Below are 115,343 nucleotides of genomic sequence, written 5' to 3' on the forward strand. Positions count from 1 at the left end.
GTTGACGGCAGATTTCAGATGTCTATAATTCGCCCCACTTCCGGCGCAGTCGAAACGGAAAACTCCTTGAGATTCAATGAGTTATGTAGGTTTCGGCAGTGGGTTGCTTCAGTTCATCGAAGCCGAAAAGAAGTTGAAAAAGAGGTGTTGACAGCAGCGTGTAACGCTGTAAAATTCGCCTCCCGCTGACGAGAGATCGGAAGCGCAAGTGGTTGAAGTTGTTGAAGAATTCTTCGAAAACTTCTGAAAATAATCACTTGACAGCAAATGAGGCTGCTGTAGAATGCGCGCCTCGGTTGAGGCGAAAGATCTTAACCAACCGCTCTTTAACAACTGAATCAAGCAATTCGTGTGGGTGCTTGTGGGGTCAGACTGATAGTCAACAAGATTATCAGCATCACAAGTTACTCCGCGAGAAATCAAAGATGTAACCAACGATTGCTGAGCCAAGTTTAGGGTTTCTTAAAAACCCAAAGATGTTTGAACTGAAGAGTTTGATCATGGCTCAGATTGAACGCTGGCGGCAGGCCTAACACATGCAAGTCGAGCGGATGACAGGAGCTTGCTCCTGAATTCAGCGGCGGACGGGTGAGTAATGCCTAGGAATCTGCCTGGTAGTGGGGGACAACGTTTCGAAAGGAACGCTAATACCGCATACGTCCTACGGGAGAAAGCAGGGGACCTTCGGGCCTTGCGCTATCAGATGAGCCTAGGTCGGATTAGCTAGTTGGTGAGGTAATGGCTCACCAAGGCGACGATCCGTAACTGGTCTGAGAGGATGATCAGTCACACTGGAACTGAGACACGGTCCAGACTCCTACGGGAGGCAGCAGTGGGGAATATTGGACAATGGGCGAAAGCCTGATCCAGCCATGCCGCGTGTGTGAAGAAGGTCTTCGGATTGTAAAGCACTTTAAGTTGGGAGGAAGGGTTGTAGATTAATACTCTGCAATTTTGACGTTACCGACAGAATAAGCACCGGCTAACTCTGTGCCAGCAGCCGCGGTAATACAGAGGGTGCAAGCGTTAATCGGAATTACTGGGCGTAAAGCGCGCGTAGGTGGTTCGTTAAGTTGGATGTGAAATCCCCGGGCTCAACCTGGGAACTGCATTCAAAACTGTCGAGCTAGAGTATGGTAGAGGGTGGTGGAATTTCCTGTGTAGCGGTGAAATGCGTAGATATAGGAAGGAACACCAGTGGCGAAGGCGACCACCTGGACTGATACTGACACTGAGGTGCGAAAGCGTGGGGAGCAAACAGGATTAGATACCCTGGTAGTCCACGCCGTAAACGATGTCAACTAGCCGTTGGGAGCCTTGAGCTCTTAGTGGCGCAGCTAACGCATTAAGTTGACCGCCTGGGGAGTACGGCCGCAAGGTTAAAACTCAAATGAATTGACGGGGGCCCGCACAAGCGGTGGAGCATGTGGTTTAATTCGAAGCAACGCGAAGAACCTTACCAGGCCTTGACATCCAATGAACTTTCCAGAGATGGATTGGTGCCTTCGGGAACATTGAGACAGGTGCTGCATGGCTGTCGTCAGCTCGTGTCGTGAGATGTTGGGTTAAGTCCCGTAACGAGCGCAACCCTTGTCCTTAGTTACCAGCACGTCATGGTGGGCACTCTAAGGAGACTGCCGGTGACAAACCGGAGGAAGGTGGGGATGACGTCAAGTCATCATGGCCCTTACGGCCTGGGCTACACACGTGCTACAATGGTCGGTACAAAGGGTTGCCAAGCCGCGAGGTGGAGCTAATCCCATAAAACCGATCGTAGTCCGGATCGCAGTCTGCAACTCGACTGCGTGAAGTCGGAATCGCTAGTAATCGTGAATCAGAATGTCACGGTGAATACGTTCCCGGGCCTTGTACACACCGCCCGTCACACCATGGGAGTGGGTTGCACCAGAAGTAGCTAGTCTAACCTTCGGGAGGACGGTTACCACGGTGTGATTCATGACTGGGGTGAAGTCGTAACAAGGTAGCCGTAGGGGAACCTGCGGCTGGATCACCTCCTTAATCGACGACATCAGCTGCTCCATAAGTTCCCACACGAATTGCTTGATTCATTGAAGAAGACGAAAGAAGCAGCCTGTATCGGTTTGTAGCTGAGTTGGTTAGAGCGTACCCCATGCTTTGTGGTTAAGAGCAGGGTGAGGTCGGCCTTAGTAGCTCGAAATTGGGTCTGTAGCTCAGTTGGTTAGAGCGCACCCCTGATAAGGGTGAGGTCGGCAGTTCGAATCTGCCCAGACCCACCAATTTTGTGTGGGAAACGCCTGTAGAAATACGGGGCCATAGCTCAGCTGGGAGAGCGCCTGCCTTGCACGCAGGAGGTCAGCGGTTCGATCCCGCTTGGCTCCACCACTACTGCTTCTCTTGTATAAAGCTTAGAAATGAGCATTCCATCGTTGTGATGGTGAATGTTGATTTCTAGTCTTTGACTAGTTCGTTCTTTAAAAATTTGGGTATGTGATAGAAAGATAGACTGAACGTTACTTTCACTGGTAACGGATCAGGCTAAGGTAAAATTTGTGAGTTCTCTTAATTGAGAAATTCGAATTTTCGGCGAATGTCGTCTTCACAGTATAACCAGATTGCTTGGGGTTATATGGTCAAGTGAAGAAGCGCATACGGTGGATGCCTTGGCAGTCAGAGGCGATGAAAGACGTGGTAGCCTGCGAAAAGCTTCGGGGAGTCGGCAAACAGACTTTGATCCGGAGATGTCTGAATGGGGGAACCCAGCCATCATAAGATGGTTATCTTGTACTGAATACATAGGTGCAAGAGGCGAACCAGGGGAACTGAAACATCTAAGTACCCTGAGGAAAAGAAATCAACCGAGATTCCCTTAGTAGTGGCGAGCGAACGGGGACTAGCCCTTAAGTGGCTTTGAGATTAGCGGAACGCTCTGGAAAGTGCGGCCATAGTGGGTGATAGCCCTGTACGCGAAAATCTCTTGGTCATGAAATCGAGTAGGACGGAGCACGAGAAACTTTGTCTGAATATGGGGGGACCATCCTCCAAGGCTAAATACTACTGACTGACCGATAGTGAACTAGTACCGTGAGGGAAAGGCGAAAAGAACCCCGGAGAGGGGAGTGAAATAGATCCTGAAACCGTATGCGTACAAGCAGTGGGAGCAGACTTTGTTCTGTGACTGCGTACCTTTTGTATAATGGGTCAGCGACTTATTTTCAGTGGCGAGCTTAACCGAATAGGGGAGGCGTAGCGAAAGCGAGTCTTAATAGGGCGTCTAGTCGCTGGGAATAGACCCGAAACCGGGCGATCTATCCATGGGCAGGTTGAAGGTTGGGTAACACTAACTGGAGGACCGAACCGACTACCGTTGAAAAGTTAGCGGATGACCTGTGGATCGGAGTGAAAGGCTAATCAAGCTCGGAGATAGCTGGTTCTCCTCGAAAGCTATTTAGGTAGCGCCTCATGTATCACTGTAGGGGGTAGAGCACTGTTTCGGCTAGGGGGTCATCCCGACTTACCAAACCGATGCAAACTCCGAATACCTACAAGTGCCGAGCATGGGAGACACACGGCGGGTGCTAACGTCCGTCGTGAAAAGGGAAACAACCCAGACCGTCAGCTAAGGTCCCAAAGTTATGGTTAAGTGGGAAACGATGTGGGAAGGCTTAGACAGCTAGGAGGTTGGCTTAGAAGCAGCCACCCTTTAAAGAAAGCGTAATAGCTCACTAGTCGAGTCGGCCTGCGCGGAAGATGTAACGGGGCTCAAACCATACACCGAAGCTACGGGTATCATCTTCGGATGATGCGGTAGAGGAGCGTTCTGTAAGCCTGTGAAGGTGAGTTGAGAAGCTTGCTGGAGGTATCAGAAGTGCGAATGCTGACATGAGTAACGACAATGGGTGTGAAAAACACCCACGCCGAAAGACCAAGGTTTCCTGCGCAACGTTAATCGACGCAGGGTTAGTCGGTCCCTAAGGCGAGGCTGAAAAGCGTAGTCGATGGAAAACAGGTTAATATTCCTGTACTTCTGGTTATTGCGATGGAGGGACGGAGAAGGCTAGGCCAGCTTGGCGTTGGTTGTCCAAGTTTAAGGTGGTAGGCTGAGATCTTAGGTAAATCCGGGATCTTAAGGCCGAGAGCTGATGACGAGTGTTCTTTTAGAACACGAAGTGGTTGATGCCATGCTTCCAAGAAAAGCTTCTAAGCTTCAGGTAACCAGGAACCGTACCCCAAACCGACACAGGTGGTTGGGTAGAGAATACCAAGGCGCTTGAGAGAACTCGGGTGAAGGAACTAGGCAAAATGGCACCGTAACTTCGGGAGAAGGTGCGCCGGTGAGGGTGAAGGACTTGCTCCGTAAGCTCATGCCGGTCGAAGATACCAGGCCGCTGCGACTGTTTATTAAAAACACAGCACTCTGCAAACACGAAAGTGGACGTATAGGGTGTGACGCCTGCCCGGTGCCGGAAGGTTAATTGATGGGGTTAGCTAACGCGAAGCTCTTGATCGAAGCCCCGGTAAACGGCGGCCGTAACTATAACGGTCCTAAGGTAGCGAAATTCCTTGTCGGGTAAGTTCCGACCTGCACGAATGGCGTAACGATGGCGGCGCTGTCTCCACCCGAGACTCAGTGAAATTGAAATCGCTGTGAAGATGCAGTGTATCCGCGGCTAGACGGAAAGACCCCGTGAACCTTTACTATAGCTTTGCACTGGACTTTGAATTTGCTTGTGTAGGATAGGTGGGAGGCTTTGAAGCGTGGACGCCAGTTCGCGTGGAGCCATCCTTGAAATACCACCCTGGCAACTTTGAGGTTCTAACTCAGGTCCGTTATCCGGATCGAGGACAGTGTATGGTGGGTAGTTTGACTGGGGCGGTCTCCTCCTAAAGAGTAACGGAGGAGTACGAAGGTGCGCTCAGACCGGTCGGAAATCGGTCGTAGAGTATAAAGGCAAAAGCGCGCTTGACTGCGAGACAGACACGTCGAGCAGGTACGAAAGTAGGTCTTAGTGATCCGGTGGTTCTGTATGGAAGGGCCATCGCTCAACGGATAAAAGGTACTCCGGGGATAACAGGCTGATACCGCCCAAGAGTTCATATCGACGGCGGTGTTTGGCACCTCGATGTCGGCTCATCACATCCTGGGGCTGAAGCCGGTCCCAAGGGTATGGCTGTTCGCCATTTAAAGTGGTACGCGAGCTGGGTTTAGAACGTCGTGAGACAGTTCGGTCCCTATCTGCCGTGGACGTTTGAGATTTGAGAGGGGCTGCTCCTAGTACGAGAGGACCGGAGTGGACGAACCTCTGGTGTTCCGGTTGTCACGCCAGTGGCATTGCCGGGTAGCTATGTTCGGGAAAGATAACCGCTGAAAGCATCTAAGCGGGAAACTTGCCTCAAGATGAGATCTCACTGGAACCTTGAGTTCCCTGAAGGGCCGTCGAAGACTACGACGTTGATAGGTTGGGTGTGTAAGCGCTGTGAGGCGTTGAGCTAACCAATACTAATTGCCCGTGAGGCTTGACCATATAACACCCAAGCAATTTGCATGCTCCGAGCTGAAAAGCGAGAGAGACCAGATTGCGGTGTGTGAAGACGAAACGAACCGAAAGTTCGATGTTCACAAACACCGAAAGCTGTCACATACCCAATTTGCTGAAGCGAGGCCAACTGGCAACGACTCAGTACCCGAATTTCTTGACGACCATAGAGCGTTGGAACCACCTGATCCCATCCCGAACTCAGCAGTGAAACGATGCATCGCCGATGGTAGTGTGGGGTTTCCCCATGTGAGAGTAGGTCATCGTCAAGATTAAATTCCGAAACCCCAATTGCGAAAGCAGTTGGGGTTTTGTTTTGCCCGCAGGAAAGTTCTTACAGCATTCACAGGCGCCGTCCGGCTGTCACAACCTGTCGACAATGCTAAGGTTCTGCCCTGGCTTTTGTACTTTTCCAAGGAAACCCTTATGCCGGACGCCCAGTCCCTCAACGCTGCATTCATGGTGGTCCAGAGCAATAGCCTGGACGAACTGCGCAGCCTTGTGATCAGCATAATGCGACGTTATCCACTGGCTCCCCTGGAAAACGAAATAGCGCTGGTACAGAGCAATGGTATCGCCCAATGGCTCAAACTGGCCTTGGCTGAAGACCCTGAGGAAGATGATCTCGGCGGTTGCGGTATCGCGGCGGCGATTGATGTGCAACTGCCGGGTAGTTTCATGTGGCAGCTGTACCGCATGGTACTGGGCCGAGATGAAATTCCTCCCAAATCCCTGCTCGATAAAGCCCCGCTGACCTGGCGCCTCATGCGCCTGCTCCCGCAGGTTATTGATCGCCCGCATTTCGAGCCGTTGCAACGTTTCCTTACCCATGACACCGACCTGCGCAAGCGCTATCAATTGTCCGAACGTTTGGCGGATCTGTTCGACCAGTATCAGGTTTATCGGGCCGACTGGCTGGAGGACTGGGCCGAAGGTCGGCATCAGTTGCGTAGCGTCAGGGGAGAAGCAAAACCACTGCCCCCGACCAGTTGCTGGCAGGCAGAGTTGTGGCGTGCGCTGCTGGATGACGTGGGGGAACAGGGTATGGCACAGAGTCGTGCCGGCGTTCACCAACGGTTCATCGAACGCATCAACAATCTTGCCGAAGCTCCCGCGGGACTGCCTTCGCGGGTAATCGTTTTCGGGATTTCTTCGCTGCCAGCCCAGGTGCTTGAAGCACTGGCTGGCCTTGCGCGTTTCAGTCAGGTCCTGCTGTGTGTTCACAACCCGTGCCGACACCACTGGGCCGATATTGTCGCCGACAAGGATCTGCTGCGGCATCAATACAAGCGGCAATCGCGCAAGACTGGAATGCCCACAGTGCTAGACCCTGATGCACTGCATCAACACGCCCATCCGCTATTGGCGGCATGGGGTAAACAAGGCCGGGACTACATCAACCTGCTCGACAGCTATGACGATCCCAATAGCTATCGGGCGGCTTTTCGCGATGGTCGCATAGACCTGTTCAGCGACACTCAGCCACATAACCTGCTCAATCAATTACAGGACGACATCCTGGAGTTGCGCCCACTCAATGAAACCCGCGAACATTGGCCCGCTGTTGATCTGGTACATGACGAGTCGATCCGTTTTCACATTGCCCACAGCGCTCAGCGTGAAGTCGAAATACTGCACGACCAACTCCTGTCGCGCTTCAGCGCCAACCCGGATCTGCGTCCTCGCGATGTGATCGTGATGGTGCCTGACATTGATAGCTACGCACCGCATATCCGCGCGGTGTTTGGTCAGCTCGATCGCCACGATGCGCGGTTCATCCCTTTCACATTGGCCGATCAGGGGCAGCGTGGTCGGGATCCATTGCTGATCGCGGTCGAACACCTGCTCAAGCTGCCCGACAGTCGTTTTCCGGTCAGTGAAATCCTCGACCTGCTCGACGTGCCTGCACTTCGCGCGCGCTTTGGTGTTGAGGAGCGCGACTTGCCAACACTGCACCAATGGATAGAAGGCGCGGGCGTGCGTTGGGGCATGAGTGCCGAGCAACGCGCTGGCCTGGGTTTACCCGACGAGCTCGAACAAAACAGCTGGCATTTCGGTCTGCGCCGCATGCTTCTGGGCTACGCCGTAGGCAGCGCCAATGCGTGTGAAGGGATTGAACCTTATGATGAAATTGGTGGACTCGACGCTGCACTGATCGGGCCGTTGGTGGCCCTGCTCGATGCCTTGGAACTTGCCCATCAGCAGTTGACCCAACCCGCTCAGCCCAAGGAATGGGGATATCGATTGCAAGCGCTGATGCAACTGTTCTTCAAAGCCAGCAACGAGCATGACGACTACTTGTTGACCCAGTTGGAGGAGCTTCGCGAAACCTGGCTGGAAACGTGTGAGGCCGTCGGTCTGACGGATGAGCTACCACTGACCGTGGTTCGTGAAGCCTGGCTCGCGGGGCTGGACCAAGGGCGTTTGTCTCAGCGCTTTCTGGCCGGTGCCGTGAACTTTTGTACGCTGATGCCCATGCGCGCCATTCCATTCAAACTGGTCTGCCTGCTGGGGATGAACGACGGCGATTACCCCCGCGCACAGCCGCCGCTGGACTTTGATCTCATGGGCAGCGATTACCGTCCTGGAGATCGCTCGCGGCGAGAAGACGACCGTTACCTTTTGCTTGAGGCGCTGTTGTCTGCACGTAACCAGCTCTATATCAGTTGGGTCGGCCGCAGCATCCGCGATAACAGTGAGCGACCGGCCTCCGTGTTGATCGGCCAGTTGCGCGATCACCTCGCCAGCGGTTGGCGATTGCTCGATGAAAACCGCGATCTGCTTAGTGCCATGACGCAAGAGCACCCGCTGCAGCCGTTCAGTGCGCGCTATTTTCATGAAGGCGATCAACTCTTCAGCTATGCCAGCGAATGGCAGGTTCTGCATCAACAGCACGAATCTCAAAACGAAGCACAGTTACTCAGTCCTTATGTGCAAGAGGAACCGTTGAGCCTCGCGTTGTTGCAGGACTTTTTGCGCAACCCGGTTCGGCATTTTTTCACCCAACGCCTCAAAGTGTATTTCGAGGCCGCCGAAGCACCGCTGGCCGATGAGGAACCCTTCGTACTGGACGCATTGCAGCGCTACACACTCAGCGACAGCCTGCTCGAAGCCGCACTCAGGCAGCCGGACAATGTCGATCAGGCGCTCACTGCCCAGGCCCGACGTCTGCAGAACAGCGGTCTGCTACCAATGGCCGGGTTCGGCGAGTGCCTGCAACGTGAACTGATCGAACCTTTGCCGGATTTGCTACAGCGTTATCAACAACTGCTGACGCTCTGGCCGACCCCTTTGAGCAGCGCGATGCCGGTCAACCTTGAACTGCAGGGTTTGCGTCTGGAAGGATGGCTTGCGGGTTTGCATCAGCGTGCCGATGGGGGGCTGTTGTCGGTCACCACTATTCCCAACAGCATTGGCTCGATCAAAAGCCGCAAATGGCATCGCCTGACCAAACCGTGGGTCAATCATCTGGTGGCCTGCGCCAGCGGGCTTTCCTTGAGCACTGCATTGGTAGCCAGCGACGATACGTTGTTGCTTGAACCCATGGCGCCAGAACGAGCGATACGTTTCCTTGGCGATCTGCTTCTCGCCTGGCAGGCAGGCATGCGACAGCCACTGCCGATCGCAGTAAAAACCGCTTTTGCGTGGCTTTCCCAGACTGACCCGCTGAAGGCCGAAGCGGCAGCGCGTAAAGCCTATGAAGGTGACGGGCAGACCAGCGAAGGTGAGCGTCGCGAGAGCCCCGCGTTGTCCCGGCAATACGCCGACTTCGATGCATTGCTTGAGGACGAAACATTCTCCGGCTGGTGCGACGCATTGTATCGCCCCCTGCTTGAAGCACCGTGGCGTTCACTGTCCACTGAAGGGGCTCGCGCATGAGTACCAAGACACCCCTTGCCCTGGCCTTCCCGTTACAGGGCAGCCAGTTGATCGAAGCCAGTGCCGGTACCGGTAAAACCTTCACGATTTCTGCGCTCTACCTGCGGCTTATCCTGGGGCACGGTGACGAGTCGAGCGGGTTCGGCCGCGAATTGTTGCCGCCGCAGATTCTCGTGGTGACCTTCACCGATGCCGCGACCAAGGAACTGCGTGAGCGCATACGCACGCGCCTGGCTGAGGCCGCTCGATTCTTTCGCGACGAAACGCCCGCGCCCGACGCGCTGATCGCCGAATTACGTGATCAGTTCGACGCTCAACAGTGGCCCGGTTGTGCCAACCGCCTCGATGTCGCTGCGCAATGGATGGACGAGGCCGCCGTTTCGACCATCCACAGTTGGTGTCAGCGCATGCTGCGTGAGCACGCGTTCGACAGCGGCAGCTTGTTCACTCAATCCCTGGAAACCGATCACAGCGACTTGCTCGGCGAAGTGTTGCGCGATTACTGGCGGCTGTTCTGTTACCCGATGCAGGGCGATGCCTTGAATTGGGTGCGTAGCAACTGGGGCGGGCCGGCGGCCTTGTTGCCTCGCGTGCGTGGCCTGTTCGCCAGTGAGCGTGACAGCGACGAAGGAAAGGCTCCCGCAGAGCTGATCGATGAATGCCTGCAAGAACGCCGTGCAGCGCTGATCGAGCTGAAAATGCCATGGCGTCAGTGGGCAGACGAATTGCTCGCCATCTGCCATCAAGGTGTTGCGAGCAAGTCCGTCGACGGGCGCAAAATGCAGGCGCGTTACTTCGAGCCCTGGTTTGAAAAGCTCAAGGCATGGGCCGAAGACGAGTCCCTGGAGCAACTGGATATCGGCACCGGTTTCACCCGACTGACCCCCGACGGCATGGCCGAGGCGTGGAAAGTTCAGGCCCCGAGCCACCCAGGCCTGGACGCCATGCCAAAACTCAAGTCGAGCCTCGATGCATTGCCGACCCCCGACGCCGCTGTGCTGCAACATGCCGCCAAATGGGTAGGTGCACGCTTTGAAGAAGAGAAGCGGCGTCGCGCCGAGATGGGCTTCGATGACATGCTGTTACGCCTGGATGCGGCTTTGCAGTCCGACGGGGGCGAGCGTCTTGCGACGTTGATTCGCGAACAGTTCCCGGTCGCGCTGATCGACGAGTTCCAGGACACCGACCCGGTGCAGTACCGAATCTTTGAAAGCATCTATCGCATTGAGGAGAACAGTCCTGACACCGGGCTGTTTCTGATCGGTGATCCGAAGCAGGCGATCTACGCTTTTCGCGGTGCGGACATCTACACCTACCTGCGCGCACGTCAGGCCACTACTGGCCGGCTGCATACCCTGGGCACCAACTTTCGCTCCAGCCACGGCATGGTCAACGCGGTCAATCATGTATTCGCACGCGCCGAGTCCCGAGAGCAGGGACGCGGTGCGTTTTTGTTCCGCGAGAAAAGCGGCGACAACCCGGTGCCGTTCCTTCCCGTGCAATCTCAAGGCCGCAAGGAGCGCCTGCAGGTTGCCGGGCAAGATGTCGCGGCGTTGAATGTCTGGCACTTGTCCAGCGACCAGCCACTGTCCGGCGTGGTCTATCGCCAGCAATTGGCAGCCGCGTGCGCCAGCGAAATTACCGCGCTGCTCAATGGCGGGCAAAGCGCTGACGCGGGGTTCGTGCAGGATGGCAAAGACTTCAGAGGTCTGAAGCCGTCCGACATTGCGATTCTCGTGCGCGACGGCAAAGAAGCCCAGGCCGTACGCAGTGAACTCGCCGCCCGCGGCGTGCGCAGTGTTTATCTGTCGGACAAGGATTCGGTGTTCGCGGCGCAAGAGGCTCACGACCTGTTGTCCTGGCTCAAGGCCTGTGCCGAACCGGATGTCGAACGTTCCCTGAAAGCCGCACTGGCCTGTATCACCCTGAACCTGCCATTGGCAGAGCTGGAACGTCTGAACCAGGACGAGCTGGTATGGGAAACCCGGGTCATGCAGTTCCGTGGCTATCGCGAGTTATGGCGCAAGCAAGGCGTGCTGCCGATGTTGCGCCGCCTGCTGCATGACTTCCACTTGCCACAAACCCTGATGCAACGCAGTGATGGCGAGCGCGTACTGACCAACCTTTTGCATCTGTCGGAATTGATGCAGCAAGCGGCTGCGGAGCTGGACGGTGAACAAGCGCTGATTCGTCATCTGGCTGAGCTGCTGGCTGTGTCCGGTCAGGCTGGCGAAGAGCAGATTCTGCGTCTGGAAAGTGACGAGCAACTGGTCAAAGTCGTGACCATCCACAAGTCCAAAGGCCTGGAATATCCCTTGGTGTTCCTGCCGTTCATCTGTTCGGCGAAACCCGTGGATGGCAGTCGCTTGCCGTTGCATTACCACGACGGCGCGGGGAAGGCTCAGATAAGTCTCAAGCCAACCGCCGAACTGATTGCGCAAGCGGACGACGAACGCCTGGCTGAAGACCTGCGCCTGCTCTACGTTGCCCTGACGCGGGCGCAGCACGCCTGCTGGTTGGGTGTGACGGATCTCAAACGCGGCAATAACAACAGCTCGGTGCTGCACCTTTCGGCGCTGGGTTATCTGCTCGGTGGCGGCGCATCGCTGGGCGAGTCCAGTGAACTGAAACGCTGGCTGCAAGACCTGCAACAAGACTGCCCGGCCATTCACATCGATGAAATGCCACAACCCACCGATGAGCATTACCAGCCGCCACGCAATGACGCCGTGCTGAGTGCGACGCTAGTGCCCAAGCGCAAGGCCAGCGAAAACTGGTGGATCGCCTCCTACAGTGCATTGCGCATCAGCGACGTGTTGAGTGTCGGCAGCGATGAAGCACCGGACAGTCCACAAGCGCAAAAACTATTCGATGATGAGCGCCTCGATCCCGATGCTCCGCGGGAAATAATTGCCGGTGGCGCCGATATCCATCGCTTTCCTCGTGGCCCCAATCCAGGAACGTTTCTTCACGGTTTGCTGGAATGGGCCGGTGATGACGGCTTTGCCGTTACCCGCGAGGCGCTGGAAGATGCGATTGCCCGTCGCTGTAACTTGCGTGGCTGGGAAGGCTGGATCACCACTCTGAGTGATTGGCTGCAGCATCTGCTCAAGTCGCCTCTGCCAGTTGCAGGCGGGCAGCCGCCTGTTGTTCTGGAACAGCTGAAACAGTACCGGGTCGAGATGGAGTTCTGGTTCGCCAGCCATAAAGTCGATGTCCTCAAACTCGACGAACTGGTGCGTCAGCACACTCACAGGGGCGTGGCCCGTGTGGCGGCAGAACCGGTGCAACTCAACGGCATGTTCAAAGGCTTTATCGACCTGACCTTTGAACACGATGGCCGATATTACGTGGCCGACTACAAGTCCAACTGGCTTGGCGTGGATGATCTGGCCTATACCGAGCAGGCCATGGAACAGTCGATCCTCGACAACCGTTATGACCTGCAATACGTGTTGTACCTGCTGGCGTTGCACCGCCAGCTCAAGGCCCGGCTGCCTGATTATGAATACGACCGGCATGTCGGCGGGGCGTTGTATCTGTTTCTGCGCGGCACCCGTGCTGACAGTCGCGGTGTCTATTTTGTACGTCCGCCGCGTGAGCTTATCGAGCGCCTCGACCGGATGTTCCAAGGCAAACCCGAACCCAAGACCGAACCCGCCTGGGAACAGGGAGTCCTGCTATGAGCCGCACCTTTGCCGATCTGCTCCCTACGCCGCTGGCTGCTGACAGTCTGTCGAAGTTATCGCCCCTTACCAGCGCCGATGACCTGTTGATCTTGTTGACCCGGTGGGTCGAGCGCGGCTGGCTGCGTGCGCTGGACAAAGCATTCGTCGCGTTCCTTCACGAACTTGATCGCGATACGGATCCGCTGGTGTTACTCGCTGCTGCCCTGACCAGTCATCAACTTGGCCACGGTCATGTCTGTCTCGATCTTTATGAAACCCTGAAAGCGCCCGACTTCGCGCTGTCGCTACCCCCCGAAGGAGACGTGCAAGGTGGTGTCTTGTTGCTGCCTTCGCAATTGCTCGAGGCGCTCGATGGTGCTCACTGGTGCAAGGTGCTGGCGGGCAGCTCTCTGGTCGCATTGTCGGCGGATACCAGCGATTCAGCACAACAACGTCCGTTGGTAATCTCGGGAAAACGCCTGTATCTACGACGCTACTGGACGTACGAACGGCGCATCGATACGGCGTTGCGCCAGCGTCTGCAGCAAGTCGAGCCGACGCCGGACGATCTGCCGCAGCGCCTGAACGAGCTGTTCGGATCAGCGAAAACGGGTGAGGTGATCGACTGGCAGAAACTCGCCTGCGCCCTCGCCACTCGTGGCGCTTTCAGCATTGTCACCGGCGGACCGGGCACCGGCAAAACCACCACCGTGGTGCGTTTGCTGGCCCTGCTGCAAGCGCCTGCGGTCACCACCGGTCATCCGCTGCGGATTCGTCTGGCGGCCCCGACAGGCAAGGCGGCAGCGCGGCTGACCGAGTCCATCAGCCAGCAAGTGCAGTCGCTGGAAGTCAGCGAAGCGGTGCGGGCGAAAATCCCTTGCGACGTCACCACCGTGCATCGCTTGCTGGGCAGCCGTCCCGGCACCCGCCACTTCCGTCACCATGCCGGCAACCGCCTGCCACTGGATGTGCTGGTGGTCGACGAGGCCTCGATGATCGACCTGGAAATGATGGCCAACCTGCTGGATGCCTTGCCCACGCATGCTCGACTGGTTTTACTCGGCGACAAGGATCAATTGGCCTCTGTGGAGGCCGGCGCGGTGCTGGGAGATTTGTGCCGAGACGCCGAGAGTGGCTGGTACAACCCGCAGACCCGACAGTGGCTGGAGTCGGTCAGCGGTGAGTCGCTGCAGGACAGTGGCTTGCATGAAGACGTCGATGGCACCCACCCACTGGCCCAGCAAGTGGTGATGCTGCGCCACTCCCGGCGCTTCGGCGAGGGCAGTGGGATTGGTCAGCTCGCGCGTCGGGTCAACCAACAGTTGCCGGATGAAGCGCGGCAGTTGCTCACTGCCGGGCACTATGACGATGTTTATTCGCTGCCGCTCAAGGGCGAACACGATCACAAGCTCGAGCGCCTGTTGCTGGAGGGGCATGGCGACGGCCCACAAGGCTATCGCCATTATCTGAGCGTGCTGCGTGATCAGCGTCCACCCTCGGGCCGGCCACTCGAACATCCGGACTGGGTCATTTGGGCCCGCGAAGTCTTGCAGGCGTTCGACACCTTCCAGTTGCTGTGCGCCGTGCGCAAAGGGCCGTGGGGCGTCGAAGGTCTGAATCAACGGATCACCGCCGCGCTGCTCAAAGCACGTCTGATTGAAAATGATCAGCAATGGTACGAAGGCCGCCCGGTATTGATGACTCGCAACGACTACGGTCTGGGTTTGATGAACGGCGATATCGGCATCGCCCTCAAGCTGCCCGAGCGTGAAGGCCCAGACGCAGGTAAACCGGTGTTACGCGTGGCTTTCCCGCGCAACGACGGCCAGGGCGGCGTTCGCTTCGTATTGCCGAGCCGCCTCAACGATGTTGAAACCGTCTACGCCATGACGGTGCACAAGTCCCAAGGCTCGGAATTTGCCCACACGGCGCTGATTCTGCCCGACGCCTTGAATCCGGTGCTGACCAAAGAATTGATCTACACCGGCATCACCCGCGCCAAGCATTGGTTCACCCTGATCGAATCCCGCCCCGGGGTGTTCGAGGAGGCGGTGCAGCGCAGGGTCAAACGCCTGAGCGGGCTGATGCTGGAACTGGAGGAGGGAGCCGCGCCTCAGGGGTGAAAAATCCCGACGATTGGCGGCGATTACTGACCAACCGGTCAGAGGTCGCTGTCTCGCTGGCGTTTTACTGCTGTGCTATCGTTGCGGCATCATTCCGCTACGATCCAAGAGAATCCCTGCATGAAGGTGTCTGTCTGGGCGACAGGGCGCGTAGTTGTCTGCAAGCACGCGTTGCTTGTTGCTCTGCTCTGGTTGTTGACGGGTGCAGCTGTCGCGCAGCCGCAAGCGCCGACGGGCATGGCCGAACAACGGGCCAAATCTGTCACGCAGGTAGTTCTTGGCATTCTCAGCTACGCGCGCTGGCCGGTGGAACCGGCGCAATTGCGCCTGTGCATCGTCGGTCCCACCGAATACACCGACGATCTGGTCAAAGGCACCACGCAAGCCACCGGCCGCCCGGTCACCGTACGTCGCCTGCTGGCCGATAACCCGGCCATCGTCAGCGAATGCGATGCGGTGTACATCGGCAAACTCACCGCGGATGAACGCACTCGCTTGTTCGCTTCGCTGATCGGTCATCCGGTGCTGAGCATCAGCGAAGGTGGTGATCAATGCACGGTCGGCAGCCTGTTCTGTCTGCGCGTTGGCGATGAGCAAGTGTCCTTCGAGGTCAATCTCGACTCCGTTGCCCGCAGCGGCGTGCGCATTCACCCAAGCGTGCTGCAATTGTCGCGTCGCAAACCGGCGGCGCCATGAACCTGTTCAGATCGAATAGCCGCCCAACGTTGGGCTCGGTCATTGGCCGAGGGCATTTGACGGTCGCGCTGGTGGGCGTGGCGATGGCCAGTGTTTCGCTGACGTTGCTCGGCGTACTGGCATTACGGGTTTACGCCGATCACAACCTGCACTTGATCGCCCGATCGATCAGCTACACCGTGGAAGCCGCAGTGGTGTTCAACGACAAGACCGCCGCCAACGAATCGCTGGCGCTGATTGCTTCCTCCGAAGAGGTCGCTGACGCCCAGGTGCTGGACAGTCAGGGACAGCTGCTCGCGCATTGGCAGCGCCCGGAAAACGGTTTGTTCTCTGAGCTGGAAATGCAGATCACCCGCGCCATCCTGGAAAAGCCTGTCAGCCTGCCGATCGAGCATCAGGACCGTGAAATCGGTCGTGTACTGCTCACCGGCCATGGTGGCAGCCTGATGCGCTTTCTGCTCAGCGGTCTGGCGGGGATCATCCTCTGTACCGCGATCAGCGCCTGGGTTGCGCTTCATCTGGCGCGCCGCCAGTTACGCGCGATCACCGGTCCTCTGCGCAGTCTGGCCAATGTGGCCCACGCCGCGCGCAGCGAACGAGCGCTGGATCGCCGCGTGCCGCCGGCGCAGATCGCCGAACTCGACAACCTCGGCAATGACTTCAATGCCTTGCTCGACGAACTGGAGTCGTGGCAAACCCATCTGCAAAACGAAAACGAAACCCTCGCTCACCAGGCCAGTCACGACAGCCTTACCGGTCTGCCGAATCGTGCTTTTTTCGAAGGGCGCTTGATCCGCGCGTTGCGCAATGCCAGCAAGCACGATGAGCGTGTTGCCGTGTTGTTTCTCGACAGTGACCGCTTCAAAGGTATCAACGACAACTTCGGCCACGCGGCGGGTGATGCGGTGCTGGTGGCGGTGGCCAATCGCGTTCGTGCGCAGTTGCGCGAAGAGGATCTGGTGGCGCGGCTGGGCGGTGACGAGTTCGCGGTTCTGCTCACGCCGCTGCACAAGGTCGAAGATGCCGAGCGCATTGCCGACAAGATCCTCGCCAGCATGGACATGCCCATCGCGCTGCCGGGCGACACCAGTGTGGTGACCTCGCTCAGTATCGGCATTGCGGTTTTCCCCGATCATGGCGCCACGCCGGGAGCCTTGCTCGATGCCGCCGATGCGGCGATGTATCAAGCCAAGCGCCTGTCGCGCGGCGCCCAATTCACGGCCGGGGCGGAGCACCCGGTCGATTCCGTTCAAACCAGGAGCTGATTCTCGTGTTCACACTGTCCATTCGATCTTTTTACGCTGTGTTGTTGATGGCCGTACTGGCCCTGAGCGGTTGTCAGACCGCGCCGCAAAAAGGCCTGACCCCGGCGCAAGTCGCGGTCCTCAAACAACAGGGTTTTGAGTTGACCGACGAGGGCTGGGAGTTTGGCTTGTCCGGCAAAGTGCTGTTTGGCAGCGACGTCGAAAGCCTGAACCCGCAAAGCACCGAGATCGTCGAACGCATCGGCAAGGCATTGCTGGGTGTCGGTATCGAACGCGTGCGGGTCGATGGCCACACCGACGCATCGGGCAAGGAAACCTACAATCAGCAACTATCGCTGCGCCGTGCGAAAAGTGTCGCCAACGTGCTGGGCACGGTCGGCATGAAGCAAGAGAACATCCAGTTGCAGGGGCTGGGCAGCAAAGAGCCGGTGGCGTCCAACGATACGGCGGCCGGTCGCACGGAAAACCGCCGGGTGTCGATTGTGGTCAGCGCCGACTAATCGGCGAACTGCATCTCGCGGGTCTGTCCCATCAGCAACGCCTGATTACGCTCGGTCACCTCACGGATGTAATCCAAAAACCGGGTGATCCGCTGAGCTGATCCTCCCGGCAGTACATCCAGAACTTCAAGGAACTCAGGTTGACCCGGTGATTACGGGGGGCTAACCGCCGTTGGTATCCTTGAAGTTCGACCTGTTGCTCAAACACGGTCGACAATCCTTTGGTCTGGGCCGGCCCTCGCTACAGCAAAGCATCTCTATCATTCAACGCGATTTCGATCACCTGTTCTGGCGATAGTCTCTGCGAATAATTCACATCGTTGAAATATTCGTCTGGCCAGAAAATCAAATCGGATACGCGCTCATTGGGAATGTTGATTGCCAGCATGCTCAACCAAAAATCAATCTCATGTTCGGCTCCATCGCACTCCATCACCCTTCGGGCCAGTTCTATAAGCTCACGCTTCGTTACGTCTGCCACGCGCCGTTCAAAGGGGGTTGCTAAGACCTTGCGAACCCAAGTGTCATGGTCCTGGCCTCCATAAATACCCTGAAAGTCGATGAACTCAAGCTCGGTCATGGCTTCCCGATTGAAAGCGGCCAGTTGCGCCCGAGTTTGTTCGCGATGTCCTCCATCAATTTGTTCAGACAGATCCGTCAGCCGAGTGACCAAAGACTCATCCAGGAACGGGGGGATTAAATCAGGGCGAAGTTCCATATGTTCTCTCACAGTCCATTGATTATTCTTTGAATCCCGGCAAACCTTGAGCTGCACGCCATTCTTTGAGCATTCGGGTGATGCCTACATGTCCCGTATCGCCTCGTTGTCATCAAGCACAAACTCTAGCCCAATACCCACCTCTTTCAGCACCTCAGCAGCGCGGTCAATAAAGATTTCACCTTGCTCTGGCAGCTCATACAATCCGTTGATTCGGATGATGGGGTGCTTCCCGAGTGCATTAGGTATTTCGGTGTAAATCTCGCCGCTCTCGATGAATGCAACGTAGGTGTTGAGCTTGTCTTGAAGCAATTGCAGGTGCTCGCCTTGCTCAGCTTTTCCACCCCATTCAAGGTGGTCAGAGACATACAACACTACGTTGTCAGGCTCCCAAGTAGGGATTGCCCAGATATCGATTACCTGCGAATTCGTGATGGACATGTCTGCTCCCTCAGGGCTTGGGTCGAACGATTTCGACTCTGGTTGGTGGGATTACTGTTCCACTGGGAAAGCCCGGTTTCCCTTTGCCGACGACGACAGCGCCGCTTTCTTCAATCTCTGGATACGCTAGTTTTTGGTTGCGAGTCAGCGGTGCTGTTTCTGACGATTTGCATTCGATACAGGAGATATTGCCGTCAGCATCACGTCCTAGCATATCGAACCTGGTGCGCACTCCGCTTTTGGTCTTGGCTGTCACTTCTCTGCCCACTTCCGGTGTGTTTGCCCGAAGCTCGCGTTCCTTTTGGTCTTCGAAGGCCTTGCCTTTCTCCTTGTTCTTCTCCAGCTGTGTACTGAGCACAATGTAGATTGGTTCAATCCCCGAGTCAGGGAACCAGATAATTGCATCTTGGAACTCAGGAGGATGTGCAGGGTTTGCCAACACCGTGTCAGATCGTGCTGTCGGCGGATACACCCAGACAGATGGCAACTGTGGGGCACCTTCAAGTGCAGGAATTCCCAGTACACCATCACCACTTTCCGTTGGCGTCCACGTCATACCAATCCCGTTGCCAATGTCAGCAACGTATTTCTCACCGACCTTCTCGCTCCTGATAACTGGAACGTTTTCCCATTCCGGCTTACCGCCCGTGTAGAAGCCATAAACGTCAACGGAGCCGTCCGGCAACGTCTTCACGTTGAAACGGACACGAGAGCGGCCTGTTTCAAGCGTTGCGTACTGGTCGTTCGTGTAAAAGGCGCTGTCTGGGGAAATGCGGGTGTTCGGTATCAGCATACCGACGATGCCCGTTACGAAGCCTGCCGCAACAACACTTGTTCCTTTCAGTAAACCCAGTGACAGCGATCCGCCAAGACGTTGAGCAATTGCACTGCCGTTAGCAGACCCTGACACCAGTTGCAGTGGGGTGCCTTGTGCCGTGATAGCTGCACCGGTGCCAAGCACAGCCCACAGTCCGTATTCGGCCAGTTTTTCAACGGGCACAAACCCGGATGGGTTGTTGTGATTGATCACGCCGTCAGGAAGGTTACAACTCTTGGCGAAAGCGCATCCGCGAGGCGCCACTTCATCCCGCTTCTTAATCGCATTCCTGCGTGCGTCAGCATCCCGCTCGTTCCTTTCGTTCGCCGCCACTGTTCTGCCCCAAGCCGCCTGCGCTGCTTCTGTCGCCTCGGCATGTCGCCTGTTGCTGTCTATCCCGTTACACCCCAGATAATTCGGGAACAGGTTTTCAACCGCCATAACATCCCCTGTGCAAATTGGCGATCCTTCGCCATTGAAGTGCGAGAGGACGCTACTCCAAGGGTGTTTGGCGTGTATGTAGGGCGCTTCCCAAAGTTCTGAAAAATCTTCAGCTGCTTGGGTGGAGGGACTTCATTGAGGGGGCAGAATGCAAGGGCGGGAGTGTTACGGGTTTCGTATCAAACAGGGATACAAACGACTGAAGGCTTTAGAGCACGTTCCGAATCCGCAGCCTTATTCATTGAAAGTTTTTAGTTGGCGAACTGCATGTCGCGGGTCTGTCCCATCAGCAACGCCTGATTACGCTCAGTCACCTCCCGAATGTAATCCCACAACAAAGTGATCCGCTTCAACTTCCTCAGATCCTCCCGGCAGTACATCCAGAACTGCCGGGTGATGTCGATGTCCTCCGGCAACACCGGCAGCAGGCGCGGATCCTGCGCGGCGAGGAAGCACGGCAGTATCGCCAGTGAGCGCCCTTGCTGCGCGGCGACGAACTGCGCGATCACGCTGGTGCTGCGCAAGTTGGCGCTGGCGCCGGGCAGCACGTTCGCCAGGTACAGCAGCTCCGAGCTGAACGCCAGGTCATCCACATAACTGATGAATTGATGCTTGCCCAAGTCTGCCGGGCGGCGGATCGGTGGGTGTTTGTCCAGATAGTCCTGGGTCGCGTAGAGCTGCAGGCGGTAGTCGCAGAGTTTGCAGCACACGTACGGTCCATGCTCCGGGCGTTCCAGGGCAATGACGATGTCGGCCTCGCGCTTGGACAGGCTGATGAAGTGCGGCAGCGGCAGGATGTCCACCGAGATTGCCGGGTAGGCGTCGACGAAATGGCTTAGCTGCGGGGTGATGAAAAAGCTGCCGAAACCTTCGGTGCAGCCCATGCGCACATGTCCGGACAGTGCCACACCGGAACCTGAAACCTGCTCGCAGGCCATGTGCAATGTGCTTTCGATCGACTCGGCATAACCGAGCAAACGCTGGCCTTCGCTGGTCAGGACGAAGCCGCTGGTCCGCGACTTCTCGAACAGCAAAGTGCCCAATGCCGCTTCCAGCGAACTGATCCGTCGCGACACGGTTGTGTAGTCGACAGCCAGCCGTTTGGCCGCGGTGCTGGCCTTGCGGGTGCGGGCGACTTCGAGGAAAAACTTGAGGTCGTCCCAGTTCAGCGAACCTAGTGAGGTGATGTTTTTTTGCATGATGGACGGGCTTATATGTGCGTTCTTATTAGAAGTTTGCACATCTATACTCCAAAAACAGTCCGACAACCAATTCGTGACACACGCCTCATCTCAAGGCGAACCCTTCGCCTTGGCTCCTACGATAAAAACAAGTTTCGGAGACCAGCATGAACGCATCGCTTACGCCCAACGACACCACGCTGCAGAAGGTCAAGCTGCTGATCAATGGCGAATGGGTCGAGTCGCAGTCCACCGAATGGCACGACATCGTCAACCCGGCGACCCAGCAAGTGCTGGCGAAAGTGCCGTTCGCTACCGCCGCTGAAGTCGATGCTGCCGTCAGCGCTGCTCAGCGTGCCTTCCAGACCTGGAAACTGACCCCGATCGGCGCGCGCATGCGCATCATGCTCAAGCTGCAAGCGCTGATCCGCGAACACTCCAAGCGCATCGCCGTGGTCCTCAGTGCCGAGCAGGGCAAAACCATTGCAGACGCCGAGGGCGATATTTTCCGTGGCCTGGAAGTGGTCGAGCACGCCTGCTCCATCGGTAGCCTGCAAATGGGCGAATTTGCCGAAAACGTCGCCGGCGGCGTTGATACTTACACCCTGCGTCAGCCGATCGGTGTGTGCGCCGGCATCACCCCGTTCAACTTCCCGGCGATGATTCCGCTGTGGATGTTCCCGATGGCCATCGCCTGCGGCAACACCTTCGTCTTGAAACCTTCGGAGCAGGATCCGCTGTCGACCATGTTGCTGGTGGAACTGGCAATCGAGGCCGGCGTTCCGGCCGGTGTGTTGAACGTGGTTCACGGCGGTAAAGACGTGGTTGATGGCTTGTGCACGCACAAGGACATCAAAGCGGTGTCCTTCGTCGGTTCGACCGCTGTCGGCACCCACGTTTACGACTTGGCGGGAAAACACGGCAAGCGTGTGCAATCAATGATGGGCGCGAAGAACCACGCCGTGGTGCTGGCTGATGCCAACCGCGAGCAAGCGCTGAATGCCTTGGTCGGCGCCGGTTTCGGTGCGGCCGGGCAACGTTGCATGGCCACCTCCGTGGTGGTGCTGGTCGGTGCGGCGAAACAATGGCTGCCGGACCTGAAAGCGCTGGCGCAGAAACTCACCGTCAACGCCGGTAACGAGCCGGGCACCGATGTCGGTCCGGTGATCTCGAAGAAAGCCAAGGCGCGGATTCTCGAGCTGATCGAAAGCGGTATCAAGGAAGGCGCCAAGCTGGAACTGGACGGCCGCGACATCAAGGTGCCGGGTTACGAGCAAGGCAACTTTGTCGGCCCGACCCTGTTCTCGGGCGTGACCACCGACATGCAGATCTACACTCAGGAAATCTTCGGCCCGGTACTGGTGGTGCTGGAAGTCGACACCCTTGATCAGGCGATTGCGCTGGTCAACGCCAACCCGTTCGGCAACGGCACCGGCCTGTTCACCCAGAGCGGTGCGGCGGCGCGTAAATTCCAGACGGAAATCGACGTCGGCCAGGTCGGCATCAATATCCCGATTCCAGTGCCGGTGCCATTCTTCAGCTTCACCGGTTCGCGCGGTTCGAAACTCGGCGACCTCGGCCCGTACGGCAAGCAAGTGGTGCAGTTCTACACGCAGACCAAAACGGTCACCGCGCGCTGGTTCGATGACGACAGCGTCAACGACGGCGTGAACACCACCATCAACCTGCGCTGAGGAATCGATCATGAAAATCGCATTTATCGGTCTGGGCAACATGGGCGCGCCAATGGCGCGCAACCTGATCAAGGCTGGCCACTCGCTGAGTCTGGTCGATCTGAACAAAACCGTGCTGGCGGAACTGGAGCAACTGGGCGGGACCATTCGCGCTTCGGCGCGTGAAGCGGCCGAGGATGCCGAACTGGTGATCACCATGCTGCCGGCCGCGGTGCATGTGCGCAGTGTCTGGCTCGGTGATGACGGTGTGCTGGCTGGGATTCGCCAAGGTGTGCCAGCGGTGGATTGCAGCACCATCGATCCGCAGACAGCGCGCGATGTGGCAGCGGCGGCGGCCAAACAAGGGGTGGCCATGGCTGATGCGCCAGTGTCCGGTGGCACCGGTGGTGCGACCGCCGGCACGCTGACCTTCATGGTCGGCGCCACTCCGGAACTGTTCGCCACCCTGCAACCGGTGCTGGCGCAGATGGGCCGCAACATCGTGCATTGCGGTGAAGTCGGCACCGGGCAGATCGCCAAGATCTGCAACAACCTGCTGCTGGCGATCTCGATGGTCGGCGTCAGCGAGGCGATGGCGCTGGGCGATGCGTTGGGCATCGACACCTCGGTGCTGGCCGGGATCATCAACAGCTCGACCGGGCGCTGCTGGAGTTCGGAGATGTACAACCCGTGGCCGGGTATCGTCGAAACGGCGCCAGCTTCGCGTGGTTATACCGGTGGTTTTGGTGCCGAGTTGATGCTCAAGGATCTGGGCCTGGCGACCGAAGCGGCGCGTCAGGCACACCAACCGGTGGTGCTCGGCGCGGTGGCGCAGCAGTTGTATCAGGCGATGAGTCAGCGCGGTGACGGCGGGAAGGATTTCTCGGCGATCATCAACAGCTATCGCAAGCCAGCAATAGACGGACAGCGCTGAAAAAATTGTGGGAGCGAGTCTGCTCGCGATGACGGCGGTCGCTTCAACAAGGAAGTGACTGACCGTGCGCTTTCGCGAGCAGGCTCGCTCCCACAGGGGATTTGCGTATATCAGACATTGTTTGCCGGGAAATCACGTCGGGTGATCTCCCGGCTTTTTTGCATCAGGCGAACACGAAATATTTGCGCACGGTCTCGACCACTTCCCACGTGCCTTTCATCCCCGGCTCAACCACGAAGATATCGCCGGCGCGCAGATGAATCGGCGCCATGCCGTCCGGGGTGATCACGCAGTAGCCTTCCTGGAAATGGCAGTACTCCCACTTCACATAATCGACGCGCCATTTGCCCGGTGTGCAGATCCACGTGCCCATGATCTTGCTGCCGTCTTCGCTGGTGTAGGCATTGAGGTTGACGGTGTGCGGGTCGCCTTCGAGTTTTTCCCATTTGCAGGCATCGAGTACCGGCAGCGGATGAGTGTCGCGTAGAACGGTGATAGGGGCAGTCATGTGTCGGCTCCAGACAAGGCGATCAAACGGAAGCTGCACCCTATAGCGCCGCGCCTTGGCCCAGATGTCTGTGTTCGACATGCAGATATCCATAAACGCTGCCAGGTTTTACGGACCGGGGAGTAAACCTTCCAGCAAAATCAATTAACGGCAGTACTGACCTAAAACAAAGGTTATGAAGTTATAACTATTTTACTTGTCTGGTTTTTACTTTTAGTACGTCTGTTCCGTTGCGTCCTTAGTTGCTTTCGATAGTCAGCCTGCCTGATACCGCGGGCGCCCCACCTTACCCCGTCTTTGTTAAGTAAATAAGTCGTTCACCGCACCAGGGAGGTGCGGTGTCAGTGGGGTTTTGCAGACTTTTTTCGAGTTGTAAAAAAACCTTGAATAGTTCGTTGACTCTCCCCTTAAGGGCAGAGTTTAGATTCCCGCCGCGTGAGAAGTTGCTGTGGGAAAAGTTACTTTTCATAAGTCGAATTCATGAAGTAGTCACGACATATAGGGAGATAGAAATGAACAATCCATTGGACTTGGAACATGTCGTTGCCAGCACTCGCGAAATCCTCGCGCAGCTGTTGGTGATGGATGCGAATGACATCGAAGAAAACAGCAGCATCGTCGAAGACCTCGGTGCCGACTCGCTGGACATCGTCGACCTGAGCTTCCAACTGGGCCGCCAATATGGCTGCACACTGCCGAAAACCAGCGTGCTTGACCATGCGGTGGCGGTTTGCGGTGATGCCAGCGAGTTTCTCGCCAACGGTCGCATTACCGAAAGCGGCAAGCGCCTGCTTGAGCAAAGCCTCAGCGGCTACACCCCGGATCAGCTGAAGGCGGGCATGCAACCGGCTCAGGTGTTCGCCGCGACCACCGTGCGTAACTGGGCCAACCAGTGCCGCAATCTTTTCAACTACCTGCCGGCCACCTGCCCGGATTGTAATGCTCACCAGGCGATTCTGAACGAGCGCCAACAAGTGGTCTGCGGCGCGTGCAGTGCACGTCTGGTGCCGGCGGATGGCGATGAAGTGTCCCGTCAATTGGTTGAGCAGTTTGTCACCACTCACGCCAAAGAAGCGGTGTAGGAGTTCTCATGCGGGCACGAGAAGTCTATGTGAGCGGGTTCGGTCTGGTGGCGCCCATGGCGCTGGACGCTGCCACGTTGTTCGAGCGGATTTGCCGGAAGCAATCCTGTGTCCGCGAACATCCCCGGTTCAAGGCGCTGGGATTCAACAACAGCGCCGCCGGATTTATCGACGATACGCAGTGGCAGCGTATCGCTGCCGGTTTCGGCGGCAACGCGGCGCTGCACCCACGGCAAAGTGTGCTGGCCGAATACGTCGCCCGGCAGGCGCTGGAGCACGCCGGCCTGACGCCGGCAGACTTTGCCCACAGTCGCAGCGGTCTGTTTCTGGGGGCCAACAAGTACTGTGCCGACAGCCACGATCTGCAGCGGCTCAGCCGTTGCATGGACGAGGCCGGCCGCGTCGACCTCGACCGTCTGCTGGACAGTCCGGCAGCGTCCAGCGCGACCTTCACCCGGCGGGTCGATCAACAGACGCAACACCTGGCCGATCGGCTCGGCATTCGCGATCACATCTCGACCCATTCCGATGCCTGTGCCGCCGGCACCATGGCCATCGGCAGTGCTTACCGGGCCATCGAGCGCGGAGAGATCGATCTGGCTATCTGCGGCGCCGTCGAACTGATGGCCAACGAACTGCCTTATTACATGTTCAACAGCCTAGGTGCGCTCTGTCAGGCCGACTTGCCGGCGAGCGAACAGAGCCGCCCGTTCATGCCTGACCGTAGCGGTTTTGTCCTCAGCGAAGGCTCGGCGATGGTCATTCTCGAATCCGCTGAACACGCGCAGCGGCGCAAGGCTGCGCCATTGGGCCGGGTGTTGGGTTACGCGAATGTCTGCGAGGCGCAGAAAATGACCTCCAGCAGTCGCGACGGCAGTAAATACGAGGAATGCATGGAAGCAGCAATCGAAGACGCCGGGCTGCTGCGCAGCGCCGTGCAACACGTCAACACCCACGGCACCTCCACACAGGCCAATGACAGTTGTGAAGCGTTGGCGCTGCGGCGTCTGTTCGGCGGCTGCCAGGATTTCATGACCTTCACCGCCAACAAGTCCGCCATCGGTCATTCGCTGGCAGGCAGTGGCGCGATCGAAGCGGTGCTGTCGCTGATGAGCCTGCGTGACGGTGTGCTGTTGCCCACCCTGAATTACGACCTTGAGCGTGCCGAATACCCGTCGCTGAAGTTCTTGAGCGAGCCGGTGCGACAGCCGATCAGCGTGGTGATGTCCAACTCGTTCGGCTTCGGCGGCATCAACAGCTCGCTGGTTTTGGGGAGGGCATGACATGAACCGAGCCATCTACCTGAATGCCGCGGCGGTGCTGAATGTGGCGGGCAGTGAATGTGCTGACTTGCTCGGCACACCCTGCGCGGCGCAACCGCTGGCATTTGACGCACAGCGTCAGGCGTTTGCCTTGCCGACGCCGCGACTGGCCAGTGACCTGTTTGATCGCAAGATCCAGCGCAGCGTCGAACCGCAGGGCTTGCGCCTGTTGCATTGCGCCGCACGGCTGGCGCCAGCGCTGTCGGAGCTGCAATTGCCTGCATCACGGATTGCTCTGACAGCGGCCATTCCCGAAGTCGACGCACCAAGTCCTTGCTGGGATGCGGTGCAGGCGATCATCGAACAGCCGCAAAAACAACTGGCGCAGTTATTGGCCAACACACCCCCTCTGCATGCGCTGACCCTGCTCAACAGCAGCGTGATGGCCTATGTGGCTGAAGCGCTCGAATGCCACGGGCCAATGGGCGGGTTCTGTTCCCAGGACAACGCCGGGCTGGATGCGCTGATCGAAGCCTGCCAGCAGATTGGCGAGCGACATGCCGACGCCGCGTTGGTGGTCAGCAGCAGCCCGAACCTGACCCCGGCCCTGTATCTGCGCGAGCCCGATCAGGCGAGTGAGCCGATTTTCGGTGAGGGCGCCGCAGCGCTGCTGCTGGCGTCGACACCAGCACCGGGTGCGGCACACGCCGTGCGCATTGCCGGGTTTGCCCGAGGTTACAGCACCGATCCGCAACGCTCTGTGGTGGTAGGTCGGCGTGTGATCGACCAGGTCCTGAGTGTCGAGAAACTGCGGGTCGGCGACGTCGAGCATATCGTCGGCAATTGCGCTGACGGGCAAGTGATGAAGTTGCTCGAAGCTTTCCCGCGCGAGATTCGCAGCACTCGCGCCATGACCGGTGAACTGGGCGCCAGCGGCTTGCTGACAGAGGTCGCACTGACCTTGCACCTCAGCCGTGAAGTCGCGGCGACGCCGGGCTACACGTTGCTTGTCAGCCACACTCGCGCCGGTCACTGGGGCGCATTGCTGTTGGCCAGTGAAACCATGGAGAAGCACGCATGAGTGCGACACGGATTGTGATCACCGGCATGGGCGCCGTCACCGGTTTCGGTTTCGAATGGCAGACCCTCTGGGAAAAAATGCTCGGCGCCGAACATTGCGTGCGGCCATGGCAGCCGGACGACGTGCAAGAGGCGTCGTTCGCGGTGCGTTATGCAGCGCCTGTCGACATGCGCCTGTTGCCGGAAAAACTGCACAGCCATCCGGCCTGGACGATGCCGCTGGAAAAGCGCAGCCGGTTTGGCTGGGTGGCTGCCACGCAAGCCGTCAACGACAGCGGCTTGCAGTCAGAACAGTTGCGTGGCGCGGCGGTGCTGTGTGCCTCGGGCGCACCGCAGCACATGCTCGCCGACATGCTGCTGAGCGAAGCGCCGAATGGTGGCACCCCGAGTTGGTCATACCTGATGCCGCGGGCCGGGCAAGTGAATGCCGATGGCTCGCTGCGTCAGAGCAATGACCGTCTGGCGCGGGTAATCGCCGACGACCTGGGTTGTGAAGGGCCGGTGATCAACATCAGCAGTGCCTGTGCCGGCGCTTCGCAAGCGATTGGCAATGCCTTCCAGATGATTCGTCGCGGAGAAGTCAGCGTTGCGCTGGCGGGGGGCGCCGACTCGGTGCTCAACCTCGACACCATGGCGGCTTTGTATCTGTTGGGTGCCGCTTCGGGCGAGCAACGCTGGGGCGCGGATCTGTGTCGCCCGTTCGATCGTGATCGCAGCGGTCTGATTGCCGGCGAGGGCGGTGGTTTCGTCGTGCTGGAAAGCCTCGAACATGCCTTGGCCCGTGGCGCCACGCCGTATGCCGAGGTGTTGGGTTTCGGCAGCAGTCTGGACGCTTACAAAGTCACCGCACCGCAACCCGAAGGACGCGGTGCGGCACTGGCGATGCAGGCCGCGCTCGACGACGCAGGGCTACGCCCGCAGCAGATCGATCTGATCAACGCCCACGGCACCTCGACGCCACTCAACGACGTGGCCGAAACCCTCGCGATCAAAAGTGTGTTTGCCGACCACAAGCACTATCAAGCCTTGGCTGTCAGTGCCAACAAATCGCAGTTCGGTCACCTGATCGCGGCCGCTGGCGCCCCTGAATGCATCGTCACCGCGTTGGCCTGCCTCAACGATCTGGTCACGCCAACGGTGAACCTGCATGACGCCGACGAACAGTGCGATCTGGATTACTGCGCCGGGCAAGCCGTCAGCCGCCGAGTGGATTACGCGTTGAGCAATTCCTTCGGTTTCGGTGGCCTCAATACCTCGCTGGCCCTTGGCAAATATCGGGAGCATGGACAATGACTGACGCCACTGTACGTGTCGCGATCGCCGGCAGCGGTTGTGTGTTGCCCACCGGCTGGGGCGTTGAGGGTTTCTGGTCGGCGGCCCGCGAAGGACGTAGCGCGATCTCGCCCCTGAACTCGTCGTTGTTCCACAGCGAGCGTGTCATTGCGTTCGGGCACATCGCTGATCGAGACCATCAACGTAGCCGTCAGGACATTGCGCAAAACCTCCAGCGTTACTGCCCGCCGGCGGTGATCTGGGGCGTCAGTGCCGTGCGCCAGGCGTTGGCCGAGGCCGGGCTTGAACCGGGCCGCGACAACGTGCGTTTTGGTCTCTATTGCTGCCAGGGCGGTTACACCCATCCGTCGCTCGCGTCTTACGGCGAACTGTTGCACGAGTGTCAGACCGAGACCGGTGCCGACATGCAGCGTCTGGCCAAACGCGTGTTGCAGGAGCGCGCGCTCGATCCGTTCCTAGTGCTCAAGAGCCTGAGCAACGGTTTGCTCGGGGTGGTCAGTCTGGCCTTGAAGCTTGAGTTTGAATGCAACGCCTACATGCAAGGCGTGGCCGGCAATCTGGCGGCGCTGCGCGAAGCCTGCGCGGCGTTGCAGAGCGGTCGGATCGATGCGGCGATTGTGGTGGGCGCGGGCAGTGAACTGGATCCGCTGGCGCTGGCCGCACTGGCCGAGGCTGGCGTAATCAGCACCGATGCTTCGCAAAGCCTGCGCGCCTTCGATCGCCAGGGCAGTGGTGGTATTGCCGGCGAAGGTGCGGCGGCACTGGTGTTGCGCCGCGCCGATGATCTGCCGGCCGGGCCGCAAACCTGTCTGACCGCTTTGTTCGCACACCCGCGTCTGGATTCGCTGAACCTGCCGGACAAACAGGTGGATCTGCTGATCAGCAGCGCCACGGGCGATCCGCACAAGGATGCCGATCTGGCCCGCACGCTGGCGCGAACCGGCGCCGCGCACATCACCAGCAGCACACCGCTGACCGGCATTCTAAGTGGTGCACCGAGTCTGGTTGACCTGATCTTTGCCCGGCAGGCCTTGCAGGCGCAAAGCATCCCGCCGGTCAGTGGCCTGGAGCAACCGCTGGATGCGCATCTGCCGTTTGTGCTCGGCGGGCCGCGCGATGCTGTGCTCCACGATTGCCTGGTCATCAACCGCGACGACAACGGTTTCAGTGCCGGTTACCAACTCGAATTTCACGCGGCCGACTGACCGTCGGCACGCAACGAAACGCAGCTGATTTTTTACTCAAGGGATAGAACTGTCATGGATTACCGCGATTACGTACGGCCGAAATTCGTTGAATTGATGCAGGCTCTGGGCCTGGAATGTCAGTTCCACAGAGCGCTGGGCAGCAAACTGTTTTACCGCGACCGCCAGGGCGACGAAGTGACCGTCACCGACTTCCTCGGCGGTTACGGCGCCGCGCTGTATGGTCACAACGATCCGCAATTTGTCGATCAACTCGTCGACCTGCTGCGTGCCGATGTGCCGTTCAACGCGCAGATGTCGGTGCGCGGTGCGGCGGGGCAGTTGGGCCGTGAACTCAGTGAAGCCTTCAACCGTGAGCTGAACAACAGCGAACGCTACATTTCGACCTTCTCCAACAGTGGCGCCGAGTCGGTGGAAATCGCCGTCAAGCACGCCGAATACCGTCGTCAGAAAAACCTGCAGAAGCAATTCGACGAGCGCGATTTCGCCCTCGCCAATCTGGTCGCCAGCGACAAGGCTTACGTCGAACTGGACATCGACGATCTCGATTTGCCCGCCGGTCTGCTGCCGCAGAATCTGTCCTGCGTCACCGTGCGCCAAGTGGCTGAAGCGGTGCGCCAGCACAACCTGGCGCAACTGCATGTCGAGCCGGTGTTTCTGGCGGTGCGCGGCAGCTTCCACGGCAAACTGGTGAACACCGTTCAGTTGACCTATGGCAAGCAGTACCGCAAACCGTTCGCCCGTTTCGGCCTCAACGTCGAGTTCATCGACCCGCAGCAACCCCAGCAATTGCAAGAGCTGCCGGCCCGTCATATTCGTCACTGGCTGAGCCTGGAATGGAGCGGCGAAACCCTGCACGTGCGCCGCGAAGCATTCAGCGCGATCACGGCGGTATTGCTGGAGCCGATTCAGGGCGAGGGCGGGATCAACGAGTTCGCCAATGAGTTTTATCTGGGCCTGCGGCGCCTGTGCAACGAGCAGCAATGCCCGCTGATCATCGACGAAGTGCAATCAGGTTTCGGCCGCACCGGCACTTTGCTCGGCGCCAGCCATTTCAACTTGCAGGGCGATTACTACTGCCTGTCGAAAGCCTTGGGCGGTGGCCTGATGAAGATTGCCGCGACGGTGATCCGCGCCAGCCACTACGAAAACGATTTCAGCTACATCCACAGTTCGACCTTTGCCGAAGATGATGCGTCCTGCCATATCGCCCTGTCGGCCCTGCGCCGTCTGTTCGAGAACGACAGCGCGATGCTCAAGGACGTGAACAAGAAGGGCGAGTACCTCAAGGCGTCGCTGCTGGAACTGAAGTCTGCGTACCCGGACGTGATCGCCGACGTGCGCGGTCGTGGCTTGTTGCTGGGCTTCGAACTGCACGACCTGACCGGCACCAGCTCACTGGTTCAGGCATCGGCGCAGTACAACGATGCACTGGGCTACATCATCGCCGGCTACCTGCTGCAATTCGAATCCCTGCGCGTGGCGCCGTCGGGCAGCAACGCCAATGTGATCCGTCTGGAACCGCCGGTGTGCATCACCTTCGCAGAAATCGACGGTTTGATCGGCTCCTTGCAGAAAGTCTGCGACATGCTGCGCCGCCGCGATGCCTTCCCGCTGGCCGCCGGTGTGTGCGCCGACAGCATCGCTGACGTGCCGGCGCGCGAGGTCAGCTTCAAGGAGAGCGAAACCCGCCCAAAGTCTGACGAGAACGTGCGCGTGGTGGCGCGCGTGGCGTTCATCAACCATCTGATTGATTCGGACATGCTCAGCGACGTCGATCCTTCACTGTCGACCCTGAGCGCTGAACAGAAACGCGAGTTCATCAAACGCATGGCGCCCGAGCGCCGAGCCGCGCCGATCGGCCCGGTGCAGATTCGCTCGAAACTCGGCACTGCCGTGGAGTTCACTCTGTACCCGCTGTGCATGGATTCCGATGCCATGGCGGCGTACATCGCCAGCGGCGATCTGCAAACCATCCGCGAAGAAGTTGGCAACCGCATCAAGGATGCCCGCGCAGATGGCTACACTGTCGCCGGGCTGGGCATGTACACCTCGATCGTCACCAACAACTGCCAAGCGCTGCAGATCCCCGACATGGCGCTGACTTCCGGCAACGCGCTGACCATCGGCATGGGTCTGGAAGCCATCGAACAGGGCTGCAAGCAGCAAGGCCTGGAACTGAGCGAGCAAACCGCTGCGGTGGTCGGTGCGGCGGGCAACATCGCCTCGACCTATGCCTCGTTGTTATCGACCAGTGTCGAGCACCTGATCCTCATCGGCAGCGGCCGCGACGGTTCCCTGCGTCGTCTGGAAAAAACCGCTCAACAGATTTATGCCGAAGCCGCTCGCGCGATCCTCAAGGGTGTCGCCGAACACGATCGCCTCGCCCGTCGTCTGCAGCAAATCGACGGCATCGATGCGCTGTTGCAGGCCCATGGCAGCAGTGCCGATCTAGGCCTGCGCGTGGCGAAACTGGTCGAAGAACGCTTGGGCGCGAACGCCTTCATCACCGTCAGCAACGATCTTGATGTGCTGAAACAGGCGCGCATCGTCCTCTGCGCGGCGAACGCACCGCAGCCGTTTCTCTTTGCCGAGCACTTCGCCGAGAACAGCGTGATCTGCGACATCGCCGTACCGTTGAACGTTGACCAGAATCTCGCCAGCCAACGCAGCGACGTGCTCTACATGCACGGCGGCATCGTGCAGACGCCGCTGGGTGATGGCCTGGTGAAAAACGTTCGGGCCTACCTCAAGCAAGGTCAGTTGTACGCGTGCATGGCCGAATCGGTGCTGATGGGCCTGTCCGGTATGAAACAGCACTACTCCTACGGCGACATCAGCCGCGAGCAAGTGCAGCAGATTCGTGCACTGGCGGCGACTCATGGCTTCAGCCTCGCGCAGTTCAAAACCGACAACTCGCTTTAAGGAACGGTCATGCCGAATAAAGTAGCAGTGGTGACCGGTGGCAGTCGTGGCATCGGTCGGGCGATTGTCCTGGCCCTGGCCGGGGCGGGTTATCAGATCGCGTTCAGTTACGTGCGCGATGAAGTCGCGGCAATGACCTTGCGCGATGAGGTTCAGGCGTCGGGGATCGAATGCCTGGCGTTGCAGTGCGATGTCAGCAGCGGCGACAGCATCAAGGCGTTTTTCCAGCGGGTCGATCAGCATTTTCAGCGTATCGATCTGCTGGTTAACAACGCCGGCATCACTCGCGATGGTTTGCTGGCGACGATGTCGGCGCGCGACCTGGTCGAGGTGATCCAGACCAACCTGATCGGCACGATGCTCTGCTGCCAGCAGGTGGTGCCGGGCATGTTGCGCCAGCGCAGCGGTTGCATCGTCAACATCAGTTCGGTGGCGGCGCAGAAGCCCGGCAAAGGTCAAAGCAACTATGCCGCCGCCAAGGGCGGGGTAGAATCGTTGACCCGTGCTTTGGCGGTGGAGCTGGCGCCGCGCAACATTCGCGTCAACGCGGTCGCCCCGGGCATCGTCAAGACCGAGATGAGCACGGCACTGATCGGCAGTCAGGAGGAGGAAATCCAGTCGCGCCTGCTGATCAAACGCTACGCGGAACCGGAAGAAATTGCCGAAGCGGTGTTGTACCTCGCCGATCGCGGTTTGTACCTGACCGGGGAGGTCCTGTCGGTCAACGGCGGGTTGAAGATGCCATGAGCCGGACCATTCTGATTACCGGAGCGGCGAAAGGCATCGGCCGCGCGGTCGCCGAAAATTTTGCCGCCGACGCCGACAATCGCTTGATCCTGCTGGATCTCGATCTGGCCGAACTGCAACGCTGGGTCGACGAGCGACAGGAGCAGATCAAGGCGCGAGTCGAAACCCATGCAGCAAACATTGCCGACCTGCCAGCCATGCAAGCGTTCTTCAAGACACTCGGCTCGCAAGTCGAATACGTTGATGTGCTGGTCAACAGTGCCGGCATCTGCAACGAGAACGAACCGGAGGATCTGCACAACTGGCACAAGGTGATTTCGGTCAATCTCAACGGTACGTTCTATGTGACCTCGTTGTGTCTGGCACTGATGCCCGACCGAGGGCGGATCATCAACATGTCGTCGATCCTCGGCCGTGCCGGCAAGGTGCGCAACACCGCGTACTGCGCCTCCAAGCACGGCATCGTCGGCATGACCAAGGCGCTGGCGCTGGATCTCGCTTCGCGGCAGATCACCGTCAACGCGATTCTGCCGGCGTGGATCGATACGCCGATGTTGCAGGGTGAACTGGCGACGCAAGCGGCGATTGCCGGGTTGACCCAGGAACAGATCGTGCGCAACGCGAAGAAGAAACTGCCGATGCGTCGTTTCATCCAGAGCGAAGAAGTGGCGGCGATGGTGCGTTACCTGGCCAGCCCCGAGGCTGGCGGGGTGACCGCCCAGAGTCTGGTGATCGATGGCGGTGTCGGGTTGGGAATGTAGCGATGCCTCGATTTCACAACAGTCACATCGTGGGTGCGGTGTGGGCGTGCATGGCTGCGCCCACCGCGATGGCCGAATTTACTGTCGATGATCTGAAGCCTGATTACGCCGACGGTGAAGTCGGCGTGGCCACGGCCATGCGTCTGCATGGCGATGATCAGGTCACGCAAAAAGCCGTGTATTTCAAGGCCAACCTGGAAGACAACTGGGAGGGCGGTTACTACAAGGCCAAGGGCCGCGTGCGTTATGACGCGCGCTATGACGGCAACAATCCGTACAGCGAGCGGGCGCGGGACAAGTACCGTTTCGACGCCGATTGGCGGCACCTCTACGTCGGCCATTCGTTGGGTGACGGCGAAGTGACGGTGGGCTGGCAGCAAGTGGTCTGGGGTCGCGCGGATGAATTGCGCGTGCTCGATCAGATCAACCCGCTGGACTATCGCGATGGTCTGACGCCGCTGCTCGAAGACAGCCGCATCGCCGTGCCCATGGTGCGTTTTGCGCAGCCGGTGGGCGAGTGGGAACTGGAGGCGCTGTGGATCACCGACTTCGTGAAAAACCGGGCGCCGGTTGAGGGCAGTGAATTTGCCGCGCCACTGTTTGCCGCGCCGGACCCGCAGTATTTTCTGCTCGATTCCAAACCCGGCTATGACGGCGACAAGGGCTATTCCTATGGCCTGAGCGCCAACGGCCGGATCGGCGCGGTGGACACCAGTTTTGTTGCCTTGAGCGCCCGTCAGCAAGACCCGGTGTACGCGGTCGAAGGTCTGGCCGATGACGGCCGCACGCGGCTGGAACGGCAGTTTCCCCGTTACACCATGGGCGGTGCCGGGCTGGCGATCGACGCCGGGCACAGCATCGTGGTGCGCAGCGAGGTCGCGTATTTCGATAACTGGCGGGTGACCAATCCGACGCGGGCCTACGGTGCCGACAGCACGCCCATGGTCAAGTCGCTGCTGGGTGTCGACTACCTGTTGCGCGACTGGCTGATCTCGGCGCAATGGCAGGAGCAGGTGTTACTCGACTGGCAGGACGGCATGTTGCAGGACAAGCGCGAACCGCTGTTCACCCTGTCGGCCGAAGGCACCCATTGGCAGGACCGCCTCAAGAGTCGTCTGGTGGTCGCTGGCTCACCGCCGTTTCAGGACGACGCCTTGCTGCAAGGCATCTTCACCTACAAGCCGGTCGACTACATCAAGCTCGGCCTTGAAGTCGACGTGTTCTTCGGCAAGCCCGAGAAGACTTTTGGCGAGTACAGCAAGCGCGATCAAGTGCGGCTGTCGGCCGGTTATCTGTTCTGACCCATCACGCCTGCCGCTCTCGCGCAGGTGCATTCATCCAACGAAAAGGAAGTTGTCATGTTGCCGTTTTTGAAAAGTCTGACTACCGCCGCACTGATCCTCGGCAGCGCCTGCGCCAGTGCCGCCGAGGCCGGCAATGCCGATGAGATCCTCCGTCAGGTGCGCGATCGCAATGACGGGAACAGCTTCATGTCCCAGGTTTCGCTGATCCTGCATGACAAGAAAGGCAATACCCGCGTTCGCGAGTTCACCTACCTGCAAAAGGATTACCCGGACAGCGACAAGTTCAGCATGTACTTTTCCGCGCCGACTGACGTGCGTGACGTGGCCTTCCACATCGAAAACCCGCACGAAACCCTCGGCCTGGAAGACAGCCAGTGGATGTACCTGCCAGTCAGCCGTCAGACCCGCCGCATCTCCACCACCGACAAGCGTGGCTCGTTCATGGGCAGTGAGTACTCGTACGCCGATCTGGACAAGATCCGCGTCAAGGACTACTCGCAGAAACTCGTCGGCGAAGAACAGATCAAGGGCCGCGACTGCTACGTGATCGAGCGCGAGCCGGCGTCCCCTGAGGTGCTGGCCAAGACCGGTTACAACAAGCTGAAGGTGTGGATCGACAAGCAGAACTTCCTGGTCATGCGTCAGGACTTTTTCGACGTCAAAGGCGTGTTGATCAAGCAGATGCGCACGCAGAAAGTCGCGACCATCGACTCGATCGACAGCATCGTCCTTAGTGAGACCGAGCACTTTATCGACGGCACGCGTTCGGAAATGCGCTTTAACCAGTTGCAGTACAACGTTTCTCTGGAAGACCGCCTGTTCACCCAGACCGCCATCAAGCGCGGGCTGAAAACCGGTGACCTGCCGGACTTTGCCGTGTCTGCCCGCTAAGCGCCGACCCCGACCACCTGGAACCGCATGATCATGGAAAGATATCTGAATTTCGTCGAGCGCTATGCGCGGGCGATTGTTTTCCTGCTGGTGGCGATTACGGCGTATTTCACTTATACGCTGGGCGCGCTGGTGTCCGACACCAACCCTTACCTGCTCAAGGAAAGTCACCCGGCGCGCAAGACCATCATCGATTTGCAGGGTGAGTTCACCGGCACGTTCGACTCGGTGATGGTGGCGCTGAACAACCCGCAAACGGTGTTCAACAAAAACACGCTCAACGCGCTGTTTTCGATGTCGCAGTCGGTGCGCAGGATGATCCTGGCCAACGATGCCGACAAGGATCAGTTGGCGCAAATCGTCGCCCGGCACCCGGACGACAGCCGTGCGCAGTTGTTGACCCGAGACATTCTCGACGGCGGTTTTTCGCAGAACGATTACGCCAACGCCAAGGCCTTGCGTGATCATGCCCAGAGTCAAAACTGGGATTCCCATGATCAGCTGTTCCTGTCCTTTCTCGCCGAGCGGATCAACCCGATCCGCGAAATGGCCTCGATGGGCGACCTGGAAAACATCGTCCTGACCGACGACGGCGAGCTGTTGATCCACAAAACCCTGAATGCCTATGACATGGACCCGGCGCTGGTCGAGTCGCAGATCATGGGCAACGAGTTGATGGTCGACGGGGTGGTGTCAAAGGACAAGAAAGTCGCGATGCTGGTGGCCGAGCTCGGCACCAAACAGGACGACGCTCAGGCGCAACTGCGGGCTTATCAGATCGTGCGTGGCATCGTCGCGCAATATCAGGCGGAGCACCCGGAGTACAAGGACGAAATCTTCATTGCCGGCATGCCGATCTTTATCGCCGCGCAGCAGGAGATCATCGATCACGACCTGGCCGTGCTGTTCCCGATCGTGTTTTTGCTGATTACCTTGCTGCTGATTTTCTTCTTCCGCAAACCACTGGGCGTGCTGCTGCCGCTGTTCAATATTCTGTTCTGCACCATCTGGACCTTGGGCCTGATGGCGCTGTTGCGGGTGCCGTTCGACCTGCTGACCAGTGTGCTGCCGGTGTTCCTGTTCACCATTTGCTGCTCGGATGCGATCCACGTGATGGCTGAATATTACGAGCAGAAAAACGCTGGCAAGAGCAATCGCGAGGCCAACCGCGAAACCCAGCGCCTGATGGTGGTACCGGTGGTGTTGACGACCGTGACGACCATCGCCACGTTCATGATTTCCACCACCAACAACATTGTCAGCATCCGTAATTTCGGCGTGTTCATGTCGATCGGCCTGACGGCGGCGCTGATCATTTCGCTGTTGCTGATTCCGGCGTGGATTTCCATCTGGGGCAAGGATCAGCCGCAGCAGGCCAAGGCTGTGGCGCACCAGGAGTCGATCATCTCGCGCTATCTGGTGGCGTTCTGTGCCTGGATGATCCGCTTTCGCAAACCGATCCTGATGGTGATTCTGCCGCTGCTGGCGCTGGCCACCGTGTTCACCTTCCGCGTCGATATCGAAGACTCCGGCATTGCTTACTTCAAGCCGGAAAGCCACATTCGCGTGTCCGATCAGTTCATCAACCACGCCAAAGTGGCGGGGACGGCGCCGGGTTGGATCGCCATCGACAGCAAAGAGCCGCGCGGCGTGTTGACCACCGAAGTGGTGCAGTTCATCGACAAGCTCGACCACTTCATCAAACAGCAGCCGAACGTCAGTTATGGCTACTCGCTGGCGACTTACGTCAAGCGCATGAACCTGGTGCTCAACGACATGAACCCGGATTATCTGCGGGTGCCGAATGCCGTGGAGAAGGTCACTTCGGTCAATGACGACGGGCAGGTCGAGCAGTTTGAAGTGCCGGGCAATTCGCTGATCGAACAGCACGTGATGCTGTTCGAAAACGGTGGCGGCTCTGACCTGAACAACGTGCTCAACGCCGATTTCTCCAAGGCCTTGACCCTGTACACCATGACCTCGTCGGTCGCCAGCGACTATCAGGGCATGCTCGACCGCCTCGACGCCTGGCTGCTGGTGAACAAACCGGCCAACCTGGAAGTGACCCACGCCGGCACGCCGCTGATCTGGACCGGCGTACTGCAGGAAATCACTCAGGGCCAAGTGCTGAGTTTTTCCCTGGCCTTGCTGGTCGTCACGCTGATGATGATGTACTGGCTGAAATCTGTACGCTTGGGAGTGCTGGGCATGTTGACCTTGCTGACCACCTCGGTGACGGTCTACGGCTTCATGTTCCTGTTCGGCATTGAGCTGAACATCGGCACGACGCTGGTGACGTTCCTGGTGGTCGGCGTGGTCGATTACGCGGTGCACCTGCTGTCGCGTATCAAGTTGCTGGTGCAGCAGGGCATTGAGATCGACGCGGCTATCTTGCAGGCGATGCACAGCGTCGGCCGTTCGACAGTGATCAACGTGGTGATCTTCTCCGTAGGCTTCATGGCGCTGCTGTTTTCCGATTTCAAGCCGATTGTCGATCTCGGCGCATTGGTGGCGATGGCGCTGTTTTCCAGCGGGGTCATGACCATTGTCCTGGTGACGCTGGTATCGCCGTGGTTCTTTGCGGCGATTGCGCCGGTGCATGCGCCGGTTCAAGCGCTGCGCACAGAAGGGGAGGCGGTACCGGGCTGACTCGCCAACGACCGGGCGCGCCTGCCCTGAGACGACAGGCGAACCCGGTCATGCGGCGCAGCAGGGTTTTCAGTTCAGGGTAGTGCCCGGGTTTTTTTCGCCATAACGGGCAATGCGCTCGAACTGACATTCCTGTCGCGCATCGTTGAGGTTGTTTTCGAACGCTTCGAGGCCGTCGTGCAACTGCTGCAAATCGCCGATCTGGGTCACCAGTTCGGCTTTTTTTTTGGCAATGGCTCGTTGCGCCATGTCCCACGGGAATTCGTCGCCGCGGTAGTTGTTGAGGATCACCTGCAGCTCTTTGAGCTTGAAGCCCAATTGCTGGGCGCACTTGATGAACGTCAACACCTCGACACTTTGCTGGCTGTAGATGCGGTATTTGCCTTCACGCTTGGGCTCGGGCAACAGGCCGATTTCTTCGTAATGGCGAATGCTTTTGACAGTGGTGCCCGACAGCTGGGCGGCTTTGCCGATATACATAAGGTCCGTCTCGATGATCAAACATAGCTAGCGCGATCAGGCGTCATGCCGGATCGGCGGCGATTATATGTCCAATACCATCGGAAAATTGCAACTGCGCGTAAATGACGTGCACAGGCGACGGACGGGCTCGTGGAGGGAGCTCGAAGAGACACTGACGGCGGCGGGTGCGCCGTCAGTTGCGGCGGCTGGAAAACCTTAGACGGCGGCGGTCAAGCGCGCCTTTTCCAGCCAGGCATCGCGCTGGTTTGGCTTGGAGCCAAGGATCGGCCCGAAGGTCAGCGTCTTCAGTGGCTTGATGCCGCAGAATTCCAGCGTGGTCTTGCGCATCTGATTCAGCCCGGGCATGCCGTAGATCCATTTGTAGTACCAGTACGGCGTGTCCATGGTCACCAGCAAATGCGCGGTGCGGCCCTTGAGCAGCTTGTCGGGGAAGGCTTTGCCCTCGCGGTATTTGAAGGCGAAACCCGGCAGGAAAATCCGGTCAACGAAGCCCTTCAGCAGTGCCGGAATCCCGCCCCACCAGATCGGATAGACGAATGTCAGGTGCTCGGCCCAGGTGATATCGGCCTGGGCTTGCAGCAGATCCGGTTCCAGTGGCTGCACCTTGTTGTAGCCTTCGTGCAGGACCGGGTCGAACTCCAGCGCATCCAGACGCAACAGCCGCACCTCATGCCCGGCGTCCTTGGCGGCCTGAACGTAAGTCTCACTCAATGCCCCGCAAAAGCTGTCGGTGGAGGGGTGACCCAGTATCACGAGCATTCGTTTGCTCATTGTGTGTACTCCTGAAATGAAGCTCACAGGATAGAGTCTGCCCCTAGCGGTAGAGTCAAGGCACCAACGCATCAAACAAGGCCCGGGCGTAACCGGGCAGGTGATCGAAGTCCCGCGCGCACAGTTGCAAGGTGCGATGGGCCCAGACTTCGTCCAGCGGCCGGCACGTTACCGAGTGCACCGCCGCCCAGCGCTCGATGGCCACCTTGGGCACGATGGCCAGCCCCGCACCTCGCGCCACCATGCGCATGACGCCCTCGAACCCATCGGCACGGATCCGGATCGACATGCGCTGGCCGATGTGCAGCGCTTGTTCCTCCAGGTGAATCGCCAGCGCGCTGTGGCTGCCAAGCGCCACATAGTCGTGCGCCAGGGTTTCACCAAACGTCAGCGACGCCTGACTCGCCAAAGCATGCTCAGGGGGCAGGATCAGTACCAATGGATCGTCGCGAAAGGGCCGGGTCTGCAGACCGTGGGTGTCGACCGCATCGGAGACGATCCCGAGGTCCGCCGCGCCTTGGCGCAAGGCGTGTGTGATGCGCGCGCTGGGCAGCTCCTGCAAATCGATGTCGAGATTGGGGTGATCGCGCAGGAAGTCCGCGAGTACTTCCGGCAGGTATTCGGTGATCGCCGTGGTGTTGCACAGCAAGCGCACCTGACCTTTGACGCCTTGGGCGTAGTCGGCCAGATCCTGCTGCAGGCGTTCGGCTTGTTGCAGGAGGATGCGCGCGTGCTGGGCCAGCGCCTTTCCGGCGGCCGTCGGCGTGACGCCACGGCGGCCGCGCTCGAGAAAGTCGACGCCAAGCGAGGCTTCCATGGCGCGGATTCTGGCGCTGGCGGCGGCCAGGGACAAATGGCTGCGGACGGCGCCGGCGGTGATGTTGCCGGTGTCGAGGATGTGCAGGTAGAGGCGCAGGTCGGTGAGGTCGAAGTGCATGAGGGTAGCCTCTGGTTTTAGGGTGTTCGGGCTGGCCCCTTCGCGAGCAGGCTCGCTCCTACATGGGATCTGTGGCGAACGCAAAACCTGTAGGAGTGAGCCTGCTCGCGATGAGGCCAGAAGCCTCAAAAATATATCAGCCTCTTGTCAGGGCAGAGGCACCCTCAGTATATGGCAGATTTTCAGCCAACCCCGACTGGCGCACAGTAGCGCCATGAACACACTCACAGATTTCTACCAGCACCTCGGTCTGGCCCTGTCCCTGCTGGTCATCATGACCTTCATTCTCGCCGGTCTGATCAAAGGCGTGATCGGTCTCGGCCTGCCCACCGTCGCCATGGGCTTGCTCGGTCTGGCTATGGCGCCGTCGCAGGCAGCCGCTTTGCTGATCATCCCGGCAACCCTGACCAACGTCTGGCAACTCGCCTTTGGTGGTCACCTCAAAGGACTGATCAAGCGCCTCTGGCCAATGCTGCTGATGATCTTCCTCGGCACCGCTATCGGCACGTTGTCGATCGGCATGGCGGGCGGGCATTGGGTGGTGCGCGGGCTCGGCGCGGCCCTGTTCCTCTATGCGTTGAGTGGTTTGTTTCTGCCAACGCTGAGCGTCAATCCGCGCCATGAAGGCTGGCTGGGTCCGGCGTGCGGTTTGATCACCGGCGTAATCACCTCGGCCACCGGCGTCTTCGTGATCCCGGCGGTGCCGTACCTGCAAGCGCTGGGCTTGAATCGTGATCAACTGGTGCAGGCGCTGGGCCTGTCCTTCACCGTTTCGACGTTGGCGCTGGCCGCCGGATTGCTCTGGCGCGGCGCCCTCGGTGGCGGCGAGCTAACTGCCTCGCTGCTGGCGTTGATCCCGGCGGTGCTGGGCATGTTGCTCGGTCAATGGCTGCGGCAGCGCATCAGCGCCGTGCTGTTCAAGCGAGTGTTCTTTATTGGTATGGGCGCGCTTGGCGCCCATTTATTGATCAGCGGTTAGCCGAGGCTTCGCTGAGCATTTCGATCTGGCGGATATCAAAATCGCGCTGCAGATAATCCATGCGCCGCTCAAAGAATGCCTTCATGTGCGGCAGGTTCGAATGTACATCCAGATGCGCTTGCGACGCCCAGATCTCGTAGAAGATGAACAGCGTCGGATCTTCCTTGTCGCGCAGCATGTGGTACTCGATGCAGCCCGACTCCGCGCGGCTCGGCTCAACGTAAGCGCGGAACAACGCCTCGAAAGCTTCGGCTTTTTCCGGGCGGGTCTTGGCGTGCAGGATAAAACCCAAGCGTTCACTCATCACAACGACTCCTCAAATTCAGAATGCCGCGGATGTTATTGCAACAATCGGCAATGGATTCGTGCCTTTTTATCAAATGTATTTTGCGCAAAACTGGCTTATTCCGCGCGAGGCGGATCGCTAATCTGCCGCCATTCCAGTTTCCCTTCTCCATCCAGCCCTGTGGCTGCGCCGAGGCTTTCTCATGAAAAAAGTGCTGTTGCTCAATGGCGGTAAAAAATTCGCTCACTCCGACGGTCGCTACAACACCACCCTGCACGAAGCTGCGCTGAGCGTGCTCGATCGCGGCGGTGTCGATGTGAAAACCACCTTCATCGACGAGGGCTACGACGTTGCTGAAGAAGTCGCAAAATTCCTCTGGGCCGACGTGATCATTTATCAGATGCCGGGCTGGTGGATGGGCGCGCCATGGACGGTAAAAAAGTACCTCGACGAAGTCTTCACCGAAGGCCACGGCAGCCTCTACGCCAGCGACGGCCGCACCCGTTCCGACGCCTCGCAGAAGTACGGCAGCGGTGGCCTGATTCAGGGCAAGCAATACATGCTGTCGCTGACCTGGAACGCACCGCAGCAGGCCTTTGATGACCCGACTGATTTCTTTGAAGCCAAAGGTGTGGATGCGGTGTACTTCCCGTTTCACAAGGCCAATGAGTTTTTGGGCATGACCGGGTTGCCGACGTTCCTCTGTGTCGACGTGATGAAGCGTCCAAACATCGAGGCTGATGTGGCGCGTTATGAGCGGCATTTGAGTGAGGTGTTTGGTCTCAAGGCCTGAATGGTTTCGGGCTACTATCGGTGGTAACAGCAAAAGATCGCAGCCTGCGGCAGCTCCTACAGGGAGTTGCATTCATCTGCGATCTTGGCGATTTCAACGAGGATACCCGTGAAAGCCAGATCCGATGAATTGCAGATTTTCGTCTGCGTGATCGAATGCGGTTCGATTTCCGCCGCCGCCGAACAGGTCGGGCAAACGCCTTCGGCGGTCAGCCGCACGTTGTCGAAGCTGGAAGCCAAGCTCGACACCACGCTGATCAACCGCACCACGCGGCGCATGGACCTGACCGAGGAGGGCAAGTATTTCTTCGAGCAGGCCAAATTGATTCTCGATCAGATGGAGCAACTCGAAGAGCGTCTGTCTTCACGTCAGCAAACCCCGTCCGGGCGCTTGCGGATCAACGCCGCATCGCCGTTCATGCTCCACGCGGTGGTCCCGTACATCGACGAATTCCGCCGGCTCTACCCGGACATCCAGCTCGAACTCAACAGCAATGACCTGATCATTGATCTGCTGGAACAAAGCACCGACATCGCCATCCGTATCGGCACCCTCGCTGACTCGACGCTGCACGCACGCTCGCTCGGTTGCAGTCCGCTGCTGATCGTCGCCAGCCCGGCCTATCTGGAAAAACACGGCGCGCCACAGCAAGTCGCCGATCTGAGCGAACACACCTTGCTCGGTTTCACCCAGAACGAAGGCCTCAACCAATGGCCGTTGCGCTATGTGCACGGTGACCGCTGGCCGATCACCCCGGCGATCAGCGCTTCCAGCGGCGAGACCGTGCGGCATCTGGCGCTGGAAGGGCAGGGCATCGCCTGCTTGTCGCACTTCATGACTATCGACGACATTCGTGCCGAGCGCCTGAAAGTCCTGCTCGGCGAATTCAACAGCGGTTATCGCCAGCCGATCAACGCCGTGTACTACCGTAACTCGCAACTGGCGCTGCGCATTCAGTGCTTCCTCGACTTTATCCAGAGCAAACTCGCCGCTTACGCCAGCGCCGATTTCAAGGGCTGATTCGTGACCTCTGCGCAAGAGTGAATTGGGCGGCGGCGGGTTTTTCCCTGCGGCTCACGTGCCGATACTCGTCTCATCACTTACTCACGCAGGGAGTTTCTCCATGAACGTATTTGTCACCGGCGCTGCCGGATTTATCGGCGGCTCGATTGCTACCGGTCTGGTTCAGGCCGGTCATAAAGTCACCGGTTTGGTGCGCAGCGCCGAACAGGCTGAAGAGCTGAAAGCCATCGGGATCATCCCGGTCATCGGCACTCTCGACGACAAAACACTGCTCGCCGAACAGGCCCGCGCTGCCGACGCGGTGATCAACGCCGCCAGCAGCGACCATCGCGGTGCAGTTGAAGCGTTGCTCGATGCCTTGCGCGGTTCCAACAAAGTGTTCCTGCACACCAGCGGTTCGAGCATCGTTGGCGACGCATCGGGCGGTAAGTCCAGCGACGTCATCTACTTTGAGGACAACCTGCCGGAACCAACCGTCGACAAAGCCGCGCGCGTGGCCATCGACAATCTGATCCTCGCCGCTGCGCAGGACGGCGTGAATTCGGCAGTGATCTGCAACACGCTGATCTATGGCCACAGCTTGGGCGTCAATCGCGACAGCGTGCAACTGCCGCGACTGCTCAAGCAGGCACGCAAAAGTAGCGTAGTGCGCCACGTCGGCCCAGGCCAGAACATCTGGTCCAACGTGCACATCGAAGACGTCGTCAGCCTGTACCTGCTGGCGCTGACCAAAAACGTCCCGGGCACGTTCTACTTTGTCGAAAGCGGTGAAGCGTCGTTCATCGACATGACCACCGCCATGGCTGAAGCGCTGAACCTGGGGCAACCGCAAGACTGGCCACTGAAAGACGCCGAAGCCGAATGGGGCTATGAAATGGCCAACTACGGCCTCGGCTCCAACAGCCGAGTGCGCGGCAAACACGCCCGCGAAATGCTGGGCTGGGTACCGAAGCGCACGTCGGTGGTTGAATGGATTCGTAACGAAATGGTGTGATTGCTGTTTGAGCCCCGCCGGGCTTTGTGATCACCCTTTAGAACGGCTGCCATCGGGCAGCCGTTTTCGTTTCGGGCTTTGCGCTTGTGTCACGCCAGACCTATGGTGCTCTGAACATTGCCAGTTCAGCAGGTACAAGGATGATTGACCGTTATGACGCAGAAGGGGCGCAAAGCAGCTTTCAGCCCGGCTCGAATGAGCAAGTGCTGAGCAATAAACTGGGAATTATCGAACCCGAAGACATGGATGATGCAGAGCTGTTTTTGTTGGAAAAACTCTACCAATCTGTGCTCATCGAGCATTTGCCTGATCGGTCAATCACTGTTCAGGATCTGAAGGATTGGCATCGACACTGGCTCGGGAACATCTATCCATGGGCGGGCGATGTCCGCGCGGTAAATTTGGGCAAGGATGGATTTTTCTTTGCTGCTGCGCCGCAAATTCCTCGATTGCTCGATGGATTTGAAAGGGATTGTCTTGCCAAATACACGCCATGTCGGCCCGATCTGGACGAGAACCTGATTCGCGCCATTGCTGTAACGCACGTCGAGTTCATCCTGATTCATCCCTTTCGTGAAGGTAACGGACGCTTGTCGCGATTATTGGCCGATGTCATGGCCGTTCAGGCGGGCTACGTGCCGCTGGACTACAGCAGTTGGGAGCGAAACAAAGAGGCTTATTTTGCAGCCATCAACCAAGGGCTGAACTGCAACTACGAACCCATGGAGTACTGGGTACGACAGGCATTATGGACTTGAGGCGGGGCTACTTGGCCAGGGACAAGTGCAGGAACTTGCTGGACCTGAGTTTGAGTTTGCGCTCAATGGTCTCCACGCTTTGACCCGTCTCGATGGCTGTCGAGCTGGCAACTGCGCGAATCAACGTTTCGGTTGTCAGTTTTTTTTTTGTGCGAGGCGTGGGGCTCATGGCAGGGACTCCGCGGAGGTTGTCAGGCGAGTATAGCGCTTGGCCGGATTTGAAAAACATGTCTATGGCTGGGCACCGAAACGCACGTCGGTGGTTGAATGGATTCGTAACGAAATGGTGTGAGTCGTCCACCAGCTCCCACAGGTTTTACGCATCCTGTCTGGAGGAATGCGATCAAAACTGTAGGAGCGAGCCTGCTCGCGATAGCGGTTTTTCAGTCGATAGAGATGTTGAATGTGAAGCCGCCTTCGCGAGCAGGCTCGCTCCCACATTGGTTTCTCGTTCACCGAAAAGCCATGTAAATCCGACCTCGCGATTTTCATTAATCGCGACAATACATACCCATCAGCGACACGCCTTGCCTCTCCACGAAAATTACTTTCATGCGGTTTGAAATCTCGATCTCGAAATGATTTATGAGTTTCACAACCCATTCGAACGTGACCCTTTCGAGGAGTACCGCATGACGCCTTCCTTCGGCTATTGGCTGCTGGTGTATGCCGCCGTTGCCATCATTGCGCTGATCGTGTTGATCGCCCGTTACCGGCTCAATCCGTTCATCGTAATCACCCTGATTTCCATTGGTCTCGCGCTGGTCGCGGGGATGCCGCCGTCGGGCGTGGTGGGGGCGTATGAGGCCGGGGTGGGCAAGACGCTGGGGCATATCGCGCTGGTGGTCGCGCTCGGGACGATGCTCGGCAAGATGATGGCCGAGTCCGGCGGCGCCGAGCAGATGGCGCGCACGCTGATCGACAAGTTTGGCGAGAAGAACGCGCACTGGGCGATGGTCTGCATCGCTTTTCTGGTCGGGCTGCCGCTGTTCTTCGAGGTCGGTTTCGTCTTGCTGGTGCCGATCGCATTCACCGTGGCCCGGCGCGTCGGCGTGTCGATTCTGATGGTCGGTTTGCCGATGGTTGCCGGCCTGTCGGTGGTGCATGCGCTGGTGCCGCCGCATCCGGCGGCGATGCTCGCGGTGCAGGCTTATCAGGCGTCGGTTGGGCAGACCTTGCTGTATGCGATTGCCATCGGTATTCCCACCGCGATCATTGCCGGGCCGCTGTACGCCAAATTCATCGTGCCGCGCATTCAATTGCCGGCGGATAACCCGCTGGAAAAACAATTCCTCGACCGCGAACCGCGCGACAAACTGCCGGGCTTTGGCATCACCATGGCGACCATTCTGTTGCCGGTGCTGCTGATGTTGATCGGCGGCTGGGCGAATCTGATTTCCACGCCCGGCAGCAGTTTCAACCAGTTCCTGTTGTTCATCGGCAACTCGGTGATTGCGCTGCTGCTGGCGACCTTGCTGAGTTTCTGGACGCTGGGTATCGCCCAAGGCTTCAACCGCGAATCGATTCTGAAATTCACCAACGAATGTCTGGCACCTACCGCCAGTATCACCTTGCTGGTCGGTGCTGGCGGTGGCTTGAACCGCATTCTGGTGGATGCCGGTGTGACCGATCAGATCGTCGGCCTCGCTCATGAATTCCAGCTGTCGCCGCTGATCATGGGCTGGCTGTTCGCGGCGTTGATGCGCGTCGCCACCGGTTCCGCGACGGTGGCGATGACCACCGCGTCCGGCGTGGTCGCGCCGGTGGCCATTGGTCTGGGTTATCCACACCCTGAACTGTTGGTGCTGGCGACCGGCGCTGGCTCGGTTATCTTTTCCCACGTCAACGACGGCGGCTTCTGGTTGATCAAGGAATACTTCAACATGACGGTCGCGCAGACGTTCAAGACCTGGACCGTGCTCGAGACGCTGATCTCGCTGGTCGCGTTCGGCCTGACCGTCGGCCTTTCTTACCTGCTGTAACCGGAGCCCGCCGCCCATGGACATCCTCTACCAGATCCGCGCCCGTCAGGATTCCTTCAGCGCCGGCGAAGGTCGCATCGCTCGGCTGATGCTCGACGACGTTGGTTTTGCCGCGAGCGCCAGCCTCGAAGACCTCGCGCAACGCGCCGAAGTCAGCACCGCCACGCTGTCGCGTTTCGCCCGCACCGTGGGCTGCCGCGATCTGCGTGATCTGCGTCTGCAACTGGCTCAGGCCAGCGGCGTTGGCAGCCGTTTCCTCGACCCGGCGGGCACGCCTGAACAGTCGGCGTTTTACGGGCAGATCGTCGGCGACATCGAAACCACACTGCGCCAGCATCTGGCCGGATTCGATGAATCACGCTTCGCCGATGCGGTGAAACTGCTCGGCCAGGCGCGGATGATTCACGCCTTCGGTATGGGCGGTTGCTCGACCCTGTGCAGCGACGAATTGCAGGTCCGCCTGGTGCGCCTCGGCTACCCAATTGCGGTGTGCCATGACGCGGTGATGATGCGCGTCACCGCCGCCAGTCTGAACGCCGAGCAAGTGCTCATCGTTTGTTCGCTGACCGGCATCACTCCGGAATTGCTCGAGACCGTCGAACTGGCGCGCAACTACGGCGCGCGCATTCTGGCGATCACCCGCGCCGATTCGCCGCTGGCGCAACTGGCCGACATCGTCCTGCCGCTGCAAGGCGCGGAAACCTCGTTCATCTACAAACCGACGGCGGCGCGCTACGGCATGCTGCTCGCCATCGACGTGCTGGCGACTGAGCTGGCGCTGGCCAATCCTGAAGACAATCAAGAGCGTCTGCGGCGGATCAAACTCGCCCTCGACGAATACCGTGGCGGCGACGATCACCTGCCGCTGGGAGACTGACATGCTGTACGACACGCTGATTCGCAATGCTCTGATCATCGATGGCAGCAACATGCCCGGTTACCGCGCCAATGTTGCTATTCGCGAGGGACGCATCGAGCGCATAGGTGATTTGCACGATGCCACAGCGACCGAAGAAATCGATGCGGCCGGCCGCGTGCTGGCGCCGGGTTTTATCGACGTGCACACCCACGACGACACCGTGGTGATTCGTCAGCCGGAGATGCTGCCAAAACTCAGCCAGGGTGTGACCACGGTGATTGTCGGCAACTGCGGGATCAGCGCTTCGCCGGTCAGTTTGAAGGGCAATCCGCCAGACCCGATGAACCTGCTCGGCACTGCCGCAGCATTCGTTTATCCACGCTTCAGCGATTACCGCGCGGCGGTCGAAGCGGCCAATACCACGTTGAACGTTGCCGCGTTGGTCGGCCATACGGCGCTGCGCAGCAATCATCTGGATGACCTGTTTCGCAGCGCTACGCCTGAAGAAATCGCGGCGATGCGCGAGCAACTGCGGGAAAGTCTGGAGGCGGGCGCGTTGGGGTTATCCACAGGTCTGGCGTACGCCAGCGCCTTCAGCGCCTCCACCGATGAAGTCATGCAACTGACCGAAGAACTCACAGCGTTTGGCGCGGTATACACCACGCACCTGCGCAGTGAATTCGAACCGGTGCTGGAGGCGATGGATGAAGCGTTCAGCATCGGTCGTCACTCGCGTTCACCGGTGATTATTTCCCACCTCAAATGTGCCGGCGTTGGTAACTGGGGGCGCAGTCCGCAACTGCTCGCGTCATTGGAAGAGGCCGCTAAAACCCAGCACGTGGGGTGCGACTGCTATCCCTATGCGGCGAGTTCATCGACACTGGATTTGAAACAAGTCACCGACGCCCACCGCATCACCATCACCTGGTCGACGCCGCACCCGGAAGTCAGCGGTCGCGACCTGATCGACATCGCTGCCGAATGGGATCTGCCATTGCTTGATGCCGCGAAACGCCTGCAACCGGCCGGCGCGGTGTACTACGGAATGGACGAGGCGGATGTACGAAGAATCCTCGCCCATCCGTTGTCGATGGTCGGTTCTGACGGACTGCCGGAAGACCCGTTCCCGCATCCGCGCCTGTGGGGCGCTTTCCCACGGGTGCTCGGACATTTCAGTCGCGATGTCGGGCTGTTTCCGCTGCACACCGCTGTGCACAAGATGACTGGTTTGTCGGCGGCACGGTTTGGTTTGAAGGAGAGAGGCGAAATTCGTGAAGGCTATTGGGCGGATCTGGTGCTGTTCGATCCGGCGACGGTGCGTGATGTCGCTGACTTCAATGATCCGCAACGGGCTGCGCAGGGGATTGATGGGGTTTGGATCAACGGTGTATTAAGTTATCGCGACGGGCAGGCGAATGGGCGCAGGGAAGGGCGTTTTCTCGCTCGACAGGGTGATCTGCGCGACAACTTTCACTGAGGTTTCGCGGACTGCGTCACAGTGATGGCACATTGCGACTAAAGAAAGCCATCAACAGGCCGACTTGCTGACATCCAGCCCAGCTACACTGTCGGGCCAACCAGTCAGGGAGCACCCCATGAGCTTCGGCAAAACCACCCCGATCCTGCGGATCTTCGATGAAGCCAAAGCCGTTGAATTCTACGTCGATTTTCTGGGTTTCAAGATCGACTGGCAGCATCGCTTCGAGGCGAATTTCCCGTTGTATCTGCAGGTGTCACGTGGCGAGTGTGTGTTGCATTTGTCCGAGCACCATGGCGATGCGTGCCCGGGTTCGGCGCTGCGGATCGAGACCGATGAGCTGGAGGCGTTTCAGCAGCAGTTGGAGGCCAAGGATTACAAGTTTTCGCATCCGGGCATTCAGGCGATGCCGTGGGGGAGTCAGGACATGACGATCGTTGATCCGTTTGGTAATCGACTGGTGTTTACCAACGCGATCTGTCTCTGAGCTGAAAAGCCCCTCACCCTAGCCCTCTCCCAGAGGGAGAGGGGACCGATCCGGGGATGCTTGAGAGATACACCGACCTGAACCTGCTCGGTCGAATCCATAATCGACTCGGTCGTTCAGGTCGATGTATGGCGCTAGACACCTCGGTCGGCCCCCTCTCCCTTTGGGAGAGGGCTGGGGTGAGGGGAAAATGGCACACCGAAAAAAGAAGCCCGCCACCTGACCATCACAGTCGGGCAGCGGGCTTTTTCGTTACTCGGTCGGCACGAACTTATCGAGCACCTGATTGACCGCCATCTCCGCCACCATCACCACTTGCGCGATGCCTTGCAGGGTCTTGCGGTGCGAGCCTTCGAGCACGGCGGCGAAGTCGTTGAGCATCACCGAGGCAGAACCCAGCGTTTCACAGGCGTCGACCAGCAAGGGCTCGGTTGCGGACGCCGGATTGGCCATGTAGAGGCGGTTGGGTTGGTAAGGCGTGGCCATGATCTGCGCGGTGGGTGGGGCGAGATAGTGGTCGAGCGCGCGCTCGGCGGCTTCGTGGAATTTCTTCGAATCGGCGGATTCGTAGGGGGAGGCCGGGTCAGTGACCGGCGGGTTTGGCGTTATTTTGAACATGGGAGCGTACCTTTTAAAGCCGCATCCATTTCGCCGCTAAGCAAAAGGGAGGCAGCTGTGCGCAAGTTAGCGGACCGGTCGCATCCCACCCCGGCGCACCCGAAGGTGCCATGCGCACAGCCACCATTAAGCGCAGGCAAATACCTGACTGGATGATATTCGTGCAGCGGGGAGCGAATGTAGCCGAGCCGCTAAGCTCGATCACTGGGAATCAGTGACGCAATCAAGTTACGCAGCATGCTCAGGGCGCACAAGCCGGCGGATTCTGGCGCAGGCGTAGGCAGCGGCGCAAGGATTTGTGGGCTGTTTCGCGTAACGCTGAGTGTCTTTAAACATCTGTGGTGCAGGATGTTTATTGCGCTCAAGTATCGAGGATTTACCTGTAGGAATCGGTTGCTGCAACTGGCGCATTCGCGAGCAGGCTCGCTCCCACAGTGGGTCGGCGGTGAACATCAACTTTGTGAACAACGGAGATCAACTGTGGGAGCGAGCCTGCTCGCGAAGAGGCCGGAACATTCACCCCCGATGCATCTGCCGAAACTCCCCCGGCGGCATCCCCCGCCGACTCTTGAACGTGCGATGAAACGAGCGCGGTTCGGTAAACCCCAGATACTGCGCAATGTCCTGAATCGGCAGCGTACTGTTGAGCAAATAATGCTCAGCCAGCTCCTGGCGCAGATCATCGAGAATCTGCTGATACGACGTCCCCGCCTGATGCAACTGCCGCTGCAACGTCCGCACGGAAACAGCGAGCTGTTCGGCGACCTGTTCCTTGCGCGGCAAGCCTTCCTTGAGCAACTGCCGCAGGATGCCTTTCACCTGCTGCGCCAGCGACGCGTCCTCCAGCGTCGCCATCAAACCCATCGCATGCTCTTCCAGCGTACGCAGCAATTGCGCGTCGGCCTGACGCAACGGCAACTGCAAGTACGCTAACGGCACGATCAGCGCCGAATAGGGCTGATCGAACAACACCGGGCAATCGAAGAACTGCTCATATTGCGCCAGCGTCACCTCGTCCGGGCGGGCATGCTCCAGCCACACAGCGGCCGGCGACATCTGCGTGTCGGCGATCCAGCGCGCATATTGCAGCCAGGAGCCGAGTACGTTTTCCACCAGATGCCGACGAATTCGCGGGCGCTGATACCGGCAGGTCCAGATCAAATGCACATGGCCGTCCTGCACCTCGGCGCGGCTGACGCCCATGTCCCCCACCAGTTTCTCGAACGGCATGATCCGGCTCATCGCATCACCCAGCGTCGCGCAGTTCATGGTGATGTAACCGAGCACGCTCCACGAATTGGGCAGGACGAAATTCGCCGCGTTAAGCCCGAACAACGGATCGCCCGAGTGCTCGCAAAAATAATCCAGCAAGCGTTCATGCGCTTCGCCGGGCAGACGCAGGGTGTTGTCGCTCAACTGCTGCGCCTGCAAACCCGCCGCCGCCAATGCCGGCTCGATGGCCATGCCCAGTTGTTCGGCATGGCGCAGGTACTTGAGCATTGGCGGAACTGAAGTGAAGCCCAGCGATTGCATGATCCCATTCCTTTGATCAACGGCGGCGGAGACGGAGGAAATAGCCTGAAAGGTAATTTGAAACCCCGACTAAAGTAAATGGCTGACGCTTGCGCGACGTTTGACTCAATTGGCTACACGAACTGGCCGGATGCGACCGTGACACTTTGCGGTCGCTGGCTAGTATGGGGGCCTGAAATATCACTGATCTGACGGTTAGAAGGACACACGCATGCGACGCTGGAACGGCTGGGGAGATGCAACCACGGTGGTCGAACTGCCGGCCCAGGGCGCGGAGTTTCTTCATGAACGACTGGGCGAGGGGCGCGCGCTGCCCGATGCGACACTGGAATCCGCATTGGCCCGCGTGCCGTCCTCGCGATTGCCTGCACACGCGTTGTACAGAGTCGATGCCCATGACCGTTTGCTCCACGCCCGGGGCCAGAGCCTGCCGGACTGGCTGGCGTTGCGCGAAGGTGCTTTGGGCAATTACCCCGATGCGGTGGCGTTTCCCGAGACTGCCGAGCACATTCGCCAGTTGCTGGCGCTCGCCCATGAACAGGATTTGTGCCTGATCCCGTATGGCGGCGGCACCTCGGTGGCCGGACACATCAATCCACCAAATTCTGTGCGACCAGTGGTGACGGTGTCGCTGGCGCGGATGAATCGCCTGATCGACCTCGATGAACAGAGCCTGATGGCAACTTTCGGCCCCGGTGCGAGTGGCCCGCAGGTGGAAAGTCAGTTGCGTGCGCGGGGCTATACGCTGGGGCATTTCCCGCAGTCGTGGGAGCTGTCGACATTGGGCGGTTGGGTCGCCAGTCGTTCCAGCGGTCAGCAGTCGTTGCGCTATGGCCGGATCGAGCAGTTATTTGCTGGCGGCACTTTGGAAACGTTCGCCGGACCGATGCGGATTCCAACCTTCCCGGCTTCGGCTGCCGGGCCAGATTTGCGCGAAGTGGTGCTCGGTTGCGAGGGCCGTTTCGGGATCATTTCCGAGGTTAAGGTGCGGGTCAGCGCATTGCCCGCTGACGAGCGTTTCTACGGTGTGTTTTTGCCCTCTTGGACCAAGGCCCTGCAAGCCATTCGCCAATTGGCCCAGGCACGCGTACCACTGTCGATGCTGCGCCTGTCCAACGCTGTGGAAACCGAAACGCAACTGGCGCTGGCCGGTCATCCGCAACAAATCGCCTGGCTGGAAAAGTACCTGAATCTGCGTGGCGCGGGTGCGGGCAAATGCCTGCTGACCTTCGGCGTCACCGGCAATCGCCGACAAAACGCATTGTCGCTGACACAGGCACGGCAACATTTGAAGGCCTTCGGCGGCGTGTTCACCGGCACCTTGCTCGGCAAGAAGTGGGCGCAGAACCGCTTCCGTTTCCCTTACCTGCGCGAGAACCTGTGGAACGCCGGTTACGTGGTCGACACCCTCGAAACCGCCACCGACTGGAGCAACGTCGACAACCTGCTCAACCTCATCGAAAACAGCCTGCGCGATGCTCTGGCCGCCGAAGGCGAACGCGTGCATGTGTTCACCCACCTGTCCCATTTCTACGGCGAAGGTTCGAGCATCTACACCACTTACGTGTTTCGCCCGGCGGCGGATTACCCGGCGACGCTGGCGCGCTGGAAAGCACTCAAACACGCGGCCAGCCAGACCATCGTCGACAACCATGGCACCATCAGCCACCAGCACGGCGTCGGCAAGGATCACGCGCCGTACCTGTTGCGTGAGAAGGGCGCACTTGCAATGGACACCTTGCAGGCGCTGAGCAAACACTTCGATCCGGCCGGGCGCCTCAACCCCGGCACGCTGTTGCCGGAGTGACGGCCATGAATCCGGACTGGAACGCCGCGTGGCGCCAGCAGATTCTGCCGACGCTGGCCGAGGAAACCTGGGATCTGATCGTCATCGGTGGTGGCATCAGCGGCGCCGGAATCCTGCGGGAAGCGGCGCGTCGAGGTTGGCGTTGCCTGCTGCTGGAACAGCGCGATTTTGCCTGGGGTACGTCCAGTCGATCTTCGAAAATGGTTCATGGCGGTTTGCGTTACATCGCCAAAGGGCAATGGCGCCTGACCCGTGATTCGGTGCGCGAACGTCAGCGTTTGCTCGACGAAGCGCCGGGGTTGGTCGAGCCGATGAGTTTCATGATGCCGCACTATCGCGGCGGCTTTCCCGGGCCACGGGTGTTGGGTGGTTTGCTGAGCGTATACGACGCCTTGGCGGGACGGCGCAGCCATCGTTTTCATGATGCGCAACAGCTTCGATATCTGGCGCCGGGAGTGAAGGAAAGTAACTTGCTCGGCGGCACCAGTTTCGTCGATGCGCTGACCGATGACGCGCGATTAGTGATGCGCGTGTTGAGCGAAGCTCGGGCGGATGGCGCGGTCGTGATTAACGGCGTGCGCGTCGAACAGCTGATGCGTGAAAACGGCCGAGTGTGCGGCGTTCAAATCGAAGATTGCGAAGCTGGTTCGTCACTGCAGTTGCGCTGCGGCGTGCTCGCTGTGGCTACCGGCGCCTGGGCTGAACGCTTGCGCCCGCCAGCGGCGCCCCGGCAATTGCGGCCGTTACGCGGTAGTCATTTATTGTTGCCGGGTTGGCGTCTGCCGGTGGCGCAGGCGTTCACTTTCATGCATGAGCGCGACCGGCGTCCGGTGTTCGTTTTCCCGTGGGAAGGCGCGACGGTGGTCGGCACCACGGACCTCGATCATCACAAGGATCTGGATCAGAGCGCGAGCATCTCTAACGAAGAACTCGACTATCTGCTGGCGGCGTGTACACAACAGTTTCCCGGCGCAGAAGTGACGGCGAATGATGTGCTGTCGACCTGGTCCGGCGTGCGTCCGGTGGTGGGCAGCGCGGGTGCGCATCAAGACAAACCGTCGAACGAAACCCGCGAGCATGTGCTGTGGCAGGAACCCGGTTGCGTGACCCTGGCCGGCGGCAAACTGACCACGTTTCGCCCGCAAGCCATCGAGGTGCTCAAGGCCTGCGCGAGCATGCTGGACCGTCCTTTCGTCGAAGACGCCGCTCCAGTATTCGCCGCTGTACCTGCGTTGCCGATCCCGGCGCTGAGCAGCCATCAATGGCGACGTCTGGCCGGACGCTATGGCCGAGAACTGCCAAGGCTGGCGCAACTGATCAAAGAAGTCGGCCCCAACACGGTCGGCGCTACGGACACGTTGTGGGCGGAATTGGCTTTCGCCTGCGACGCGGAAATGGTCCTGCACCTCGACGATCTGCTCCTGCGCCGCACACGTCTCGGTCTGCTGTTGCCGCGCGGCGGCGAAGAGTATTTCACCGCCATCCGCCACCTCTGCCAGCCACGACTGGCCTGGAGCGACGAACACTGGCAGCAGGAAGAACAGCGTTATCAGGCGTTGTGGCAACGCCATCACGGTTTGCCGGATGCCACGCCTTGATGCCCCTTGAAGAGAGCTCCATGGATAACCACCCGAACAAGCGTTACTTGCTGGCCATCGACAACGGCACCCAGAGCGTGCGCGCGCTGCTCTTCGATCTACAGGGCAATCTGCTCGGCAAAGGCAAGGTCGAGTTGCAGGCGTATTACTCGACGCAACCGGGCTGGGCCGAGCAGGATCCGGAGTATTACTGGGCGAAACTCGGCGAGGCGTGTCAGCAGGTCTGGCAGCAGACGGGGATTGATCGCGCGCAGATTGCCGGCGTTTCCCTGACCACTCAGCGCGGCACGGTGATCAATGTCGATGCCGAAGGCAAGCCGTTACGTCCGGCGATTCTGTGGCTCGATCAACGTCAGAGCGAAGTCGAGGGCGGGATCAAAGGACCGTGGGGATGGCTGTTCAAACTGGTCGGTGCGCAGGGCACTGTGGATTACTTTCGTGCCCAGGCTGAGGCGAACTGGATCGCTCAGCATCAGCCTGAGGTGTGGGCAGCGACCGACAAGTTTTTGCTGCTCTCGGGATTTCTCACCCATCGACTGTGCGGGCGCTTTGTCGACTCCGTAGGGTGCTGCGTCGGCTATCTGCCGTTCGATTTCAAACGGCTGAAATGGGCCGCGCCGAGTGACTGGAAATGGCAGGCGCTGGCGGTGCGCCCCGAGCAATTGCCGAGCCTGCAAAAACCCGGTGAAACCCTCGGCTACATCACCGCAGAGGCTGCTCGACACACCGGTATCCCCGAAGGCTTGCCGCTGATTGCCGCGGGGGCTGACAAGGCTTGTGAAGTGGTCGGTGCCGGTGTGGTCGATGCGAGCACGGTGTGCCTGTCTTACGGCACTACGGCGACGATCACCAGCACCCGCTCGCGCTATCTGGAAATCGTCCCGTTGATTCCGCCGTACCCCTCGGCAGTGCCGGATCAATACAACTGCGAGGTGATGATTTATCGCGGTTACTGGATGGTCAGCTGGTTCAAGAACGAGTTCGGGTTGCGCGAGATGCAGCAGGCGAAAGAGCAGGGCATCGAGCCGGAGCAGTTGTTCGATGCGCTGGTCGATGCGGTGCCGCCAGGATCGATGGGTTTGATGCTGCAACCGTATTGGTCGCCGGGGATTCGCGAGCCGGGTGTCGAGGCGAAAGGCGCGATGATCGGCTTCGGTGATGTGCATACCCGTGCGCATATTTACCGGGCAATTCTGGAAGGGCTGGCGTATGCCTTGCGTCAGGGCATGGAGAATATCGAGCGGCGTTCGAAGGTCTCGATCAAGCGTTTGCGCGTGGCCGGTGGCGGTTCGCAAAGTGATGCGGCGATGCAGCTGACGGCGAATATTTTCGGCCTGCCGGCGGAGCGTCCGCATGTGTATGAAGCGTCGGGTCTGGGCGCGGCGATTTGTTGTGCGGTGGGGTTGGGGTTGCATGCGGATTTCCCCACGGCGATTGCGGCGATGACCCGGGTTGGTGCGGTTTTCACCCCGCAACCGGAGGCGCAGAAGATCTACGAGCAACTGTACAAAGAGGTCTACCTGCGCATGTATCGCCAGCTCAAGCCGCTGTATCAGAGCATCCGCAAAATCACCGGTTACCCCGCCTGAAAGAACACCACAAATCCCCTGTAGGAGTGAGCCTGCTCGCGATAGCGGTGTGTCAGTCAACATCTATTTGACTGACACACCGCTATCGCGAGCAGGCTCACTCCTACAGGGGGCGGTGGTGTTTTTGATATCGGGTAATTGGCGCCATCGGAGACTTTTTCTGGTGAGATCGGACAGTGTCAGTGGCGGGGTCGGTTGTTAGGCTCATCCCCCACGGCACCGCCAATAAGAACCAGAAGCAATGAAGCTGACCTTCCTCCTGTTTATGCTTTGTGCAACGGCCCCGAGCGCCTGGGGCTGGTCGAACCATACGGTGGGCAGCTATCTGGCTCTGCAGGAACTGCCGGCGTTGCGTGATGCACCAGCGGTTGAAGTCGAGCCACTTGAGCAGTTTCTCACCGAGCAATATCCGGCCGTGCTGGCGCTGTTGGAGCAGCAGGAGAGCTTCGCCCGCGAGCACTTTGCTCAATACCCTCCACGCCCTGACAACCTGAAATTGCCTGCGGTGCCGAGCGACAATCTGCGCCACGACTTCCTCACGGCGCTGCGCATCAATCCCGAGATTTACCTGGCGATGGTCATCCAGCCATTGCCCGGCAAAGACCTGCCCGAACGTGAGCATCTGCAGGCCAATCAGGTCATGGTCGAGCAAACCCTCTCTCCATGGAATCGCCAGCGCTTCATCGTTATCGCCGAGCACGAAAAAGTCGCCCCGCTGGCCGTGCTCGCCAGCGCCGCCGACGAGCCGGATTACGGCCACGACATCAACCTGTTCAGTGACAACCCTGGCGAGGTCGGCGCGGTCTATGGTTTCGGCCCGCAACCGTTCGGTGATGCGCGGTTCCAGTACAGCTCGCAGGCGCCGTTCCACATGGGCTTCTTCCATGAAAGCGCGGTGGTGTATGCCGCTGCCGGTTTCCTCGAACGCAGTTGGCCGGACTGGCGCGCGTATCAATACATGGGCCTGGCGCGACTGGCGTTTGCCAGCGGTCATCCGTACTGGGGTTATCGATTTCTCGGCTGGGGCCTGCACCACATTCAAGACCTGACCCAGCCGTATCACGCCAAGCCGTTGCCGGGCGTCGACCTCGCCAATCTTCTTCTGCTGGAAGGCAAGGCAATCGCCGGTTTCGCTGAGGACAAACAAGCCTCCATCGAGCGCGTCGCTACTCGGCACATGGAAGTGGAGAAGTATCAGTCGACCTGGCTGCGCCGCGTGCTACGCACCGGTCAGGCGCATCCGATGCTCGCGGCTTACGCCGACGTGGCTCAGGACACAAGCTACCCGCCGTACTCGGTCGACTACCTGCGCGAAGTGGTCAGCGCCGAATCGGTCAACGATTCCGCAGCGTTCGACGAGGCCATCGGGCAGTGGCTGGAAACGGCGCCCGTCAGCAGTGATTTCAGCAGCGGCAATCAACTTCATAGCGAAGATTTCGACCACCCGGCACTCAACCAGCAGTTGTTCAAGCTGCTGGGGCATTTCGGCGCGCACAGCCGGATTTACGTCAGCGCGGGATTGGCGCCGTAGCGCGGCAACGCACACCAAAACAATAAAAAAACAGGGAAGGAGGAAAAGATGATCAACACTCGATTGCGCCTGACGAGCGCCGCACTCCCCGGTGTCGGTCTGGCCGGGCTGCTGCAACTGTGCGCAGTCGATGCGGCGCACGCGGTGGAATTCAGCTTCATGGACAAACAAGTGACCGGCTCTGTCGACACGACCTTATCCTACGGCCGTTTGTGGCGGGTGCAGGGCCGCGACAAGACCAACGATGACGTCAACACCAACGACGGCAATCGCAACTTCGACACCGGGCTGGTTTCCGAGGTGTACAAGATCACTTCCGAGCTTGAAGCCAACTATCAGAACTACGGTGTGTTTGTGCGCGGCACCGCGTTCTACGACACGCAACTGATGGACAAGCGCAACGACTACTACGACAACAACAGCCCGTCGCAACCGAGCCAGAGCTACCCGCAGGACAACCATTTCACCAGCCAGACCCGCGACATTGCCGGCAGCCGCATCGAGATGCTCGACGCCTATGTGCACGGCAGTTGGGACGTCGCGCAGATGCCGGTGACCGCGCGCGTCGGTCGACAAGTGTTCAACTGGGGCGAGGGGATTTTCTATCGCGGCGGGATCAATACCACCAACCCGGTGGACGCCGCCAAGTACCGCTTGCCCGGCGCCGAAGTGAAGGAAGTGCTGGTGCCGGTCGAGGCGCTGAGCTTCAACGTTGGCCTGACCGATTCACTGACCATGGAGAGTTTCTACCAGACCAACTGGAAGGAAACCCGCATCGACCCGGTCGGCACCTTCTACTCACAGACCGACCTGTTCGCCGACGGTGGCAACACCGGTTACAACAACTTCAGCGGCACGGCGCTCGACACGCCGGTGCCGGGGTTTGGCAACGTCATCGGTTTGTACAGCGCGCTGGGCAACAACCCGTTGCTCAACTCCGCCCTGAAAACCACAGGCTTGTACGCCAACGGCGTCACTCCGGCCTACGGCAACACGCTGAAAGTGGCGAGCATCGGCAAGGACTACAACGCCCGCAACGATGGCCAGTTTGGCTTTGCCTTTCGCTATATCGCCGAACAGCTCAACAGCACCGAGTTCGGCTTGTACATGGTCAATTACCACGCCAAGGAACCGACCATCGCGGCGGACCTAGGCGGCTACAAAGGCATCGACATGGATGCCCTGACTAACTTGTTGTCGGGTGTCGCCGGTAGTCAGGCCGGGGCGCTGGCCAATGGTCTGGCCACCGCTGATGTGATGGGCAATATCCAGGCGCACCGGCGTTACGCCGAAGACATCCGCATGTACGGCTTCAGCTTCAACACCACGTTGGGCGAGGCGTCGGTGTTCGGTGAGATTGCTTATCGGCCGAACCTGCCGATAGGTGTCGCGGCTACCAACGATTTGATTGGCGATCTGGCCAACGGCGCGGCTGTGGCGGTGACGGGGCGGTCGATCAACGTCGGCGGGCAGATGGTCAATCTCAACAGCGAGATCAACAACGCCGAACGTGTCGAAGCGTTCAACACCTCGCTCGGCACTATTTACAACTTCGGCCCGACCGCTTCGTTCGACTCGCTGTTCGGTATCTTCGAACTGGCCTCCGAACACCTGCGCGGCAGCAGTCTGCAATACACCGCGTATGACGGCAGCCGACGTTATTACGCCGGCACCGGTAACTATTCCTATGTGTCTGGCGGAGATCGCGACGATCAGGTCAACCGCAATTCCTACAGCTACACGGCGATGCTCAACGGCACCTGGAACGACGTGTACGCCGGGGTCAACGTTTCGCCCTACATCGTTTACAAGGACGATTTCGAGGGCAACAGCTACCAGGCCGGCAACACCATCGAAGGGCGCAAGGCTTACACGCTGGGGATAAAAGCCAATTACCAAAACAAGCTTGAAGCCGAGTTGCAGTACACCGAGTTCTACGGCGGCGGGCAGAACAACGGCATTCGCGACCGCGATAACGTCGGGTTCAATCTCAAGTATTTCCTTTAAAGGCTACACACAGCCCCTGTGGGAGCGAGCCTGCTCGCGAAGAGGCCGGCACATTCAACATTGATGTCGACTGACCCACCGCTTTCGCGAGCAGGCTCGCTCCCACAGGTTTTGTATTTTTGGAGAAAGTCATGATTCACACTTCAAGACTGACAAAAACATCGCTAGCGCTGTTTCTGACCCTGGCCGCCAGCACCGCCCTGGCCGCCATCACCCCGCAACAAGCCGAACAACTGAAAACCACCCTGACCCCCATGGGCGCCGAGCGCGCGGGCAACGCCGCCGGCACGATTCCCGCGTGGACCGGCGGCATCACTCAAGCCCCGGCTGGCTACAAACCCGGTCAGCATCACCCCGATCCATACGCCGCCGACAAACCGCTGTTCACCATCACAAAAACCAATCTCGACCAATACAAAGCCCATCTCAGCCCCGGCCAGATCGCCCTGTTCAACAGCTACCCCGACACCTTCCAGATGCCGATCTACCCATCCCGCCGCTCCGGCTCGGCGCCGCAATGGCTGTACGACAACACCCTCAAGAATGCGACCTCGGCCAAATTGCTCGAAGGCGGCAGCGGCTTCTCCGATGCCTACGGCGGCGTGCCGTTCCCGGTGCCCAAGGACGGCGTTGAAGTGCTGTGGAACCACATCACCCGCTATCGCGGCATCTACGTCGTGCGCCGCGCTTCCGAAGCGCCGGTACAACGCAACGGCAGCTTCGCGCTGGTGACCTCGCAGCAGGAAGCGCTGTTCAACTATTACCGCCCGAACGGCCAGTTCGCCGATCTGAAAAACATCCTGTTCTACTACCTCGCTTTCGTGAAAAGCCCGGCGCGACTGGCCGGCGGTGCCGCACTGGTGCACGAAACCCTCGATCAACTCAAAGACGCACGCCAAGCCTGGATCTACGACGCCGGCCAACGCCGCGTGCGCCGCGCACCGAACCTCGCCTACGACACGCCGATCGCCTCTTCCGATGGCCTGCGCACCGCTGACGACACCGACCTATTCAACGGCTCGCCCGATCGCTACGACTGGAAGCTCAAGGGCAAACAGGAAATCTACATTCCCTACAACAACTACAAAGTCGCCAGCCCCGACGTGAAATACGCGCAACTGCTCACCCCGGGCCACCTCAACCCGCAATACACCCGCTACGAGCTGCACCGCGTCTGGGTGGTTGAAGGCAACCTCAAACCAGGTTCGCGACACATCTATTCCAAGCGCGTGCTGTTTCTCGATGAAGACAGCTGGGGCGCCGCGCTGGTCGATCAGTACGATGGGCGAGGGGAGTTGTGGCGCGTGTCGATGGCCTACCTGAAAAACTTCTACGACCTGCCGACGACGTGGAGTGCGCTGGATGTTTTCCACGATTTGCAGGCGCGGCGTTACTACGTGCAGAACCTTGATAACGAAGAAGCGGAGACGGTGGATTTCGCACAACCGGTGCCGGAGGATGCGTACTTTATGCCGTCGGCGTTGCGGCAGCGTGGCACTCGGTGAGATAGCAGACCTGTCTATGCTTTTCTGGCGTTACAACCTGAAACCGTCGCAGCAAAAGCTTCATGGTAGCCTCCGCTGCTGCGATTTCAGTAATGACGGAGAGCATTGTGGCAAGTTTGATCATCGACAATCTTGACCCTCAGCTCTATGAAGCGCTGAGGGTAGCGGCCGACCTCAATGGTCGATCGATGGAAGAGCAAGCGTGTCTGATTTTGAAGAATGCTCTGGAACAGACTCAATCCACTGGCGGCGTGGGGAGTCGGATCCAAGAGCGCTTTAGAAGCGTTGGCGGAGTTGAGCTGGATTTGCCTTCGCGTTGAAAGCGGGGCACGCAGTTTCACGGTATGACCACGCATCAGTAGGGCAAGCCATAACGCAATCGCGAGCAGGCTCACTCCTACAGGGGAATTGGCGTCGCCCACATAATCTGTGATCGACGCGTTACCTGTAGGCCTTCGCCTGCTCGCGATTCGGTTGTAGCCTCAGCGCGAAATCAGGATCAAACGCGGAAGTGGCTGACCATCTGCTGCAACTGCCCACCCAGACGCGCCAGTTCAACACTCGACGCTGCCGTCTCATCACTCGCGGCTGCGGTCTGTTCCGACACGTCGCGTACGTTGATGATGCTGCGGCTGATCTCTTCAGCCACTGCGCTCTGCTGTTCAGCCGCTGCAGCGATCTGCTGGTTCATCGACTGAATGTTCGACACCGTGCGGGTGATGTTTTCCAGTGATGCGCCAGCCTTGCGCGTCAGCGCTACGCTGCTGTCGGTCAGGGCGCGGCTGTTGCTCATCACCGCCGAGACTTGCTGGGTGCCGTTCTGCAGACCGGCGACCAGGCCTTCGATTTCTTCGGTGGATTTCTGCGTACGCTGAGCCAGGCCACGAACCTCGTCGGCGACCACGGCAAAACCACGACCGGCTTCACCGGCGCGCGCGGCTTCGATCGCAGCGTTGAGCGCCAGCAGGTTGGTCTGTTCGGCTACTGCCTTGATCACGTCCATGACGCTGCCGATCTTGTCGCTTTCCTGTTGCAGCACGCTCATCGCTTCGGTCGAACGCACCACTTCGCTGGCCAGACGTTCGATCTGGGCGATGGCTTCGTTGACCACTTTGTCGCCTTCACGGGCTTCACCGTCAGCGGCGGCAGCAGCTTGCGAGGCTTCTTCGGCGTTGCGCGCGACTTCCTGCACGGTGGCAGTCATTTCGTGCATCGCGGTGGCGACCTGATCGGTCTCGACTTTCTGACTGTTCACACCGGCGCTGGTCTGCTCGGTCACGGCCGAGAGTTCTTCAGCGGCGCTGGCGATCTGGGTGACGCCGTCGCGGATACCGCTGATCAAGTCGCGCAGGGTCACACCCATGCGGGCGATGCCTTGTTGCAGCACGCCAAGTTCGTCGCGGCGGGTGACGGTGACGTTCTGGGTCAGGTCGCCGCTGGCGATGCGCTCGACCACGGCCAGGGTTTCTTGCAGCGGACGGGTGATCTGACGGGTGATGATTACCGCAGCAATCACGCCAACCAGCAGCGCCAGCAGGGTGCTGATCAACTGGAAGGTGCGCGCCTGGGCACTTTCGATGTCGCGACGGTCGAGCTGGATCTGGTACAGCTGCTCGCTCGTAGTGACGATGGCGGCGCCTTGATCAGTCATTTCCTTACGGGCCTGTACGGCGTCAGTGTTGGCATTTTTATACGCCATCAATGCGCTGCGGTAATTGATCAATGCGGTTTCCAGCTGACGCAGGGCGTCTTGCTGAGAATCGGCGAAATGCACGTTCAGTTGCTTGAGGCTGGCGATTGCGACATCCAGTTGGCCGACGGCTTTCTGTTCGGTTTCGGCGTTGGTGGTGGCGGTGTAACCGCGAACTTCGTAGCGCGCGAGGATGAACGCTTCCTTGGCGGCGGTGATCGCCTGGAACTGTTCGAAGCGCTGTTCGCTCATGTCCATCTGTTGCACGCGTTTGCTGATCGATTCGATCTGGTTGTACGCGGTCTCGGCACTCACGCTCATGCTGTCGCGGGCGCTGTTGCCGGTGCGATAGGCGTTGCGCATTTTGTTCAGCGACGTCTGGTATTCAGCGATGGTCGCGGCCTGCTCCTTGAGCAGTTTGACGTTTTCCGGGCTCTTGAAGCTATTGATCAGCTTCTGTTGTTGCGCGGCGAAGCTTTCAAGGGTGGTTTGCACATTCTGTGCGGCAGTTTCATCGCCATTGGTCAGCATGTATTGCAGACGTACTACGCGCAGTTTGGTCAGACCGGCGTTGAGCTGGGTGATGTCGCTCATCCAGTTGCTGCGGTCAATCAGGCCACCGAGGCTGGTCCAGCCTGTCAGGGCCAGCACGCAGGTCAGGGCCAGCACGAGGCCGAAGCCCAGGCCCAGTTTCATGTTCACGCTGATGTTGCCGAACCAGCTATTCATCAAAAATCCTCCAGAAACGTTGGGTTTCTTGTCGTCGGTTAGGCTGGAAGATTGTTGTTTTTTTGAGCCAGCAAGGGTGTTAGCAGGTTTGTATCGGCCGCATTTCCCAGAGCTGAAAGGATTTTGTCCTACGGAATTTGTAACATCGGATCCCAAGACTTTTTTCACATGGGTTTCACTGGCTGCCCACGCGCGCCTCTGTACCTTCGCCGCATCGAATGAACCCGAGATGCACAGTGGCGAGGCGGTTTTTGTGGAATTGAGACTGAGTCTGTTCGGCGTCAAACGCTCGATCGATCTGAGCTTTTTGGCGCGTTTTCGCAACACCTGGGTGGTGTTGGCAGCATCGATACTGGTGATCCCCCTGACCCTGTGGTTGCTGGCGCCGGCGGCGGTGCCGGATCTCGCCCATGGCAATGTCTCCGGTGCGCAGGCGCTGGCAGCCGGTTGGGCCAAGGGCGAGATGATCGTGCTGGTGCGTCATGTCGAACGCTGCGATCACTCCAAAGCGGCTTGCCTGAGTGGCAATGACGGCATCACTGATCGCTCGCGCAGTGTTGCCGTGGCGGTCGGTGCACGGTTCGAACAACTGGGCCTGAACAATGCCGACATCTATAACAGCCCGTCGATGCGCACGGTGCAGACCGCCGGTTACATGTTCAACCACGCCGCCAGCGGTGACGACTGGTTGATCAACTGCCGGGGCCGCATGTTGCAGGACGCTCTGGCCCACAAGGTTCCCGGTCGCAATCTGGTCCTGGTGACCCACAGCGAATGCATGGCGCAAATCGAGAAAGACCTCAAAGTACCGACCTCGGACATGGGTTATGGCTCGTCATTGTTTGTTTCCGCTGCCAGCCCGGCGGCTCCCAAGATGCTCGGCTTTATTGAAGCCTCCGACTGGCGCACGGTGACCACCCGATGAAATCCCGTTTCTACGCTTACAATTTTGGTATTCCGCTCGCTTGTGCGGCGCTGGTGTTCCTGATGTTCGACATGACCAAAATCGACATCGCCTTCAGCAACCTGTTGTTCGATCCGCTGACGCAGTCCTTCCCGCTCGACAAGATCCACTTCTTTGAGAAGCTCACGCACAAATGGGCGCGGATCATTCCGAACTGGACGGCGGAAATCGCCCTGATCGGCGCGCTGCTATCGGTGGTCTGGCCGTTGGTCAATCCGCAGAAGCGTCCGCGCCTCGGCGCAATGCTGGAACGTAGCAAAGTCGCGCCAGTGCTGCGATTTGCCGCTGATCACCGTAGGGATTTTCTGTTTGTGGTGGTCGCATTTGCCGTTTGCACTGGGGTGATTCACTTCCTCAAATCCCACACCAGCGTTTACTGCCCGATCGAGACCACGCTGTACGGCGGCAAAATGGCTCACATTGAGTGGTACAGCAACTTTCAACTGTTCCATGAAGCGGGTAGTGGCCGGTGCTGGCCGGGTGGTCATGCGTCGGGCGGCTTCACCATGCTGGCGCTGTATTTCGTGGCGCGGCGCTATCAATGGCGTTTTTCCAGTGCAATCTTGTGGGGCTCGCTGTTGCTGGGATTCGTTTATGGCACTACTCGCGTCCTGCAAGGCTGGCACTACATGTCCCACACGTTCTGGGCCGGAATCTTCGTCTGGGTGGCGTGTTTGCTGACAGCGCTGGCCTTCTACGGACGGGCGCGGCTGGATGTGCCGGTGCTGGGCAAGCGCACGCAGAAAGCGTTCAGTGCTCAACCTGAGGTCTCTCTCTGAACCCGTTCGGATGAAATGAAAAACCCGCCAATCATCGGCGGGTTTTTTTATGCGGCTGCGCAGGCCTCAATAGCTGACGAAGTAATACGCCTGGCGCCCGACCATCATGGTTTTGAGCACTTTCAGGGGGGGCGCGGGTTCGCTGTCGCCGGCCATCACCACGACATGCGAGGACGAGGCCGTGAGGAAATCTCGCAACTGCGCCTCGGTATCCAGCCCTTTGAGTACTTGCTGGGTATAGAAGACCGTCGCGCCACCGACCCGCTCATTGGCCTGAAACAGTGCGACTTGATGCCCGGCGGTCTGCAGTGTCTGAATCTCTGCACTCAATGGCAGGAACGAAAGCTTTTTGTCGGCGTGGGGCAGGGCCCATTGCGCGGCCGCGAGATAACTGCAGATCACCAGCGTGAGCACAGTTACTGCCAATGTCTGACGGTGACGGGCGATTCGGCCTACGAATCGATTGGCGGATTCGTACTGCTTCAATCGTTCGAACAACACGCCTGCATATTCTGCCGCGATCACCGCTGCGGCGGGCGTCATCGACATCAGGTACACCGTGCGCTTGCTCGACGCCAACGTCAGCATCACGAACTGCGCAACGATCCACAGGCTGAAAAACAGCAAGTAGCGGTTGGCCTTCAATTGTTTGCGGAAATGCCAGAGCCCCAGGTACACCAGAATGTTCCACGGCAGGAAGGCTTCCGGCAGTTTGGCGAGGTAGTAATAGAACGGTTCGTAGTGCCCGGCCTCGACGAACGAACCGCTGAAGCGCCCGACACTGTTGGTCAGCAGCACCTCTTTGACGGCCTGCGCGCCGCCGTGCTGAAAGAGGATGACGAGCCAGATCAGCAGCGGAATCAAACCGATCAGGGTCAGTAAGCCCGGCCGCAGCCAATCCGTGATTTTCAGGCGCCTGTCCATAAGGTTGTCGGTCAGCAAATAGGCAAAAATCACTACCCCCGGCATCGCCAGCCCCAGCACACCCTTGCTCAAGGTGGCGATGGCGATCCCGACGACAAACAACAGCGAGTTGCCCGCGGTCGACGTCCGTTGCGCCTGGAAAAAGGCGAGCAGTGCCGTGGTCACGCCGAGGGCGAGCAATGCATCTTCACCGACGCCGCGCACATTGCTCCAGTAACTGGCCATGGTCGCGAGCAGAATGCCCGCCGTCCAGGCAATCATTTTCGGCCGTTCAAAGCGGCGCAACATGCCGTACAGCAGCATCACACTGAGCAGCCCGGCCACCGCCGACGCCAGTCGCACGGCCCACGGTGAAACACCGAACACGCGCATCGCACCAGCATCCAGCCATAGGCTCAACGGTGGTTTTTCCAGAAACGGTTCGCCGAACAGGCGCGGCGTCACCCAATCGTCGTCCAGATGCATCTCCATGGCGATGCCGGCGACGCGGGCCTCGGTGGAGCCTTGCAATTGGTGGTTGCCCAGCGCGAAGAAAAACAGCAGGGCAGCAAGCAGAAACAGCGAAGTGACGGCACGCGACATAGGTTTCAGGCAACCGGAAGGGGCGGGAGGCCTGAGCATACGACGGCAATCCTTAACGAATTGTGAAACTCACGCCAAAGGTTTCGACCAGCGCTTTTCCGGCGTCTCGAACCTTGAATTGACCAGCGCCGTCAGCACGTGATCCTGCCAGCGTCCGGCAATGTTCAGATACGCCTTGGCGTAACCCTCACGTTCGAAGCCCAGGCGCTCCAGCAAGCGCGCACTGCGTTCGTTGCCCGGAATGTAGTTGGCCATGATCCGGTGCAGATTCTGGGTCTCGAACATGTAAGCGATACCAGCCTCCAGCGCTTCCTGCATCAAGCCCTGACCCTGTTGGGCCTCGTCGATGTGATAACCCAGATAACACGCCTGAAAGGCACCACGAATAATGCCGCTGAAGTTGCAGGCGCCGATCATCTGCTGGCCGTCCGGGGTCAGTAGCGCGAAATGCATGGCCAGCCCGGCCTCGAATGCGCTGGCCTGTATTTCAAGGCGTCGGCGAATCTGCTCGGTGGAAAAATATTCAGTGGTGCGGATGGGTGACCATGGCGCGAGGTGGCGCAGGTTACGTCGGTAGAACTCGCTTTCGAGCTCGGCCTGCTCTAGAGCGAGTATTGCGAGCGTCAGGCGTTGGCAGGGCAGGGTCAACAGCGGCATCGGGCGCTCCGGCTTGTGGGATCTGCTGGCAGAGTCGCGCAATCACCGGGGTCACGGCAAGTCGTGGCGAATAAGGGACTTTGTCTCAGGCAAAAAAAAGCCCGCAGGAGCGCGGGCGAACCGTAGTTTCTTGAATGAGCGAGCGGACTGTACAAGGCTTGGCCGCGCAGCTGCAGTGAAGAAAAATTCATCTCGATGGGCGGCTCGGCGTTGGCCGATGCTCACCCGAGCGACGGGGCGACTCGTACAGGTTTCACCCGTCAATGGCGGGTTTCAGGCCCGCAGGTTTGCGGTCCCTGTGGGTCAAGATTGTCCCGCGCCCGGCAGACCAGTATCTCGGCCAGTGCGCTCAATTGCTTCATCGCCACCGCCACATGGCGTTTGGAGCCATCGTACTCATCGGCAAGGTTTGCGCTGATGGCGACGAGGGAGTCGAGGATCTCGCTGGCGTGGGTGAGCAGGGTCAGTGTGTCGACATCGTCGCGCACCCTGATGAGTTGATTGAGCGGGACGCTACGCCGCCGACGGGTCGCCTCGGTGCGTGCGGTGGTATTCGACTGAGGTTGGGTGCTGGAAGCGGGCGCGTCGGAAGGTGCCGAGCCAACCAGCGAAAGCTGTGGGGTTTTTTTCATGACGTAGCTCCGTGGAGTGAACATTCACTGCAGTTGCGGCTGCCAAACCGTCCGTTGGATGGCAGTGGTCGTGGAGGGTAACGTCCTGAGGAACCGTCCACCAGTTCACCAAAGTCGACGCGTGTTGCAGGAATTTTCCTAGGACGTTCGGTGTGGGAAGGAGGAGCCGGCCCCACTCAAGGCATGTGGTCAGCGGCAAAATCAGCCTCTGACCGGGCGCGCAAACGGCCCTTGCGACAAGCCACCTGGAAACGCTCGAAGTCGCGTTCGTTTTGCGCGGTGTAACTTTGCGCGTATTTCAGCAGCGCATCGGCCAGCGCATCGCCTTTGCCGATGTAACCGCTGATTTGCGCCGCGAGGCCGGATGCCTTGGCATGTGCCCGGGCGAGGGCTCGGCCGCAAACACGTCCATAGGCGGCGAAGGTTTCGGCGTCAAAGGTCTCAAGCTCAGCGGAGATTTTCATGTCGCGCAGTTGCCGCACATAGAAGTGCCGACCGCTGGGGCCGGTGGTCCAGCCGAGAAACAGATCGCTGGCGGCCTGCATCAACCGCTGCCCCTCGACCACACGTTGGCCTTCGTGGCGCGTGCGCGATTTGACTTTGACGTAATCGGCGAGCACCGAACGTCGTGCTTCCTTGAACTGCAGAAACAACGGAAATTCCTGATCGTCGGTCAGCAGCGCCACCAGGCAGCGCGTACCGACACTGCCGACGCCGACCACTTTGAAGGCCAGGTCCTGGGCGTGAAACCGTGAGAGCAACTCGCGACGGTCAGGTTGCAGCGTGTTTCGATAATCACGCATGAACGCATCGTAGAGAGGGCGCCAGTCCGACAACCGTAACCAGTCATCGTCGGCGTCCAGCAGCGTGGTGTTTTTGTGCAGGTGGAAAATTTCTGGCAGGTCATCACGAATAATCAGACGACCACTGGCATCGCGCTCACTGATTTTGGGCAGTAGCTCGGCGTGGGTGCGCCGCTCAGCCTTTTCGATGGCGCGCTCCACATGTTCGAGGGTACTTTTGCGCGCCTGCGCAAGCAGATCGTTGTAGCTGATGGACTCGTACCAGTTTTCCAGCGAACTCTGTTCGGCGCATTCCAGCAGCGTCGTCTGATAGGCGCCGACCATTTCACGGCACACCTGTTCCTCGACCGACTCGCCGTGGCGCAAATCGCGGGCGGCCACCACGAAACTCGCCGCGAGACGCTTGAGATCCCACTCCCACGGTCCGGGATGCGCTTCGTCGAAATCGTTGACGCTGAACAGCAGATTGCGCTCAGGCGTGGCGAAACCGCCGAAATTCATCAGATGGCAGTCACCACAGATGGGCAAGTTCAGGCCCATGTTCGCCGTGCCCGATAAATCGTGCGCCTGCAACAAGGCATTGCCGCGAAAGAACGTGAACGGCGACACCAGCATGCGCCCGTAACGCAGTTCGACCAGCGCCTCGACGCGGCCCTGGCTGGAGGCCTTGATCAACGGAATCGGGTCACGGTTCAGCTTGCCGGTGGATGCCTGAGCGCTGCGCGGGCACTGCTTGCGCGCGTCTTTGCCTTGTTGCATGCGGTCTTTTAGAGAGGTCATGTGGGCTCGGTGTGGCGGAAGGGGCGCTGTGAGTGTAGAAGCGCTTCCGGGGTTTATCCGCTGGCTTGAGTCCGGTGACAATCCCTATCTCGATGTTCGCAACATAGAGGCTGCATCGCCCCAGCGCCCTGGATTGCGCGGATCAAATGTTGCTGGAGGGGAGTGTGTGCTTGAAGGAGAGGGGATCCTTCAGGGAACGGTTCACATAATTCTCACCTGAGTTTTGCCATGATCGTTGCCAATATTTCATCGGCCCGAGCGAGTGATCCCTTCATGAATGTGAGCGTGCTCTACGCATTGGTTGCAGCAGCGTTGTTTGGCGCCAGTACGCCGCTCGCCAAGCTGTTGGGCGTACAGATTTCACCGATTCTATTGGCCGGGTTGCTCTATCTGGGCAGCGGGCTGGGTTTGACCGCCCTGCGTGTTGCCCGCGATCGAGGCTGGCAGCGTTCCGGACTCGGAGCCGGCGAATGGCCGTGGCTGGTCGGAGCCATCGGCTTTGGCGGCGTGCTGGCGCCGGTAGCATTGATGTTCGGTTTGACCAGAACGTCCGGCGCGAGCGCGTCACTGATGCTCAACCTGGAATCAGTGCTCACGGCGCTGCTGGCGTGGCTAGTGTTCAAGGAAAACGCCGATCGGCGAATCGTGATCGGCATGCTCGCCATCGTGGCCGGCGGTGTCGTGTTGTCCTGGCCGCAAGACGCCGTATCGGCGCAAGACTGGACAGGTCCGCTGGCCGTCGCCTTCGCCTGCTTTTGCTGGGCCATCGACAACAACCTGACGCGTAAGGTGTCTGCCTCGGATGCACTGTTTATCGCGGGCAGCAAAGGTCTTGTGGCAGGGGTGGTCAACTGCAGCCTCGCCTTGTTCATTGGCACACAACTGCCCGCCGCCTCGCTGGTGCCGATCCTGCTGGTCGGGTTTCTCGGCTACGGCGTCAGCCTGGTGATGTTCGTCCTCGCCCTGCGTGGGCTGGGCAGTGCGCGCACCGGCGCGTACTTTTCCACCGCACCGTTTCTGGGCGCAGGTATCTCGATTCTACTGCTGGGCGAGTCGGTATCGCTGATGTTTCTGCTCGCTGCAGCGTTAATGGCTGTGGGGGTGTGGATTCATTTGATGGAGAACCATATTCATGAGCATCAGCACGAACTGCTTGAGCATGATCATCGCCACATACACGACGAGCACCACCAGCATACGCACGGGTTTGAATGGGATGGAACGGAGCCGCACAGCCATCCGCATGTGCATACGCCGATTCGGCATAGCCATGCGCATTTTCCGGATGTGCATCATCGGCATGAGCATTGAATTGTGTGGGGAGGGATTGGTTTTTTGCGGTGGGGGCTGGATGGGATGGTTAGATGCGACAAAGCCCGCACTTGGCGGGCTTTGTCGTTGAGGGTTGGTGGGCCGGGGTAATTTGAATCGGTTTAGTAAGTTGTTGATTTTTAACATTAATATCTAGCTTGGTTTTTAGTTGGAATACCAATTGGAATACTGCACTCCAGTTGACCACCCGTTTGCATTCGATCTGACCAGCACGTTTCGTAATCATGATTGGCAGTGAACTACCATAGCTGCCAGTTGCGACAGGCAGAAACAGGCCAAAAATGGACGGTCAGCTTTGGTGGCAGCTGTCGAAAATGGAGTTACGATTTACCTACGAATCGAGGGGCGATTCAGAGTCTCTCCTTTTTGGGTTAAATTGGCTTCAATACTAGAATGGCAGGAGCTGAAACGATTATGAAGGACTCGTATAAACAGATCGTAGCCCTGAGTAAAGGCACTGTCCGAACACTTCTCGACGAAAAGAAGGTTCTCATGTCCTACCTGTATAGCCAGGCGCTAACGTACTGTATAGAGCATTCGGAGAAGCATGGTGATTACTCCCTTCTTGGTGCGTTGGTGAACGTATTTGACAGTCGTGACTTCAAGCTATTCGTTTCAGCATGGATCTGCGAACGTCTTGGGCTGACAAGCAAAATGGGGCAAGTGGGTGCCGTCTTCGCAAGGAGCGGAAAACCTCCCAATACGCATATGAGCTTTAAGGTAAGTGTGGAAGAGTTCGCCGGAGCGAAATTTAAGGCAAAAGTGTCGGTAAAGCCTGCTGCAACTAAAGAAAAGAAGGCTCCAAAGCGTGTTGATATGCTCGACTCGTGGGCACGTCTTCCGGGTAGCTTCGGGCATGGGAAGCGGTGACCTAGTAAATTATTGAACTACGTCGCAAGTGGTTAATACGACTTCAGGCATTCGTTTCGCTCGCTCACGCGATCCATCATGAGTTATTTTTCGACTTTGGTTCGTAGGTACGCATAAATGAATCATATTGCCACTTTGCCGATTGCTGCAATAGGCAGCTATCAGGCCTAGGCTGAGTAAAAACGTTTTAGCGCAGGGTTGAGGTATAGAACCAGAACGAAAATCGCGTTCCTGCGCAAATTTTTCAGGCCTGCTGCTTAACGAAGGACTGGTAGATTTTATGTTGCAACGCAGACGTTAACACCGTCTGCGTTTTTACACAGTCTGGGCCAGAAGCTGCCGGTCAAGAGTCCGGCAAATAAATCTGTCCCCTATGCATGCCATCATTAATAGTGCTCTTCGATGTAGGCATATGCTTTTTGGAACAAGTCCTTGTCCTTACTTAAACCAAACTGAGCCAGGGTCAGCATGAGTGCTTTCTGGATTTCGCGCGGGCCGCTGTTGGAGTTCTGCCAGCCCTCAAAACGGGTGGCTTTCACAATCTTGTCAATCTGCTCGACTACATCGCCAATCAGTTTCGGCGTAGTTTCCGGGCGGGTTTCCAGGAAGAGCTTGGTTAGCGCTTGCTTATTGTTTTCTTCCGTCACCACCTTCTCGCCGGTTTCACGCTCTGCCTGCACCGTATCTTTGGCCGCTTCGAGCAACCCCTTGAGCCAGTCGATGGCCTTGATTACCCCGGCCTCATAGTCTCGGCGTAGCTTCTCTAAGCGTTCGCCGAGCTCAATAAATGCAGGTTCGCCACTTCCGCGCAGACGCCCCATCAGGTCGATTTCCAACCGGCGAGCGCGCATCTCCTGCTCCTTCTCGGTGAGAGTGAAGATCGCGTGCTCATCCATGATCAGCTCATCGATATCATCGCGGATGCGTTTGATATCGGTGTGCTCGTGAATCATTTTGATGGTTTCAGGACCCAGTGCGGCCCAGACCAGCGCGCCCGTCTGACCAACTGGGCGCACGGATTCATAGATTTGCGCCAGCCATTTGTAATCCTGGCGGTAGGGTGTTAGGAACGGGTCAGGGTTGATGGCCGACCAGAGCTTGGATAGTACGCCAAAAGCGGCGGCAAACTCATCGCGCCTCTTGTTGTTCGGCAGGCACTCCTGGGCGGCCATGATGCCGTCGAAGCCTTCCAGGGTGCGGTCTACATTCGGAAAAAAGGCCAGGCACTGCTTCAGTTGTTCCGGCAGCAGTTCCTTGAATTTCTCAATGCCCTCGACAATACCGGCGATTTCTTCCGGGTTGTAGGCCAGCGCCGTGCGCAGGTTTTCGAATACACCCAGGTAATCGATGATCAGCCCCATACGCTTGACCACTCCATCCGCCTCGTACAAGCGGTTGGTACGGCACATGGCCTGCAACAAGGTGTGATCGCGCAGCGGCTTGTCCAGGTACATGCAGTAGCAGATCGGCGCATCGAAACCAGTCAGCAGTTTGGCGGTGACGATCAGCAGTTGCAGAGGCTGCTTCGAGTCTTTGTAGGTTTCCAACAGGTTCTTCTGCGCCTGCTCGTCACCATCTAATTTCTGCCAGCGCTCAAAATCGGCTTGTTTGATTGGCAGTTCAAGCTCTTCATGCCAGCGGTTCCAGTCCTTGTTGAGCTTGCCGCTCTCATCTTTAACCGGGGACTGGTCGACGTTCATCACCACTTCTATGGCGTCGAAACCGAGTTTGCAGCCGAGCAGATCGTACATCTGTACGCAGGCTTCGCGGTCATAGACCACTACCATGGCTTTCATCTTTTTTGGCTGCACATGGCTGGTGAAATGCGCGGCAATATCGGCGCTGATGGCCTCCATGCGCTTCGGTGCCTTGAGCATCACCGCCAGCTTGCCAGCACGTTTGGACAGAGCGGTCTTCTCGCCTTCGTCCAGACCGTTGTTTTTGACCAGTTGCTCGAACTCCTGGTTGATCGCCTCGCGGTCGACCCGCAGTTCGGCCAGGCGTGGTTCGAACTTAACCGGGTTGGTGGCGCCGTCGCGGATCGACTGCTTGTAGCTGTAGCGGTTCATATAGCGACCAGGATCGTCCTCGGCGCCGAACAACTTGAAGGTGTTGCGCTCAATACCTGAGATCGGCGTACCGGTCAGGCCGTAGAAATGGGCATTGGGCAGCGCCCAACGCATCTTCTCGCCTAGGCCGCCTTCCTGGGTGCGGTGGGCTTCATCCACCAGCACGATGATGTTGTCGCGATTGTTCAGGCCATCCGGGTTGCGCTCATCAACCTCGACATCCTTGAACTTGAAGATGGTGGTGATCAGGATGCCGCGGCTGTCCTGTTCGATATGTGCGCCGAGTTTCTTACAGCTCTGTACCTTGATTAGGTTTTTTACGTCGGCACCGCCAAAGGTCTCGTTGATCTGACTGTCTAGGTCGCGACGGTCGACCACGATCAGCACAGTCGGGTTTTTCAGATCGTTGTCGGCCCGCAGCATTTTGGCTGCGTAAAGCATCAACAGCGACTTGCCCGAGCCCTGGAAGTGCCAGATCAGGCCTTTTTTCGGGTAGCCCTTTTTCACCCGTTCGACGATCTGCTTGGCTGCCTCGAACTGCGGATAGCGTGGCAGCAGCTTGATGCGCTTCGGCGGCGTGTCTTTACCCACTTTCTGGGTAGAGAACAGCGCAAATGAGGTCAGCAGTTTCAGCAGGGTTTGCGGATTCAGCAGTCCCTCAGCACTTGCCAACACGGAGGCCAGGGTTGCGGGAATATCCTCGCGCTGTTCGGTGTGGTGCCAAGGGCCCCAATCCTTGACCCGCGAATTGATCGCACCGTAGGCAAAGGTTTTGCCCTCGCTGGCGAAGCACAACAGGTTGGGCACGAAGAAGGCCTGCACGTGCTGCCAGTAATGCTTCTTGCCACCCATAAAGTCGGCTGCACCGTCCTGCCAGCTGATGCTGGGGCGTGTGGCACTTTTTACTTCGCCAACCACCAGCGGGATGCCGTTGACGTAAAGCACGATATCGAAGAACACCTCGCCCGCCGCCACATAGTGCACCTGCTGGGCAACCACAAAATGGTTGTTCTCGATATGCTCGAAGTCAATCAGGTTGATGGTGACGTGCTCGCCGTCCTCGCCAAAGGGCAAGGTCTTTTCGGCAAGCAGCCATGCCTGGAAATTCTCGTTGGCCCTCACCAAACCGCTGTGCGGTGCTTCCAATAGCACGCCGCGCAGCTTATGGATAACCTCGTCGGCATAATCCGGCTGCTGGCCAATCGCCGGGTTTAACGAACATAACGCGTCTTTTAGCCACTCATCGACAAAGATGTCCTGCGCCTCCTTCGGCAGGCTCTCGCCGTGGCAGTGAATCCATTTAGCCCCGCTCAATTTTTTTAAGCGGTCGATAATTCCATTTTCGGTGACGGTTTGTTCGCTAAACATACTAACATCCATTAATAATGCTTTCTGATAATTTGTAAGTAGCAATTTTTTTTGTACGAATCCGATCCTTGGTTTCTTCCATGCATCCCCATAAATGGATAATTTCATCTTGCTGCCAATCTAAAGGCAGAGGCACATTCATTTTTTTCTGAGATGTGATTCCAATGTACGCCCTGGTAGATTGAGCTGACAGCGCTTTAAGCGAGCGCTGAAAAGACTGAGACCTGAAGTAGATTTCTAGAAACTTGGAGCGAAGTCGCCCGCCATCTTTTACTCGATAATAGGTTACTTGGGGAGTAAGCATTATATAGTCTGTTACTTCTGGGGTGACTGCCACAAGACCAACAGTACCTTTGTGTGACAGCAATATGTCTCCTGGTTTAGAAAAGCCAATCCTAAGCTTGTCAGCTAGTTCTTTTTTTAAATTTTTGCACTGATCAAGATTGATAGAACCATTTGTCAGGTCACTCGCCATTACAAATGGTATTCCATGGCCTACATAGTCGGATGCTTTGGGGTGGTCGTTTCCATGATTGCCATCTTGGATTCCGAGAATGTCACCGGATTGAATTAGCTCTCCAATAGAAATTTCATTTGGACAAAATTGACGAATTTTATCTTCAATAACAGTGCTCACCATTTGAGAAAAAGAGCTTTCTAGCTCATCAAGCTTGCTGAGCGATTCGCTGGCTTTTTTAAGTATTTCGAGCAGTCTTTTCTGTTCAGTCAATGGCGGAATCTTAAACTCTTGGGCCGCCAAGGTCTTCCATTTTATTGTTGGCGAGAGCGAGCCTTCCGATACCGATATTGCTCTATTCATAAAAGTGTTGGACTGCATAAAAAACGGTAGGAACTCTGGATGCATATCTCCACCCAAAGGCCTAATCACCATTCCATGGGCAGAAAATATTCCGTCAAATGGTGCGAGCGCCACTCTCTTCAGGTACGCATTTCTTTTGGCGAATAAAATATCGCCTTTTTTTATTGCAAGTTTTTGTCCTTTGAGTACAACCTCTGAGCCCCAACGCCTGACCTCCAAGCTCCCTGAATCCAAGTGCTCAAGGCCGATGTATTCTTTCTCATCACCTGCGCTCGGATTGACGCGTTTAGATATATTCTCGGCAACTTCACCAAATCGCACCAAATTCCAGTCTTTGGCTAATGCTTGCCCAGTCATCACTGCTCCACCTCATACCCCAGTGTCGCGAGGTTTTCAAATAGTCTATTGGCTTGCCTCTTTAGTCGCACTCGACTGGCTTTCCATGTTTCAACTGCATGCTGAACATCATGGATCTCCTCGTCGCTGACGATCTGCACATAGAGAGGTATTGATAGATTGTGTTGGCTCTCGCGAACCACCTCGACATCCACCAACGCGGTAATGGCTGGATGCTTTTCTGGGGCCCGATAGGCTTCGGTCAGCACCGCCAAGTCATCATTCGAGAGGCGACTATGGGCGCGCTCACGGGTGACATGCTCGGCACCATTGATAAATAGAATCTTGCCTCTGCGCTCGGCGGGTTTGTTGCAGTTGAGCACCACCACGCAGGATTCCATCGGCGAGTTATAGAAGAGGTTGGGTCCCAGACCGATTACTGCTTCGATGATGTCGGATTCGATCACTTGCTTGCGGATTGCCTGCTCAGCGTCGCGGAACAGCACTCCGTGGGGCCATAACATGGCGGCACGACCGGTATCGGGTTTCAGGCTCTTGATGATATGGGTGTAGAAGCCGTAATCGGCGCAGCCCTGGGGCGGTACGCCATAGAGGTTGCGGCCATAGGGATCGGCGGCAAACTTGTCACGGTTCCATTTTTTGATGGAGTACGGTGGGTTGGCGAAGATCACGTCGAACTGCTTGAGCTGGTCGCCTTCGATAAATTTTGGCTCGGCCAGGGTATCGCCGCGTAGCACCTCGAACTCTTCAATCTCATGCAGGAACATATTCATGCGGGCGATGGCGGAGGTGAGCAGGTTCACTTCCTGGCCATAGAGTTTGACGCTACGCCATTCCTTGCCTTCATCGCGCAAATCCATCACCGCGTTGAGCAGCATGCCGCCGGTGCCGCAGGTGGGGTCGTAAGCGGTTTCCCCTGGCTTCAAACCCATGATGCGGGTCATCAGATGCACCACGGTGCGGTTAGTGTAGAACTCGGCGGCAGTGTGGCCGGAGTCGTCAGCAAACTTCTTGATCAGGTACTCGTAGGCTTCGCCTAGGTCATCCTGAGCCACCGATGTGATACCTAGGGGAATCTTGCTGAAGTGCTGAATTAAGTCAGCCAGCAGGTGGTCCGGCAAACGCTCCTTGTTGGTCCACTGAGCATCGCCGAATACGCCGTGCAGGCGCTCGTTGTGGGTCTCGATCAAGCGTAGGGCATTCTGAATCGCCTCGCCAATGTTCTTGCTGGTGTGGCGTACCTTTTCCCAGCGTGCCTCCTGGGGAATGTGGAAGCGGTGAAACATGGGCATCACGGCGTAGTCGGCGTCGCCTTCGCTCACTTCCAGGGCCTCGACATATTCTTCGAGGTAAACGTCGGACAGACGTTTGTAGAACAGCAACGGAAAGATGTACTGCTTGTAGTCAGAAGCGTCGATCTGTCCACGGAGAAACTCGGCCGCGCCCCATAGCAAGTCTTCGAGTTTCTTTTTGCCGAGGCGGGAAGCCTGGTGTTTTTGGTGCTCAATCATTTTTACGGGTCTTGTCCGATAGTGGGTGAGCGAGTTGGCTTAGGTCAGCGCCGGCGTCATCGCTCTGGTAGATGATGAGCTGCGAGGTACTGCTGTTGGCGACAAGCGTGCTCATGCCTCAAACCCTTCCTTGATCAGTAGCTCTTCCAGTTCCTGCTCGGCTTGTTCCAGTGAGGCCAGTTTCTTCTGGAAGTCCTTCAGCGCTTCTTCGACGGTGATGGTTTCTACTTCCAATGGTTTTTGTACATAACGAGCAATGTTCAGGTTGAAGTCGTTTTCCAAAATTTCGTCCAACGGCACCCAGCGCGCTACGCCTTCCAACGCTTTGGCTCTAGGCCCCTGTTGATACTGCTCCAGGTAGATGTGGTAGATCTGATCTGCCTGGGCGTTGCTCAGGGTGTTCTGCGCACGGCCTTTGGTGAATATTTCCTCAGCGTTGATGATCAAAACTTGGTCACGATGCTCGTCAGGGCGCTGCTTACGCAGCAGCAGAATGCACGCTGGGATAGCGGTTCCGTAAAACAGGTTGGGGGCCACACCGATAATGGCTTCAATGCGATTCTCTTTGAGCAGGTGGGTGCGGATTTTGCCCTCTGCCCCACCACGGAACAGCACCCCGTGAGGTAGCACAACCGCCATACGCCCGTTATCGTTGAGCGAAGCAAACATGTGTTGCACCCAGGCAAAATCGCCATTGGTTTTCGGCGCGAGGCCGTATTTGTTGCGGCTGTAAGCATCCGCAGCCCAATGTTCATGGCCCCATTCGCTGAGGCTGAACGGTGGGTTGGCGATCACGCAATCAAAGGTTTCGAGCCGGTCGTAGATCAAGAACTTGGGGTCGCGAAGGGTATCGCCACGCACGATCTCGAAGTCTTCCTGGCCATGGAGAAACAGGTTCATGCGGGCAATGGCTTCAGTGGTCAGGTTTTTTTCCTGGCCCTTGAGCTTCAGTAGGCGGGGATCGCCAGCATTCTCACGAACGTGGTGAATGGTTTCCAGCAGCATGCCGCCAGTACCGCAGGCCGGGTCATAAACACTGTCACCTGCTTTGGGATCAAGGATGCTCACCATTAGTCGCACGATGGTGCGCGGAGTGTAGAACTCACCCGCTTTCTTGTTGGCTTTGTCGGCAAAGCGCTTGATCAGGTATTCGTAGGCACGCCCCATGTCGTCGTTACGAACGCTGGCCACCCCGAGATTTACCTGATTGAAGTGATTCAGCAACGTGGCTAGCAACTCATCGGGTAGGCGTTCCTTATTGGTCCAGCTGGCATCACCGAAGATGCCATGCAATGGGGTATTGGCCTGCTCAATACCTAGAAAGGCATCCTTGAGTGCCTTGCCAATATTGTTGGATTTGGCAAACACGTCATCCCAATGGCAGCCAAGGGGCACTTGAATCCGATGGAAGATCTTCTCCCGCGCCAACTCAGCACTACCGACTTTGGCCAACACATCCTGAAACTCTTCGTCGTAGACATCGCAGATCCGTTTAAAGAACAGGATCGGGAATATATAGGTCTTGTAGTCGGATGCGTCGATGGGGCCGGTGATGATGTGCGCGGCGTGCCATAGGTGAGCTTCAAGGTCTTTTAGTTTGATGAGCGTCATTTTCTAGTTGGATAAACCTTTACAGCTTCAGGGGAAACCATCTGCGCTAGCCGGGTTAGAGATGCGGCAAGTGTACCGGAGATCTTAGATATGCGGGCAGCCGGCTCCAAGCAACGAGGCTGTCGAATCGCTGAAAGTCAGGCAACTTAGATCAATGGCAGCTAATGGCCGCTTTTTGCCGTTGCCGCGTGTGCTTCGAGCAGGTTCATCAGCAAGAGGATGTCCGCGCTGAGATAGATGACGGCGGACAATTGAGCCTGGAAGGCTGCCTACTCACGATTCGAGCGATCCATCAGCAATTGCCGGCCGTTCCCTAGTCGCTTCCAGATCAGCAGAGCGGTGAGTCGATAGTAATACCGGGTGGCGCCGGAATGGTCTTTCAGGTGCTGCGTGAGAAACCAGCGCACATGCTTGAGCTGCCAGGTCCAGGGATTATCGCGATGCCATCGCTGTTGAATGGCCGCTTGCATGCTTCGGGCTTGGCGTAGATGACGTTGCTGCGTGACCTGCGAGCCGGTCAGTACGCCGCTCAGGAACAGCGTCATATCGAATGGTTTGGTCACGCTCTCCCTCCAATGTAGGCCGAAACCACATCGATCCGGTTATGCCCGAGCTCTAGGCTGATCTGTTGGCGCGCCTGTTGATCAAGGTCGCGGTCAATGCGATAGCAGTGGCCACCATTGACCGGTGCAGCGTGGCCCGTGAGCTGTTCGTAGCGCTCGCAGGCGTAGGCTGCTCGCAGTTCATGGAAACCCTTCAGCCCTTGTTCATGCAGCGTTTCGCGGGCGGGGAGCACGGTCTGTTGCAGAAAAGCGGCGTAGCTTTCGTCTCGGGCCAGCAAGTTGCGGCTGCGGGGCGGCGATGCCTTACGAGCCAGCTGCAGCGCTGCTTTCACTGCTTCATTTACCGCGACCCAGCGCGGCGCTGATGCGCCTGAGCGGCCGCCCTTGGTGCCGTCCTGGATGTTGATGCGGCCTAAGTGTTCGGCTTCGCGGTGCAAGCGTGGCAGGTCGGCCAGGATCGCTTCGCGCAGGCGCATGCCGGTTGTTCGGGCCAACAGGACAATCGCGGCCACCCGCTCGTGTTGCTGTTCGCCCAGCGCCTCGAGTACTCGCCGCACCTGTTGGTGGTCTTGGCCATCCGGTACGCGGGTGCGTACGGTTGAGCGGTGCTGTCCCAACGCCTGACTCGGGCTGGCGATCCTCACGTCCTGATCACCGCGCAGCGCGGCGAGGGTGCGGTTGACGCTGCTCAGGCGGTTCTGCGCGGTGGCGATGCAGAGTTCGCCTTGCTGGATCTGCTGGCGCAGATACGCAGCGTAGTCCTGCAGCGTCCGGTGATCGATCCGGCGCGCATCGTTGTAACCGGGGCCGTCCTCTGACCGACACCAACGCACGAACGCTTGCCAGCGATCGCTATGTGCTTTGACAGTGGCAAAGTGGCCACCGGCAAACAGATCCTTGAGCGCTCGTGGGCCGGCGTAGCTCAGCTGGCGGCCATAGCCAAAGTTACGACCATCACGCCGACCGACAAGTGCCACCGTCATCACCGTTTTCGTTTGTTTGCAGAAAGAGCAGCAGGGCTTTCCAGTGGGGGCTAAGCCTGTTCACCTGCTGCCAGTGTGTCGGGCGGATCAGGAGGGCGTTCTCCTGGTGTTCCAGCAGTGCCCCTTCCTCACGCAGTTGTTCGATCAGTAGGGCGATTTCGGCGGGGGCTAGAGGTGGTGTGGCGACAGTGGCGGCAGTGGCGACAACCTGCGTCATTCCTAGCCTGGCGCGTGGCGACAAGGTAGCGACAGAAGCGGCGACACGCCGTGTTTCTGATTGCGATTGATGTCGCGCCTGGTAGCAGCGCACCGCGTCATTGAGGCGAAACATGGCGGACCTCGAAAGTTTTGGCATCGCGACTGTTCAACCAGTTATGTGTGATCAGCTCGACGAGTAGTGTGGCGGTGTGATGGCTGCTCTTGCGGGCAAAGCGAGGGCCGTTGCGATTGAGATCGCGGATGGTGAATTGGGTCCAGCCTTTTTGCGTCAGCCAGCGCAGCAGTCGATCCGCTTCCTCACGTAAAGTGTTGATTGGCTCTTGTTCGGTCAGGCGTTGGATCTCCGCTAGGTAGTAATCCATCAGTGTTGAGGCGCGTTGAATATGGGCCTCACTCACTACATTCGCATCTTCAATTACCGCGAGCACACCGGCGATGCGCAGCACATTCGCCGCCGCTTTTCCTGCGACGGATTGGACGCCCGCCAGCTCACCGAACTCGCCAGACTGGCATTCGATGGTGTCGTGAATATCAATCCAGGCAGTGCGAGCGCTGGGCGTCAGTTCCAGCCTGGCGGGGTTAAGTGAACCATCTTTGTGCAGCGACAATGGCTTATCCAGCAGGGCGGTCATGCGCGTTTGGTAGCGCTGGACCTTGGCATCTCGCGTCAGGTCGACTGCCTTGTACAAGCGCTGACCGACCAGCCGTTCGGGCCAGCTGATCAGGCAGCGGCCCAAGATGCCTTGGCCTTTGATCACCGGGTCTTTGAGTAGCTGGTTGGCCAAGTAAGGCTGCAGCATCAAATGCAGGCTGAGGCGGCGGTCGTAGGCGCGCAGGCTTTCTCCGGCCATAGAGCGCGCCCGGTCGATCGGACTGCCATCCCACAGTGTCGACAAGGTGGTAATCGCCTTAAGCAGGTTCTCTTTGCTCATGGTGCTGCTGCCCAAAAACTGGCCACCTTCATCATTGAACAAGCCCATGCTAGGCAAGCCTTGGCACAGGCTTTTGATCAACGCTTCGATGGTGGGCTCGGTAATGATCAGTCTCGGCGGTACCGGCTCGGATAGCTCACCGCCTTCCGCCTCCGCGCGTTTCTTTGCGGTTTTGGGTTTGGTCATGATGTTGCTGGCGGCGCGATAGGCTATGAGCTTTTCCGCATACAGGGTCCACTGCTGTCGTTCCCAGTCGCGCGCCGCCTTCAGTGCCAGGTGATCCACCGCGCTTTTTCGATCACCCGAGGACGCCACCGTCAGTAGGTAGAGGGACAACGGATAGGTTCGGCCGTCGAGGTGGACATTGGCATGACCCTGACTCACCAGGGCAGCGCTGGCCAGCACCGATTGTGCAGCCATGGCGCAGGGCACGCCGATCACCTCGGCCAGTCGTTCAACCGCAGGGCCCAACAGATTCCCGAGTGCTTCGACCGGGTAGGGCAGTGGCGACTGCTGGTATTCCAGCAAGGGTTGTGGTGGCTCGAACGCTTCGCACAGTTGCATCGCTATTCTCCTGAGGTTATCGACTTCGTCCTCACTCATCCCGCCACGGTTGTTGAGTGTTATCAGGGATCAAGGCCCCTGCGACCTGTGAGGGTTGTCCTCTCACGCGGGACTGGCGGCTCCTTACGACCGGGAGCTTGGGCATCTCATGATCTGGCCTCCTGAGCACTTCCGAAGAGGTGGGCGGGTGGAGGCTGCACTGGCTGACGAGACCGGCCGCGAGATCCTGAGTCAGGTGAAGGCAGTGAGGCGATGACTGGGGCATGCCTGACTGTCAGTCAGGTGCAGTCCATTCCTTGGGCTGCGGCACCATCATCGGCATCGCTGTGGCGAGTGAGCATTCGGTGTTTGTCACGCCGATTGTCACGAGGGGGAACGCCGCAAAGGCCCGTGTGAGCAGGGCTGCAGCAGTGGTAGGAGCGCCCGTCTCTTTAGGGGGTAAAGAGACGGGCAACAGGTTGGCGCAAGGAAATGGCCAAGCGGATAGGTTGCTGCAGGGCAGCTATAAAAGGGTATGAGTTGCCGCAGTGGCACTCTGGTAGAAGTAGGCATCCATCACATCACTGTGAGCGTGCGAGCCGCCGGACGCTAATCGCACTTGGGGAGAACCACCACGTTGTGGCGTAGCCTCAAAGGTTCTGGCTACCTGGGTGCTGTCGAGGACAGCGCTGGTACGGTTCTGGTTTAGCGCTCGTTCTGCTGGCGGTCAACCGTATTTTGGGAGTGACTATTGCGTCCATTGGTAGCGCTGGAAGACCTTGGCGGCCGGTGGTTTTCCATGCCTGGGTGGTCGTTCGTCGGTTTTTAATGTGAGCCTGCGTAATTGCATGGACTTGACCATTTGCATTGTCACTGACCAGTCAATTGCATTCGACTTGACCAGCACACGCCGTAGTGACGACCGGCGGAGAGTGGCCGATTTCTGCTTTTCCCGAAGGTCTGAAAACGACCCAGCCTATGTAAAAGCGCACTGAATACGTCGAAGACTGAGAGCTACAAGCGTTGCCTGCTACACCACCAGACGGAAGCGCGAATTGCCCTAGCCAGCTACATACCCCACCAAACGGCCCTCTGCGTGGCGCCGCTATAGCGCACGCGAAGTGTGCTCATGGCTGCAAGGCGCTGAGCACGCAGAGACGATGGCCAGGCAGGTCGAGCTGCGTCATTGATCTGCGATAGCTGACGTCGATCTCAAAGCGATTTCTGAAAAAATTTGAGAAAAGCAGTAAATAAATCCGAGGAACGTGCCGAACAGTGTAGTAGGTGACTGAAAATCGGTCGCCGCACCTACTGATAAGGTTCTTGAATGAAGAAGCTGTACAAGCTGTTCCGCACCACTGCCAGCATTGCTGGCGCCATCATCTGTTTCGTGCGCAACTACTGCGCAGATAACTCTTGGGTCATATCTGGCCTGAAGAAGCTCATGGTGGTCTCTAGCATCATCATCACGATCCTGTCGGCGATGCTTTGGCACATCTCTGCTACTTGGCAAGAAGACGTGGCCCAGATCCAGAATCTCGATCAGGCGAAAGCTATTGCGATCACCACCGCGGCCGCCGTACTGAACACAAAAGCGGCGATGCTTGGGGTTATCGCAGCCCTCCTGAACGCTCTGTACTTTTGGATCGGGACGCTGAGCAGGTCCATAGAGTAAAGGACACTCTCTTCAGGGCACATCGTTAGCGATGAATCGTCCCTGATGTCCTACACGCATTGGATGGCTGCTCCTGGCTAGTTTGGTCGATCAGTACCTGCGCACTATCCGGCACCGCCGAATCCAGCGGTGTGATCTTCAGGCCGGACTCGGTGAGGAGGGCATCGCGCAGCTCGTTGTCCTTGGCCAATTTGGTAAGGGTGGTCAACTGCTCGTCCAGCAGCTGCAAGCACTCTTCTAGGTACTGATCGCTGTTCGGGTTGATTGCCAGGAGCAGAGTGTGCGCCTGCTTGAGCCGGAGCGCAGCGCGTTCTTCAGCTCGGAAAGCGCGCAGATTTCGTAGAAGCACCGATCGAGGCCTTCCGGGGTGATCAGCAACGGCTTCCAGCGCGGCTTGATGAAGGTGGTGGGCGCATCGACCTGCACATTGCGCAGGTTGTCTGCGTTCATCTCGCGCAAGGTCTGCACAGCTGCCAGCACACCCTGCGCAGCCGGGGCAGCACGTAACTCCAGCACTTCCAGCAGGGCCGCCGTGTAGCGCCGCAGGGTGGCGAAGTTCTCGCCGACCAGGTGCTGGTGATCGAAGCCCTCCGTCCGGGCCAGTAGTTCGGCCTCGCTGAAACTCTCGGTGAATTCGTCCCAGGGAATCACCGCCTCGATGGTGTCGTTGCGAGCGGCTCTGCAAAACGATGCTATACCCACCCATACAGCGATCTTTTATTTCCCCCCCCATTCGGACATCATGATGAGATGGCGATGTGCCTGTGTTGAGGCTGGCCTTCGCAAGCACCCGTCGAGCAATGCGGCAATGACGCAACAGGTTCAATGCATCCAGGGGAAGGAAGATGAAAATACTATTTGTGCACGGAACAGGTGTGCGTCAGCCTGCATTCGATGCGACCTTTGAATCAGTTCAGATGAACGTAGCGCAGTTTCTTCCAACGGCATCCGTCGTGCCCTGCTACTGGGGGCATCTAGGTAGTGATCTGGGCAAGGGGCTTTCGGTGCCTTTGTATGATCAATCCAAAAGTCTGGTGGTCGCCGAAAAAGAGAATGATGCACCTGAACGTTGGGCACTGCTCTATGACGACCCACTGATCGAGTTGCGCCTACTGGCTTCCCGCTCGGCTGCCAAGCCTGCTTTGACCTTTGGTGCAACACCGGTATCCATGCTGCGCGATTCACTTTCTGTACTACGTGAGCGAATTGACGATGGCGCCTGGCCGGATATACGGCTTTCGCGGCTTGCAAGTGCGCTAAGTGCCATCGAGGCAGTTTCGGCATTCTCCGGTCTCGACGCCGCGATCAATGCGGGAGTGGCCTTAGAGCCTGAGCAAGGGCTAGATACCGTGCGGTTGATAATCGCCCGGGCGCTCACCAGCGGCTGGATTGTTGAACAGATGAACGCTGGCATCCCCGCCGTGCCCGCCGACGTGCGAGACAGCGTTCTGGGTGCCGCCTTCGAAATGCTCGGCGGCAGCAGGGCACAGACCAAGGGGATGCTTGGTGACTTCATCAAGACATTGACGAAACCGCTGGCCGCACTGGTCAGTGCCATTGTGGTGGATCCGCTCTGGCAGGCTGCGGCAGCTGGTGGTCGTGCGTACCGCCGGTCTATCGCGCAAGGTGCAACACCGGGGGTTGGCGATATCCTGCTGTATCAGGCCAAGGGTGAAAAAATACGCGCCTTCATTGCGCAGACCATCGAAGCTGAGTCGAAACCTACCGGAGAACCGGTGATATTGCTGGCGCACAGCCTGGGGGGAATCGCGTGCATCGATTTGTTGATTGCGAGCGCACAGCCGAATATCCGAGGTGTCATCACGGTCGGTTCTCAGGCGCCGTTCCTCTATGAAATTGGTGCGCTGACCCAGTTGGAGGCACCTTCCAAGCTCCCTGGCCATATGCCGCCATGGTTGAATATCTACGACCAGGACGACCTTCTGTCATTCAAGGCGCTGCCGATCATGACGGGCGGAAATGGCATCACCGACCGGGAAGTCCGCAGTCATCAACCCTTTCCGGCGGCGCATGGGGCTTACTGGAATAACGTGCGGGTCTGGGAAGAAATCAAGTCATTCCTGGAAACGGTATAGCAATGAAACTGGGGGCAGGGAAAAACACCTTCGCCATACTGATCGGCATCGAGCGGTATGGCGACCCCGGTTGGACGCTTAACGCGCCAGCGATGGATGCGTTGCGCATGGCCCAATACCTGCTGACGCATGGCGTTCCCGGTGCGCACATTCATCTCTACATAAATGAGGACTCGCGGATTAGCGAAGCGCTTGCCGCCGAGCGCAACGCTCTCAAGGCAGCGCTCATGGCCGCCGGTGCGCGCTTGAACGGAACACCGACTCGAGCGGTTCTGGACGCTGCGCTTGATCCTACGCAACTTCCACCATTGCCGGACACCCCGGACAAGACGCTCATCGTCTACTCCAGTGGGCACGGCGTATGGCACGGGGGGCAAGCGCAGGAGCGTTATCTGCTTACCGAGGATGCCGCCACGCAACCCTACGATGCAATCAACCTGACTTCGGTGGCCAATCGGTTCGTGCATCACGTGGACGGTAATCGCTTCGCCAGGCAGTGGTGGATTCAGGACACCTGCGCGAAGGAAATCGAGATGTTTCAGATGAGAGCGCTTGCGATAACTAATGCAGGTACGGAGAGGCCCCGCAATCAGCAAGTCATATTGAGCGCGTCGAAGCCAGGTGCTGCGGTGACGAACGACCCCGTGCGTCAATCCAGCGCGTTTACCGCTGCGCTGCTTGAGCTACTTGCCTCTTATGAGTCCCTGGACGAGCTGGACCTCAGTCACCTCGTGGCAGCCCTAAATTGCTCGTCGTGGGCTCAAAGCGATACATCACGGCTGCTGCACGTGGATGAATCCATGCAGCGCTGTATCTCGGTGCCGGGCTGTCCGACCATGTCCCTGCCGGCCTTGACTGCATTGGCGTCAATTATTAACGGTAGCGCAAAGATAACTTCAGAGTTGCTGGGGGCTGTGGCGAGTAGGTTCCTCAACGGCTCCTCCGTCGTCCCGGCTGGCGTGATGCCTTTGCTCTACATGCTGGACTCGGTGGTCGGCGAGGCCAATTACGATTTGACGACTGTCGAACAGTTTGTACTCAGGTTGTTTACAGTGCTGGAGCAAATTCGTCAGCAGTCGAGTGATCCGAGCTGGGACTCTGATATCCAGGCCGTTGAACGGTGGATAGGCGACTGGCCGCGAAGTCACGCTAGTCCGGCGGTAAACCAGCGACTGATGGAGTTGCGAAACGACAATCAGGTCATGGCACTCTCGGACGTCATCGTGATTGATCTGAGTGGTGGGTTGGACGTTGAGGAAACACGTGTATGGTTTTACAACGGTGACCAGATTGAAGGTGGCGCTTATCGTACCCCGGAGCCCACGCTAACTGAGCGTCTGCGCTCGGTTCTGATGCAGATATACGGAGGCTTCGGGCCATTTGGAAACACGGTGTTCGAGGTCGTGCTGCCAGCCGACCGGATCTTCGAGCCCTATGCCGGGCTTGAGTTTCACACAAGCGACGAGCATTCCTATTTCCTTGGCAAACCGCCCGCCTTACTGGCGTTGAGAGTCCTGGAGCGATGGCAGGACCGCAGCTGGCAACGTCCTTGGCAACAAAGCTGGAAGAGCGCCGGCATCACCCACGATAGGGTTCCGCGCATGGTCTGGTTACAGTCGGAGACTTCGGTTACCGAGCAAGGTTGGTCCTGGCATGGCACGACCAGCCTGGAAACCAACAGGCATGTCATCGAACGCTCGCTGCGTCAGGGAGTTGCATGCGCGGCGTGGTGTGGGCCTGAACATTTGGAACGAGTGACCCATATCGTCCAAGGCGAGCCGTATGTGCGCCTGCGCAACACGCAAGTCGGCCTGGCGGCACTCAAAACCCAAGAGTGCAACGGCGTGACCTGCATCGTGGACACCCCTGACCGAATTCCACCCGGTGCTGGCGGTGTCTCCAGCGGTCTATTTCAACCTTCCGTAAGGACGAGCACATGACTCAGTGGCGAATTTTCTCAGGTGAAAGCGAGCCCTCGGATACTTCGTTCCCCGAGGCGCCACCATGGCGCAGATTCGCCCGACCGGCGAATGACAAGTTCAACAGCGTGGGCGATATCGACTATTCGGCCCGCTACTGGGAGCGCGCCCGGGCGTACCAGACGCCTAAAGATATTCTTGATGCGGTCAATGCCGCGTTGGTCCTGCGTCGTCCTCTGCTGGTTACCGGCCCACCCGGTACGGGCAAGAGCTCACTGATCTACCGCGTTGCCTATGAGTTGAAGCTCGGGCCTGTGCTGGTGTGGCCGGTGAACTCGAGGTCCACACTGGACAATGGATTGTACGACTATGACGCCATTGGTCGGCTACGCGACAAGGAAGCGCATGCTGATACCGCCGTCGATATCGGCGAATACATCAGGCTCCGGGCACTCGGCACCGCGTTGCTGCCCTCCGAACGCCCACGAGCCTTGCTGATCGATGAGCTCGACAAAGCCGACCCGGACCTGCCCAACGACCTACTCAATGCGCTGGAGGAGGGCTGGTTCGAAATTCCTGAATTGCAGCGCCAGAAAAACCGGGAGGTCGCGGTCAGGATCGCCTCCTCGGCGGGAGACGCAGAGACGTCGGCCGCAACGGCCGCGATGGCGACCATCACAGAGGGGCGAGTCCAGTGCTACGAATTTCCCTTCATCGTGCTGACCAGCAACGACGAACGAGAGTTTCCCGCGGCGTTCCTGCGACGTTGTATCCGGGTCGAACTGAAGGCGCCGGGCGTGGAGCAGTTGGCGCAGATCGTCGGGGCCCACGTAGGGCCTGAGGTCGCTGAGCGTGCGCAGGCGTACATCGAGCGCTTCGCCAGCAGCAACCAGCCCCGTGCGACGGATCAACTGCTCAACGCCGCCTACCTGGTGCATCGGGTGAGCGGCGGCGAGCCTGAAGACTCGCAACGCTTGTATGAGATGCTGACCAATCCCTCGAGCTGATCGAACATGCTCAACAGTCTGATAGACGCATTGCTGCAGGACGGAGTCGCGCTCGACTACAAGAGCCTGGCGGATACGTTGTGGCTGGCGAATGCCATGGGCATCGTGCAGGAACAGGCTCCCGCCAGCGCAGCGCCCGAGGGTGCCGATCCCGGCTGGGAGACTACCAGTGAGAACGCGCCAGCGTCTGCCAAGCCCGAGCCGCTCGTCATTCCGCCTACCGACTATGGCACGTTGCAGGCAGCCCCTCGCAATGTAGAAAAGGCCTTGCTCAAACCTGCCTCCACTCGCGCCGAGGGGGGGGGAACAGCCAAGCTGGGGGCGTTGCCCACACTTGCGGACCGGCCGGGTTTCAAGCGTGCGGTCAAGCCCTTCCTGGCGCAGCATCGCCAGGCATCCGCAAGGTTGGACGAGCGCTTGACCCTTGATCGCCTGACCGACGAGGGCCCTCATGCCCTGAAGCCGGTGTACCTGCCGGGGTCGCGCCGCTCCTTGCGCCTGAGCGTGATCCGCGAGCGTCACGGTACCAACGCGCTATGGACCCAGCCGCTGGATGAACTGACAGCGCTTTTTCGCGCTCAGGGCACGTTCAAGCAGCAACGGGAGTGGACCTTGGCCGAGGATGATGCGACGTCCGATGGGCTACCTCCTGCCGTAGCCCTGACTGAGCTCGATCGGCTGGGGCGCCCGCTCGGTGCTTCGCGTAAGGCCGACAAGATCAAATGGTGGCCGGGTGAAATACTGTTGCTCGCCAGTGACTTCACCTCGGCTGGATGGCGTAATGGCAGCTACCTGAAGTTATTGCGGGCCATGGCCGTACAACAACCAATTGTCTTGTTGCACACATTGCCCGTAAGCCTGTGGTCGCGCAGCTGGACCGGCAGCCCGGATGCCTGGGTCAGCAGTGCCCAGCCTTTGATTGCCACCCGGGCGATGGAGGTGCACGTGCGGCTGCAGGGCCAGGCGGCGGTACGCGACGACAGCCGCCTGGCGATCCCGCTGATCGAGTTCGCGTCCGCACCGTTGAAGGCGTGGGCCAAAGGTGTGATGGGGGGGGCAGGACGCATTCCGGCCATACTGCTGGATGAACGAGAACCGGAACCGGAGTCGTATGACTCGATCCCGGGCTCTGGTGTGATGGAGGCGAAGTTATTGACCATGCAGTTCCGCATGGCCTCATCTCCAATGGCGCGTTCTCTGGCCCAACACCTGTCGGTCACGGCGCCCCTGAGCTTCCCGGTGATGCGTTGGGTCCAGCAGGCGACACTGCCCGAATCCCAGACCTCGCACCTGGTCGAATTCGTCCTGGGTGGTTTGCTCGAAGCGTTGCCTTGCGCATCCGGTACTCCTGCCGATGAGGTCATCTATGACTTTGTCGAAGGGGTAAGGCCGATGCTTCAGCAAGGCATGCCGAAGGCGCTGGGGCTGGATATCCAGATGCAGGTCGGCCGTTATCTGGAAAAAAAGCACGGCGAGCACCTGGACATGCGCGCGGTGGTGGAAACCTGGAGCGAGGAGCAGATCCGCCAGCTTTCGCCCGAGCAACAATCCTTTGCCGAGGTGTCCCGGGCGTTTCTCGAGCGCATCGGCCTGCGCCCACGCAGTACGGCGGTGAGGACGTCAGTCGAGGCGCGCGAGACGGTGGTACCAGCCGAACAGGCTGCTCGGCCTGAGGCGTTGCTCAAGGCCGATGCAGGCTCACCGCCGTCCCTTGACCGTGTACGCACGCTGCGCGAGCCGATCCTGGACCTGCGATGGTCGCCTTCCGGTGAGGACTGGCTGGTGATGCGCATGGCCTCCGCCATCGATGTATGGCAACCGGCGCACGAAGCGGCTGGCATGACCATCCGTCGACACCAGGGTATCGACTATTATCAGGAACCTGTCATTACGCTGCTTTGGTGGGCACCTGGCGAGCTACCGGATGACAACGTGAACCTAGCGGCGGTCAAGACCATCGTCAGGAGGGTTACCGACGCCTTGAGCGAAAGCCTTTCGGCACGCCTGCGCGTGCGCCGTCTATCGAGCCCCTCAGTATTGGCGCATCGGCGTTTCAACACACAGGCGTTGATCGTGTTCCAGACCGAGGGTTACCTGGAGTGGGCGGACGACCACTATGAGCAGTTCAAGGCGATAAACGATTTCGCCCAGCGAAAGGATGTGGTTTCCACCTGCGTGGTGCTGGGAGCTCAACAATCCGCTCATCCCGGTGTAGGCAGCCAGGTCCGCATCAGGGAGCGTTTCAACTTGAAGTCGGCGGGCCAATTTGAGTCCCAGGTCTGGCGCGAATTGGGAACGATGGTGAGTGATTTGCGTGAGCGCTTGCTGCGGCGTTTTCCGCAGTCATACAAGATGATGCGCTTGACCGCAGCTTCGTGGTTGTCAGCCAACCAATTGGCTGTTGCCGAGTTCGACGGCACATTCACCCGTGTTCAAGCGTTGAAGGCCGAGAACTTTGGGCAACGAAATGCCGTTGACAGCGAGCTACTGGCGCTTCATCCGGGTGACGTACCTTTGACCCAGCTGTTCAGGTGTCCCGCTGCCCTTTCATCCGCTGCTGACAGCGAGTCGCCAAAAGGTCCCTTCTTCGGTGTGGATGCCGGTGGCGCGACCTATATGAAGGATGGCGATGCCCTGCGTGAAGTCATTCCAGGGGCAGGCTTGCCCCGACGGCCCGTGCTGTCTGTCGACTCGACACGCTGGTGGGTGACGGGCGAGGGGGCCAACCTGATCACGGCATTGGAGGGGGGCAAACCGCCGCAGGTGGACGTGCCACTCCTGCCGGGGCGGGGAGGGCAACTGGAGGACGACCTGCAGGCGCTGCTGCACGATCAGGTGCTTGTGGCCTGGGCCCGTGACGACATGGTGTTTGCCATCACCGCGGCGGGTTTGCTGCATTACGGCTCCCTGTACGACTTGCCGGGTCGCCGTCGCAAGACGCGCCGCCCACTGGATCAGGATCCGCTGAACCTCCATGGGATACTGCGCGGTGCGAGTGTCAGTGCGGACGGTCGCCGCTTCGTCACGGTAACGGCCTCCGGGCGTCTGGACCTCTGGGAAACGGAGGGGTTCAAGCGATTGAACAGTTGGCAGGTGATGAAGGGCATTTCGCAAGTCAGGCGTGTCAGTGTGGCGCTGTCGGCCACCGGGCAGCGGATCGCCTTCGCCAATGGTAAGACCGTCAGAGTGATCGACGAACCTGTGGTTACGAGCCGAGATGAACCATGGGTGCGTCAGGTATTGTGGGTGGACGATCGGCCATGGAACAATGAAAGCGTACGCCGGCTGTTGGCATCAAAGGCGATTTCTTGCACCTTGGCGCTGGACACGGCCGAGGCGTTGAGGCTACTGGAGACGCGTCGTTTCGTTGCGATCGTTTCCGACATGGGGCGGGTGGAGGGGCCGACGGAAGGCTACCGACTGCTTGAAGCCATACGCGAGCGAAGGAACACGACGCCTTACTTCATTTACGCCGGGTCCGACTCGGCAGAACACCGTGAGCAGGCGTTGGCGCGGGGCGCCCAGGGGTCATCGAACAATCCGTTCACACTTTTCGCGTGGATCACCGATCAGGTCGACAAGGCATCGGGCCTGAGCCAAGTTCGTTCCTCGTCCAGCGGGCGCCCCGACCCTCTGCAACCGGACTAAGTTTAAACTCCGGGCCTGCCCTGCTTCCACGTCGGGCAGGCCCTCATCATCTATCCGACCACCGCCGCTGGACCGGAAACCCCTCACCGACGGTGGTCTCTTGCAGAGGAGGGCAGGTCATGGACGGGGAGTCCGCGGAATTCGGAAATAATCGTACGCTAAGCCTCTAACGTGCGAATCGCCCCTGGTTTTGTAGGCACACCGACCGGCTGCTTTTGGCCGATTCTGTTGAAAAAGTTGGACGTGGTTTCCACGGTAGAAAAGTACGCGTTTGAGATTGAAATCCTTACCTTTGGCAGAGGCTACCCGGGTTTGGATTTCACATGGCAGCGAGCAGAGAAGGCGTTTTCACCGATCAATATGCGGGCAGTTCGGGTAAACCGACTTTTTCAACAGAGTTGGCCGGTTGCAGTTCTTCAGTGTTTGGCTGACGCACTCGCGCTGAGTGGCACCCGCTGACACCCATCAACTGCAGAAGGCTGGTCAGCGCGAATGCAAATGAATGGTCAAGTCGGATGCAAACGACTGGTCAGCGGCAATCCAATTAGGTGGTCAAGTGAAATGCAATTACGCAGAGCCCATACGAGTGGGAATGCGGAGCCTTCCCGCTCGCGTGGGCTTAGTCGAAAAGGCCCCAAGAGCGAGGCTTGCAGCGGCGACAGTCGCCACTTCTGTCGCCATGCTGCAGACCAGGTATTACGCGGGTTGTCGCCGGTGTCGCCGCTGTCGCCAAATCAACCATCACTCCATCTGTGGAGTCATTCTCGGTTACTGGCGGCGTCCGGTGAGCCCTCAGCGTATCGGCAGGACGTTGTGGTCCCTGGTTTGATTGATAGCAGATGCCGACAGGCTGCCGGTGGCCGCCTTCTGAATATGCTCACTCCACCAGGCCATCATCGGACGCCGGCGTTCGATGTAGTCCGCCCGGTTGTAGGCACTACGGACTTCATCCTTGTCGACATGCGCCAGCGCGACTTCGATGAGCTCCGGATCCCACCCATGCTCGTTCAGGATGGTGCTGGCCATGGAGCGCATGCCGTGGCTCACCAAGCGGTCCTGGAAGCCCATGCGTTTCAACGCCATGTTGGCGGTCTGGCTATTGGCGTGGGTGCGCGGGTTTCTATCCGCTGGAAACACGTACTCCCTGTGGCCGCTGTGGGGTTTGAGTGTCTCTAGCAGCCCGAGCGCCTGTTCGGTCAGCGGGATGGTGTGCGGACGACGCTTTTTCATGCGCTCCGGCGGGATGGTCCAGATGCGTTTGTCGAAGTCGATGTCTGTCCATCGGGTGGTAGCCGCTTCGGCAGGGCGGGTCATGGTGTGCAGTTGCCATTCGATCAGGCAGCGGGTGATCCGCTTGATGCTGGCGTTCGCGATTTCGATCATGAGCTCGGAAAGCTCATCGGGTCGTAGCGCGGCCATGTTCTCTTTTTTGGGCTTCTTGAACACCGCCCGAATGCCACTGAGAGGGTTAGCGAAAATCAGCCCAGAGTTCACCCCGTAAGTCATGATCTCGTTGAGCCGTTGGCTCAACCGCTTCACGGTTTCGAGGCTCCCTTTGGCTTCGATTGGGCGAAGGAGCTTGATAACCATCGGGGCGCTGACTTCCGAGAGGGGGGTCGACTTCATGCTCGGAAAAATATGCAGCGTAAGTGAGCGCCAGATGTCCTCGGCATATGCCGGTGTGACGGAGTCTTTCTTCAGTTCGAACCAGGCCGTGGCCACGTTCTCGAACGTGTGTTCTGTCTCCGCTCGTTTGGCTTGCACCAGTTCGTTGCGTTGAGCTTTTGGGTCGATGCCTTGCGCCAACAGCTCTCGGGCCTCAACCGCTTTCTTTCTGGCTTGCGCAAGAGAAAGCTCGGGATAGCTGCCGAGTGCCATGTTGATTCGGTTTTTCGTTACTGGATGCCTGTAGTTGAAATTCCACTGCATCGAGCGATTGACCCTGACTCGCAGCTGAAGCCCGTCACCATCGGTGAGGACGTAGTCCTTGTCTTTGGGTTTGACAGACTTGAGCTGACGGTCCGAGAGGCGGGCAGTTTGAGCGCACATGAGAAGTACTCCATGTCACCTTTTGGTATTCCCAAGATTAGCGCTGGGTAGCCGGGAATACCAATGGGAATACCAAATCGCTTGGAATTCAAAAAACCTCTGCGGAGCCCAATAGCGCTGAGACCCTTGATTTTGCTGGATTTCAGGCACAAAAAAAGACGTCCGTGGACGTCTTTAGATGATGAAGTGGTGGAGCCGGGGGGATTTGAACCCCCGTCCGCCAGTACTCCGCTGTCGGTACTACATGCGTAGCCGTTTCTATTAAGTTAACCCTCAGCGACCCGAAGGGCAGGGTGCTTTGGGCGAGTTGTGTAAGTTTTAGCCGCTTCGTCCACAACGTACTGCACGGCGATTCTGTTCTATATGACAATCATTTTGGGTTTACAGACATCCCCTGATGATTGCTGGACCCGAAGGTACCAGGAGCATTGTCAGCTGCAATTAAGCAGCGAGAGCAACACCGTATTGGTCGTCATTGGCAACTATAAGTAGTTGCAACAGTGGATTTACGACTTCTGTTACCAAGTCGGCATGCACCTAGAGTTTCGCAACCGGCGTCGAATCCTAAACGGCCCCGAACTCATTGCTCAGTACATCTGTTTGAGCAACAAGCGTGTGCAGTGTACGCCAATCAGCCCGCAAGGCCAACCCGAAGGTTGGCCGGGCCGCTGATCAGTTGTTGGTGCCGGTGGATTTGCGCAGTTCCACGATGGTTTGCGAGGTTTTCGCAACGCAGTCATCGATTTTGCCTTCGGCCTTGAGCCTCTCGGCCTCGCTCACGCTATCGTTAGCTTGCTGACTCAGTTTTGGATTCGATGACAGCTGCCCCTTGGCATTGTTGATGGTCTGAATATTGGCATCACACAGGTCAGCAGGCTTGTCTGCGGCGAACGAAGTGGACGCCATCATCGATGCAGTAACGAACAGACCTAACAGTACAGAACGTTTCATGTGTATCTCCTTGAACCGAGTGGGTCCAGACTTCGCTGGCCGTCAGGACGGGCAACCGTATGGAAGAAAAACCCCGATCAGCCGGGGTTAATCTGTGGACTACAGTCGAACTCAAGGGTTCTATTTTTCTTCAGCAGGCCTTCGCCCTGGTCACCCGATCCACCAGATAGACCAGCCCGTGGTAGTCAATTCCGCCATGTTGCGTCAGGCCGATTTCGCAGGTGCGGCTGGTGGAAATCCCCTCGCTGCAGTGCTGCACCGCTTCCTTGAGCGTGCGCAGCGAGTGGCTGTTCAGCTCTGGTGTGGTGAAGCCCTTGTCGCCGGCAAACCCACAGCAGTGAATGCCTTCCGGGATGACCACGTTGTTGCTGCACTTGCGCGCCAGATCGATCAACGCCTGGCTTTCGCCCAGATGTTGCGTGCTGCAAGTCACGTGCACAGCAATCGGCGCGTCTTGCGGGGTGAAGTCGAGTCGTTCGAGCAGATGTGTACGGATGAAGCGCACCGGATCGTACAGATCCAGACGGGTTTCTCCTACGTCCTGCACCAGCCGCAACGTGCACGGACTGGTGTCGCAATAGATCGGATCGAGCCCGCCGCGACTCGCATGCAGCAGTGCGCTGATCAACTCCTGGCGTTTGTGTTCGGCTTGTTCGGCGTAGCCTTTCGAGGCAAAGGGCTGACCGCAGCAGAGGTTGTCCTGATTGTCCGGAAACACCACTTGGTAACCGGCCTTCTCCAGCAGCCCACGGGTTTTGTCGTACAGCGACATTTGCTCTTTATCACCCGCCGCCGGGCCCATGACTCGCGAGACACACGCTGCGAGATACACCACGCGCGGACGTTCGTCCGACACGCTGGGGCTGAAGCGAATGGCTTTTTCCGGTTGCGGCATCGCATTCGTCCACAGCGGCACCTGACCTTTGGACAGGCGCGTAATGGTTGCCGAAAGCTTCGTCAGACGCGGAGCACCGAGCAGCATCCGCGCACCGTTGGCCACGTGCAGGGTGAAGCGTGCGGCTTGCAGGGTCTTGGCGAAATTTCCTTCGATCCAGTCAGCGGTTTTCTGATGCGTCGCGTGCCGGGCTCGGAGTTTTTTCACCAGCTCACCGGTATTGATGCCTACAGGGCAACGTTGCGCGCACAGACCGGTGGCGGCGCAGGTTTCGATGCCTTGGTACTCGTAGGCTTCTTCCAGTTCGCGGGTATCGACACCGGCACGTTTTTTCGCCTGAATATCGCGCCAGATCACGATGCGCTGGCGCGGGCTCAGGGTCAGGCCTTTCGATGGGCAGACAGGCTCGCAGAAACCGCACTCGATGCACTTATCGACAATCTCGTCGGCCGCCGGCAGCGGTTTCAGATGCTTGAGGTGGATCTGCGGATCTTCGCTGAGCACCACGTCCGGGTTAAGAATGCCGTTAGGGTCGAGCAGCCGTTTGAGCTGCCACATCAACTGATAGGCATCGAAGCCCCATTCCAGCTCCACGAACGGCGCCATGTTGCGGCCGGTGCCGTGTTCGGCTTTCAGCGAGCCACCGAATTCCACCGCGACCAGTTGCGCGACGTCGTCCATGAACGCTTGATAGCGTGCGACTTCTTCCGGATTGTTGAAGCCTTGGGTGAAGACGAAGTGCAGATTGCCTTCCAGCGCGTGTCCGAAAAGGATCGCTTCGTCGTAGGCATGTTTGTCGAACAGCTCGATCAAGCGATTGACGCCGATGGCCAGTTGTTCGACCGGGAAGGTCACGTCTTCGATGATCACCGTGGTGCCGGTTTTGCGCACGGCACCGACCGCGGGGAAGGTGTCCTTGCGGATCGCCCAGAGCTTGGCGTTTTCGGCAGGGTCTTCGGTGAAGTCGACCTGCTTTTCCACCGGGAAACTACTGAGCGAGGCCATGATCTGCGCCAGTTGTTCCTGCAGCAAAGTGGAAGACGCGGCGCGGGATTCGATCAGCAGCGCGCAGGCATTGTTCGACAGCTGTTGTACGAAAGCGGGCATGCCGGGTTTGTCTTGCACCGAGCGCAGGCTGCGTCGATCCAGGAGTTCTACGGCGGATACCGGTTGGCTTTTCAGCACGGTGACCGCGTTGCAGCAGGTCTCCACATCCGGGAAGACGATCAGCGCCGAGGCTTTGTTCGGGTGATCGATCACGGTGTCATAGGTCACTGCGCTGATGAAGCCGAGGGTGCCTTCGGAGCCGACCAGCAAATGGCTCAAGATATCCACAGGCTCATCGAAATCCACCAAGGCATTTAGCGACAGGCCGGTGGTATTTTTCAGACGGTATTTGTGGCGGATTCGTGCAGCCAGTTCGGCGTTGGCGCGGGTCTCGCGGCCCAATGTCGCCAAGCGTTCGAGCAGATCGCCGTGGCTTACGCGGAATGCCGCGACACTGGTAGCGTCTTCGGTATCGAGGCGCGTGCCATCGGCCAGCACCAGCCGAATCCCGGCCAGTGTGTGATAGGTATTTTGTGCCGTGCCGCAGCACATGCCGCTGGCATTGTTGGCGACGATGCCGCCAATTTTACAGGCGTTGATCGACGCTGGATCCGGGCCGATTTTGCGTCCGAAGGGTGCCAGCCACGCGTTGGCCTGTGCGCCGATCACGCCCGGTTGCAGGCGGATTTGCATGCCTTGGCCACGGATTTCGCGCGCGTTCCAGTTATCCCCAAGCACGATCAAAACGGAATCGCTGATCGCCTGGCCGGACAGGCTGGTGCCGGCCGCGCGGAAGGTCACCGGGACATGGTCGCGTTGAGCCAGTTTCAGCAGCGCCACCACTTCATCTTCGGACTCGACGCGGATCACTAGTTGCGGAATCAGTCGATAAAAACTGGCATCGGTGCCAAAGGCCAGAGTCGATAACGGATCGTCGAAGCGGCGTTCACCCGGAATCAGTTGTTGCGCATCACGCAGGAAATTCGCTGGAAGCGTCATTGGTCCTCCAGGATCAGCACCACGAGGTCTTTCGGGCCGTGGGCGCCGTAAGCCAGCACTTGCTCGATGTCGGCAGTTTTCGACGGACCGGACACCAGCAGCGCGTTGGTCGGCATGCCTTGCGCCCATTCGAACTCCTGCTGCACCTGATAAAAGTTGTCGCGGATTTCACTGGCCTTGAGCAGGGCGAAATGTACCGGTGGCACCAGGCTCATCAACCGAGGTTCCTCGCGGGTTGGCCACATGATGAGGCTGCCGGTAGCGGCGATCGCGCCGAGGGTGCCGGTGAGGCTGGCGGGGGTGTCGTTGAACAGCTCGGCTTTCCATTCTTCCATCGGCCGGTCGTAGGATTTCAGCGTCGGCAGGTCAGGATTGTTCGCCCAGTGTTGTGTGATTTTCTGCCCGTGGGCGGTAGTCGGTGCAATCAACAGGCTCGGTAACTGACGATCACGCAGCAATTGCGCGAGCAACGCTGGCCACTCTTTGCCCGAGGTCAGGTGTATCTCGGTGTGCACTGCTTCCATCAATTTGCGCAGTTGCGGGATACGTTGTTCGGCGCTGTAGGTGTAAGGCTGCGTCACCAGTTCGACGTCGAAGTCGTCGGCAATCGGCGTTGTGCCAGTCAGACTTTTCCGCAGTTTGCCGAGGATATTTTGCTTGGCGCTCATCAGCGGTCTCCCTGTTTGGCCAGATGCTCGCGGGCCATGTCGTGCAGCGAGCGGGCGGCGGGTTTCGGCGCGCTGTGGTTTTGCGTCCACGGGCCAACGTTGCTCGGGGTCAGCGCACGCAGACGCGTGGCGAAGAATCCGAACAATCGATACAAAGTCGGAGAGCTGTTGAGCTTGGCCCAGGCGTTCCAGATAAAGCGTTCCTTGCGCGAATACTTGCTGCCCTGACCGCGCATCACTTGATTCGGGCTGTCCGGGGCTTTGACGTTTTCTTCGCGCAGGCGCCGCAGGATCGCCGGGATCGGAATTTTTACCGGACACACTTCACCGCAGGCACCGCACAGCGACGAAGCGCTCGGGTGATCCGGGACTTTCGCCAGGCCGACCATGTGCGGGGTGATGATTTTGCCGATCGGCCCGGGATACACCTCGCCATAGGTATGACCGCCGACGCGGGTGTAGACCGGGCAATGGTTCATGCAGGCGCCGCAGCGAATGCAGTTCAAGGTCTGACGCAGTTCACTGTCGGCGAAGGCCTGGCTGCGACCGTTGTCGAGCAGCACCAGATGCACTTCCTGTGGGCCGTCGAGTTCGTGCTCCTTGCGCGGGCCGGAGATCATGTTGACGTAAGTGGTGATCGGAATGCCCAGCGCCGAGCGCGTCAGCAGTGACAGCAACGGCACCACGTCACGCAGGTTTTCCACGACTTTTTCGATGCCGGTGACGGCGATATGCACCGGCGGCACGGTGGTGGTCATGCGGCCGTTGCCTTCGTTTTCCACCAGCAGCAGGGTGCCGGTTTCGGCCACGGCGAAGTTGACACCGGAGACGCCGATGTCCGCTTCGAAGAATTTCTGCCGCAGGACTCTGCGACCGATCTGAATGAGTTGGTCAACGTCCTTGGTGTATTCCACGCCAAGTTTGTCGTGGAACAAGGACGCGACCTGACCGGCATTCTTGTGGATCGCCGGCATAATGATGTGTGAAGGCTTCTCGTGGTCGAGCTGGACGATGTATTCCCCCATATCGGACTCCAGACATTCAATGTCCCGAGCCTCGAGGAAATGGTTCATCTCCATCTCTTCGCTGACCATCGATTTGCCCTTGATCACTTGCCGCGCCTCGTGAGCGCGGATGATCGATAAGACGATGCCATTGGCCTCGTCCACCGTTTCCGCCCAGTGCACTGTCACACCGTTGCGGGTCAGGTTCTGTTCCAGTTGCTCGAGCAGGTCAGGCAACTTGGAGAGCGCGCGGGCTTTGATCGAATTGCCCAGTGCGCGCAAATGTTCTCTTTCATGGGGATCACTGAAAGCGGCTGCCCGCTTGACCATCAGTGAGTCCATGGCCGTGCGGAAGTTGTTCCGCAGCTGCTGATCACCCAAGGCGTTGTGTGCCCGGGTGCGGAAATCTTCTTCTACGGCGACCGTAGGAATAATCGCGGAAGTGCTCATTGCGCACCCCCGGTTCGTTGCCATAAGAAGCTCGCGAGATGTTGCCCGCGCAGCGCTTCTTTTTGTTTCTCCAATGCGCCGTTGATGTTCATCAAACAGCCACAGTCGGCGCTCAACACCTTGTGCGCGCCGCAATCCTTCAACGCTTTGGTCTTGTCAGCCACCATCGCGCCGGAAATGTCTGGCATACGGACGCTGAATGTTCCGCCGAAGCCACAGCATTCGCTTTCGTGGTCATGGTTGACCCGTTCCACGTTGCTCAACTGCGCCAACAACTCGCGGCCGTGCAGGTGGGTGTTCATTTCGCGGCGTGCCGAACACGAGGTGTGCAGCGCGACTTTGACCGGCTCGCCGCTGTCCTTGAGCTGCACTTTGCAGACGAACAGCAGAAACTCGGCCAGTTCATAGGTGCGGGCCGCAAGTGCCTGAACCTGTTTCAATGTTTCCGGCTCGTCCTTGAACAGGTCGGCGTAATGCTCGCGCAGCATGCCGGCGCAGGAACCCGACGGCACCACCACCGGATAATCTCCGGCAAACAGCGCCAGTTGCGAGCGCGCTACCGTCCGCGCTTGCTCGGTGTAACCCGAGGTGTAGGCCGGTTGCCCGCAGCAACTTTGCCCTTGCGGATACTCGACCCGGATCCCTTCGCGCTCCAGCAAGTGGATCGCGTCCATCCCGGCTTCGGGGTAGAACAGATCGACCACGCACGTGCCGAACAGGTAGACCCGCGATGGTTTCTCGTTGGGGTATTGCCGAGGTTCGGGCAGTGGCGGGGCCACACGGGTCGCGTTTGGCACGGCGTTGTAAAAAAGCTCGCTCATCAGGCGTGTCTCCGGGTGGGCCCGGTTATCCGTCTGTGCGGCTGCTGAATATAAAGAGCGTTGCTTTCAGCAGCCTTACAGACCGGGTTGTGAATTGCTGACGCCGAAATCACGGATCGGCGTCGGTTTTTTCCATGCTTCTTGTAGGTTTAGTGCACCAGCATGCCGGTGAACCAGTAGGCCTGAGCCAGCGTGATCAAGCCGACAATCGTTGCAAAGAATAGGCTGTGCTTGAGGGTGAAGCGGAACAGATCCGATTCCTTGCCCACCAGCCCGGTTGCGGCGCAGGCCACGGCGATCGATTGTGGCGAGATCATCTTGCCGGTCACGCCGCCGCTGGTGTTCGCCGCCACGAGCAAGGTGTCATTGACGCCGATCTGGTGCGCGGTGGTTGCTTGCAGCGAACTGAACAGGGCGTTGGACGAAGTATCCGAACCGGTGAGGAATACACCGAGCCAGCCGAGGAACGGCGAGAAGAACGGGAATGCCGCGCCGGTTCCGGCCAATACCAGGGCCATGGTTGAAGACATGCCGGAGTAGTTGGTGACGAAGGCGAACGCCAGCACCATGCCGATCGACAGGATTGGCCAGCGCAGTTCGTAGAAGGTCTCTTTCAAAGTGGTCAGACCAGTTTTTAAGTTGATCTTAAGTACCCACATCGAGATCAGCGCGGAGAAGAAAATCGCCGTGCCGGTCGCGGAAATCGGATCAAGTTTGAACACCGCCGGAATTGCCGTTGGAGCAGCCACGATCGGTGCGGTTTTGATCACCAACTGATCAAGGTGCGGGATCGCGAAGTTGAACACCCAGCTGTACATCGAGCCGCCAGCGGCGAACATCGCTTTGAAAGGCTTCAGGGTCCAGATGGTCACCAGCACGGTGAGGATCAGGAACGGCGACCAGGCTTTGAAAATTTCCCCGAGGCTGTAAGGCGAAGCCACGGTGGTGCGTTTCTGACCGAAACCGCCGATGCTGGCGGTGATCGCAGCACTCGATGTGGCACCAGCGATTTGCGCACCTGCGGTGCGTTTCGGCTGCCAGACTTTCAGGAACAGGGTCAGGGAAATCAGGCTGGCCAGCGCCGAAGTGATGTCCGGCAGCTCCGGGCCGATGAAGTTCGAGGTGAAGTATTGCGTGATGGCAAAGCTCAGCCCCGCGACCAGTGCAGCCGGCCAGGTTTCGCGCACGCCGCGCAGGCCGTCCATCATGAACACCAGCCAGAACGGCACGAACAGCGACAGCAGTGGCAGCTGGCGACCGGTCATGGCGCCGATCTTGAATGCGTCGATGCCGGTGACTTGGCCGGCAACAATGATCGGAATCCCCAGTGCACCGAACGCAACCGGTGCGGTGTTGGCGATCAGGCACAGGCCAGCGGCGTACAGCGGGTTGAAGCCCAAGCCGACGAGAAGTGCCGCAGTAATCGCCACGGGCGCGCCGAAACCGGCGGCACCTTCCAGAAACGCACCGAAGCAGAAACCGATCAGCAGCACTTGCAGGCGCTGGTCGTCAGTAATCGATAACACCGAACTGCGAATGACCTCGAACTGACCACTTTTCACCGTCAGTTTGTAGAGGAATACCGCCGCGACAATGATCCAGGCAATCGGCCACAGACCGTAGGCGAAACCATAACCTGCGGCGGCGAAGGCCATGTCGACCGGCATCTGGAACGCGAAGATCGCTACGGCAATCGACAGGGCGAGGGTGATGCTCCCGGCCACGTGGCCTTTGAGGCGGAACACCGCTAATGCGAGGAAAAAGAACACGATGGGGATGACGGCCGCGAGTGCGGATACGCCGAGACTGCCGAGCGGGCTGTAGAGCTGTTGCCAGGTTTGCATATGGGGTGGCCCCTAATTGTTGTTGGTCAGGCACTGTCAGCGTTCTTGGGTAATTGGTAATACCAATTTACAATCGCTGTTGGCTAGGGTAAAAGCCTTGATGTCGGTGTGTCAATTTGTCGCCCTGAAACTTTTGTCGAACAAGCGGTGCAGAGCGCATCTGATCCGGTTTCGGCAAGTGGCGTCTGGTAGGTGTCGGCAAGGCGCCGATAGGCCAGAATAGAGAGCCCGGCGAGCGGTCGGGATCGTGGAGAAATGAGTTATGGGGTTTGATCAGATACGTCAGCGCCGTTTGTCTGACGACATTGTCGAGCGACTCGAGGGGATGATCCTTGAGGGCACGCTGAAGTCCGGTGAGCGGCTGCCGGCGGAGCGCACGCTGGCCGAACAATTTGGCGTATCACGGCCGTCGCTGCGTGAGGCGATTCAGAAACTGGCGGCCAAAGGTCTGCTGGTCAGTCGCCAGGGCGGCGGTAATTATGTGGTGGAAAGTCTGGGCTCGACGTTCAGCGATCCGCTGCTGCAGTTGCTCGAAAGCAACCCCGAGGCGCAGCGCGATCTACTGGAATTTCGACACACTCTGGAGGCATCGTGTGCCTATTACGCAGCATTGCGCGCGACCGATGTTGACCGCGAGCGGCTGACGGCGGCGTTCGAAGAGTTGCAGGATTGTTATTCACGCCATGACGAAGTGAGTCGGGCGGAGGAGGGCGCGGCGGATGCGAAATTCCATCTGGCGATTGCCGAGGCCAGTCATAACGCCGTGCTGTTGCACACCATTCGCGGGTTGTTCGATCTGCTTAAGCGCAACGTCGTCACCAACATCGGCGGCATGTACAAGCAGCGCACGGAAACCCGCGACATGCTGATTACCCAGCATCGGGAATTGTATCTGGCGATTATCGAAGGTCGTGCGGAGCAGGCGCGAGAAGTCTCCAGCCGACATATTTTGTATGTGCAGGAAGTGCTGGAAGAGGTGCGGCAGGAAGTTCAGCGCATGGCTCGGGCGGAGCGGCGCAAGGGGATGTAATTCTTTAAAGCAAAAGATCGCAGCCTGCGGCAGCTCCTACACAGGAATATGTATTTCCCTGTAGGAGCTGCCGAAGGCTGCGATCTTTGCTTTCAAGGGGGGAAGACTAGTCTTCCTTGCCCTTGTTGCGCACGGCACGCTGCAGTTCACGACCAGCGTCGCGCTCGCGCTCGGTGTCACGCTTGTCGTATTCCTTCTTGCCCTTGCCCAGAGCGATCTCGCACTTGACCATGTGCTTGCTCCAGTACCAGGACAGGCAGACGCAGGCGTAACCCTTTTGCTGCACCATCGCGGCAAGCTTTTCCAGCTCGCGGCGGTTGAGCAGCAATTTGCGTGTGCGCACCGGGTCAGCGATGACGTGGGTGCTTGCGGTCATCAGAGGCGTGATGTGGCTGCCGAGCAACCACGCTTCGCCATCCTTGAGCAGAACATAGCTGTCGACCAGCTGTAGCTTGCTTGCCCGCAGACTTTTTACTTCCCAGCCGGCCAGGACCAGACCAGCCTCGAACTTATGCTCGATGAAGTAATCGTGTCGCGCCTTTTTGTTCTGCGCGATGGTCCCTGTTGGGTGTTTCTTCTGTTTAGCCATAGGGGCGGCATTATATGGAGATAAACGGCTGTCGGCTACGGTGATGCTGCGTGCTTGAGCAGGTTGAGTGAATCCCGGACAATGCGGCCTCTTTTCTAACGCTTGGGCGTGATAAACGATGTCGACAGACAAGGTTTCTGTCCACGGCAGTTGGGCTAGCCGCTGGGTATTCATACTCGCCGCGACCGGTTCGGCCGTGGGACTGGGTAGTATCTGGAAGTTCCCCTACATGGTCGGGGTCTACGGCGGCGGTGCGTTTGTACTGATGTTTCTGGCGTGCATCGCACTGATCGGCATCCCGGTCATGCTCGCTGAAACCCTGATCGGCCGGCGCGCCCGGCAAAGTCCGGCGAACGCCTTGAAGGTGCTGGCGCTGGAAGCCGGGCACTCGGGCAAGTGGTCGTGGGGGGCCTTTGCCGGGATGATCACGGCATTGCTGATCCTGTCTTTTTATAGCGTGGTCGGCGGTTGGTCGCTGGACTACATCGTCGACATGGGCCGCGGTGATTTCCAGGGCGCCACGGCCGATCAGGTCGGCGCTTATTTCGGCAATGTCATCTCCAATCCATGGCGCCTGACACTTTGGCAAACGATTTTCATGCTGCTGTCGGCCTTCGTCATCGCCAAAGGCGTGGTTGCCGGGCTTGAGCGCAGCCTGCGCATCATGATGCCGCTGCTGTTCGTGATGATCCTGGTGCTGCTGGGTTACAGCATGACCACCGGGCATTTCATGGAAGGCGTGCATTTCATGTTCGACTTCCACCCGGAAAAAGTCCTCGATGGCTTGTTGCCGGCGATGGGACATGCGTTCTTTTCGCTGAGTGTCGGTGTCGGCTCGATCATGATCTACGGCGCTTACATGCCGAAGAGTTCGTCGTTGTCGGGCACGGTTGTCGGTGTAGCACTGCTGGACACCTTTGTGTCGCTGGTCGCCGGTCTGGCTCTGTTCCCGATTGTGTTTGCCGGTGGCCTGAATCCTAGTGAAGGGCCTGGCCTGATGTTCGTCAGCCTGCCATTTGCCTTTGGTAACGTGGCTTTCGGTCAGTTGATGGGCGTGGTGTTCTTTGTGCTGGTGGCGATTGCGGCATGGAGTTCGGCGATCTCGCTTCTGGAGCCGATGGTTGCCTATCTGGTTGAGCGCACGAAAGTCAGTCGCGCGTGGGTGACTTTCTGGCTGGCGTTCATCTGCTGGTTCGTCGGTCTGGGCACGGTGTTCTCCTTCAATATCTGGAAGGAAGCCAAATTTTTCGTGAACGAAGGCGGGATGTTCCACCTCTACCAATGGGGTGCGCAGAGCGGTCTGGACTTCTTTGGCGTGATCGATTTCTTCACCTCGCGGATCATGTTGCCGCTCGGTGGCCTGTGTTTTGTGCTGTTTGCCGGATGGGTGATGGGGCGTGAAGCGGTACGCGACGAGTTGTCGATCCGCAACCCGGCACTGTTTGCCCTGTCTTTGTTCTTGATGCGCTACGTGGCGCCCATCGGCATTCTTGTAGTGTTTGCCGCTCAGCTCTGGAAGTAACGCTCACATGACGACACATATTCAACGCTCAGCACTGCTGCCATACCCGGCGCAATTCCTCTACGACCTCGTCAATGACGTGGCGCGTTATCCGGAATTTCTGCCGTGGTGCTCTTCGGCTGAGGTGCTGGAAAGCTCGCCGGAACATATGCGCGCCAGTGTTGGCGTGGCCAAGGGCGGGCTCAGTCAACATTTTGTGACGCGTAATACGCTGGTGCCGGGGCAGTCGATCGAAATGAACCTGGAAGAAGGGCCGTTCAATCAGTTGCACGGTGTCTGGGTGTTCAAGGTGTTGAACGAGAAGGCCTGCAAGATCAGCCTGGATCTGTCGTTCGATTACGCCGGGCCGCTGGTGCGCGCGACGTTGGGGCCGCTGTTCAATCAGGCGGCCAATACGCTGGTGGACGCGTTCTGCCAGCGCGCCAAGCAGATGCATGGTTGAGTCGGTGATCGAGATAGAGGTGGTATACGCGGCCGTGGATCGTCAGGTATTGCGCTCATTCAGCGTCAATGAAGGCGCGACGGTGCGGGCTGCGGTGTTTGTATCGGGTATTGGTAGCGAGTTTCCTGAGCTGAATCTGGCGGAGTGCCCGCTGGGCATCTTTGGAAAAGTAGTTGCCGACCCGGATGCGCGGGTGATTCAGGCGGGAGATCGCATCGAGATTTATCGCCCGTTGCTCGCCGATCCTAAAGAGGTTCGACGCTTGCGAGCGGCCAAGGCTGCCGAAGCCAAGGCTCGAAACGCGTAAAAAGCCAAATCGCAGGCAATAAAAAACCCGGAATTTCCGGGTTTTTTATTGCGTCGCCAATTATTGCGGCGAGGTGTCCAGCGGCTCAGGTGTTGGAACCGGAACGGTTTCTACACCATCGACGTCCTTCTGGATCTGATCCAGCAAGGAACCTGGCTTGACCGGTTTTTCCGGTTTTGGCTTCTCGGCGTTTTCAGCAGGAGCGGACACGGTCGTGCCACTGTCCTTGCCGAGAATGGCTTCGTCACGGCTTACGCCCGGCATAAAGTCACCGGACAGGCTGACAAGCTGGTCGTTTGAGTTGAAAATAACGCTGACGCGTTCCTGTTGGCGTTCACCGCCACCCGGTTGCAGGCTGTACAGATAATCCCAGCGATCGGCATGGAACGTGTCGACAAGCAGAGGGTTACCCATGATAAACCGTACTTGCGGCCGGGTCATTCCCGGGCGTAACTGGTCTATCATGTCCTGCGTGACGACATTGCCCTGCTGGATGTCGATTTTGTAAACCCCGGGGAATGAACAACCGGCGAGTGCGAGCAGTCCCACAAAGGTGAAACTGGTTAGCAAGAGCTTGGTGTTTTGCATCGGTGGGCGACTTCCACTATCTTGGCTGGGACAACGTAAACGCCGATCATACCCGCATTAAGAGAAGCTGCGAAGCAGCATCGCGAGAAAGCTGACCATGGTTGAAAATAGCGAACTACGCAAAGCCGGCCTCAAAGTGACCCTGCCACGGGTCAAGATCCTGCAAATGCTCGACTCTACCGAGCAGCGTCACATGAGTGCCGAGGACGTCTACAAGGCGTTGATGGAAGCTGGCGAGGACGTCGGTCTGGCCACGGTTTACCGTGTTCTGACCCAGTTCGAAGCGGCTGGCCTCGTGGTCCGTCACAACTTCGACGGCGGCCATGCGGTATTCGAGTTGGCCGACGGTGGCCACCATGACCATATGGTCAACGTGGAAACCGGTGAAGTCGTCGAATTCGTCAGCCCGGAAATCGAAAAGCTCCAGAAGGCAATCGCCGAGGAGCACGGTGTGGATCTGGTAGATCACAATCTGGTGCTGTACGTGCGCAAGAAAAAGTAAGCATGTCGCGCGAATTTCACATTCGCGAAACGAACGAAGGCGACCCAAGGGTCGCCTTCGTGCTTTCTGTCGTTGTCAAACCTTGGCGGTGACGACCATTTTTTTCGCGTGAGCCAGGGACTCCTTGGTCAGATCGATGCCGCCGAGCATGCGCGCCACTTCTTCTATACGGTCGTTCTTGCTCAGTTTGGAGACGGCAGTGTGAGTCGCCTCTTCACCGCGCACTTTGTGCACAAACAAATGCTGATGACCCTGCGCTGCCACTTGCGGCAAGTGCGTGACGGTCAATACCTGGCCGCGATCGCCGAGACGGCGCAACAGTTGGCCGACAATCTCAGCCGTCGGGCCACCGATGCCGACGTCCACTTCGTCGAATACCAGTGTCGGAACGCGGGATGTCTGCGCGGTGATCACCTGAATCGCCAGACTGATCCGTGACAGCTCGCCGCCGGAAGCGACTTTTGCCAGCGCCTTTAGCGGTTGGCCCGGGTTGGCGCTGACCAGCAACTCAACCTGTTCCAGCCCGTTGGGCAATAACTCGTCGCTGCTGTTGGCCTTCAATTCGATAGTGAAGCGACCACCCGGCATGCCCAGTCGCTGAATCTCCTGCTCAACCGCACTGGCGAGACTGCCGGCAGCCTGATGCCGCAAATCGCTCAGTTCTCGCGCCTTCTCTTGATAGTGGCGGGCGTACGAGGCCAGTTCTTCACCCAGGCGCTCGATGGATTCGTCATTGGCGTTGAGGGTTTCGATCTCATCCAGCAGTTTCTGCTGCATTTCGCCGACTTCGGTGGGTTGAATCCGGTGTTTGCGGGCCAGGGTATAAATAGCGTCGAGACGTTCTTCCAGATATTGCAGGCGTGCCGGATCGGCATCGAAGTTATCGAGGAAACGATTGAGTTCACCGACGGCCTCTTCGACCTGGATCTGCGCGCTGGTCAGCAAACTGCTGGCTTCGCCCAGTGCGCCAACGGAATTGTTCACGCTCGACAGGCGATTAAGGCTGGCAGTCAGTGCATTCAATACATTGCCGGAATCGCTTTCGCTGCATTGCTCGACCACTTGCCGACAAATGCCTAGCAGGGTCTCGGCGTTGGTCAGGTTTTTGTGTTCCTGCTCCAGTTGCTCCAGTTCGTTGTCACCGAGGCCGAGGTTTTCCAGCTCTTCGAGCTGATAGCTCAGCAGTTGATGGCGGGCGCGTTGTTCGTCACCGGAGTTGGACAGACGCTCCAGTTCCTGGCGAGTCTGACGCCAGCGCTGGGCGGCGAGCTGAACCTGGCGGGCGAGATCGGTGGCACCGGCGTACTCGTCCAGCAAGCGGCGATGGGTATCGGTTTTCAGCAGGGACTGGTGTTCATGTTGGCTGTGGATATCGATCAACAATTCGCCCAGCGACTTGAGATCGCCCAGCGGGCAAGGGGTGCCGTTGATGTAGCCGCGCGAACGACCTTCGCTGGTAATCACACGACGCAAGATGCACGGCCCATCGGACTCCAGATCGCGCTCGGCCAGCCATGCGCTGGCTTCAGGAATGTCAGCCAGATCGAAAGTCGCGAGGATGTCGGCCTTGTCAGCGCCGGGGCGAACCACGCCGCTGTCGGCGCGATCACCCAGGGTCAGGCCCAGCGCGTCGAGCATGATCGACTTGCCGGCGCCGGTTTCACCCGTGATCACGCTCATCCCGCGATCGAGTTCGAGATCGAGATGTTCAACGATGGCGTAGTTATGTACGGATAGGTGCACCAGCATAAAGGCCGCTCCCAGGCTTTAGGTCTGGTTATTTATACAGTGTTTTGTTTCAGGCTGACAATGCCCGCCCTTAGCTCGATTTGCTTGAACTGCAAATCTGCTTAGCGCATTGAGGAATGAAGATTCGACACTTTTTTGTAGGGTTAATGTTTGCAGGCCCTTGAAGCCTGATTTTGCGGCCCCATATATCGGGGCAGAAGCGCGAGTCAGGCTCGCGGACGAAATTGAAAGGAGAATTCTATGGCTGACGAACAGACAGTAGATACGCAAAACCCAGAAGCCAATCAGGCGCCCGAAGGTTCGGGTGATGACCTGGCGACCCGTGTACAAGTGCTCGAAGAGCAATTGGCCGCCGCGCAGGATCAATCTCTGCGTGTTGCTGCCGATCTGCAGAACGTCCGTCGCCGTGCTGAGCAGGATGTCGAGAAGGCGCACAAGTTTGCCCTGGAAAAATTCGCTGGCGACCTGTTGCCGATCGTCGACAGCCTGGAGCGCGGCCTCGAGCTGTCGAACCCGGACGACGAAAGCATTCGTCCGATGCGTGAAGGCATCGAGCTGACGCTGAAAATGTTCCACGACACGCTCAAGCGTTATCAGCTGGAAGCGATCGACCCGCATGGCGAACCGTTCAACGCCGTTCAGCATCAGGCGATGGCCATGCAGGAAAGCGCCGACGTAGAACCGAACAGCGTTCTGAAGGTGTTCCAGAAGGGCTACCAGCTCAACGGTCGCCTGCTGCGTCCGGCCATGGTTGTGGTCAGCAAGGCGCCTGCGCCAATTTCGCCTTCGATTGACGAGAAGGCTTGAAATTAGCCGCAAGGCCCCCATTTAGAAGTCAAGCGTTTAAGTATTACCGCAGTCAGCCACCACTACTGCGGCAAAAAAATCCAAAGTTTCGGGAGAGTTAACATGGGCAAAATTATCGGTATCGACCTGGGGACTACCAACTCCTGCGTCTCCGTGCTGGAAAACGGCAAAGCAAAAGTTATCGAAAACGCTGAAGGCGCGCGTACCACGCCGTCGATCATCGCTTACGCCAACGATGGCGAAATCCTGGTAGGTCAGTCGGCCAAGCGTCAGGCTGTGACCAACCCGCACAACACCCTGTACGCAGTTAAGCGTCTGATCGGTCGTCGTTTCGACGAAGAAGTTGTGCAGAAAGACATTCAGATGGTCCCTTACAAGATCGTCAAGGCTGACAACAACGACGCCTGGGTTGAAGTGAACGGCCAGAAAATGGCACCGCCACAAATCTCGGCTGAAATTCTGAAGAAGATGAAGAAGACCGCCGAAGACTACCTCGGCGAGACCGTGACCGAAGCGGTGATCACCGTTCCGGCCTACTTCAACGACAGTCAGCGTCAGGCGACCAAAGACGCCGGCCGCATCGCGGGTCTGGACGTAAAACGTATCATCAACGAACCAACCGCAGCCGCTCTGGCTTACGGTATGGACAAGGCCAAGGGCGATCACACCGTGATCGTTTATGACCTGGGTGGCGGTACCTTCGACGTTTCCGTGATCGAGATCGCTGAAGTTGATGGCGAGCACCAGTTCGAAGTTCTGGCCACCAACGGTGACACGTTCCTCGGCGGTGAAGACTTTGACATTCGTCTGATCGACTACCTCGTTGACGAATTCAAGAAAGAAAGCGGCATGAACCTCAAAGGTGACCCGCTGGCCATGCAGCGCCTGAAAGAAGCCGCTGAGAAAGCCAAGATCGAGCTGTCGTCCGCTCAGTCGACCGACGTCAACCTGCCGTACATCACTGCAGACGCGACCGGTCCTAAGCACCTGAACGTGAAGATCTCGCGTGCCAAGCTCGAAGCACTGGTTGAAGACCTGGTTCAGCGCACCATCGAACCTTGCCGCATCGCCATGAAAGACGCTGGTCTGGACGTTGGCGCGATCAACGACGTGATCCTGGTCGGTGGTCAGACTCGTATGCCGCTGGTGCAGAAGCTGGTGACCGATTTCTTCGGTAAAGAAGCTCGCAAAGACGTTAACCCGGACGAAGCTGTTGCCATGGGTGCTGCGATTCAGGGTGCTGTTCTGGCCGGTGACGTGAAAGACGTTCTGCTGCTCGACGTCAGCCCGCTGACCCTGGGTATCGAAACCATGGGTGGCGTGATGACCGCGCTGATCGAGAAAAACACCACGATTCCTACCAAGAAATCGCAAGTGTTCTCGACTGCCGACGACAACCAGGGCGCTGTGACCATTCACGTTCTGCAGGGCGAGCGTAAG

General features: G+C 58.5%; 85 protein-coding genes, 2 tRNA genes, 3 rRNA genes, 1 other RNA gene and 3 pseudogenes (1 of these 94 running past the window's edge). 56 read left to right on the forward strand and 38 right to left on the reverse strand.

What is annotated here, in order from left to right; all coding sequences use genetic code 11:
- Positions 1-482 precede the first annotated feature (482 nt).
- The 11 genes from AC5SEM_RS00005 (at position 483) to yfiB (ending at position 17,647) form a co-directional block, all read left to right on the forward strand.
- A 16S ribosomal RNA gene (locus AC5SEM_RS00005) occupies positions 483-2,019 on the forward strand.
- 162 nt (positions 2,020-2,181) lie between these two features.
- Positions 2,182-2,258: transfer RNA gene (locus tag AC5SEM_RS00010), tRNA-Ile, on the forward strand.
- 30 nt (positions 2,259-2,288) lie between these two features.
- Positions 2,289-2,364: transfer RNA gene (locus AC5SEM_RS00015), tRNA-Ala, on the forward strand.
- 246 nt (positions 2,365-2,610) lie between these two features.
- Positions 2,611-5,504, forward strand: a 23S ribosomal RNA gene (locus tag AC5SEM_RS00020).
- Positions 5,505-5,672: 168 nt separating this feature from the next.
- A 5S ribosomal RNA gene (gene rrf / locus AC5SEM_RS00025) occupies positions 5,673-5,788 on the forward strand.
- The 16S, 23S and 5S rRNA genes sit together here with 2 tRNA genes alongside, the layout of an rRNA operon.
- A gap of 154 nt (positions 5,789-5,942) precedes the next feature.
- A complete protein-coding gene (recC, locus tag AC5SEM_RS00030) occupies positions 5,943-9,395 on the forward strand; it encodes an exodeoxyribonuclease V subunit gamma (RefSeq protein WP_495471883.1) in 3,453 nt (1,150 codons plus the stop codon).
- Positions 9,392-13,081 (forward strand): exodeoxyribonuclease V subunit beta, encoded by a 3,690-nt coding sequence (gene recB / locus AC5SEM_RS00035; protein ID WP_495471884.1) that lies wholly within the window; start codon positions 9,392-9,394, stop codon positions 13,079-13,081. Before recC ends, recB begins: the two co-directional genes overlap by 4 nt.
- Positions 13,078-15,186 carry an exodeoxyribonuclease V subunit alpha gene (gene recD, locus AC5SEM_RS00040; RefSeq protein WP_495471885.1) on the forward strand — a complete coding sequence of 703 codons (2,109 nt, stop codon included), beginning with the start codon at positions 13,078-13,080 and terminating at the stop codon, positions 15,184-15,186. The genes recB and recD overlap by 4 nt, the downstream gene beginning before the upstream one ends.
- Before the next feature lie 120 nt (positions 15,187-15,306).
- Positions 15,307-15,882, forward strand: coding sequence for a regulatory sequestration protein YfiR (gene yfiR, locus AC5SEM_RS00045; protein WP_077570897.1), 576 nt, complete (start codon positions 15,307-15,309; stop codon positions 15,880-15,882).
- On the forward strand, positions 15,879-17,147 hold the full coding sequence (gene dgcN / locus AC5SEM_RS00050) for a diguanylate cyclase DgcN/YfiN (protein ID WP_137218877.1): 1,269 nt from the start codon (positions 15,879-15,881) through the stop codon (positions 17,145-17,147). The genes yfiR and dgcN overlap by 4 nt, the downstream gene beginning before the upstream one ends.
- Positions 17,147-17,647: an outer membrane lipoprotein YfiB gene (gene yfiB / locus AC5SEM_RS00055; RefSeq protein WP_495473430.1), complete on the forward strand. Its 501-nt coding sequence runs from the start codon at positions 17,147-17,149 to the stop codon at positions 17,645-17,647. The genes dgcN and yfiB overlap by 1 nt, the downstream gene beginning before the upstream one ends.
- Here the strand turns inward: yfiB and AC5SEM_RS00060 are convergent.
- From AC5SEM_RS00060 to AC5SEM_RS00080, 5 genes and pseudogenes are all read right to left on the reverse strand, one after another.
- Positions 17,644-17,774, reverse strand: a pseudogene (locus AC5SEM_RS00060) (LysR family transcriptional regulator); the annotation flags it as partial. The gene yfiB and the pseudogene AC5SEM_RS00060 overlap by 4 nt on opposite strands.
- Before the next feature lie 114 nt (positions 17,775-17,888).
- Positions 17,889-18,365: a bacteriocin immunity protein gene (locus AC5SEM_RS00065; RefSeq protein ID WP_495471886.1), complete on the reverse strand. Its 477-nt coding sequence runs from the start codon at positions 18,363-18,365 to the stop codon at positions 17,889-17,891.
- Between the two features lie 84 nt (positions 18,366-18,449).
- Positions 18,450-18,806: a DUF6572 domain-containing protein gene (locus AC5SEM_RS00070; RefSeq protein WP_495471887.1), complete on the reverse strand. Its 357-nt coding sequence runs from the start codon at positions 18,804-18,806 to the stop codon at positions 18,450-18,452.
- Between the two features lie 10 nt (positions 18,807-18,816).
- Positions 18,817-20,064 carry an S-type pyocin domain-containing protein gene (locus AC5SEM_RS00075; protein WP_495471888.1) on the reverse strand — a complete coding sequence of 416 codons (1,248 nt, stop codon included), beginning with the start codon at positions 20,062-20,064 and terminating at the stop codon, positions 18,817-18,819.
- Positions 20,065-20,315: 251 nt separating this feature from the next.
- Positions 20,316-21,263 (reverse strand): LysR family transcriptional regulator, encoded by a 948-nt coding sequence (locus AC5SEM_RS00080; protein WP_495473431.1) that lies wholly within the window; start codon positions 21,261-21,263, stop codon positions 20,316-20,318.
- 149 nt (positions 21,264-21,412) lie between these two features.
- Between AC5SEM_RS00080 and AC5SEM_RS00085 the strand changes: the two genes are divergently transcribed.
- On the forward strand, positions 21,413-22,939 hold the full coding sequence (locus AC5SEM_RS00085) for a CoA-acylating methylmalonate-semialdehyde dehydrogenase (protein ID WP_495471889.1): 1,527 nt from the start codon (positions 21,413-21,415) through the stop codon (positions 22,937-22,939).
- A 10-nt stretch (positions 22,940-22,949) separates the two neighbouring features.
- Positions 22,950-23,852, forward strand: coding sequence for a 3-hydroxyisobutyrate dehydrogenase (gene mmsB / locus AC5SEM_RS00090; RefSeq protein WP_495471890.1), 903 nt, complete (start codon positions 22,950-22,952; stop codon positions 23,850-23,852).
- A gap of 163 nt (positions 23,853-24,015) precedes the next feature.
- On the opposite strand, the gene AC5SEM_RS00095 is transcribed toward mmsB, so the two are convergent.
- A complete protein-coding gene (locus AC5SEM_RS00095; protein ID WP_003177747.1) occupies positions 24,016-24,360 on the reverse strand; it encodes a cupin domain-containing protein in 345 nt (114 codons plus the stop codon).
- A gap of 512 nt (positions 24,361-24,872) precedes the next feature.
- On the opposite strand from AC5SEM_RS00095, the gene AC5SEM_RS00100 reads away from it, so the two are divergent.
- The 11 genes from AC5SEM_RS00100 to AC5SEM_RS00150 are packed head-to-tail and all read left to right on the forward strand — an operon-like array spanning position 24,873 to position 39,559.
- Positions 24,873-25,442 (forward strand): acyl carrier protein, encoded by a 570-nt coding sequence (locus AC5SEM_RS00100; protein ID WP_495471891.1) that lies wholly within the window; start codon positions 24,873-24,875, stop codon positions 25,440-25,442.
- Positions 25,443-25,450: 8 nt separating this feature from the next.
- Positions 25,451-26,725, forward strand: coding sequence for a beta-ketoacyl-[acyl-carrier-protein] synthase family protein (locus AC5SEM_RS00105; RefSeq protein WP_495471892.1), 1,275 nt, complete (start codon positions 25,451-25,453; stop codon positions 26,723-26,725).
- 1 nt (position 26,726) lies between these two features.
- Positions 26,727-27,785, forward strand: coding sequence for a beta-ketoacyl synthase (locus AC5SEM_RS00110; RefSeq protein WP_495471893.1), 1,059 nt, complete (start codon positions 26,727-26,729; stop codon positions 27,783-27,785).
- Entirely contained in the window at positions 27,782-29,077 is a 1,296-nt protein-coding gene (locus AC5SEM_RS00115) for a beta-ketoacyl-[acyl-carrier-protein] synthase family protein (protein ID WP_495471894.1), read from the forward strand. The genes AC5SEM_RS00110 and AC5SEM_RS00115 overlap by 4 nt, the downstream gene beginning before the upstream one ends.
- A complete protein-coding gene (locus AC5SEM_RS00120; protein WP_495471895.1) occupies positions 29,074-30,282 on the forward strand; it encodes a beta-ketoacyl synthase N-terminal-like domain-containing protein in 1,209 nt (402 codons plus the stop codon). The genes AC5SEM_RS00115 and AC5SEM_RS00120 overlap by 4 nt, the downstream gene beginning before the upstream one ends.
- A gap of 54 nt (positions 30,283-30,336) precedes the next feature.
- Positions 30,337-33,207: an aminotransferase class III-fold pyridoxal phosphate-dependent enzyme gene (locus AC5SEM_RS00125; RefSeq protein WP_495471896.1), complete on the forward strand. Its 2,871-nt coding sequence runs from the start codon at positions 30,337-30,339 to the stop codon at positions 33,205-33,207.
- 9 nt (positions 33,208-33,216) lie between these two features.
- Positions 33,217-33,954, forward strand: a complete 738-nt coding sequence (locus tag AC5SEM_RS00130) for a 3-oxoacyl-ACP reductase family protein (protein ID WP_495471897.1) — start codon at positions 33,217-33,219, stop codon at positions 33,952-33,954.
- The gene (locus AC5SEM_RS00135) at positions 33,951-34,715 is read left to right on the forward strand and encodes an SDR family NAD(P)-dependent oxidoreductase (protein WP_077570926.1); all 765 of its coding nucleotides are present in this window, start codon (positions 33,951-33,953) and stop codon (positions 34,713-34,715) included. Before AC5SEM_RS00130 ends, AC5SEM_RS00135 begins: the two co-directional genes overlap by 4 nt.
- 2 nt (positions 34,716-34,717) lie before the next feature.
- Positions 34,718-36,016: a DUF1302 family protein gene (locus AC5SEM_RS00140; RefSeq protein ID WP_495471898.1), complete on the forward strand. Its 1,299-nt coding sequence runs from the start codon at positions 34,718-34,720 to the stop codon at positions 36,014-36,016.
- 57 nt (positions 36,017-36,073) lie between these two features.
- Positions 36,074-36,910 (forward strand): outer membrane lipoprotein-sorting protein, encoded by an 837-nt coding sequence (locus tag AC5SEM_RS00145; protein WP_495471899.1) that lies wholly within the window; start codon positions 36,074-36,076, stop codon positions 36,908-36,910.
- A gap of 33 nt (positions 36,911-36,943) precedes the next feature.
- Positions 36,944-39,559 (forward strand): efflux RND transporter permease subunit, encoded by a 2,616-nt coding sequence (locus AC5SEM_RS00150; protein WP_495471900.1) that lies wholly within the window; start codon positions 36,944-36,946, stop codon positions 39,557-39,559.
- A gap of 69 nt (positions 39,560-39,628) precedes the next feature.
- Here the strand turns inward: AC5SEM_RS00150 and AC5SEM_RS00155 are convergent, their stop codons facing one another.
- The 3 genes from AC5SEM_RS00155 to AC5SEM_RS00165 all read right to left on the reverse strand — a co-directional run bounded on the left by AC5SEM_RS00155 (position 39,629) and on the right by AC5SEM_RS00165 (position 41,750).
- A complete protein-coding gene (locus tag AC5SEM_RS00155; protein ID WP_495471901.1) occupies positions 39,629-40,039 on the reverse strand; it encodes a MerR family transcriptional regulator in 411 nt (136 codons plus the stop codon).
- 198 nt (positions 40,040-40,237) lie between these two features.
- Positions 40,238-40,813, reverse strand: a complete 576-nt coding sequence (locus AC5SEM_RS00160; protein ID WP_150792266.1) for an NAD(P)H-dependent oxidoreductase — start codon at positions 40,811-40,813, stop codon at positions 40,238-40,240.
- Between the two features lie 55 nt (positions 40,814-40,868).
- Positions 40,869-41,750 carry a LysR substrate-binding domain-containing protein gene (locus tag AC5SEM_RS00165; RefSeq protein WP_495471902.1) on the reverse strand — a complete coding sequence of 294 codons (882 nt, stop codon included), beginning with the start codon at positions 41,748-41,750 and terminating at the stop codon, positions 40,869-40,871.
- Between the two features lie 214 nt (positions 41,751-41,964).
- Here AC5SEM_RS00165 and AC5SEM_RS00170 point away from each other — a divergent pair, with 214 nt between their 5' ends.
- Entirely contained in the window at positions 41,965-42,729 is a 765-nt protein-coding gene (locus AC5SEM_RS00170) for a sulfite exporter TauE/SafE family protein (protein WP_495471903.1), read from the forward strand.
- Here the strand turns inward: AC5SEM_RS00170 and AC5SEM_RS00175 are convergent.
- Positions 42,719-43,033, reverse strand: a complete 315-nt coding sequence (locus tag AC5SEM_RS00175; protein WP_077570942.1) for a putative quinol monooxygenase — start codon at positions 43,031-43,033, stop codon at positions 42,719-42,721. The genes AC5SEM_RS00170 and AC5SEM_RS00175 overlap by 11 nt on opposite strands.
- Before the next feature lie 184 nt (positions 43,034-43,217).
- On the opposite strand from AC5SEM_RS00175, the gene mdaB reads away from it, so the two are divergent.
- The 8 genes from mdaB to AC5SEM_RS00215 all read left to right on the forward strand — a co-directional run bounded on the left by mdaB (position 43,218) and on the right by AC5SEM_RS00215 (position 51,388).
- Positions 43,218-43,808 (forward strand): NADPH:quinone oxidoreductase MdaB, encoded by a 591-nt coding sequence (gene mdaB / locus AC5SEM_RS00180; protein ID WP_116029403.1) that lies wholly within the window; start codon positions 43,218-43,220, stop codon positions 43,806-43,808.
- Positions 43,809-43,916: 108 nt separating this feature from the next.
- Positions 43,917-44,828: a LysR family transcriptional regulator gene (locus AC5SEM_RS00185; RefSeq protein WP_116029404.1), complete on the forward strand. Its 912-nt coding sequence runs from the start codon at positions 43,917-43,919 to the stop codon at positions 44,826-44,828.
- Between the two features lie 103 nt (positions 44,829-44,931).
- The gene (locus tag AC5SEM_RS00190) at positions 44,932-45,825 is read left to right on the forward strand and encodes an NAD-dependent epimerase/dehydratase family protein (RefSeq protein ID WP_495471904.1); all 894 of its coding nucleotides are present in this window, start codon (positions 44,932-44,934) and stop codon (positions 45,823-45,825) included.
- A 140-nt stretch (positions 45,826-45,965) separates the two neighbouring features.
- Positions 45,966-46,583, forward strand: coding sequence for a Fic/DOC family protein (locus AC5SEM_RS00195; protein WP_495471905.1), 618 nt, complete (start codon positions 45,966-45,968; stop codon positions 46,581-46,583).
- A 632-nt stretch (positions 46,584-47,215) separates the two neighbouring features.
- Entirely contained in the window at positions 47,216-48,565 is a 1,350-nt protein-coding gene (locus AC5SEM_RS00200; RefSeq protein ID WP_495471906.1) for a GntP family permease, read from the forward strand.
- A gap of 16 nt (positions 48,566-48,581) precedes the next feature.
- The gene (locus AC5SEM_RS00205; RefSeq protein WP_077570951.1) at positions 48,582-49,442 is read left to right on the forward strand and encodes a MurR/RpiR family transcriptional regulator; all 861 of its coding nucleotides are present in this window, start codon (positions 48,582-48,584) and stop codon (positions 49,440-49,442) included.
- Between the two features lies 1 nt (position 49,443).
- Complete coding sequence (locus tag AC5SEM_RS00210; RefSeq protein ID WP_495471907.1) at positions 49,444-50,901, forward strand: N-acyl-D-amino-acid deacylase family protein; 1,458 nt, start codon at positions 49,444-49,446, stop codon at positions 50,899-50,901.
- Between the two features lie 118 nt (positions 50,902-51,019).
- Positions 51,020-51,388, forward strand: a complete 369-nt coding sequence (locus AC5SEM_RS00215; protein ID WP_038357449.1) for a glyoxalase superfamily protein — start codon at positions 51,020-51,022, stop codon at positions 51,386-51,388.
- A gap of 252 nt (positions 51,389-51,640) precedes the next feature.
- On the opposite strand, the gene AC5SEM_RS00220 is transcribed toward AC5SEM_RS00215, so the two are convergent.
- Together AC5SEM_RS00220 and gliR are read right to left on the reverse strand one after the other, a co-directional pair.
- On the reverse strand, positions 51,641-52,006 hold the full coding sequence (locus AC5SEM_RS00220; protein WP_016986535.1) for a DUF6124 family protein: 366 nt from the start codon (positions 52,004-52,006) through the stop codon (positions 51,641-51,643).
- 516 nt (positions 52,007-52,522) lie between these two features.
- Complete coding sequence (gene gliR, locus AC5SEM_RS00225) at positions 52,523-53,539, reverse strand: AraC family transcriptional regulator GliR (protein WP_495471908.1); 1,017 nt, start codon at positions 53,537-53,539, stop codon at positions 52,523-52,525.
- A 211-nt stretch (positions 53,540-53,750) separates the two neighbouring features.
- On the opposite strand from gliR, the gene AC5SEM_RS00230 reads away from it, so the two are divergent.
- The 7 genes from AC5SEM_RS00230 to AC5SEM_RS00260 all read left to right on the forward strand — a co-directional run bounded on the left by AC5SEM_RS00230 (position 53,751) and on the right by AC5SEM_RS00260 (position 63,896).
- On the forward strand, positions 53,751-55,346 hold the full coding sequence (locus tag AC5SEM_RS00230; RefSeq protein WP_495471909.1) for an FAD-binding oxidoreductase: 1,596 nt from the start codon (positions 53,751-53,753) through the stop codon (positions 55,344-55,346).
- 5 nt (positions 55,347-55,351) lie between these two features.
- Entirely contained in the window at positions 55,352-56,944 is a 1,593-nt protein-coding gene (locus AC5SEM_RS00235) for a glycerol-3-phosphate dehydrogenase/oxidase (protein ID WP_495471910.1), read from the forward strand.
- Positions 56,945-56,964: 20 nt separating this feature from the next.
- Entirely contained in the window at positions 56,965-58,533 is a 1,569-nt protein-coding gene (locus tag AC5SEM_RS00240; protein WP_495471911.1) for an FGGY-family carbohydrate kinase, read from the forward strand.
- Between the two features lie 241 nt (positions 58,534-58,774).
- Positions 58,775-60,064, forward strand: a complete 1,290-nt coding sequence (locus AC5SEM_RS00245; RefSeq protein WP_495471912.1) for a phospholipase — start codon at positions 58,775-58,777, stop codon at positions 60,062-60,064.
- Positions 60,065-60,112: 48 nt separating this feature from the next.
- On the forward strand, positions 60,113-62,071 hold the full coding sequence (locus tag AC5SEM_RS00250; protein WP_495471913.1) for a DUF1302 domain-containing protein: 1,959 nt from the start codon (positions 60,113-60,115) through the stop codon (positions 62,069-62,071).
- 131 nt (positions 62,072-62,202) lie between these two features.
- Positions 62,203-63,576 (forward strand): DUF1329 domain-containing protein, encoded by a 1,374-nt coding sequence (locus tag AC5SEM_RS00255; RefSeq protein WP_495471914.1) that lies wholly within the window; start codon positions 62,203-62,205, stop codon positions 63,574-63,576.
- 107 nt (positions 63,577-63,683) lie between these two features.
- A complete protein-coding gene (locus tag AC5SEM_RS00260) occupies positions 63,684-63,896 on the forward strand; it encodes a FitA-like ribbon-helix-helix domain-containing protein (RefSeq protein ID WP_495471915.1) in 213 nt (70 codons plus the stop codon).
- Positions 63,897-64,075: 179 nt separating this feature from the next.
- On the opposite strand, the gene AC5SEM_RS00265 is transcribed toward AC5SEM_RS00260, so the two are convergent.
- Together AC5SEM_RS00265 and AC5SEM_RS00270 are read right to left on the reverse strand one after the other, a co-directional pair.
- A complete protein-coding gene (locus AC5SEM_RS00265; RefSeq protein ID WP_371748303.1) occupies positions 64,076-64,939 on the reverse strand; it encodes a methyl-accepting chemotaxis protein in 864 nt (287 codons plus the stop codon).
- Positions 64,934-65,995 (reverse strand): annotated as a pseudogene (locus tag AC5SEM_RS00270) (methyl-accepting chemotaxis protein); the annotation flags it as partial. The pseudogene AC5SEM_RS00270 and the gene AC5SEM_RS00265, both read right to left, overlap by 6 nt.
- Positions 65,996-66,248: 253 nt before the next feature.
- Here AC5SEM_RS00270 and pmrG point away from each other — a divergent pair.
- Both pmrG and AC5SEM_RS00280 read left to right on the forward strand, forming a co-directional pair.
- A complete protein-coding gene (gene pmrG / locus AC5SEM_RS00275) occupies positions 66,249-66,920 on the forward strand; it encodes a lipopolysaccharide core heptose(II)-phosphate phosphatase PmrG (RefSeq protein WP_177412553.1) in 672 nt (223 codons plus the stop codon).
- Entirely contained in the window at positions 66,917-67,738 is an 822-nt protein-coding gene (locus AC5SEM_RS00280; protein ID WP_495471916.1) for a phosphatase PAP2 family protein, read from the forward strand. The genes pmrG and AC5SEM_RS00280 overlap by 4 nt, the downstream gene beginning before the upstream one ends.
- A 66-nt stretch (positions 67,739-67,804) precedes the next feature.
- On the opposite strand, the gene AC5SEM_RS00285 is transcribed toward AC5SEM_RS00280, so the two are convergent.
- From AC5SEM_RS00285 to AC5SEM_RS00300, 4 genes are all read right to left on the reverse strand, one after another.
- Entirely contained in the window at positions 67,805-69,283 is a 1,479-nt protein-coding gene (locus AC5SEM_RS00285) for an ArnT family glycosyltransferase (RefSeq protein WP_495471917.1), read from the reverse strand.
- Positions 69,284-69,313: 30 nt separating this feature from the next.
- Positions 69,314-69,901, reverse strand: coding sequence for a ribosomal protein S5-alanine N-acetyltransferase (rimJ, locus tag AC5SEM_RS00290; RefSeq protein WP_495471918.1), 588 nt, complete (start codon positions 69,899-69,901; stop codon positions 69,314-69,316).
- 260 nt (positions 69,902-70,161) lie between these two features.
- The gene (locus tag AC5SEM_RS00295) at positions 70,162-70,533 is read right to left on the reverse strand and encodes a DUF6124 family protein (RefSeq protein ID WP_495471919.1); all 372 of its coding nucleotides are present in this window, start codon (positions 70,531-70,533) and stop codon (positions 70,162-70,164) included.
- A 176-nt stretch (positions 70,534-70,709) separates the two neighbouring features.
- Positions 70,710-72,116: a DUF2252 domain-containing protein gene (locus tag AC5SEM_RS00300; RefSeq protein WP_495471920.1), complete on the reverse strand. Its 1,407-nt coding sequence runs from the start codon at positions 72,114-72,116 to the stop codon at positions 70,710-70,712.
- A gap of 273 nt (positions 72,117-72,389) precedes the next feature.
- Between AC5SEM_RS00300 and AC5SEM_RS00305 the strand changes: the two genes are divergently transcribed.
- A complete protein-coding gene (locus tag AC5SEM_RS00305) occupies positions 72,390-73,427 on the forward strand; it encodes a DMT family transporter (RefSeq protein ID WP_495471921.1) in 1,038 nt (345 codons plus the stop codon).
- 435 nt (positions 73,428-73,862) lie between these two features.
- Positions 73,863-74,318, forward strand: coding sequence for a hypothetical protein (locus AC5SEM_RS00310; RefSeq protein WP_495471922.1), 456 nt, complete (start codon positions 73,863-73,865; stop codon positions 74,316-74,318).
- A gap of 386 nt (positions 74,319-74,704) precedes the next feature.
- Here AC5SEM_RS00310 and AC5SEM_RS00315 read toward each other — a convergent pair whose 3' ends face one another.
- From AC5SEM_RS00315 to AC5SEM_RS00350, 8 genes are all read right to left on the reverse strand, one after another.
- Positions 74,705-77,755 carry a type I restriction endonuclease subunit R gene (locus AC5SEM_RS00315; RefSeq protein WP_495471923.1) on the reverse strand — a complete coding sequence of 1,017 codons (3,051 nt, stop codon included), beginning with the start codon at positions 77,753-77,755 and terminating at the stop codon, positions 74,705-74,707.
- A 1-nt stretch (position 77,756) separates the two neighbouring features.
- Positions 77,757-78,932, reverse strand: coding sequence for a restriction endonuclease subunit S (locus AC5SEM_RS00320; RefSeq protein ID WP_495471924.1), 1,176 nt, complete (start codon positions 78,930-78,932; stop codon positions 77,757-77,759).
- Positions 78,932-80,443 (reverse strand): type I restriction-modification system subunit M, encoded by a 1,512-nt coding sequence (locus AC5SEM_RS00325; RefSeq protein ID WP_495471925.1) that lies wholly within the window; start codon positions 80,441-80,443, stop codon positions 78,932-78,934. The genes AC5SEM_RS00320 and AC5SEM_RS00325 overlap by 1 nt, the downstream gene beginning before the upstream one ends.
- 111 nt (positions 80,444-80,554) lie before the next feature.
- Positions 80,555-82,054, reverse strand: coding sequence for a type I restriction-modification system subunit M (locus tag AC5SEM_RS00330; RefSeq protein ID WP_495471926.1), 1,500 nt, complete (start codon positions 82,052-82,054; stop codon positions 80,555-80,557).
- 269 nt (positions 82,055-82,323) lie between these two features.
- Positions 82,324-82,617, reverse strand: a complete 294-nt coding sequence (locus AC5SEM_RS00335; RefSeq protein ID WP_495471927.1) for a hypothetical protein — start codon at positions 82,615-82,617, stop codon at positions 82,324-82,326.
- Positions 82,614-83,594 carry an integrase domain-containing protein gene (locus AC5SEM_RS00340; RefSeq protein ID WP_495473432.1) on the reverse strand — a complete coding sequence of 327 codons (981 nt, stop codon included), beginning with the start codon at positions 83,592-83,594 and terminating at the stop codon, positions 82,614-82,616. The genes AC5SEM_RS00335 and AC5SEM_RS00340 overlap by 4 nt, the downstream gene beginning before the upstream one ends.
- On the reverse strand, positions 83,572-83,931 hold the full coding sequence (locus tag AC5SEM_RS00345) for a hypothetical protein (RefSeq protein ID WP_495471928.1): 360 nt from the start codon (positions 83,929-83,931) through the stop codon (positions 83,572-83,574). Before AC5SEM_RS00345 ends, AC5SEM_RS00340 begins: the two co-directional genes overlap by 23 nt.
- Positions 83,915-85,315, reverse strand: a complete 1,401-nt coding sequence (locus AC5SEM_RS00350; protein ID WP_495471929.1) for a YfjI family protein — start codon at positions 85,313-85,315, stop codon at positions 83,915-83,917. The genes AC5SEM_RS00345 and AC5SEM_RS00350 overlap by 17 nt, the downstream gene beginning before the upstream one ends.
- Before the next feature lie 1,306 nt (positions 85,316-86,621).
- On the opposite strand from AC5SEM_RS00350, the gene AC5SEM_RS00355 reads away from it, so the two are divergent.
- Complete coding sequence (locus AC5SEM_RS00355; RefSeq protein ID WP_495471930.1) at positions 86,622-86,969, forward strand: hypothetical protein; 348 nt, start codon at positions 86,622-86,624, stop codon at positions 86,967-86,969.
- Between the two features lie 64 nt (positions 86,970-87,033).
- On the opposite strand, the pseudogene AC5SEM_RS00360 reads toward AC5SEM_RS00355, so the two are convergent.
- Positions 87,034-87,629, reverse strand: a pseudogene (locus AC5SEM_RS00360) (Tn3 family transposase); the annotation flags it as partial.
- A gap of 185 nt (positions 87,630-87,814) precedes the next feature.
- Between AC5SEM_RS00360 and AC5SEM_RS00365 the strand changes: the two are divergent.
- From AC5SEM_RS00365 to AC5SEM_RS00380, 4 genes are read left to right on the forward strand one after another with little or no spacing between them, the layout of a single operon-like run.
- Complete coding sequence (locus AC5SEM_RS00365; protein ID WP_346640295.1) at positions 87,815-89,065, forward strand: hypothetical protein; 1,251 nt, start codon at positions 87,815-87,817, stop codon at positions 89,063-89,065.
- 2 nt (positions 89,066-89,067) lie between these two features.
- On the forward strand, positions 89,068-91,005 hold the full coding sequence (locus AC5SEM_RS00370) for a caspase family protein (RefSeq protein ID WP_495471931.1): 1,938 nt from the start codon (positions 89,068-89,070) through the stop codon (positions 91,003-91,005).
- The gene (locus AC5SEM_RS00375; RefSeq protein ID WP_346640297.1) at positions 91,002-91,991 is read left to right on the forward strand and encodes an AAA family ATPase; all 990 of its coding nucleotides are present in this window, start codon (positions 91,002-91,004) and stop codon (positions 91,989-91,991) included. Before AC5SEM_RS00370 ends, AC5SEM_RS00375 begins: the two co-directional genes overlap by 4 nt.
- Positions 91,992-91,997: 6 nt before the next feature.
- Complete coding sequence (locus AC5SEM_RS00380) at positions 91,998-95,639, forward strand: SAV_2336 N-terminal domain-related protein (RefSeq protein ID WP_495471932.1); 3,642 nt, start codon at positions 91,998-92,000, stop codon at positions 95,637-95,639.
- A gap of 792 nt (positions 95,640-96,431) precedes the next feature.
- Here AC5SEM_RS00380 and AC5SEM_RS00385 read toward each other — a convergent pair.
- The 8 genes from AC5SEM_RS00385 to AC5SEM_RS00420 all read right to left on the reverse strand — a co-directional run bounded on the left by AC5SEM_RS00385 (position 96,432) and on the right by AC5SEM_RS00420 (position 106,367).
- The gene (locus AC5SEM_RS00385; RefSeq protein ID WP_495471933.1) at positions 96,432-97,688 is read right to left on the reverse strand and encodes an integrase domain-containing protein; all 1,257 of its coding nucleotides are present in this window, start codon (positions 97,686-97,688) and stop codon (positions 96,432-96,434) included.
- Positions 97,689-97,875: 187 nt separating this feature from the next.
- Positions 97,876-98,264: a transfer-messenger RNA gene (gene ssrA / locus AC5SEM_RS00390) on the reverse strand.
- Between the two features lie 96 nt (positions 98,265-98,360).
- Positions 98,361-98,639 (reverse strand): PA2433 domain-containing protein, encoded by a 279-nt coding sequence (locus tag AC5SEM_RS00395; RefSeq protein WP_495471934.1) that lies wholly within the window; start codon positions 98,637-98,639, stop codon positions 98,361-98,363.
- Positions 98,640-98,769: 130 nt separating this feature from the next.
- A complete protein-coding gene (locus tag AC5SEM_RS00400) occupies positions 98,770-101,580 on the reverse strand; it encodes an FAD-binding and (Fe-S)-binding domain-containing protein (RefSeq protein WP_495471935.1) in 2,811 nt (936 codons plus the stop codon).
- Entirely contained in the window at positions 101,577-102,248 is a 672-nt protein-coding gene (locus AC5SEM_RS00405) for a LutC/YkgG family protein (protein ID WP_495471936.1), read from the reverse strand. The genes AC5SEM_RS00400 and AC5SEM_RS00405 overlap by 4 nt, the downstream gene beginning before the upstream one ends.
- A complete protein-coding gene (locus tag AC5SEM_RS00410; RefSeq protein WP_077571013.1) occupies positions 102,248-103,702 on the reverse strand; it encodes a LutB/LldF family L-lactate oxidation iron-sulfur protein in 1,455 nt (484 codons plus the stop codon). The genes AC5SEM_RS00405 and AC5SEM_RS00410 overlap by 1 nt, the downstream gene beginning before the upstream one ends.
- The gene (locus AC5SEM_RS00415; RefSeq protein WP_495471937.1) at positions 103,699-104,523 is read right to left on the reverse strand and encodes a (Fe-S)-binding protein; all 825 of its coding nucleotides are present in this window, start codon (positions 104,521-104,523) and stop codon (positions 103,699-103,701) included. The genes AC5SEM_RS00410 and AC5SEM_RS00415 overlap by 4 nt, the downstream gene beginning before the upstream one ends.
- Before the next feature lie 149 nt (positions 104,524-104,672).
- Complete coding sequence (locus AC5SEM_RS00420; protein WP_495471938.1) at positions 104,673-106,367, reverse strand: lactate permease LctP family transporter; 1,695 nt, start codon at positions 106,365-106,367, stop codon at positions 104,673-104,675.
- A gap of 262 nt (positions 106,368-106,629) precedes the next feature.
- Between AC5SEM_RS00420 and AC5SEM_RS00425 the strand changes: the two genes are divergently transcribed.
- Positions 106,630-107,397, forward strand: a complete 768-nt coding sequence (locus AC5SEM_RS00425) for an FCD domain-containing protein (RefSeq protein WP_007915207.1) — start codon at positions 106,630-106,632, stop codon at positions 107,395-107,397.
- Positions 107,398-107,503: 106 nt separating this feature from the next.
- Here AC5SEM_RS00425 and smpB read toward each other — a convergent pair whose 3' ends face one another.
- Positions 107,504-107,986 (reverse strand): SsrA-binding protein SmpB, encoded by a 483-nt coding sequence (gene smpB, locus AC5SEM_RS00430; RefSeq protein ID WP_008088297.1) that lies wholly within the window; start codon positions 107,984-107,986, stop codon positions 107,504-107,506.
- A gap of 118 nt (positions 107,987-108,104) precedes the next feature.
- Between smpB and AC5SEM_RS00435 the strand changes: the two genes are divergently transcribed.
- Genes AC5SEM_RS00435 through AC5SEM_RS00445 form a run of 3 tightly spaced genes read left to right on the forward strand, consistent with a single transcriptional unit; the run spans position 108,105 to position 110,257 of the window.
- Entirely contained in the window at positions 108,105-109,508 is a 1,404-nt protein-coding gene (locus AC5SEM_RS00435; RefSeq protein WP_495471939.1) for a sodium-dependent transporter, read from the forward strand.
- Between the two features lie 7 nt (positions 109,509-109,515).
- Positions 109,516-109,950, forward strand: coding sequence for a type II toxin-antitoxin system RatA family toxin (locus AC5SEM_RS00440; RefSeq protein WP_016986510.1), 435 nt, complete (start codon positions 109,516-109,518; stop codon positions 109,948-109,950).
- The gene (locus AC5SEM_RS00445) at positions 109,943-110,257 is read left to right on the forward strand and encodes an RnfH family protein (protein ID WP_471894316.1); all 315 of its coding nucleotides are present in this window, start codon (positions 109,943-109,945) and stop codon (positions 110,255-110,257) included. Before AC5SEM_RS00440 ends, AC5SEM_RS00445 begins: the two co-directional genes overlap by 8 nt.
- Before the next feature lie 60 nt (positions 110,258-110,317).
- Here AC5SEM_RS00445 and AC5SEM_RS00450 read toward each other — a convergent pair whose 3' ends face one another.
- Complete coding sequence (locus tag AC5SEM_RS00450) at positions 110,318-110,845, reverse strand: outer membrane protein assembly factor BamE (protein ID WP_077571021.1); 528 nt, start codon at positions 110,843-110,845, stop codon at positions 110,318-110,320.
- 97 nt (positions 110,846-110,942) lie between these two features.
- Between AC5SEM_RS00450 and fur the strand changes: the two genes are divergently transcribed.
- A complete protein-coding gene (gene fur / locus AC5SEM_RS00455) occupies positions 110,943-111,347 on the forward strand; it encodes a ferric iron uptake transcriptional regulator (RefSeq protein WP_003221515.1) in 405 nt (134 codons plus the stop codon).
- Between the two features lie 75 nt (positions 111,348-111,422).
- Here fur and recN read toward each other — a convergent pair whose 3' ends face one another.
- A complete protein-coding gene (recN, locus tag AC5SEM_RS00460) occupies positions 111,423-113,096 on the reverse strand; it encodes a DNA repair protein RecN (RefSeq protein WP_134174507.1) in 1,674 nt (557 codons plus the stop codon).
- A gap of 240 nt (positions 113,097-113,336) precedes the next feature.
- Between recN and grpE the strand changes: the two genes are divergently transcribed.
- A complete protein-coding gene (gene grpE, locus AC5SEM_RS00465; RefSeq protein WP_007915219.1) occupies positions 113,337-113,903 on the forward strand; it encodes a nucleotide exchange factor GrpE in 567 nt (188 codons plus the stop codon).
- Between the two features lie 102 nt (positions 113,904-114,005).
- A protein-coding gene (gene dnaK, locus AC5SEM_RS00470) for a molecular chaperone DnaK (RefSeq protein ID WP_007915221.1) crosses the window boundary here: on the forward strand, positions 114,006-115,343 show its 5' portion. The gene runs 579 nt beyond the window's last position; 1,338 of the gene's 1,917 nt are visible here — the first part of the coding sequence; it begins with the start codon at positions 114,006-114,008; the stop codon falls past the right edge of the window.

The organism is Pseudomonas sp. CH61, assembly GCF_059429415.1.

Coding starts and splice junctions, on each gene's coding strand:
- AC5SEM_RS00135 (WP_077570926.1), top strand. CDS start 33,951: ATGAGCCGGACCATTCTGATTACCGGAGCGGCGAAAGGCATCGGCCGC.
- rimJ (WP_495471918.1), bottom strand. CDS start 69,901: ATGCCGCTGTTGACCCTGCCCTGCCAACGCCTGACGCTCGCAATACTC.
- AC5SEM_RS00285 (WP_495471917.1), bottom strand. CDS start 69,283: ATGCTCAGGCCTCCCGCCCCTTCCGGTTGCCTGAAACCTATGTCGCGT.
- AC5SEM_RS00130 (WP_495471897.1), top strand. CDS start 33,217: ATGCCGAATAAAGTAGCAGTGGTGACCGGTGGCAGTCGTGGCATCGGT.
- AC5SEM_RS00220 (WP_016986535.1), bottom strand. CDS start 52,006: ATGTTCAAAATAACGCCAAACCCGCCGGTCACTGACCCGGCCTCCCCC.
- AC5SEM_RS00420 (WP_495471938.1), bottom strand. CDS start 106,367: ATGCAAACCTGGCAACAGCTCTACAGCCCGCTCGGCAGTCTCGGCGTA.
- AC5SEM_RS00110 (WP_495471893.1), top strand. CDS start 26,727: ATGAACCGAGCCATCTACCTGAATGCCGCGGCGGTGCTGAATGTGGCG.
- AC5SEM_RS00160 (WP_150792266.1), bottom strand. CDS start 40,813: ATGAGCAAACGAATGCTCGTGATACTGGGTCACCCCTCCACCGACAGC.
- smpB (WP_008088297.1), bottom strand. CDS start 107,986: ATGGCTAAACAGAAGAAACACCCAACAGGGACCATCGCGCAGAACAAA.
- AC5SEM_RS00195 (WP_495471905.1), top strand. CDS start 45,966: ATGATTGACCGTTATGACGCAGAAGGGGCGCAAAGCAGCTTTCAGCCC.
- AC5SEM_RS00450 (WP_077571021.1), bottom strand. CDS start 110,845: ATGCAAAACACCAAGCTCTTGCTAACCAGTTTCACCTTTGTGGGACTG.
- AC5SEM_RS00100 (WP_495471891.1), top strand. CDS start 24,873: ATGAACAATCCATTGGACTTGGAACATGTCGTTGCCAGCACTCGCGAA.
- AC5SEM_RS00170 (WP_495471903.1), top strand. CDS start 41,965: ATGAACACACTCACAGATTTCTACCAGCACCTCGGTCTGGCCCTGTCC.
- recB (WP_495471884.1), top strand. CDS start 9,392: ATGAGTACCAAGACACCCCTTGCCCTGGCCTTCCCGTTACAGGGCAGC.
- AC5SEM_RS00305 (WP_495471921.1), top strand. CDS start 72,390: ATGAATGTGAGCGTGCTCTACGCATTGGTTGCAGCAGCGTTGTTTGGC.
- AC5SEM_RS00190 (WP_495471904.1), top strand. CDS start 44,932: ATGAACGTATTTGTCACCGGCGCTGCCGGATTTATCGGCGGCTCGATT.
- AC5SEM_RS00115 (WP_495471894.1), top strand. CDS start 27,782: ATGAGTGCGACACGGATTGTGATCACCGGCATGGGCGCCGTCACCGGT.
- AC5SEM_RS00250 (WP_495471913.1), top strand. CDS start 60,113: ATGATCAACACTCGATTGCGCCTGACGAGCGCCGCACTCCCCGGTGTC.
- AC5SEM_RS00330 (WP_495471926.1), bottom strand. CDS start 82,054: ATGACGCTCATCAAACTAAAAGACCTTGAAGCTCACCTATGGCACGCC.
- AC5SEM_RS00175 (WP_077570942.1), bottom strand. CDS start 43,033: ATGAGTGAACGCTTGGGTTTTATCCTGCACGCCAAGACCCGCCCGGAA.
- AC5SEM_RS00345 (WP_495471928.1), bottom strand. CDS start 83,931: ATGTTTCGCCTCAATGACGCGGTGCGCTGCTACCAGGCGCGACATCAA.
- AC5SEM_RS00080 (WP_495473431.1), bottom strand. CDS start 21,263: ATGCAAAAAAACATCACCTCACTAGGTTCGCTGAACTGGGACGACCTC.
- AC5SEM_RS00120 (WP_495471895.1), top strand. CDS start 29,074: ATGACTGACGCCACTGTACGTGTCGCGATCGCCGGCAGCGGTTGTGTG.
- AC5SEM_RS00075 (WP_495471888.1), bottom strand. CDS start 20,064: ATGGCGGTTGAAAACCTGTTCCCGAATTATCTGGGGTGTAACGGGATA.
- AC5SEM_RS00405 (WP_495471936.1), bottom strand. CDS start 102,248: ATGAGCGCCAAGCAAAATATCCTCGGCAAACTGCGGAAAAGTCTGACT.
- AC5SEM_RS00395 (WP_495471934.1), bottom strand. CDS start 98,639: ATGAAACGTTCTGTACTGTTAGGTCTGTTCGTTACTGCATCGATGATG.
- recC (WP_495471883.1), top strand. CDS start 5,943: ATGCCGGACGCCCAGTCCCTCAACGCTGCATTCATGGTGGTCCAGAGC.
- AC5SEM_RS00400 (WP_495471935.1), bottom strand. CDS start 101,580: ATGACGCTTCCAGCGAATTTCCTGCGTGATGCGCAACAACTGATTCCG.
- fur (WP_003221515.1), top strand. CDS start 110,943: ATGGTTGAAAATAGCGAACTACGCAAAGCCGGCCTCAAAGTGACCCTG.
- AC5SEM_RS00140 (WP_495471898.1), top strand. CDS start 34,718: ATGCCTCGATTTCACAACAGTCACATCGTGGGTGCGGTGTGGGCGTGC.
- AC5SEM_RS00200 (WP_495471906.1), top strand. CDS start 47,216: ATGACGCCTTCCTTCGGCTATTGGCTGCTGGTGTATGCCGCCGTTGCC.
- AC5SEM_RS00385 (WP_495471933.1), bottom strand. CDS start 97,688: ATGTGCGCTCAAACTGCCCGCCTCTCGGACCGTCAGCTCAAGTCTGTC.
- AC5SEM_RS00280 (WP_495471916.1), top strand. CDS start 66,917: ATGAAATCCCGTTTCTACGCTTACAATTTTGGTATTCCGCTCGCTTGT.
- gliR (WP_495471908.1), bottom strand. CDS start 53,539: ATGCAATCGCTGGGCTTCACTTCAGTTCCGCCAATGCTCAAGTACCTG.
- recD (WP_495471885.1), top strand. CDS start 13,078: ATGAGCCGCACCTTTGCCGATCTGCTCCCTACGCCGCTGGCTGCTGAC.
- AC5SEM_RS00255 (WP_495471914.1), top strand. CDS start 62,203: ATGATTCACACTTCAAGACTGACAAAAACATCGCTAGCGCTGTTTCTG.
- AC5SEM_RS00230 (WP_495471909.1), top strand. CDS start 53,751: ATGCGACGCTGGAACGGCTGGGGAGATGCAACCACGGTGGTCGAACTG.
- AC5SEM_RS00150 (WP_495471900.1), top strand. CDS start 36,944: ATGGAAAGATATCTGAATTTCGTCGAGCGCTATGCGCGGGCGATTGTT.
- AC5SEM_RS00315 (WP_495471923.1), bottom strand. CDS start 77,755: ATGTTTAGCGAACAAACCGTCACCGAAAATGGAATTATCGACCGCTTA.
- AC5SEM_RS00355 (WP_495471930.1), top strand. CDS start 86,622: ATGAAGAAGCTGTACAAGCTGTTCCGCACCACTGCCAGCATTGCTGGC.
- AC5SEM_RS00380 (WP_495471932.1), top strand. CDS start 91,998: ATGCTCAACAGTCTGATAGACGCATTGCTGCAGGACGGAGTCGCGCTC.
- AC5SEM_RS00445 (WP_471894316.1), top strand. CDS start 109,943: ATGGTTGAGTCGGTGATCGAGATAGAGGTGGTATACGCGGCCGTGGAT.
- AC5SEM_RS00425 (WP_007915207.1), top strand. CDS start 106,630: ATGGGGTTTGATCAGATACGTCAGCGCCGTTTGTCTGACGACATTGTC.
- AC5SEM_RS00365 (WP_346640295.1), top strand. CDS start 87,815: ATGAAAATACTATTTGTGCACGGAACAGGTGTGCGTCAGCCTGCATTC.
- AC5SEM_RS00085 (WP_495471889.1), top strand. CDS start 21,413: ATGAACGCATCGCTTACGCCCAACGACACCACGCTGCAGAAGGTCAAG.
- yfiR (WP_077570897.1), top strand. CDS start 15,307: ATGAAGGTGTCTGTCTGGGCGACAGGGCGCGTAGTTGTCTGCAAGCAC.
- dgcN (WP_137218877.1), top strand. CDS start 15,879: ATGAACCTGTTCAGATCGAATAGCCGCCCAACGTTGGGCTCGGTCATT.
- AC5SEM_RS00320 (WP_495471924.1), bottom strand. CDS start 78,932: ATGACTGGGCAAGCATTAGCCAAAGACTGGAATTTGGTGCGATTTGGT.
- mmsB (WP_495471890.1), top strand. CDS start 22,950: ATGAAAATCGCATTTATCGGTCTGGGCAACATGGGCGCGCCAATGGCG.
- AC5SEM_RS00125 (WP_495471896.1), top strand. CDS start 30,337: ATGGATTACCGCGATTACGTACGGCCGAAATTCGTTGAATTGATGCAG.
- AC5SEM_RS00265 (WP_371748303.1), bottom strand. CDS start 64,939: ATGGGTGTGACCCTGCGCGACTTGATCAGCGGTATCCGCGACGGCGTC.
- AC5SEM_RS00105 (WP_495471892.1), top strand. CDS start 25,451: ATGCGGGCACGAGAAGTCTATGTGAGCGGGTTCGGTCTGGTGGCGCCC.
- grpE (WP_007915219.1), top strand. CDS start 113,337: ATGGCTGACGAACAGACAGTAGATACGCAAAACCCAGAAGCCAATCAG.
- AC5SEM_RS00440 (WP_016986510.1), top strand. CDS start 109,516: ATGACGACACATATTCAACGCTCAGCACTGCTGCCATACCCGGCGCAA.
- AC5SEM_RS00215 (WP_038357449.1), top strand. CDS start 51,020: ATGAGCTTCGGCAAAACCACCCCGATCCTGCGGATCTTCGATGAAGCC.
- AC5SEM_RS00210 (WP_495471907.1), top strand. CDS start 49,444: ATGCTGTACGACACGCTGATTCGCAATGCTCTGATCATCGATGGCAGC.
- AC5SEM_RS00240 (WP_495471911.1), top strand. CDS start 56,965: ATGGATAACCACCCGAACAAGCGTTACTTGCTGGCCATCGACAACGGC.
- AC5SEM_RS00415 (WP_495471937.1), bottom strand. CDS start 104,523: ATGAGCGAGCTTTTTTACAACGCCGTGCCAAACGCGACCCGTGTGGCC.
- AC5SEM_RS00145 (WP_495471899.1), top strand. CDS start 36,074: ATGTTGCCGTTTTTGAAAAGTCTGACTACCGCCGCACTGATCCTCGGC.
- AC5SEM_RS00310 (WP_495471922.1), top strand. CDS start 73,863: ATGAAGGACTCGTATAAACAGATCGTAGCCCTGAGTAAAGGCACTGTC.
- AC5SEM_RS00065 (WP_495471886.1), bottom strand. CDS start 18,365: ATGGAACTTCGCCCTGATTTAATCCCCCCGTTCCTGGATGAGTCTTTG.
- AC5SEM_RS00165 (WP_495471902.1), bottom strand. CDS start 41,750: ATGCACTTCGACCTCACCGACCTGCGCCTCTACCTGCACATCCTCGAC.
- AC5SEM_RS00235 (WP_495471910.1), top strand. CDS start 55,352: ATGAATCCGGACTGGAACGCCGCGTGGCGCCAGCAGATTCTGCCGACG.
- AC5SEM_RS00070 (WP_495471887.1), bottom strand. CDS start 18,806: ATGTCCATCACGAATTCGCAGGTAATCGATATCTGGGCAATCCCTACT.
- AC5SEM_RS00205 (WP_077570951.1), top strand. CDS start 48,582: ATGGACATCCTCTACCAGATCCGCGCCCGTCAGGATTCCTTCAGCGCC.
- AC5SEM_RS00370 (WP_495471931.1), top strand. CDS start 89,068: ATGAAACTGGGGGCAGGGAAAAACACCTTCGCCATACTGATCGGCATC.
- AC5SEM_RS00410 (WP_077571013.1), bottom strand. CDS start 103,702: ATGAGCACTTCCGCGATTATTCCTACGGTCGCCGTAGAAGAAGATTTC.
- AC5SEM_RS00245 (WP_495471912.1), top strand. CDS start 58,775: ATGAAGCTGACCTTCCTCCTGTTTATGCTTTGTGCAACGGCCCCGAGC.
- AC5SEM_RS00300 (WP_495471920.1), bottom strand. CDS start 72,116: ATGACCTCTCTAAAAGACCGCATGCAACAAGGCAAAGACGCGCGCAAG.
- AC5SEM_RS00095 (WP_003177747.1), bottom strand. CDS start 24,360: ATGACTGCCCCTATCACCGTTCTACGCGACACTCATCCGCTGCCGGTA.
- AC5SEM_RS00350 (WP_495471929.1), bottom strand. CDS start 85,315: ATGCAACTGTGCGAAGCGTTCGAGCCACCACAACCCTTGCTGGAATAC.
- AC5SEM_RS00375 (WP_346640297.1), top strand. CDS start 91,002: ATGACTCAGTGGCGAATTTTCTCAGGTGAAAGCGAGCCCTCGGATACT.
- mdaB (WP_116029403.1), top strand. CDS start 43,218: ATGAAAAAAGTGCTGTTGCTCAATGGCGGTAAAAAATTCGCTCACTCC.
- AC5SEM_RS00325 (WP_495471925.1), bottom strand. CDS start 80,443: ATGATTGAGCACCAAAAACACCAGGCTTCCCGCCTCGGCAAAAAGAAA.
- AC5SEM_RS00435 (WP_495471939.1), top strand. CDS start 108,105: ATGTCGACAGACAAGGTTTCTGTCCACGGCAGTTGGGCTAGCCGCTGG.
- AC5SEM_RS00295 (WP_495471919.1), bottom strand. CDS start 70,533: ATGAAAAAAACCCCACAGCTTTCGCTGGTTGGCTCGGCACCTTCCGAC.
- recN (WP_134174507.1), bottom strand. CDS start 113,096: ATGCTGGTGCACCTATCCGTACATAACTACGCCATCGTTGAACATCTC.
- AC5SEM_RS00155 (WP_495471901.1), bottom strand. CDS start 40,039: ATGTATATCGGCAAAGCCGCCCAGCTGTCGGGCACCACTGTCAAAAGC.